Genomic DNA, 105,131 nt, shown 5'->3' on the forward strand with positions numbered 1-105,131 from the left:
AGGAACCACGCGGCGCGCGCCTGTTCCAGCGGGTCGTGCACGGTCTCGTACGCCCGCAGGGCGGAGCGGTACTCGGCGAGCGGGTCGGCGCTGCCTCCCGAGGCCAGCCGGACGCCGCCGAGCCAGGCCGCGGCACGGGCGCGGAGCGCGGCGGGCGCGGGGCCGGGCACGGCGAGGGCGGCGGCGAGCGAGCGCTCGGCCTCGGCGGCCCGGCCGCGCAGCCGCCAGTACCAGCTGAGCGCGGTCGCGAGGCGGAGCGCGGTCTCCGCGTCCCCGGCCGCGACCGCGGAGTCGAGGGCGCCGCGCAGGTTCGCCGTCTCGTCGTCGAGACGGCGGAGCCAGGACGCCTGTGCGGCTCCCCGCAGCAGCGGCTCGGCCCGTTCGGCCAGCCGCAGGTAGTGGGCCCGGTGCGCGGCGCGTACGGCCTCCGTCTCGCCGGCCTCGCGCAGCCGCTCCCCGGCGTAGGCCGCGACCGATTCCAGGAGCCGGTAGCGCACGCCGCCGTCGGGGCCCGCGGGGGCGGCGACGACGAGGGACGCGTCGACCAGCCGGGACAGCAGGTCGACGACGTCGGCGGGGTCCGGCCCCGGGCCGGGGACGCCCGCCGTGACCTCCTCGGCGGCGTCCAGGGCGCAGCCGTCGGCGTGCACGGCGAGGCGGCGCAGGACGGTCCGCTCGCCGGGGCCGAGCAGGTCCCAGCTCCAGTCGAGGACCGAGCGGAGGGTCCGCTGGCGGGCGGGCGCGTCCCGGGAACCGACGGCGAGCAGCCGGAAGCGGTCGTCGAGCCGGTCCGCGACCTCGCGGACGCCGAGGGCACGCACGCGCGTGGCGGCCATCTCCAGGGCGAGCGGGATGCCGTCGAGCCGCCGGCAGATCGCGGCGACGGCGCCGGCGGTGGCCGCGTCCAGGGTGAAGCCGGGCGCGGCGGCGGTGGCCCGGGCGACGAACAGCTCCACCGCGCCGAACCGGCCCGGGTCCGCCGGATCCAGGGACTCCCCCGGCCGCGGGCGGGGCAGCGGCGCCACCTCGTGCAGGTGCTCGCCGGTGAGCCCGAGCGGGACCTGGCTGGTGGCGAGGATGCGCAGCGCGGGCGCGGCGGCGAGCAGGCGGGCGGCCAGCGCGGCGACGGGCTCGACGACGTGCTCGCAGTTGTCGAGGACGAGCAGGACGGGGGCCTCGCCGAGGGCGCGGGCGATCCGGTCGACCGGCGGGAGCGGGTCGGTGCCCGGGGCGGGCGGCACGTCGTCGCGGACGCCCGCGGCGCGGCCGACGGCCTCCCGGACCTCGGCGGAGGCGGTCTCCCGCCGCCCGTCCGCGGCGCGGTCGAGGGCGGCGAGCTCCACCAGCCGCACCCCGCCGGGGAACGCCGTCGCGGCGCGGGCGGCGACCGCGAGGGCGAGACGGGTCTTGCCGACGCCGCCGGAGCCGGTGAGGGTGACCAGCCGTCCGGTACGGAGCAGGGCGCCGAGCTCCTCGACGGCGGCGTCGCGGCCGATGAGCCCGGTGAGCGCGGCGGGGACGGGCGCCGCGGGGACGGCCGGCGTGCCGGAGGGCGCCGGTGCGGGGCCGGTGCCGGCGGGCGGCGCCGGGTGGGGCGGGGCGGGGGCGAGGCCAGGGGCCTGGGTGAGGATCGACCGGTGCAGGGCGGCGAGTTCGGGGCCCGGGTCGACGCCCAGCTCCTCGGCGAGCCGGGTCCGCACCTCCTCGTACCCGGTCAGCGCCTCGCTCTGGCGGCCGGCGAGGTAGAGCGCGCGGAGGTGGACGGCGCGCAGCCGCTCCCGGAGCGGGTGGAGCGCGACCGGGCCGCCGAGTTCGTCGGCGACCTCGGCGTGCAGGCCGAGGGCGAGGCGGGCCTCGGCGCGCTCCTCCAGGACGGAGAGCCGCTGCTCCTCCAGCCGGGCGGCGGTGGCGCGGGCGAACTCCTCGTCGGCGAAGTCGGCGAGCGCGGGGCCGCGCCACTCGGCGAGCGCGTCGCCGAGGAGGGCCGCGCGGGCGGCGGGGCCGGTGGCGGTCCTGGCCCGCTCGGCGAGGGCGCGGAAGCGGTCGGCGTCCACGCTGCCGGGCGGGGCTTCGAGGACGTACCCGGGCGGCCGGGAGACGAGCAGCCGCCGGGCCCCCGGTTCGGCCTCCTCCAGGGCCCTGCGCAGCCGCCACACCTTGTTCTGGAGGACGCCGGCGGGCCGCGCCGGCGGATCGTGCGGCCACACCTCGCCGACCAGCCGGTCGGCGGGCACGACCTCCCCGCGGTGCGTCAGGAGGCAGGCGAGCAGGGCGCGGACCTTCGCCTCGGGGACGGTGACCTCGGCCCCGTCGTCCGTCCACACGGCCAGCGGCCCCAGCACCCCGAAACGCATGCCGCTCACCCTAGATCACGCCGCCGGCGGCGGGACCGGGAACGGACCGGGAGCGAACCGAGAGGGGACCGAGAGGGGACCGAGAGCGCCTCCCGGCAGGGTCGTCCCCGAGGTCAACGAGACCATCTCTCCCCCGGTTCAGCAGGAAGGGACGACCATGTCCGTCATCTCACCGATGGACGCCCCGCCGCGCGCGGGGCGCCGGGAGTGGGCGGGGCTCGCCGTGCTGGCGCTGCCCACGCTGCTCATCTCGCTCGACCAGAGCGTGCTGTTCCTGGCCCTGCCCCACCTCACGGAGTCGCTGCGGCCGACCGGCACCCAGTCCTTGTGGATCATGGACGCGTACGGGTTCCTCATCGCCGGCTTCCTCATCACGATGGGCGCGCTCGGCAACCGGATCGGGCGGCGCAGGCTGCTGCTCGTGGGGGCCGTGGCGGTCGCGCTGACCTCGCTGCTCGCCGCGTACGCGACCAGCGCGGAGATGCTGATCGCGGCCCGGGCGCTGCTCGGCGTCGCGGCGGCCACCCTGATGCCGTCGACGCTGTCGCTGGTGAACAGCATCTTCCGGGACCCGGGGCAGCGCGGCCGGGCGATCGCCGTGTGGGCGGGCTGCTTCATGGCGGGCACGGCGCTCGGGCCGGTCGTGGGCGGTCTGCTCCTCGAACGCTTCTGGTGGGGCTCGGTGTTCCTGCTGGGCGTGCCGGTGATGCTGGTGCTGCTCGTCGCGGGGCCCCGGTTGCTGCCGGAGTACAAGGAGCCGGGCGGCGGGCGCCTGGACCCGGTGAGCGTCGTCCTGTCGCTGGCGGCGGTGCTGCCGGTGATCCACGGGCTGAAGGAACTGGCCCGGCACGGCTGGTCGGTCGTGCCGCTGCTGACGCTCGCAGGCGGGGTGGCGGTCGGCGCGGTGTTCGTGGCGCGGCAGAAGCGGATCGCGCACCCGCTGCTCGACCTGGGGCTGCTGCGGGGGCGCGGGTTCGCGGCGGCGCTGGCGATCCTGCTGGTGTCGATGATCGCGACGGCCGGCAGCTACCTCTTCATCACCGGCTACCTCCAGCTCGTCGCCGGCCTGTCGCCGATGGAGGCCGGCCTGTGGATGGTGCCGTCGGCGGTCGCGTCGATCGTGGCGGCGCAGCTGGCGCCGACGCTGGCCCGGCGCTTCCCGGTGCACCTGGTGGTCGCGGGCGGGCTGCTGGTGGCGGCGGTGGGCTACGGGCTGCTGGTCCTGGTGGGTCCGGCGGGCGGGATGCCGCTGCTGGTCGCGGGTTTCGTGGCGGCGTTCTTCGGCGGCGGGCCGATCGGCGCGCTGGGCACGGCCCTGGTGGTGGGGTCGGCGCCGCCGGAGCGGGCCGGGTCGGCGGCGGCGCTGTCGTCGGTCTGTGGCGACCTCGGCGCGGCGCTGGGCGTGGCACTCCTCGGCAGCCTGGGCACGGCGGTGTACCAGGGGACGGTGGAGGTCCCGGACGGGGTTGCGCCGGGGCTGGCGGAGGCGGTCGGGAACGGCGCGGACGCGGCGCTCGTGGCGGCGGAGGCGCTGCCGGCGGGCGCGGCGGAGACGGCCGCCCGGGTCCTGGACGCGGCCCGCGAGGCGTACACGAACGGCCTGAACGCGGCGGGCGCGGTGTGCGCGGTGATCGCGCTGGCGTCGGCGGCCGTCGCGGCCACGGCCCTGCGCAAGGCGTCCGTCTGACGACCGCCCGGGTCCGCCGCGGTCCCGGCCCGTCTCCTCCGGATCGTGCCGGGCCCGCCGGGCGTCGCCGTACGCAACCTTTCCGCGCCGGGCGCGGTCTGATCATCCGCCGGGGCACCACCGGGACGTGCCCCGGCGGACGCCCACGCCCGGATCCTGCCGCGGAGGACCGCCATGACCGACAGCACCGCCCCCGAGCCCTCGCCGGAGGCCCTGTCCGAGCTGCTGGACGCCGACCGGACGCGGGCGCTGCGGGCGCTGATGCCGCCGTGGCCGGCGTTCGCGCTGTCGGTGGTCTGCGCCGCCGCGGTGTGGGTGCCGGACGAGGGCGTGGCGCGGACGGTGGCGGTGCTGTCCGTGCTGGCGCCCGGCGCCTGGGCCCTGCTGCGGAACGGGGCGCTGACCCGGGAGGCGACCGTGTACGCGCCGGACGACCCGGAGGACGGCCCCGCCGATCCGGTGCTCGCGGCCCGGGTGGCCGCCCGGATGCTGGTGGTCACGAACGTGGCCGTCTCCGCGGTGCTCGCGGCGGCGGTGCTGTGGGCGCCGCTGACCTGGCTGCGGGTGCTGCTCGCGCTGTTCTGCCTGTGGGGCGCCGCCGACCTGTTCCGGCAGGCGGGGGCCGCGCGCCGGGCCCGCGAGGTGATCGCGCGGAGCCGGCGCGAGCCCTGGTACCCGGCGTACCGCGCCCGGATCGCGGCGCGGCGGGCCGTCCTGGGCTGACAACCCGGCCGCGGGGCGGGGCCGTCACCACGTGCGGGGGGCGATCAGCTCCTCCGGGTCGGCGCCGGCGTAGCCGTACGCGACGGCGACGAACCGGAAGTCGCCGCCTATCTCCTCGCGGGCGACGGTCTCGATCTCGCTCCCGGCGGCCTCGAACTCGGCCTCCAGGCGGTTGAACTCCTCCGTCGCCGCGTGCGTGAGCCGGTAGAGCTCCGGCAGGCCGGCGGGGCGCTCGGCCTCGATCCGCTCGCAGAGCCGGAGCAGGATCTCCCGGCCCTTGTCGACGACGTGGTCGGGGAAGTACCCGTCCTCGTACAGTCCGCGCAGGAACGCGTGCTCCCCCACCGTGTCGTTGGCGATCCCCATGGTCCGCTGGTCCCCTCCCGTGCGTGCGCTCTCTCCTCCCGATGATGCCCGGGGGCACCGACAACGCGGCTCAGGCGTGCGTGTACGGGGTGGTGGTGGTGAGCGGGACGAAGCCGAGGCGCTGGAGGATGGGGCGGCTGGTGGGGGCCGCGTCGACCTGGACGTACCGGTGGCCGTGGGCGGCGGCGACGCGGGCGCGATGGGCGACGAGGGCACGGTAGAGGCCCCGGCCGCGCCACGCGCGGACGGTACCGCCGCCCCAGAGTCCGGCGAAGTCGGTGCCGGGGTACAGCTCCAGGCGGGCGGCGCTGACGGGGACGCCGTCGGCGAGGGCGAGGACGGCGGGGACGGTGCCGGGGTCGGCGGCGAGCCGTTCGAGGAGGCGATGGGCGAGGTGGGAGGCGTCGGTGCCGAAGGCCTGTTCGTGGACCCACGCGACCTGCCGGACCCCTTCCTCGTCGGTGACCTCGCGGAGTTCGACGCCGTCCGGCAGCGCCACCGGGCCGCCCTGCGCGCTCGCCTCGGCGACCAGCAGGGTCTCCGGCTCCTCGGGGGTGAAGCCGGCCGCGACGAGCCGTGCGGCGAGGTCGGCGGGGCCGTCGTGGCCGTACAGCTTCCACTCGAAGGGGACGCCCCGCGCCCGGAAGTGGGCGAGCTGGGCGGCGATGGCGGCGTCGGCGGTGCGCGCGTCGAGGCCGGACCAGAGGACGCCGTTCCAGGCGTGGGCGGGGCCGGTCTGGCGGACGACGGCGCCGTCGCGTTCGACGCGGCAGCCGGGTCCGTCGGGGCGCGCCGCCTGCCGCAGCTGCCGGTCGTACAGGTCCAGGAGGTGGGGTGCGTGGCTCATCGTGGCCATTGAAGGACGGTCGCCGGGCGCGGGCAACGCCTTTTCCCGCGGCGGGGGCCGCACGCCGCTTCCGGTGCCGCGTCCGCCGGCGCCGTGCCCGCCGGCGCCGGGGCGTCCCTGCGTACCTCAGGCGCCGGCGTCGTGCCGGAGCGGGGTGATCTGGTCGATGTCGTAGCGGACGCGGAGCCGGGCGATGGCGGCGTGGTCGACCTCGCCGCCGTCCCCGGCCTCCGCCAGGATCTCCATCAGCTCCTCGAAGTACCGCTCGTGGTCGGGCGGCGGCGACGCCTGGAAGAGCATCCGGGCCGGGGTGCCGGTGGGGTTGGCGAAGGCGTGCGGGCAGCCGGGCGGCACCAGGATGAGGGTGCCCGGGGTGGCCCGGACGACCCGCTGCCCGGACGCGGACTCCCAGTCGCGCCAGCTGTCGCGGGTGCGGACGAGCGGTTCGAAGGCGAGGACGTCGAGTTCGCCGTCGAGCAGGTAGAACAGCTCCTCGCTGTGCCCGTGGGCGTGCGCCCCGACGTCGAAGCCGGGCGGGACGACGACCTCGAAGGTGGAGGCGGCGCGGGAGTGTTCGCCGGTCACCTTGAAGGTGACGTGCTGGGCGGCGGTGGTCAGGGTGCGGCCGTGGCCGGGCGGGACGACGAGCCCGCCCGCGGCTCCGATGGCGGTGGCTGTCACGGGGCGCCTGCTCCTGTCACCAGGTCACGGGAAGGGTCTCGGGGCCGCGGATGAGGGCGCCGCGCTGCCAGCGGAGTTCGTCCTCGGGGACGGCGAGCCGCAGGTCGGGGAAGCGGTTCCACAGGGAGGCGAGGAGGATCTCGGACTCGATGCGGGCGAGCGCGGAGCCCGGGCAGTAGTGCGGCCCGTGGCCGAAGGCGACGTGCGGGTTGTACGCGCGGTCGAAGTCGAGCCGCTCCGGTTCGGCGAAGACGTCCGGGTCGCGGTTGGCGGTCAGGTACGAGACGTAGACGGGGTCTCCGGCGGGGATGAGGACGCCGCCGACCTCGACATCCTCGGTCGCGATCCGGGAGAGGCCGACGGCGTTGCGGTGCGGGATGTACCGCAGCAGTTCGTCGACGGCCTGCGGGATCAGCTCGGGTTCGGCGCGCAGCCGGGCGAGGTGTCCGGGGTGGGTGAGCAGCGCGTAGACCATGTTGGCGCTGTTGTTGCGGACGGCGTGGGCGCCGCCGATCTGGATGAGGACGGCGAGGCCGACGGCCTCGTGCCCGGTGAGCGTCCCGTCGGCGACGGCCTCGGCGAGGACGGCGGCGAGCTGGTCGCTTCCGGCGTCGTGGCGGCCGCCGATGAGTTCGGTGAAGTAGGCGCCCATCTCGGCCTTGGCCCGCTCGCTGGCCTCGCGGCCCGCGCCGGCCGAGATGATGGTGTCGGACCAGTGGGCCATGAGGTGCCGGTCCGCTTCGGGGACGCCCATCAGTTCGCTGACCATGGCGAGCGGGAAGGGCCGGTTGACGGATTCCATGAGGTCGGCGGGGGCGCCGTGCTCGGCCATCCGGTCGAGGAGCCCGTCCATGACGGCCTGCGCGTGGTCGCGCAGCGAGGCCAGGGCGCGGGCGCTGAAGGCGCGGGCGACGACCCGGCGCATCCGGGTGTGGTCCGGCGGGTCGGCGAAGCCGACGGCGCCCTCCATCGGGATGAAGTGGGGGGCGAGCCGGGTGATGGAGCGGCCCCAGACGGCCTGGCGGCTGAAGCGGGGGTCGACGGAGACGAACTTGACGTCCTCGTAGCGGGTGACGAGCCAGGCGTGGCCCTCGCCGTGCGGGAGCCGGACGCGGGTGACCGGGTCCTCGTGGAGGAGCCGGGCGAGCAGCGGGTCGAAGTCGAGGCCGGTGAGGTCGGGTACCGCCCAGAAGTGGACCTGTGGGGTGTCGGCGGTTCCGGTGGCCGTGGTGGTCACGGCGTCACCCCCGCGGGGGCTGGGGGCTGCGGGACAGGCATGGCGTTCGCTTTCGTCCGGGCGCGCGGTCGGGCCCGCCGGTCCCGGGGCGGGGCGGCGGGGTGGGCCGGGGCCGCGGGGCCCCGGTCGGTCCGACCGTCCCCCCGGACCCCCCGCCGGTATGCGTGGACGGCGCCGATCCCACTCCAAGGGGTGACACCGGCACCGCCCGCCGGGGGTGCGGCGGTGTCGGAAAGGTGACCCCGGGCCCTTGCCAGGACCGGGTCCGGGAACGTTTTACTGGCCCCCACACGTATCTACCGAATGATCGGTCGTCCGTTTTCCGTTGACCGGCCGGGCGGCCGGGCGAGTGGCGAGGAGTGGCAGCGCATGAGGGAACTGCTGGACGGCGGCGAACGGCTCGGGCGCGAGGAACTGGCGGCGCTCCAGCTGGAGCGGCTGCGGAGCACGCTGCGGCACGCGTACGCGCACGTGGAGTTCCACCGGCGCGCCTTCGACAAGGCCGGGGTGCATCCGGACGACTGCCGCTCGCTCACGGACCTCGCCCGCTTCCCCTTCACCACCAAGGCGGACCTGCGCGACCACTACCCGTTCGGGATGTTCGCCGTCGACCGGTCGCGGATCCGCCGCGTGCACGCCTCCAGCGGCACCACCGGACTGCCGACGGTGGTGGGCTACACCGAGGGCGACCTGGACGTGTGGGCCGACGTGGTGGCCCGCTCGCTGCGCGCGGCGGGCGCCCGCCCGGGCGACCGGGTGCACGTGGCGTACGGCTACGGCCTGTTCACCGGCGGCCTGGGGGCGCACTACGGCGCCGAGCGGCTGGGCTGCACGGTGATCCCGGCCTCCGGCGGTATGACCGCGCGTCAGGTGCGGCTGATCCAGGACTTCGAGCCCGACGTCATCATGGTGACGCCCAGTTACATGCTGACGCTGCTGGACGAGTTCGAGCGGCAGGGCGTGGATCCGCGCGCGACCTCGCTGCGGGTCGGGGTCTTCGGCGCGGAGCCGTGGACGGAGGCGATGCGCGCGGAGATCGAGGAGCGGTTCGCGATCGACGCGGTCGACATCTACGGCCTGTCGGAGGTGATGGGGCCCGGCGTGGCGCAGGAGTGCGTGGAGACCAAGGACGGCCTCCACATCTGGGAGGACCACTTCTACACACACGGCTCTGACCTGCTGGTACCCACAGCCTAACATTCCACTGCCAAGACCCCCCATCCCCGACGCCGGCAGTAGCCCGCGAGGGCCCGGGGCAGTTCAACTCCCCTTTTTTTAAAAAATTCTGAGGCACCGTCGACCGCATGTCAGTCGGGGCTTCCACCCTTTGTGTCCGATTTCTCCACATTTGACCAGAACTCGAAGCATTCTTCTAATCGAAACGAAGTGATCCCCATGACCGACGAGGAGTTCGAAGCGACCTGGGCGGAGATCCGCGAACACGTCCGCCACACGTCCTTCCCGGCCCCACCGACGTCAGCCGAGGAGCGCGAGTACGCGCCCCACGGACATCACGAATTCGGCGAATCCCGCCACTGAAAAGACTCCACGGTCCTCACCTCAGACATCCAGATGATCTCCGAGGGAACGAGCTGGACACTCCGAGGACCGTGGCCCCACTCCCCCGCTCCGCTCCGGTGTCACGGGCGTTGAGCAGGGGCCGCTCCCCCTGCCCGTGACGGGCCCAGGCGTAGTTACCACTGGGCTGGGCGGGGGTCGAGCAAAGGTCCCGGCCGGGCTTTGGGATGGGCCCGGCCGGGACCGCCTACTTTCCATCCCTTCACCGAAAAGGAATACCGCCATGGCCGCACGTCAGGGTGCCAAGCACCACGCCGCGAAGATGACCACCGCGAAGGTCCGCCAGGCCCGCAAGTACTACGACGCCGGCAAGTACACGGTTGCCGCGCTCGCCAAGAAGTACGCGGTCTCCTGGACGGCGATGAACATGATCGTCCGGCGCGAGTCGTGGAAGCACGTGTCATGACCGGCACCTGGCCTGTCGACCCGAACGGCGACATGGTCCCCGTCCTGGAAGCGTCCGTGGAGGCGGCGAAGATGCGACACCCGAGCAGCATCAGTCTGACCTCCGCCGACCGGTGCGACGGCTGCGGCGCCGCCGCTGCCTACATGGTGGAAAAGCGGGTCACCGATCCGGACGACCCGTTCAACACCAAGCTCACCGCCAGGCCCACTCTCCTCTTCTGCGTCCATCACTGGCGGAAGCACTTCCCGAGGATGGTCGACGAGGGGTGGGTCGTTTCTGGCGGCAACGCCGACGTCATTCAGGGGCGGCTGTGAATACCCCCTCCTGGCCGGAAACGCCGGAAGAACGTCAGGCCCGACGGGCAAAGGTTCGCGCACGGAAGCAGGTGGCTTGCAAGTGATATGCGAATCGTGCAAAGAACTCGCCGATCTCGCGAAGCGATTCCCCGGCACGGGAGCCGCGAGGATCAAGCACACACGCAAGAAGAAGCCGCATTGCAGTGCGCCTCTCACCTGCACCTGTCAGCACCGGCGTGTTTCCGATGGCTACGTCGCCGTGCCCCCGGAATAGGCACCTCTGGTACTCCGCTACGTTTCCAGTCCCGATGAAGTGGATTCGCCGGGACTGGTGCTGTCTGTGTGGGCATAGGAGAGACGACAGTGCCACGCCCAGTGAACCGGAAACTGAAGAAGGAAGTCCGGGAGGTAGTTGAGTGGGCCGAACCGCTTGGCTGGACCCTCCTGGAGGAAACCGACAGCCATAACCATTGGGTTCTCCGCCATGTGGCGACAGGACAGCATGTGCACCTGCCATGCACTCCCCGCAATGCGCGCACCCTGGAGAACTCCAAGGCCAAGATTCGCCGCATATCCGGCACCCCCAATGACAGCGGGCCCGCCGCCCGGTATCGGCATGAGTCCCCCCGAAAATCACGATTCGATATGCGATCCGCTATTCGAGAGGCGAAGGAGAGGGCCGAAGAACGGGAACGAGCCAACTCCGAATATGCCGCCTGGCAGGCCGAGGTCACCGACACCGAGAGCCAGCTCGACAAGGCGATGCGCGCCCTTCTCGCTCTGAATCCTCGCCGTCATCCCCTACAGGTTCGAAAGCTGGCGGCTCATGTAGTCGAGCTGGAAGAGAAGCTGGAATACCTCACAACCGAATAAGGCTTCATGACAACTAAACAGTGCAGGGATTGCCTGGCCGAGTATCTTGCCGGTGAGATCCCGAAGATGCCGAAGCGCCCTGCTCTTGAGCAGGGTCCTCGGTGCTCCTCTCATTGGCGGCAAGTCGTCAAAGAGCGCAAGGCCGCCAATCATGAGAAGCGCGTGCAGAGGGTCTACGGCCTCAAGGCCGGAGAGTACGCCCAGCTCTACAGGTTCCAGGGTGGCCGATGCGCATTGTGCCGCCGCAGTACCGGAGCTTCGAAGAAGCTTGCCGTCGATCACAATCACGCGACCGGCGCCGTCCGGGGACTCTGCTGCTCCATCTGCAACAAGTGGATCCTCGGGCACGCCCGTGACCGCATCAGCTTCTTCGAGCGCTGTATCGGATATCTCCGCATGCCGCCCTATGAGGCCATGAGGCAGGGCTGGACGGAGTGGTACGCCGATGAGTGACCGCATCACGTGCCCCAGTTCCGAATGCGGCAAGAGCCTGGCTCCCACCACCAACGGCAGATACCGCCAGCACCTGCTGCCGGCGTCGAGGACCCCCTGCGACTTCGGGGGGACCGTCATACCCCCCAAGGAGGAGGGATGCCTGAACGACTCGACTTCGACTGGTGCAGCGTCCCCGACTGCCACGTCTGCGCCACCACCTCAGGACGATGCGAAGGAGCGTGCCGAGCATGCGACCTCTTCGACGCCCTCTTCACCTTCGCCGCCGGAAGCGGAGGCAGGTTCCACTGCCTCGATACCTGCCCCTGCGGTCGCTGCACTTCCCGGCGTCACGGAGTACGCGGAAGGCCTGAACGGCCTGGTGTCGACCCAGCTCGCCGAGTACAAGGCGACGGTTGAGGCGAGGCTGACGCCCTTCTCGCAGCCGGCGCCGCCACTCGACGACGCCGCCACGCAGGTCCCGCTTTTTAGCCAGCCGGCCTCCGGGCGGATGTCGGAGCAGCCAGCGGAGCCGATGACCGACCTCGGCCGGGACCTGACCGCCCGGCTGAAGGAGATGTTCTACGCCTTCGACAACCGACGATCGGAGGACAACCGTTCCGCTCAGACCACTATGGGCCCGAGTGAGATGGGGACCCCCTGTGACCGTCGACTGGCGCTGTCTCTCATGCGGATGCCGCCGGTCAACCCCGGTGGGGACGGATGGGCCGCCTTCGTCGGGACCTGCATTCACGCGGGTCTGGAGCAGATGTTCATGTGGGCGGATCACGGAACTGGACGTTTCGCCTGCGAGACAAGGCTCGCGTTCGACAGCAGGTACGTCCCGAAGGGGACGGCCGACCTGATCGACCGGACCCTCTTCATGCTGGACGATCACAAGTGCCAGGGCCGCTGGAGCCGGAACAAGCTCAAGTCGCAGGGGCCGTCCCAGACCTACCGCGTCCAAGCCCACGTCTACGCCTACGGCGCCCGGCAGCGCGGTGAGAGGATCGAGCACGTCGCGATCATCTCCTGGCCCCGGGACGAGGCAACCCTCGACGACCTCTACGTCTGGACCGAGCCCTACAACCCCGCCATCGCCCAGAAGGCGTTCGAGCGGGTGCACCGGATCGGCGACGAGGTCGAGCAGCAGCAACGGGAGCTAGCCGAGACGTACGGCGTCCCGAGCAGGGACGAGCAGCAGCTCCTCCAGAACAAGGCCCGCGTTGGCGCCGGCTTCGACGTCGCCGACGACTGCCGCTTCTGCCCCTTCTATCTCCCGAACGCCCGCGACATCACGCACGGCTGCAACGGCGAAAGGTGAAACTATGCTCACTCTCCGCAAGGAAGACGGCCCCGCCGACCTCGGTGGCGTCACCAACATGGCCGTCGGCGCCTCATGGGACACGACGGGCGGGGCCGACGGCGGCATCGTCGGCTGGGCCCGGCGAAAGCGGGGTACCGACCTCGACCTGATCGCCATCCTCATGCAGGGCGACGAACCGGTACGCCAGGCAGGACTCGACTCTCTCGACCCCCTCCAGAACGGTGGCGTCGTCCACTCCGGCGACAACCAGACCGGTCACGGCGCCGGAGACGACGAGACCGTGCGCGTCGACTTCTCCAAGGTCCCCGGCAACGTCGACAGCATCGTCTTCATCGCCGCCGCCTTCAAGAAGGGCAGCTCACTCGACAAGGCCGCGAACGTGTCCTTCAAGGTCTACGACGGCACCGGCGGTTCCGAGACCCAGGTCGCGGACATCTGGCCATCACTCCTGGGCAACGACAACGCCAACGCCGTCTGCAAGGCCTTCCGTTCCGGTGGTGGCTGGCAGCTCGAAGTCCTCAACGTCAAGGGCAAGGTCCGGCAGGGCGACATCCAGTCCCTCCGACGCTTCGCCCAGGGGAAGTAGCCGAAAGGCACGATGCCAAGCGATGACCCGCTGATGCGCCCCGAGGAGGTCGCCGAGCTTTTCGGAGTGGACACGCGAACGATCGCTCGGTGGGCTGACGAGGGCAAGCTGTGCAGCGTAAGAACACTGGGAGGGCACCGCCGCTTCCGCAGGTCGGAAGTCGAACGGCTCCTCGACGACAACTGAACACACAACAGAATGAGGGACAGTGACCTACCCGCCCCAGCAGCCGTTCTCGCAGCCCTCATCGGGGGGCAGCGGCGGTGACACCTTCAATGCCGCCGACCACAAGGGGCACCTCATGCTGGTGTACCCGAAGCAGTACCAGCCGGAGGTCCCCACCAAGAACGGCCCTTCCTCGGCGGCCGACGTGGACGTGATCGTCGTCGACAAGCCCGGCCCCGACAGGAAGCCGCTCAGCTTCATCGGCGCCCGCTTCTTCGGGAACCTGGCCAACTCCGTCCGCAACGACATCGGCGGCCAGGTGCTCGGCCGGCTGGACCAGATCAGCACGCAGGGAGGCCGGACGCCGTGGGTTCTGACCCCGTTCACGGAGCAGGACGCGGCGCTGGCCGGCCCGGTGCACCAGCAGTACGTGCAGGGTCTGTTCAAGCCGGCGGCGAACCCGATGGCTGCCCCGCAGGGTGCTGCGGCCCCGGCGCCTGCTGCGACCTATGCGCCCCCGCAGCAGCAGTGGCAGGCACCTGCATCGCCGGCTGCTCCGGCTCCGCAGCAGCAGTGGCAGCAGCCCCCTGTGGCAGGCCAGCCGAGCTACCAGGCCCCTGCTCCGCAGGGGAATGGCGCTGCACCCCAGCAGCAGTGGACGCCCCCTGCACCTGCGCCGGCGGCCCCGGCTGCACCGGCCGCCCCTGCCCCTGGTGGTACGCAGGTTGACCCACAGCTCGCCCAGTTCCTGACGGCGCACGGCGTCAACGCCGCAGCCGTCCCCGACATGGGAACCGCCGTGATGATCGGCAAGACCTTCCCCGACTTCGCGCAGCAGTTCCCGCAGTACTGACCCGAGGAGCCCCGTGCCCCCTGCGACCCGCAAGCCCGCCAAGAAGGCGGCACCCCGTAAGCCGAAGAACGACACCTCCGTGGAGAGCCCCGTGAGCGACACCGTCGAGACCCCCGAGACCGAGACCGAGACCGAGACGCCGGCACCGAAGCGCAAGGGCCCGAAGCCCAACCCCGTCTCCCGCGTCCGCCGTGCCAAGGCCCGACTGGAGAAGGCCCGCCGTGACGCCGCGAAGGTCCAGAGGGCTGCTGAGGCACTGGCGGAGGCCGAGGCCGAGTACGCCGCCGCGATGGCCGCCCTCCAGGCCGACCTCGACGACCTCGCGGACATCGACACCGACACCGTCGCCGACGTCGATGAGTGAGCCGGTCGTCGGTCCCCGCGAACCGTCCTCCTCCCCGGCGATCTACATCCGGATCCCGGTGGCTCCCGAGCTGGAGCTGACCGACGACGAGACGCGCGAGCTGGGCGTCGCTGCTGAGCTGGCTCTGAGGAAGATCCTCGGCCGACGGTAATCGTCACCCCTATTGACGCATTTCGGCATAACGGGCACTCTATGCCGTATCGGTCAGGTGCGAAGGCGCCGGGTACTTCACTGCCAATGAAAAGATCCCCGGCTGCCGATCTCGATCTCTGACCCGCAAGCGCCGATGCCAGGTGCGCAGGAGACGGTTACTTCCACTGCTAATGGGGTGGTCGCGGGTTCGAGTCCCGCCGCCCTTCGGGGCGTAGCTCAGTCGGCAGAGCACCTAATGTCCCCGTCCCCGTTTTGATCTCTGGCATCTCATACTTGTATTCGCGGTGCGAAGGCGACCGGGTACTTCTTTTGGTGAAATCTCCCCGGACTGCCAAATAGATCTCGCGAACATCTCTCAGGACGCCCACCCCGATGGGCGTCCTTTTCGTTGCCCCGAAGGACCCGCGCATGTCTCGATTCAACGTCCGCGACGCCAAGGCGAGCGGGACCTCCCCCATCAAGACGACCGGCAAGGCCGCCACCCACGAAGGCGGCGCCGGCTACCTCCGCGATGAGAAGTCCGAACTCTTCCTGTTGGCCGTCGTCAACCTCGTCAGCCAGCAGAGCTTCTACGAGACCGGCAAGGACCGCGACGACCGGTACGCCCAGCTCGTTCGCACCCTGGCCGTCCAGGACCCCGAGTGGACCGCCGCTCTCCTCGGCTGGCTCCGGGGCGAGGGCAACATGCGGACCGCCGCCGTCGTCGGTGCCGCCGAGTACGTCAGGGCCCGCCTCGGCAAGGGCATCGCCGGCGGCAACCGGGCCGTCGTCGACTCCGTCCTCCAGCGGCCCGATGAGCCCGGCGAACTCCTCGCCTACTGGACGTCCCGCTACGGCCGCAGCATCCCGAAGCCCGTGAAGCGCGGCATCGCCGACGCCGTTCGCCGCCTCTACAGCGAGCGGTCCCTGCTGAAGTACGACACCGCCTCCCACGCCTACCGGTTCGGCGACGTCATCGAGCTGGTCCACCCGACGCCGACGGCGGCCTGGCAGGGCGACCTGTTCCAGCACGCCATCGACCGGCGGCACGGGCGGGACGCCGAGGCCCCGCAGTCGCTGACGATGATCGGCCATAACGGCTGGCTCCGCTGGAAGGCGAAGACGGACCCCGACCTCATGCTCAGCCCCGAGCATCTGAAGGCGGCTGGAATGACTTGGGAGGACGCCCTGTCGCTGGTCGGCTCGAAGGTCGACAAGGCGCGGTTGTGGGAGGCCATGATCCCGTCCATGGGGTACATGGCGCTGCTGCGGAACCTGCGCAACTTCGACGAGACCGGCGTCAGCGACGCCGTCGCCGCCAGTGTCGCCGCCCGTCTCGCCAACCGCGAACAGGTCGCGCGCTCCCGCCAGTTCCCGATGCGGTTCCTGTCAGCCTTCCGGGCGGCCCCGTCGCTGCGGTGGGCGTGGGCGCTGGAGCAGGCAGTGAACCACTCCCTCGCCGCTGTCCCCGCCCTCGCCGGCCGCACCCTGATCCTGGTGGACCGGTCGGGCTCGATGGAGTGGGCGCACTCGAAGGGAACGGACCTGACGTTCGCGGACTCGGCGGCGATCTTCGGGTCGGCGCTGGCGCTGCGGGCTGAGGATGCGACGCTCGTCGAGTTCGGGACGAGCAGTGCGGTGGTGCCGTTCCGGAAGGCGGAGTCGCTGCTGCCGATGCTCAGCCGCTTCCACGGCCTGGGCGGCACCCGGACCGCCGAGGCGATCCGCACCCACTTCAGCGGCCACGACCGCGTCGTCATCGTCACCGACGAGCAGGCGTACGGCTCCTACTACGGCAGCCCCGCCGACGCGATCCCGGACAGCGTCCCGCTGTACACCTGGAACCTCGCCGGCTACCAGGTTGGGCATGCCCCTTCGGGCGGACGGAGCCGGCACACCTTCGGCGGCCTCACCGATGCCGCCTTCCGGATGATCCCTCTCCTGGAGGCCGGGCGGAACGCCGCCTGGCCCTGGGAGAAGTGAGACCGCCGGGGACCTGCCCGGTACAGGTGGGGAGGCAGGGCCCCGACCCCCAAGACGCGGTGCCTGGTGGGAAGCCCCCCGTAAGGGGGTGGGCCCCGGCGTGGAGCCGTACCGCACCCGATCCCTACCCAGGCAATGGGGTCGGTCGCCGAGTGGGATCCGGTGGAGGTTATGAGCTGGGAGACGTCCCAGTGCCGGTGGGGGAGGGAGTCCCGACCCCGTAGATCCGCGACCGGCCCCTTCAACTGAATAGGACCAGCATGGACGAGGACGAGAACCATATCGGCGAGGAAGTGGCCGAGAAGTCCCCGAAACGGAAGAAGAAGCGGAAGCGGAAGAAGGACCCGCTGAAGCAGCTTGAGACCGACCCAGTCACCGCCACGATGCTCGACCGCCTCGACGCGTGGAAGGCAGCGGAGAAGCTTCTTCACGAAGCCAAGTGGGGAACCGGCATCGAGGACGAGGTCGTCGTCATCCTGCCTTCCAGCGTCCTCGACCTGGCGAACTGGCTGCTGTACGGGCCGGCGGCGATGACGTTCATGGACGACGAGGACGGCTGATGTCTTTGCTCGGCTACGCGGCACGGGCCGTGAGCATGGGGTTTTCGATCTTCCCCTGTAACCCCCTGGGGACCGAGGACCCGGAGAACCCTGGCCAGTACATCGAGAAGATGCCCCATCTGCTCCGCCCCGGCCGGCCCTGGAAGCTGAAGTGGGGCGAGGCCGCCACCACCGACATGGACAAGGTCATCCAGTGGTGGCAGTACTCCCCCGATGCCAACATCGGCGTCGCCTGCAAGCCGTCCGGCATCCTCGTCGTCGACTGCGACGTCCCGAAGAAGCAGGGCCTGCTCCGCGACACGCCCTGGGCGTATCTCCATGACCGGCTCGGGCCGCTGGTGGACGGCACTGACGTCCTGCGCGAGATGTGCGCCCGGTTCGGCGACACGTACGAGCGGTTCGAGCGGACCTACCGCGTGTGTACCGCGTCGATGGGGCTGCACCTGTACTTCCGGTGGCCCGAGGACGCCCAGGCGTCGCAAGCGTCCCCGGTCCCCGGCGTCCTGGACATCCGCTGCAACGGAGGGTCCAAGGGCGGATACGTCCTCGCCGCCGGCAGCGTGACCCGCAAGGGCTCGTACGTCGCCGAGAACGACCTCCCCATCGCCGACGCCCCGCCGTGGCTCGTCGAGCTGTGCCGGGAAAAGCCGAAGCCGAAACCGGTGAAGCCGCTGTTCTCCCAGCCCGGCCACGCCTCCTATGGAGGCCTGGTCGATTCCGTCCGGTACGCACAGGAGGGGAATCGGAACAACTGCCTCCTGTGGGCGGCCCGTTCCATGTGCGAGGACGGGGCGACCGAGGAGAAGTGTGTCGAGCTGCTGGTGCCGGCCGCCATGGCGTGCGGCCTCGACGGCGGCGAGCGCCAGGCCCTCGCCACGATCCGGTCCGCCTACCGCCTGCAAGGAGCGAAGTCGTGAACATCATCAACGCCGGCGCGGCCCTCGTCGCGCTAGCCGCAGGCCTGTACTTCACGACCCGAGGGGACTGGATCGCCGCCGCCTTCTTCTGGGCCGGCGCCGTCCACTCCGCCTGGTGCGTCGACTGGCGCGACAAGCCTCCGGCCCGCGAGGTCGAGGACGTGCTCCTCCCGGACTACCTCGGCAGGGGCGTGGAGCCGGTGGAGACACCGACGGACGTCCCGCCGCTCACGTGGGCCGACCATGACCGCGACTGCGAGACCTGCCGACGGAAGGAGACGGCGTGACGAAGCCCAAGCTCAAGATCCGCATGCTGCCGTGCGCCAGGTGCGGCGGCGTGCACGCCCACTGGTGGTCGACGTCGTCGGCGCCGCCGCCGTCGTGTGCCGAGCGTCAGACGACCGGCCGCCGTGGGAGCGGCGGTGTTCTCCGCTCCCACGGCGATGCCCGTTAGCCGTCGTGGTCGCAGCCGTTGCTCCGCAGCGCGCGCCATGTGTTCACGCCGACCTTGCCGTCGATGGTCAGGCCCATACAGGCCTGGAGGAGCATGACGCGGTTCTCAGTGTCAGGCCCGAAGTCGCCATCCAGAGCCAGCTCGTATCCCCGGGACCGCAGCAGGCACTGCACCTCCAGCACGCGCGGCCCCGTGTGGCCTCGAACGGTCAGCGTCGTGCCCCAGTAGAAGTCACACGTCCGCTGAACGGCGACTTCTCCCGACGGGGCAGAAGAGGCTGCGGAGGCTCCACTGGCAGAGATGAGTGAAGTCGCCAGGGCCAGCGCAGCCGCAGCAGCGCCGAGCCCCCTCTTGGTCCGGAACATCACGACGATCCCCCTTCTTCCTGATGAGCGGTCAGGCCGGAGGATACCTAGAACCGCCCGTCGATTTGAGGCCAAATTTTCAGCCCACTGCTATTCGTCGGGTAGGTCCCCATGAAGAAGACCAAGGCTGTCCTGGATGCGGAATCGAAGGCTGCAATGATCGCCCATATCCGTGAATCTCTGGTGGGCTGGCACGCCGGTAAGTGGGCGGAGCTGATGAACTATGGCCCCGCCTGCCACTGCGGCCTTCGGGGGGCGAAGGAGGCGTGCACCCGTCATGGCGCGACCGATACGGACGCTGTGGCTGCCGGGTGACGAGGTCTCCGTCGTCGACTTCGAGCGGCGTCGGGCCGTCAAGCGTGACGCACGCCTGACGGTCGCGGAGATCCACGTCATCGTCCTCGTCCGCGCCTGCCGCGCCGCGAAGGACAGCTACTCCTGGTGGCACTGCACTGCAAACCATCCATGCGTGTTCTGCGAAGAGCTGGCCGAGTTCTGCCAGGAGACGCCGAACGGATAGCGATGCCTAACAACTCAATAGCCGGCCCCCGGATCTTGTCGATCGACATCGAGACATCCCCGGTGGTCGCGCACGCCTGGGGTCTGTTCAAGCAGACCGTAGCGATCAACCAGATCATCGAGCACCCCCGCACCATCTGCTTCGCCGCCAAGTTCATGGGCGAACGGAAGGTCCACTTCTACAGCGAGTTCCAGCATGGCCCGGACGTGATGTTCCATGCCGCCCACGGACTCCTCAGCGAGGCTGACATCGTCATGCACTACAACGGTGACGGCTTCGACCTCCCCCGGCTGAACAGCGAGTTCCTGCTCGCCGGCCTGGCCCCACCCGCCCCGTACCAGAGCATCGACCTGCTGAAGGTGATGCGGAAGAACTTCGGGTTCCCGTCCAACAAGCTCGCGTACATCACGGGACGCCTCGGGCTGGAGGGAAAGATCAAGCACTCCGGCCACGACCTGTGGATCCGCTGCCTCGCCGGCGACCCAAAGGCCTGGTCCGAGATGCGGCGCTACAACATCCGCGACGTGAAGCTCCTCGAAGATCTCCACGACAAGGTGCGCCCGTGGATCAAGAACTACCCGCACCACGGCCTCTACACCGGAGACCCCGACTGCTGCCCGAACTGCGGCGGCAGCGACCTCGTCCGCCAGGGATACGCGCATACCGCCATGGGGCGGTACCAGCGGCACCAGTGCCGTGGCTGCGGTACCTGGTCGCGATCCAGCCGGCGCCTCGACGGCGTCGGAAACACCCAGACCAAGTAGGAGTCGCCATGTCCGAGCCCACCGGGTACAACCAGAACCTCCGCTTCAACCTCGACCAGACGATCTCGGTCAACCTCGTCGCCGACGGGACGACGACGGTCGCCCAGGTCGTCGACAGCGAAGACGACACCCTGGTCCTGGCAGAGGGTGTCGCCCGTCGCCGGAAGGGCGACCGGCGGAACCAGGACGTCGGCGACCTCCTGGCGCTGTCCCGGCTCCACGCGGACATCTCCCAGCGCTTCCGCGCCGAGGCGGACCGGCTCCTGTCGTGACCCGGCATCGGCGCCCCCCACGGCGGGCCCCCTGGTACCTGGGCGGTGCCGCCGTCCTGATCCTCGGCGGCCTCGGTGTGGGGGCGTCGATGATGCCGATCGGAGATACGTCATCGCTACCGTCGACTGCCCCTGTAGCTGTCACGCCCTCGTCACCGACTTCGGTCGCACCCTCACCGCCGACTGCACCGACTGCGACGGCACCGGCCGCATCATCGTCGGCGGCGCCGTCATCGACGCCGTCCGTGAAGCCGAAGCCGAAGTCGCCAGGACCGCCGTCCCGGACACCTTCAAGGCCCCCAACCTCTGCACCGCCTGCGAAGAGCAAGGCCCCTGCGCCGACCCGGGCGCCGGCTGCATCGTCACCCCGCCCTGCTGCTTCCAGCCCCAGCTCTGCGGCGGTCCCCACGAGGACTGCCCCGAAGCGCTCCGCGCCGTTCTCTCGGCCCCCGGCGCAGAGGCCGGCGAGCACGCCTGCGACGCGCCCCACCCCTACTGCTCCCTCGACGGTCACGCCGACGTCCCCGCCACCAGCAGCTACCGGTGTGACCACGTTCTACCGCTCTGCCCCGGCGGAGGCTGCTGCGGCACGGATGGCGGCGGCAGGGACGCCGGGTGACCCGGCCTGCGTCATGTCGTACGCGGGCCAGTTCGTAGAAAGCGACGTCCCCGCCCGGGCTCAGGGCCGGCGGGTCGGCGTCGGTACCGCAGGCGGCTTCGTCTGCCTGATCTGGAGGTGAGCCTGCGTGTCTGCGAAGCAGGGCGAGAAGCACCACAAGGCGAAGCTGACCGCTGACGACGTCCGGGACATCCGGGCCCGCCGGGCAGCCGGCGAGACGATCGAGTCGATCTGGCTGTCGTTCCCGGAGATCCAGTCGGCGTCGACCATCGGCTACATCGTGCGCCGCCGGACCTGGAGGCATGTCCAGTGAGGCACCTGATCAAGTTCGGGTTCTGGGCCTGCGTCGGCGCGGGTGCCGGGTCGCTCCTCGCCCGCTGGGCGGGGCCGTACGTGTTCGCCAGGCTCCAGGCCGCCGGCCTCGACGACGCCGGGGACGTCTTCAACGAGGAGTGATCATGACCAGGAAGATGGTCGGCGACGGCATCGGCCGCAGCGCGGACACCGGCGGTCTGTCGCACGCCGGAGTGCACGACTGGAACGGCTACTGCGACGTCGAGCCGAGGTGCTTCGAGTACGACGAGCGCGTCGCCTATGCCCCCAAGCCCCAGTCCCCGCCGTCAACGTACGACCCTCCGCCGAGCCACTACGCCGCCAGCGGTATCGAACCGTGGGACGTGATCGACGCGTTCGGGCTCGACTACTACCTCGGCAACGTCCTCAAGTACATCTGCCGGGCGGGCAAGAAGGAGATCGCGCCCCGGCTCGAAGACCTGAAAAAGGCCCGGAACTGCCTGAGCAGGGCCATTGAGCTGGAGGAGAAGCGCGATGGATGACGACGTCACCCGCGTCTACACCGAGGGCGGCACCGTCACCCACTACCTGGACACCCTGCAAAGCCCGAACGCCCAGGACTCGGAGGCGATGTGCGGGCGTACACCGTGGCCAGGGATGTGGCACGGGACGGGCAGCCAGGAAGAGGAGGAGAAGGCGGCCGACCTCCGGGTCTGCTCGCAGTGCCGGGCCGTGCTCTGCCACCGCCGGAACGGGTGGCTGACGCAGTGACCGTCGCCTTCGACGACCCCGCCGCCTGGGGGTACTGCCAGTACTGCGCGTTCAACGTGGCCCTCGACCTGGACACCGGCCGGATGCTCGCCCATGAGCGGATGGACCTGGGCTTCATCAACCGCCGCTGCTACGGCAGCCTCATGCAGCCGTCGGCGCAACCTGGACCGGAAGCGGAACCGGTCACCTATGAGGATGTGATCGCTGATGCGATTCGGGGAGATGAGTGACCGCCGCTGGCGAATGATATGGGCTGGCTGGGTCACGTATTTCGCGGCTGCTGAATACGCCGCACTGAAGGCGCGAAACCCCAAGGCCCCTTTCTCCTATTTCATGCGGACGACGCTCGGGATACGGCAGTCACCGCTTCACCACCGTGCGGGGCAGGTGGTATTCGGAGCCGGGATCGTCTGGCTCGTCTCCCACCTCTACGAAAGGGCGAGTGATGGATAGGGAGGAGATACCCGCACACGTCATCAAGCGTCGTCGGGACCAGAAGCGCCGACACACCCTGCGGATGCAGGGAAGGCCGCAGAGGGTACTCCCCCACGAGTTCGAGGAGGCTCGCCGCCTGCTCGTGGAGGCGAACACGGGTGGGATGTCGCGGCAGCAGATCGCGGACCAGATCGGGTGCTGCCCCACCAACATAGACAAGATCCTCCGGGGCAACACCAAGACCGTCAGGCGGAATACCTACGAGGCGATACTCCAGCTCCGCTTCGAAGCCCCGGTCAAGAAGAAGACGCGGCACCAGGGCGCCCGCCTGGACGCCCGACCCTCGGTGCGCAGGATCCAGGCCCTGATGGCGATCGGCTTCACCCAGGTCTTCCAGGGCGACTACCTCGGGATGAGCCACAAGAACCTCAACCTGATATCGCTCGGGAAGACCGAGTTCATCTACGCGGTGACGGCCGCCGAGGTCGCCGAGATGTACCAGAAGCTCCACAACGCAGACCCGGCCGACTTCGGGATCCCGCCCGACTCCATCCGGCGAGCCAAGTCGGGTGCCGCCGGCAGGCTCTACGCCCCGCCGTCGGCGTGGGACGAGGACACGATAGACGACCCGGACGCCTTCCCCGAGTGGACGGGCGCCTGCGGAACCGACGAGGGGTACCGGATCCACCTCCGGGAGGAGATCCCCCTCTGTGAGCCGTGCCGCCGGCTCGTTCAGCTCGACGGGCCGTCCCAGCGCTTCTCCGGCACGAAGCTGCGCATCCGCATGGACCAGCTCGGGCTCGACGCGCACCAGCTGGCCGCGCGGACGGGTATTTCCCTCGACTCCATCCGTCGCTGGGCGTGGGGGCAGCGACGGCCTCACCACAAGTCCATCGAGGCCTTGGCCGCCGCCCTCGACTGCGGCTTCAACGACCTCATCGAAGGCGAAGAAGACGTGATCCAGGAGCAGGACTTCAACCGGATCAAGTTCGCCGTGGCCATGGAGGACAAGGGCGTCACGTACAAGGCCCTCGCGGCCCGGATCGGCATCTCGCACATGGCCGTCTACTACTGGCTCAACGGCAAGAACACCCCGAAGATCCCGAAGATCGTCCGGGCGGCCGAGGAGCTTGAGGCCGACTGGAAGGACTTCTACCGGTGAGCTACATCTGGCATTCCCGGCGCCGCCGCCGCGAGCCGAAACCGACCACCGCGTTCGTCGTCCACCACCAGGGCCGTCCTGTCGCCACCGCCGGCGACGCGGCTGCCGCCCGCGCCTTCGTCTACCGCAGCGCGGAGATGTCGGCGACACACACCGTCGGCTGGACGGGGACGGGGAAGTTCCTCGTGGAGGGTCTGTGGACCGGCTGGGAGCTGCGGGAGGTCCAGGCCCTGTGAGATTCGAGCAGCGCGTTCAGGTCCGCATCCTCGGCGCCCAGCGCCCCTACTCCTACTCGTGGTGGTTCGACCCGGCGGCCGGCGTGCTGCCGTTGCAGGTCGGTGACCGCGTCGAGCTGCCCCCGAACCAGGTACAGGAGGACGGGAGCGCGGGGACCGTCGTCGCCGTCGGCACCGGTTACAAGGGCGAGCTGAAGAGCATCGTCCGCAAGATCGAAGACGCCTACGAACGCGAGGACGACCTGTGGGCCGGCTTCGGAGAGGGGGACTTCGCATGAACTGGCCCCTGATCCGCCGGGTCGTCACGGACGCCGAGCTGCGCGAGGGCAAGCACGTCCACACCGAGAACTACAGCCACAGCGAAATGTGCCAGGGCGGCGACCCCGAATGCCCGCTCTGGCAAGCCCAGTTGGAAGAAGCCATGGAGGCATGGTCATGACCCGCACCATCATCCCCCAGCCCAAGCTCGCCGACATCGGCCAGAACGAGGACACCGAGATCATCGAGTTCGAGCCGCTGCCCGAGACCGCGCCGGTCGAGCGCCCCATCGAAGAACCCGTTCCCGCCTAGGAGCCACCGTGTCCGAGCGCAGCGACTACGGAGACAGCAGCAGGGCGCGAAACAAGCTCGTCCCTGCCGCTCTCACCGCCTACCGGCACTTCCAGATGATGCTCACCCCCTCGACGGGTGCGCGGCTGACGCCCATGACCGGAAACGACGGCTACGAACGCGAGAAGGTCTACGTACCCGGCGCACTCGCCGAGGAGCAGGAGTTCCACGCGACGTGCTTGCCCTTCGTCAGTCCGTACGGGGGTGCGCTGGCGACGCGGTCCACCAGGCACCCCTACTTCAAAGAGCACCCCACGCCGTCGCTGGAGTGCACCTGCGGCTTCTACGCCCACTACTTCCCCGAGACGGACTTCTACCGCGACGGCCAGTGGGCCCTCGACGAGGGCACCATCGACCTGACCGGCGTCCGCTTCATCGTCCGCGCCGTCGTCGAAGTCAGTGGCCGCGTCGTCGCCGGCGACCTCGGCGTGCGAGCCGAGAAGATGAAGATCAAGGCCCTCGCGGTCGACTGGGACAAGTGCATCGTGCAGAGGCCGTATCCCTCGCCGGACGCCATCGGGTGGCGGCGAGGGTCGCTGGGGTACTGGAGGGCGGAGTACAGCAGCCGATACCGGGACATCTGGCCGGACCATGACCGCCTGATCATGGACAACGCGGAAGGCCTCCTCGCGCACACCGCCGCGAAGTACGCGGCGAAGGCGTACACCTCCGTCGCGGACATGTATGCCGACCACCCGCAGCAAGATCTCTCCGCCCTCGGCATCACCGCGATGACGCAGGACGAGCTGGCGGAGAAGAAGCGCCGGGAGGCGGAGGAGGCGCGGAAGGCCCGCGAGGCCCAGATCGCGATGTACGCCACCGACATCGCGGTCGACATGAAGTCCCTCGCGGACGTCATCAGCAGCTTCACCACCGGCCTCTCCAAGATCTCAGTCGACCTTTCCGGCACCGACGCCAGCCCCACGTCGTCCCAGGCCGTGGCCCGCGCGCAGCTGGACCGCCTGATGGAGAAGAAGCGCAACCGCCCGGCGCCGCCGGGCACCGGCATCGACCGCAGGAAGAGGAAGCTGTGACTCCTGACGAGATCAACACCCGGGCCCGGCAGGCGCTCCTCGACGCAGCGGAGATCATCGGACGCGACGGCTGGCACCAGGGCGCCTACTACCCGGGGCACACTTACGGTCCCGAAGCGGAGGGCAGCGAAGCTGCCCGCAGCGCGCCCGTCTGCGCCGTCGGCTCCATCCGCCGTGCCCTTTGGGGCGTAGCCTGCGTCCCTCTCCACATCTATCGGGACCCGCGAATCACGGTGGCGAGGCAGGCCGAGAACCTGCTCGGGCAGCACGTCGGGGACGAGGTCCCCAACTGGAATGACCAGCGCGAACGCACCGCCGAGGAGGTCATCCTCGCGATGAAGCGGGCCGGCCATGACTGACGAGCGGGAACGTTTCTCCCGTCACGAGTGGATGGGCCGGCGCGTGAAGGTCCGGTTCAAGCCCCACTGGCCGGTGCCGATCGGCAACTACACCTACGACGGCTTCGACGACGCCGGCATCTGGGTCACCCACGACACGAACGGCCAGCGGCGGATCATCTGGCACGACATCGACGAGGTGAGTCTCGCATGAGGGTCCTGTTCTGCGGCGGGCCGGCCGATGGGCAGTGGCGTGACGTGCAGCCCGTGCGCGCCGGGGGTGCCGTCGTTGAGGTCGAGGTCGTGGCCCCGCCGACCCCGCTCGAATTCGTCAACGGCACCGGCACCCTCGCCAAGGTCAGGTACCGGCTCTGGCCGATCACCCTTCTCGGGCACCACATGTACGTCGCGGCGCCCCGGGGTGATCACAACGAGTCGGACTCCGTCCTGTACGGGGTCCTGCGCCGCGATGTCGCCGATCACCTTCGGGGCCGGTGAGCTTAGGCCGCGTCCCACTGGTGGGCCCTGCCCCCGCGCCATTCGACCCACGCCGGGTCGTCGATCACCAGCTCGGGGTCGAGGATCCCTGCGCCCTCCAGGAACACCACCAGGTCGTGGTCCGAGTGGGCCAGGCCCAGGATCTCGTCCCGCCCGCCTCGGCGCACGGTCACCCTCCGCCCACCGGAGGGTGATGGACGGTGCACGGTGATCGGCGCGGCGCTCATACCCTCCAGGGTGCCCCGGGCGCGTCAACGTGGCCATCGGGGACATCATCGTCCGCTGCCGGCAGCCGGAGCGCGAGGTCGTGCGCGAGGTCGCCTGCTGCCCGCCCTTCCTCCGTCTCGTCCTGGAAGTGCAGCAGCAGGGCGACCGCCCGACGGGCTTCGTCGAGCGTGATCAGCGGCAGGCGGGGCCCGGAGGTGTAGGTCGTCTCGTCCACCCCCTTTCCAACGCCGGTGGCCCGACGCGGTCACGGAAGGAAGCTGCATGTGAACCCGGAAACGCACTGCGCGGGGTCTCCCGACACGGTCTACCTCACCGAGGAGCCGGCCGAGGAGTACGTCCAGTACCTCCGCGACGAGAGCAGCATCAAGGTCATCATCTGGCCCGGCGGCGCGGTGGCGCTTCCGTGAGGCCGCGCCCCGACCGCGACGCATGGCACCTGCGTGGGGCCGCGTGGCTGGCCGAGATGGGCGACTGCACCCGGCGCAGGGTCGGGGCCGTGATCGTCGGCCCGGACAAGCGCTTCTGGGGCATGGGCTACAACGGCGCACGCCCGGGCGGTCCGAGCTGCCTCGCCGGGGACTGCCCGCGAGGGCGGCACTACAAGGAGACGGCCACTGTGCGCGAGTGGCACGCCGACGGCGACGGCTGGCGTGACGTGGTCAAGGAGCGCTGCGCCGGGGACTGGAACCCCTGGCCCTGCCCCGACGCCGTCGCCCCCGGCTCGTCGTACGACACCGGGCCCGGGGCCTGCATCGCCAGCCACGCCGAGGCCAACGCCGTCGCCGACGCCATGCAGCGCGGTGGAGGCCGGCTCGGCGGGGCCGTCATGTACGTCTCATGCGAGCCGTGCGAGGGGTGCGTTCGTCACGTCCGGAACACGACCGACATCAAGGCCATCATCTGGCCGAAAGGAACGGTGACGCTGCCGTGAAGCGACACCACCGCCACCGCCGTCATCGACGAGGAGGAAGACGATGACCCCCGATGAACTGCGACGCCGGCACGTCCGGCAGCCGAAAGCGGAGTCGAAGGTCGCGCTCGTCGTGTCTTCGTTCTTCGCCTACGACCAGGCCGGCGCCTACAAGGGCCTGGTGAAGCTGACCCCGGCCCGAAAGCAGCAGTACGAAGCCATGGGCTTCACCTTCAAGCGGCGCAACGGTGTCATGCCGCCCGAATGGAAGGCGGTCGAGGACGGTGTATGAGTACCGAGCCCGGGTGCTCCGCGTCATCGACGGCGACGCCCTCGCCCTGGCCGTCGACCTCGGCTGCGACGTCACGATCAACATGACCGTCCGTCTGTGGGGCGTCAACTGCCCCGAGCGGGGAACCGCCGGCGCGATCGAGGCCATGACGTTCACCGCCCACTGGGTCACGTCCGCCGCCGACCAGAACTTCACGCTCAGGACGGTCAAGGACAAGAAGGAGAAGTTCGGCCGCTACCTCGGCGTCCTCTACCGCGCTCAGGCGGAGACCAGCCTCAACACTGCCCTCGCCGAGGCCGGCCACGCCGTGAGGTACCTGCCGTGACCCCCGAGTGGATCGCCCTCATCGTCATCGGCGGCGTCTTCGTCGCCGTCATCACCGCCGTCATATGGAAGGGAGTCGACTGATGCCCGAAATCGACAAGGCCGAGGTCTACCGCAAGGCCGCGGAGATCATCATCCGCGACGGCAAGCACGAGGCCGAGCTGGTGCGCAACGATCGCGGGATTCCGGAGGACGAAGCCCTCAAGGACCCGTCGCGGCCGGTGTGCGCCCTCGGGGCCTGCGCCCGCGCCGAGTACGAGCTGTACGGCACCCTGCCGAAGTCCGCGTACGAACGCTACGGCTTCAAGGTGCCGAAGCCGTCGCCGCACCGGTACAGCGGGATCTACTGGCAGCCCGTCCAGTACTTCAACGACGACGACAGCACCAGTGCCGAGGACGTCGCCCTCGCCCTCAAGCGTGAGGCAGGAGCGTGGGACGGTGCCTGAGCGCTACCTGTCCTGGAACCCGGATCGGCGCCGCGTGTGGACGGAGCACCCCTGCTTCCCCAAGGGCGCCGTCCGGTGGCGGGACTACTGCCAGAAGTGGCGGGACGAGCACCGGGGCAGCAGCTACGCCCCGCAGCTCCAGCTCCGCATCTACCGCATCAACGAAAGCGGCGACACCATCACCGAGATCCCGCCCGGCGAGTGGGACGAGCATGCCTGACCCAGTCCTCGACGCGCGCGGTGTCGCCATGGATAGGCACTGTCGGCGGGGAACGCCTGGCGGCGCCAGGGGCGCTCAGGTGCCCTGCTCACACATGGCCGCGACCAGGAGCAGAAGGATCACGAGCCCGGCCAAGCCTGCACAGCCCATGCATCCGCCGCCCGAAGACTTGGGCGCCTCCGGCGACGAGGTGTACCTGGCCCGCCCGGTGCCGCCAAGCAAAGTGCCGGGGTGCTCGGCGCGGTAGTGCGCACTCAGGAGGTCGAGCGCTTCGGACTCCTTCTTCCAGCCCGTCACGTAGTTGCACTCACCGCACGCGTACTCGAACTGCGCCATGACTCCCCCAACGCTACGCGGCCAACTAGAACGTTTTTCTAGTATTCCACGCGGGCCGCCTCATGTCTCCCAACTGACCCTCAAGAGAAAGTCTTTGTGATGGCACCACCCTCCCCGGGCAAGCAGCCGGCATCCGCCCGCAGGAAGAAGAACAGCCAGCCGACGCAGCGGTCCCCGCAGCAGCGCGTGAAGGTCGTCGGGGCCGACGGCAAGGTGACCTGGATCTGGCGGCCATGGCCGACGAAGTGACCTGGGTCAGCGACAGCAACAGCTTCTTCGCCCACATCTCTGCGTGGGGCGGCAGTCCCACCCGCTCCACCGCGTGCGGCATCCACCTGGGCGACTTCTCCTACACCTCCTGGGACCTCGTCGAGGCAGCCAAGGGGAAGCCGCAGTGCTCGTCCTGTCTGGCCGGCGCGCGGGTGATGCCGGGGTGAAGCCGACGGTCTACGCCGTCCGGGATCCCCGCACCGGCACCTGGGCGTACGTCGCCCGCTGCCAGGACTGCGCCTGGAGCTACAGCTCGGGCCCCGGCGCCGACGGCTGGGAGTGGACACTGATCGTGGCCATGGCGCACGCCTGGCTCAAGGAGTCCACCGAGTAGAGGAGAGATCCCATGGTCTACGCACGCTTCTGCGATGGCGACGTGCAGGTATTCGGCACGTGGGGCCCCGATGCGGCCCAGGTTTTCGAGTGCGCGCAGTGCCGGTTCGTCGAGACCCGACAGCTGAACGACCCGGTCTTTTTCGGCGGCCGGATCGAGCCCGCCGCCGGGGAGCCGGCCAAGTACGTCACCGAGTCCCGTGCCGACATGGTCGCCCACCTCCAGCGGCACCACGACGCCGGCCACAGGCTGCCCGCCAACGCAATCGAGCGCCTGGCCGGGGAGGCTAGCTGGGGGAAGCCGTGAACCGGACCCTCGTCCGGGGCCGGCGGGGCGCCGGGGGGTGGTGGCGGTACCGGGCCACCTGCCCCTGCGGCTGGAGCTTTGAGACGCCCGCCGACTACTTCGGCAGCATCCTCCCCAACCTCGCCCAGCACCGGGAGGTGTGCCGACGGTCTACCACTCCCACGGCATCCCGGACTGGATGATCACGAACAGGATGAACCCGAAGAACGCCAGCCCGGCAGGGATGGCACAGCAGCTCGCGCATCCGTCGCCAACGTCTTCGCCATTCCCTCGTCGGACTCCGCGCGCTACCGCGTCCTCGATTTCCCATCTGTCCATGCCACCGGTGTGCCCGCCGCGCAACAGGAACAACCGCCTCCACCGTTCAAGTGGCCCAGCACGTACCGGACTTGAGCTGAAAGGACATGGCCGTGCCCCGACGCATGCAGGCCAACCCGGATGCGCCCCGCGCCCACCACGCCGAGCACGAAGAGCTGTGGGACTGCGACCGGCACCCGCCGTGCGCGCCCGCCGAGGAGCAGCCGGCGCTGACCCTCGCCGAGAAGATCGACGCCGTCCCTCGGATCAAGGGACACCCGTACCACGACATCGTCCGCAAGGCCGATGTCCTCGACGCCCTCAAGGGCACCGTCGGCGTCCCCGACACCGGCACCGTCCTCGTCGTCGACGGCGTCGTGCAGGACGTGAAGCCGACCGACGTCCTGGTGCACCGGTGCGGCGTCGGTTGCAGCGGCACCCACGGTGGCCCCGGCACCGTCCGCTACACCGTCGTCGTCCCCCCGGCGAAGCCGGCGTTCTTCGAGCCCGGGAAGAAGTACCGGCGGTTCGTCGACTGGAGCATCCGCGCCCAGGCCGCCGAGGTCACGGAGCGGTTCGAGTGCACGGTCGTCGAGAAGGACGGCGACGGCAACGCGGTCGCCTTCGGCCGGCTGACCGTGCCGTGCACGACAGGCAAGACGAACGGCGTCGACCACTGGACCCTGATGGGCGGGTACCAGTGGAAGAACGACGGCTGGGAGGCGGCGTAGGCCCGGCGCCGGTCAGGGGACGCGGAGGTCGTTGAGGGCGTTGTGAGTGGGCAGCTCTCCGGCGGTCTTGTCCTGCTGGTCGCCGTTCCCGAAGGTCTGGTTCAGGAGCCCAGCTCCGGGGAGGTGGTTGCCGACGCTGTCGGCCGACGCCGCCCCGGCGGAGACGAGGACGGCGGTAGCGGCGACAGCGGCGGAGGCGAGGACACGGCGGTTGAAGATCGTCATGCTGGGCTCAACGACGAGGGCTCCGACAGGGCACGCCTGGCTACGCCGCCCGCCGCCACCACCGGCGCTGCACCGGCACGGGCGCCGGGGCGGCGTCGTCCTCGGAGCGCAGCGCGGCGCGAGCTGCCGCCACCAGTGCGGACATGTTCTCGGCAAGCTCCGCTTGGAGCCTCCGCCGAAACGGCTCAGAACTAGGCGAGCTGTCCACGTGAGTCGCCACCATTACCGCTTCCAAAACTGGCGCATTCGTAGCAGCACGTAGGGCCTCAATTGCATCTCGGTACCGCCGCATTTTATCGTCCGCTGAGTTTACAGAGCCAGCAGCCTCCTCACGCAATTCATCAAGAGCTTCGAGGGCTCTCCGGGCGAGTTCAGATTCAGCTGGGTCGTCGCTAAACGCTTGGCGACGCAGGATGCTAAAGAAGTATTCTGCTCGGCCAGCTATTTGAATCGTCGCCGCAAAAGGCTCAAGATGGCGATGGACTCCCTTCGCCGCTTGAGCAACGTCGAAGGGCATAATTAGTTCAATCTCGGCCAGCTTCTGCGCCACCAAGTGATGCGCTTCCTGCATCTGGCCGTCCACACTGTCAGCATCCTGGCTGGAGTACAACGCAGCGACGCGTTGCACTTCACGGACGCCTCGGATGAACTCAGCCATCTGAACCTGCCGGACACTCCAGAGGGCCGCCACCCGCTGAGCCTCGGCCGCGATCGTCGCCGCCTCCCTGGCCGCAGCAGCCTGGTCTCGCCCGCCGTTGGCCTGGATCTTGGCGCCGATGATGCTGCCGAGGAGGCCGCCGAGGATGGCGATGGCGGCAACCAGGGCGGCGAAGATCTCGGGGTTGTCCTCGAAGTACTGCCTCAACGCGGCCACGGGCCCATCATGCCGAACTTGCGGGAGTGGGTGCAGAGTTACACCGCCATCGACGGCGGGGAGGGGGCACTCTGACCGGCGAAGCAGATTTCAGCATGCTGCGAGTGGCGACAACAAGGTCATCCACCTTCTCGTCAACCTCCCGGTCGGTCCGCTCCCGCCCTTCGACCATCGCCCTGAAACCAGATCCCAGGGCCGGCAGGACCTCCACCACTAGGTTTCCGCTCAAGCCAGTAGATTCACGAACAGCTTCATACGCGCGCCGTTCGGCTCGATCCCTCTCGATCAGATCAGGTCGGTCCTTGGCGAAGTGGTACTCCTCCACCGCTTCCAAGGCCTGAGCGGCTGCATCGCGATCCCCAGGGTCATCACTACGCATTAGCATATGCAGTCGACCCTGCACATAGCACACAGGACCCGCTACAGCGGCATACTCACCTGCATACAAGACTGCGTCGCATACTTCCGTCACCGCTTCCACGACATCCTCAGAAGCAACTAGTCGGATTGCCGCTTCCCTCTTAAGCACCGCTTGCTCAGCTTCACTCAGGCGACTTGTCAGAGTACCTTCGAAGGAGTTCTGCTTGTAGAAGTCGTCATGTATAACCCTGACTTCGCGGACACCTTGAATGAACTCGGCGATCTGCACCTGTCTAACTGTCCATAGCGCGGCCTCCCGTTGCGCTTCGGCCGCGATCTCTGCCGCCTCACGAGCCGCCGCCGCCTGGGCCCGGCCGCCGTTCGCCTGGATCTTTGCTCCCAGGACGGCGCCGACACCAACGAGTAGCGCCACGACGGCCGCGAAGATCTCGGGTCTGCCTTCGAAGTAGTTCCATACGTCCACCGCGCCATCATGCCGAACCCCAGGGAGAGTTGTGATCGATCCGGAGAGGGCGAACGAGATCGCCATGGAGATGGCCACCGAGACGACGTTCAAGGTCTTCTCGATGTACCGCAAGGCCGGCTTCACCCGGCGGGAAGCCCTCGAACTCACCAAGATCAACCTGGCGGCGTCACTGCAACGCGGCATCACCCGGGGCGGGAAGTAGCGGCCGGCCTACATCGGCGAGCGCCCCCGGCCGGAAGCCGTCCCGCAGCAGCGGCACGGTGCGGTCGACGTCCTGGAGCAGCCCGCCGCCGGCATACGGCCACAGGTCGGGGTCGGCGACCGCGATGCCCACATAGGCGCGGCCGGCCTCCCACTCCCAGGTCGGGTCCAGAGCTGTGCCGTCCGGCCGGACCACCCACGCGTGCGAGAGGAACAGGTCGTCGCCGGCGAACGGCTGGGCGAACCCCTCCGCGTACAGGAACCCCTCGGAGCGGGCGTAGAGGGCCGCGTTCCGGTAGCAGTGGCGGGCGGGCATCGCCTCGGTGCCGTCCGGCAGGGGCCCGACGTCGTGCCGCCGGCCTTCGGCGAGAAGCAGGTGGTACGGGCTCCGGTAAGCCCAGCCGGCGGTCCGGAGAAGGCCCGCCTCGGGCAGCCCCTGAGTCATCGTCCGGAGGTAGCGCAGCAGACCCTCCTCACCGGCGAGGAGGGTCGCGTCCGGGAGGGCGCCGTTCGTCATGCCCTCGACCCTAGCCGCGCCCCAGGACGGCAGGAATCCGAGTGCGAAAGGGAGACCGATGACCGCCCCGTACCGGATCCTCGTCACCGGCAGCCGCGACTGGGCCGACACCGTCACCTTCCACGCCGGAAGAGAGACGACAGGTGAGGAGGTCGTCCGTCGGCGGCTCGACCGCCCTGAGGAGCTAGGGTCAAGGCATGGACGACGAAGCAGAGTTCGAGAGCAACTTGTTCCTGGTCGGCGAGCCAACGGACGTCGTGTTCGACGCTCTTTCGGTGACGTACAGCCAGTTCTGGCTGGCCCTCGCTGCGGCCGACCACTTTGTGGACGTTTCGACCGCCGTCCCTGCGGCCGACTCGATCGTCACCAACGGTGATGCTGTCGGGATTCCAACGAAGATCTCTGCGGGCCACGTGAAGGTCGCTCTGTCCGCCTGGCCGGCGACGCCACCTGACGGACAAGGGGTCCTGCTCGGCTCGTCCTCCATCGAGGTGGAAGGCCGCGAGCTGCACCTGGTCAACGTCGAAGGGCGGGAGCCCGGCCCCGCACTCGTCCTGGAGGACGACGGACCGTACGAGGTCCGGGTCTGGAGGTCGGAACCGGCAGGTACGAGTACCACTGAGTACTTTGACATCCGCGTTTGCCGGGACCCCGCCTCCGGCTGAGGCGAGATCCCGGCAATCGATCTATCCGACAAAATCGCTAACTGGTAGCGATCCTGACGAGGAATCCGTCACGGTGGAGAATTCGCTCCCTCGCGTAGAAGGCTGCGAGTGATCCACCAGCGGAACGATTCTGGGCCAGGTCGAGGTACTTGACGGAGAAGTCGTACTGCAAGCTCGCCGGCCCTTCCCAGGTGGACCCGAAGGGAAATTCGTCGCAGTCAAGCCCTGTAGCGTTAGCAGGCTTGATCGGAGTGCACGCGGCGTTCTTCTGCGCGATATTCGCGTTCCGCCACCTCTGAGCATTGGCATCCCACTGCTCATACAAACGAGTAAGCGGTTTGGCCCGCGAGGTCCCAGGTATCACCTTCCCGGTCTTCCGCGGATCCGTGAGGTCGGGGTTGGTGAGAGCCAGCTGGATATGCCTGGCTACGGCGCCATGGCTAGTGGAAGTGGTGTTGTAGACCAGAGTCGGAGAGGCAACAGTGAACATTCCACCGCTCTCTCCATACACATAGGATGCCGAATCGAATCGGATCGGGGTGACTCCGTCGCGGTAGCCTATGCCTTGGGTGAGGGTCGAGATCTGGCACTCGTTGACATAATCGCGCCCTTCGCCCTTTGACTTATCCTGGAAGAATACGATCGAGGCGACAGCTGCGCCGTTATTCCGCCACGCCGAGAGGGTCTTCGGGTTGTCCGCGCTGTTGATGACCTCACAGGCAGGTCCGGGCCCCCCAGTGCCCTCCGTCCAGGGAAGCCCCAGAGATTCACCCTTCACTTCGAACGGGATGTCTCTGACGTGGCCGTCAATGTCCCAGTAGCCGAGGTTAACCATGTAGTTGATTTCCCGGCGGTCCCGAGGCGCCTGCCCTGCAATGGTCTGAACGTAGCTGGTGGTCCCGACGACGGTTCCATTGCTGTCTCTCCAATAGAACGCCTGCTTCTTCACGGAACAGTACGTGAAGCGCTTTACGATCAGACCCGTCCCCGCCCCACCAGCAAGTTGGTTCCGGCACTCGTTCAGAGGGTCCCAGGGCGATGCCGCCGCAGATTCCTGGGCCTGAGTCCTGGCAACCCCTTCCGGGGTGTAGTCGTCCAGGTTGACCTCATACGGGACACTACCCCGCTCCGGCATTTCAGGCCATTCCGGACTAGCAGCACTGCGGGCTGCTCCGGATCCTGAAATCAGCTCATCGGGAACTTTGTCTCCGATTTTGAGCATCGGATGATCTGAATCCACGACGTGAGCCAGAGTCGGAGTCGGCTCCTCCGTACCGTCGTCAGCACCAGCGGCCGGCTGCACTCCGAAGGCGACCACAATGGCACACGTCGTCAACCAGCGTAATTTTCTGTGCTTCACAGTCCCCCCAATTTCAGGCATGCTGCATGCCTTCACCAGCATGCTATATAGGCGTGTTCGGGGGCACTATCGATTTTTCAGACACTTGATCAGACACAGGGCCTGTTTCGACCTCAACAAGAAGTCAGAACGCACCAACTGGAATTAAGGAACAACTCGTGCCATACGAGGACGTGCCTCATATGATCGCCAGTTCGTACCGCGTCCTCGTGACCGGCAGCCGGGACTGGCGCGACCAGGACACCGTCTACGAAGCCCTGGCTACCGCCTGGCGCGATGAGCCCCACGCCATCACCCTCGTCCACGGCGCCTGCACCAACCGGCGCCGACGCCATCGCTCGACTCCTGGGCCGTCGCCAACAGCGTCGCCGTCGAACGACACCCGGCGCAGCAGCACCCCACCGAAGACTTCGGGCCGTGGCCCGGCGCTGGCCCTCGCCGCAACGCCTTCATGGTCGGGCTCGGCGCCGACCTGTGCCTGGCGTTTCTCGGCCCCTGCACGAGTCGGCGCTGCCGCCGCACCGACCCACACACGTCGCACGGCGCGACCGGCACCGCCCAGTTCGCCGAGGCTGCCGGCATCCCGACCCGGTGGTACACCGCCTGAGCAACTGCGACGACCGGGTGCAGTGGATTCCGGTGTCGCGACGACCGGCTACTCGGGGCGTTCGTTCGGTTCCAGCGACCAGAAGAGCACCGACGCGTTCGTGGCGCTGCGGCGACCCGTCAGCTCTTCCATCACCTGGAGCAGCACTTCCTCGTAGACGGTCAGGCGGTCGTGCCCCTCCGGCCAGTGGGAGAGTCCCGACCGTGTTGCGCGCCGGAGCACGTCATCGTCGCCGACCCACTCGACCGTGATCACGTAATGAAACAGTCTCATGGGCGCCGACCCTAGCCCCAGCACCGGCACCTGGGGGCGGTTTCTCGCCTGCTGCGAGAACCGACTCACCGGCGCCGGTTCTGTGCCTTGATCTGCCCGGTCAGCGACGGCGCCATCGTCCACGGGAACTGGTCGTCCCGGCTCGTCGCCTCCGACAGGACCCGCCACAGCCACAGGGTCCAGCTGCGGGGCATGGGCAGCGTGAACTTCTGCCGGTCCGAGATCGCCGCGTCGTAGACCGCGCGCGCCCAGGAGGCGACGGCCTCGCGGGAGCTGTCCTGCTCGTACGGCCAGGCGCCGTCGCACAGGCCCCAGTCCTCCAGGCACTCCGCGACGACCAGCCACTCCAGGGCACCGTACGAAACGCGGTACGACTCGCGGCGCATTTCTACTTTCACCCAAGCACCATAAACCGTGAGGAAATGATCATTTATGCAGCCTGAGTGCCTGATCGAGGTGCGGGAGGCCCGGCGATGACCACCGACACCGTCACCGCCGCTGCCGCCTTCGCCGACATCGTCGCCGACGTCGTCCCCGACGCCCACTGGCAGTGCTACCGCTGCTACCCCGAGGGCAGCAGCAAGCCGAGGGCGATCTGCGGCGTCCCACTGATGGGCGTCGACCCGGAACCCGACGCCGGCATGTGCAGCGACTGCGACCATGCCTGGCCGGACCACTTCGCCGGCCACTGGGCGGGGGACTCATGACCGACATCCCGTACGGCGTCGGCGGCTGCCTGTGCTGGGGCGACGACGACAGCCACAACCGAGCCAGCCGCTGGCGCCCCAACGGCACCTGCCCCTACCACGGGATTGTCGCCGACGGCTTCGGCGCCAACCGCACCGACACCGGCATGTACCGGGTGGTCCGGGGCGACGACGGCCAGCCGGCCCAACTGGATGACGTCCCCGCCGGCCGTGTCGGCGGGCGCGTCATCGCCGGTCAGAACGGCAAGGGCACCGCCCTGGAGCCCGACGAGATTCGCAGCCTGTTCTGGGACGACCACGACGAGGACATGAAGGACCCCGAGTATCGGAGGGCCTTCGAGGACGCACGCGACACCGCCAAGCGCCGCCGCTACCGGCAGGGCCGGGGCCACTGGGGCGTCGGCATCGCCCGCAGCCCCGGCGGCTGGCACGTCACCGTCGGGCCGTGGTGCTGGACGACGGAGCCGAGGTGAAGCGCGCCAAGGCCGAACCCGTGCGGTTCGGCATCAGCCCGGCGCCCCGGCGGCGGTCAGCAGGGGATGCTGAGCGTCATGCTGGAACCCTGGTAGTGGGTCTCGTACGCGTTCTGCATGCTGCCGTTGACCATCCCGGAGTACCGGTACATGGTCACCCCCTCATCCGACACCCACTCACCCTCGTAGACGAAGGTCACCTCGTACGAACGGATCTCGCTGTCCCATACGTCTCCGCACCCGCCGCCGGCGACCGCAGTGCCCGCGCCCCCCAGCACCAGGCTCAGTCCGAGCAGGGCAGATGCGGCGGCGCCCAGCGACTTGACCTTGAACGTCATGGTTCCCCCTATGTCCGTGCCCCACGCCATCCGCGCGGGACGCGTGGGGAACGTACCTCGGAGGAATCGGCTCCGGGGTGGGTCATTCACGCCAGAGAAGGGAGGAAATCCGACATTCCGGCTGCCGGCTGACACCCTCACCGGCCGTCGCGGTCCTCCTTGGTCCAGCGGCCGTCAGCCCAGCGGATCACGATCTGCTGGCCGTCGTTCTCGTCCCGCACGAGATCGTCGAAGTCGCGGATGAGCGCCGCGTGAGCTTCGTGGTCGAGGTCGCCGGGCAGGTGGAGTTCCCACCGCCCCTCTTCACTCTGCACGACGATCAGCTCCACCTCCGCTCCCTGCGGCACCACCCGGCGCAGGCGAGAGCGAAGCGAGGTGAAGAACCGGCGAGCACCGTCATAGGAGTCGCTGGCGGCTCGTTGCAGAGCCTCCTGAAACATGGCAGCCGCTATGAAACCCACACCTGTGACCGCCGCCTCGGCCACGTAGTGCATGACGATGCCGTCATAGCGTTCGCCACCGTGCAGCCGTATGCCGTCCTCGCCCTCATACGGATCTTCGCTGGTATTCCCCATGAGCCACCCCCCAGTCAGAAGACGAGCACAGCAGACGGCACCAAGCCCCGGCAACCCGAACGCCCCGGAAAGGACCCCGAGTTCGTCATCACCGAACCCCAGGAAGGAGTGACGATGAACGGGACGGGAGGAGCTGAATCCGACACCAGCCTCCGCCAGCGCATCGCCCAGGCCATCCACCGCTACGACGCCGAGCAAGCCCTGTCCGGCAACGACACCCCCGGACTCCACCACTACGGCGAGGCCGACGCCGTCCTGGCCGTCCTCGGCGACACCGGCCCCTGCGGCTGCCCCTGCACCGCCTGTACCGAGTACTGGGAGCAGTGCCCGCCGGCCTGCGCCGACGGGCATACCCACACCGGCGGCTGCCAGTTCGGCGTGCCAGACAACGATGCCCCCCCGGCGGACTCGCGTCTCGCCGGGGGTAAACAGCCTCGGTGACCGGCCCCCCGAGGATTACTGACACGGAGGACGCCGGTTCACGGGCCAAGCAGCACGAACACTGCACCGAGCCGCCACGCGGCCTGGGCGAGCACCAGGCCGTGCACCACACAACTGAAGAGGAGAGCGATGACGTCCCCGGTGTTCTCGCAACCATCCTCAGATGGATCCGACGACGATAACGGGCCCTCCTCGACCCTCATCTCCATGGCCGCCCAGCTGGCGCACACGCTCGGGCAGCGGGACCAGATCCGCGAACAGCTCCCGGAAGACATCCGGGGGCTTTTTGATCTCTCGTACGCGGTCCAGCACATCAAGATCCAGGCGGAGGGCCTGGACAAGAAGCGGGAGGCCGACCAGCGCCTCGAAGCCGAGACCGCCCGGCTCCGTGCCGCCCGGGGGGCCGCCGAACACCTCGCCGCCGAGGAAGAAGCCGCCCTGCGCGCCGCCGGCGACACCGACGCCGGCAACTTCGGCAGCGTCCTCAGCTCCCTCGACCTGGAAGACCTGCCCGAGGTCGACCCCCTGATCGAGGGCTTCCTGAACAAGGAGACGGTCGTCCGTCTGTACGGCCCGCCGAAGTCGTACAAGTCGTTCGTCATGCTCGACATGGCGGGCTGCGTGGGCACCGGAATCCCCTGGATGGGAAAGCGGGTCACCTCCGGGAAAGTCCTCTACATCGTCGCCGAGGGAATCCGGGGGATCAGGCGCCGGGTGAGGGCCTGGGAAAAGCAGAACAACCGCCCGATGACCGGCGTCGATTTCTACCCGAAAGCCGTTCAGCTGGGCAAGAGGAATGAAGTCCGGGCACTTATTGCGTTTTCCCGCAAAAAGGGATATGACCTGATCATCTTCGATACTCAGGCGCGCTGCACCGTCGGCATCGAAGAGAACTCCAACACCGACATGGGGCTCGTCGTCGCCGCCCTCGACGTCCTCAAGGAAATCACCGGGGCCTGCATCGCGCTCGTCCACCACAGCGGGGCCGACGGGGCCAGGGCGCGCGGCGCCACCGCCATCCTCGGAGCGCTCGACGCCGAGTTCAAGGTCGAGCCCGACAAGGACACCATGAGCGTCCGGCTGGAGACCGTCGCCCAGAAAGACCTCGGGGAGCACCCCGTCGTCGAGATGGACCTCGTCACCCCCGGCCCCGGTCTCGCCCTCGCCGTCAAGCCACGGCCGAAGTGGTACCAGCAGCGGGCCGAGGATCTGCCGCCGCTGCCGGTGCTGGAGCACACCGTCCTCAACGTCGTCGTCGCCTTCGCCGCCGCCGGCGCCACCGAGCAGATGATCAACTCCAGGACCTCCGGCAGCGCCGACAAGGCCGCCGTCCGCGAAGCCCTCGGCCAGCTCCTGGTGAAGGGATGCGTCGCCCGGCAGGGATCGAGCTGGAAGGCGACCTCGCTCGGCCAGCGCCGCATCGGCGGCTTGACGGACGACGGCTAGGGCTGTACACGCACGCGCTCGCGGCGCATGCGGGTGTCCGCATGCGGGTGTCCGCATGCGGCGGATGCGCACGCCGTTGCTCCGCAACAGGGGGTCGCTGACGCTCCCCCCTAGTTGATCAAGAAAGGCAGTCATGTCACTGACCCCCGAAGACCGCGCCATGAAGGCGCGGGAGGCCCGGCGGATCCACCACCAGATCGAACACCGGGAGCAGCGGATGAAGGACGCCCAGCAGGAGCTGGACGCCTTGAAGGCCCGCTACGAAGCGCTCGTCGCGGAACTCATGGGCGACGAGGCGGAAAGGCAGGAACGCGCATGATGATCACGAAGTGCATACCCTGCGGTACCGCCTGGCCGGGCAAGAGGCCACAGCACTGCCCGGCCTGCCACCTCACCTTCGGGGGCACAACGGCCGGAGACCGCCACCGCGTCGGGCTCTTCGGCGCGGAACGCCGGTGTCTCACCGAGGTGGAGTGCGAAGAAGCCGGTCTGGTGCCCCGCCTGGACTCAGAGACCGGGACCATCGTCTGGGGCGGTAAATCGCCAGTGACTACAGCCTGGGGTCGGGATGGCTGACCACCTGGTCGACACCCCGATACGCCTCGCCACCTGCAACCGCTGCGGGGCGTACGTCTACCTCGCCCACTCCTCCGGCGTCCGCGCCGCCGCAGACGTAGCCGTCGCCGACCGCGACGCCTACATCTCCGCCGTCCTCGCCGGCCGGCGCCTCTTCGACCTCGCCGAAACCGCCGGCCGGCCCCAGAAACTCCTCGTACGCACCGCCAGCTCCGCAGTGCCCGCCTTCGACGACCACGGCACCCAGCAGACGGCACCCGGCCGGCGGAAAGTACTCGCCGAGCACGGCTGCGGCGCCCACGCCATGGACGCCACCAAGTTCACCGAGGTCGCGCAGGTCCCTCCCCCAGCCCCTGCGACGCCTGGCAATCCCAGGGGTGGAACCCCCCACGGGACTGCCCCCGTCGCCGGGGCGGCACCGTCACGTCCTGCCGGGCCTGCGACCCGCCGCCGTTCTGACCTCGGCCCCGAGGCGCAGGCGGCCTGGGAGGCCATCAACGGCTCGGTCCCCCAGGTCACGCTCCTGAAGCCTCCACGGTCATTCGGTGACGCCGCGACGGGGCACCGCAGAACCGCCCGGTCCCGCCGGCTCACGGAACGACCCCCGCGCTGCGACATCTGCAACGCCTACATCGGCAGCGACGAGCTGTACGTCGGCATCCAGCACGGGTCCGCCTGGGTCTGGGCCGTCCACGACGGGGACTGCCCGTGAGGTGGTGCCTTCACAAGGGCTTCGCGTGGTGCACGGAGCACCGGAAATTCCACGATGAGGTGAGGGTGGAAATCACCACCCTCGGCGATATCCGGAATGTTTACCTCTGCCTAGTCTGCGGGGGGACCAGAAATGAAGAGCGGGAACGGTATGACTGGTGAGGAGAGCCCGAGGATATACCTCTGGGTGACGCCCGTCGATAACGGCATGGTGAGCCTGTCCATCCACTACGAGCACAACCAGGAAGAAATCGCCCGAGTTTTCGTCACCGGCACCCACGCGCGCGCCACCGCGGAACGGCTGACGATGGCTTCCTTCAGGAGCGAGAAGGCACTCCTGGAAAAGATCCAGGAACAATTCAATAATGAGGGTGATGGCACGTGACCGAGGCGCTGCTGGAACGACTCCGGAAGAACTGCGAATCCCTCGGAGAGGGGTACAAGGAGCGGGTCGAGTACAAGCTCCCCGTCAAGTACCACGACAAGGCCACCTGCACCGGCAGCGCCGAATGCCCCTGCCCCGTCCAGGAGGAGAACCGCGTCCGCGTTGTACGCAGGTCCGGCCTCCTCGACCAGCTCCGCGAGTTCCACCAGAACCGCGACACCGACCGCAACCCCAAGGCCGCGCGCGCAGCCCCCCGCATCAAGACCGCCGGCCGGCCCCCCGGCGACGTCTCCGGCTTCCTCACCCTGGACGAGATCACCTGCGACGCCTACATGTCCCTCGACCTCATCTTCATCGAGGCCGGCCGTGACCGGACCTGGCTGTCCGCCCCTCTCAAGAGCGTCTTCCACGGCCTGCCGTACCAGGTCGCCCAGTTCATCGACGCCCGCCCCGACCTCGCCCGCGACACCCTCAAGCTCACCGACAAGTGGGTCCGGCAGGCGAAGACGGCACTACGGGTGAACGCGTCGGACGCCATGTTCGGCGACACCGTCTGCGGCAACTGCGGCGGGGGCCTGTCGATCACGTGGGACAACTCCAGCGACGTGCGCTGTGTCGGCACGCCCGAGGCGCCACCCTGCGGCGAGACCTACCCGATGTCGGAGTGGGTGGCGCTGTACGAGAAGGGGAAGCGCGATGTGTAGCGTCTGCCGGATGCAGCGCACTCACGCCGTGTGCGTCGGTTGCCGGTACGACGTGAAGCGCTGGAAGCTCGCACTCGGCCGCTGCCCTATGTGCAGGACCGAGCTGGTCGACATGGGGGTGAAGTTCCGAACACCTCGGAAGACCGACGACCGGGCCTGGGAGCGGATAACGCCGCCAGACGGGCCGGCACGAGGAGCCCGCACGCCGTCGGCATGACGTCCTCGTTCATCTCGCGCACCAGGGCCTCGTCGACCAGGTCGTCGCGCAGCAGGATCTCGAAGAACCAGGGGCCACGACCACCGAAGTACATCCGCATCGGCTCGCCGTCGGTGAAACGCCCATCCACCCGCTCGAACCAGACGAGCAGATCCGGGCGCTGCGTCACATGGCCGGGGTCCAGCTCGAAGGGGCCGACCTCGGCGAACGCGTGGCTGAAGGCTGCCATCTGACGGGCGAGGGCGGAATGGATGTGGCCGTGCCTGAGGGCGAGGGCGATCACGCCGTCGTCGATGTCGATCTTCACCTCGGCCAGGCGGTCATCGGACATCACGTGGCGAACGATCCAGAGGGTTCGGTACTTCATGCTTCGCACCCCTCAGGTGGAATCCAACGAGTTTACAAAACTTGCGGGGAGGGGGCGAGTTGACCCCGAAGTTACGCGATCCCGGAAATTTTGCGCTCGTCAAAAAAACTTGCGGGGAGGGGGCCACAACCCCCTGAAGTTTTTCAGGCAAGAATTTTTTGCACTTTTTCGGAGTGAGAATGCAGAACAAGCAGTCGCTACTCGACCTCGTCACCAGGGCAGAAGGGGGACGGCTTCTCTCAGGTGAAGCACAGATCCTCCGGGACGCCATCGAACGGCTCGACGAAGTCTGCATGTGCCTGGACGCCCTCCAGGTCCCGCCGGCCGTACACGACGGGTACGACGCATCCACCACCCAGACGTTCCGCGCGGTCGATGAGTTCTCGGCCGACGACAGTCCCCGCACCAGGGACTGCGAGTGAACCAGATCAGCTACTACCGGTTCTGCTGCCGGATCCGCATCGCCGACGCCGACGCCGAGGAGGTGCCCGGCGGCGAGTGGCTGGCGATCGAGGTCGGGGACATCCGTGAGCGGCACGAGCAGTTCGCGGACGCCCGCCTGAACCCGTTCTCCGACTGGTTCAACGAGACGCCGGCTCTCCTCGCGCACGTACGGGCCCTCCAGACCGACAGATCCTCCGACGTGCGCCGGCGCCTGGTCGACACCGAGGCCGCCGTCCTCTATACCGGCCGCGACCGGCAGACGCTGTACCGCTGGGCCCGCGAGGGTCGGATCACGCGGCACAAGGTCGGCGGCGCCGGTCGGCGCGTCATGTGGGACGTCCTGGAGCTGCCGCCCAGCGGGTCCGGCCGGCCGCCGCAGGGTCCGGCCAAAAAATCATGAATCACATGATTGACGCATAGTTCACAAAAAGTGCATCATGAATTCGTGGCGGAGCTGTGCCTGCGGGCGCGGTCCGCCTTTCGCTTGGGCGAAGTCGCCGCCAGGCGCCGGCCCCGGTCCGCACGCGTCCCCGCCCCGCGCGGTCCGGCGCCGGCGGTCCGTCGCGGCACGCGTGGTCCGGGCCGGCGGTCCGGCCTCTCGATCATCTCCACCCATGAAAAAGCCCCTGTCACCGTTGCCGGTGCAGGGGCTTTCGTGTGTCGGGGGCGGTTTTCAGGTGGTGAACGTCGTCTTCGCCGACTGCGCATCGGTGGAGGTGACCTCCCCCAGTCCCATGGCGTTCGCCAGTAGCTGCGCCACGTGTGCGTAAGGGTCTGCCACATCGTGCGGGTAGGGGATCGTCAGAACGGCGCCCGTGTCGGCGTCGGTCGCGCGCATCCGTTCCCCCTCCCTGGACGTGGCGGGAAGCTTCCGGGTCTTGATTGTCATGGCTGCTCTCCTCATGGGTGTGCCCCCGCCGGTGGAGTTCGGCGGGGGCGGTTGTCGGCGTCAGCCTCGTTCCAGTGCCCGCAGCTGCCGCCGCTGTGCGAGTGCGCGGCGAGCCTCTTGGATGACGCCGACGCGTTCAGCTTCCGGGCGCAGTGTCCGCACTAGGTGCGCGCACTCTTCCTCCGTCAGGTAGAGGAACTGCGTTTCGATGGCCCGTCCTGCCCGGATGATCAGGCCGCGCCCGAGTGCCTGCGGGGCGGGGGGCGCGTAGCCGAGAGTCCACGCAAGGGACTTCCACGATTCGTTGGTGTGTTGGATGAGGATGCGCGTCCCGAACGCTTCGATCACCGCTGTCGGTATGAGCCGCTTGTCGGGGAACTGCGCGAACGCCACAACGTGGATGTTGACGGCGCCACCGAGGTTCAGGATGTCCCGGAGTGCCTTCCGTGGCTTGTACACGCCGCGCGGGGGTAGCCCCTTCTCGAACTCTTCCAACTCGTTCATCATCGAGTTGATCTCTTCGGCGATCAGGACGATGCGGGGACCGACGGGCGCGTCGGCAACGGCCCCGGGGAAGTCGTCGACGACTCGCATGCGCCGCTTGAGTTCGGCAAGCACGCTGACGATCACGTTGGCAATCTCGTGCGTCTCCACTGCGTACGAGACACCGGGGAGGTTCTTCGCCCACCGGTGGCTAATCCGCTTCACGTCCAGGAACACCGCCGAGCCACCCTTGACGAGTGTCTGCGTGGCGATGCTGGCGGCGATCACGGACTTACCCGAACCGCTGGGGGCGGAGACGAACAAGTGTGGGGAGTCGCCCCCCTCACCCCGGGCGAGATTGAACGACTCGTACTCACCACGGCCGTTCACGCCGAGCATGTACTCAGTCGGATCCGTCCTCCACATGTCCGCGCGGACATCGTCATACGTGACGATGCGCGGAAACTCGGTAGAGGGCACCGCGCTGTCCATGCCAGCAAACGGGCCCACTTCGGGGTTGAACTCCATTGCCTTACCTTTCGAGTCGCCGTGATGCTGCGCCAACGCCCCGACAGTGCGGGGCGCTCGCGTTAGTCACGGATCTCCGTTCGTCAGTACTCACAGACGGCGGGGTGCCCTTCGAAGATGAGGACGCCGTAGAGGTAATCGGCGTCATCCCCGTATTCAGCCCACGCTGCCGCTTCCGCCTTTTCGCGGGCCTCACCGGGACCAGTCGCCCAGACCTGAAACGAGACAGCTTCCCGGTCATCCTGGGATGAGTCCCAGTCCATGACGACCGTGTAGGGCTTCTCGGCAGTCACGCTGCCATCTCCAGAATCTTCCGGACGGTTTCTGCGTCCGACTTCTCGATGGTGCCGTTCACGGCGTTGAGCATGTTCCGTTCCTGCCGGGACATGCCGCGAACGATGCCCTCATGCTGGCCGTACGTGTTGAATGCCTGCCAGGCACCGAATGCCGTACCGGCCCAAGGGGCGACGCGTTCGTCATGGCGCCACAGTCGCATCATGACTTCCCGCTTGGTGGTGGCCATCGTCGCGGCCCGCTTCGACTGCACGGGGTCATCCGGCATGGGAACCAGTTCCTTGACGATGCGCTCCCACATTACGTCATCCACCTGAACGGCCGTCAGCCGCGAGACCTCCGCTTGGAAGTCCTCAGAGATCTTGTGGACGATACCGAGTGCGTCCCGCACGGACTGAATCCGCGTCAGACTCTGAGACGAATGCCGGACCTTGACGGTTGCCCCGTCTTCACGGAGTGCCGCCGACATCGTGTTGTCGCAGACGACCGACGTCACGACTTCCTTGTACGTCGTGGCGATCGAGCCGTCAAACGACGTGCATGCCAGCAGGAAGGGGCGGAATTCCACCCCTTCCGGGGTCTCCACCGTGTCCGGCATCTCCACGGAGACCCAGGCGACGGCCCCGCCCCTCAGCAGACCGGCCGACCCGACTTGCAGATCGGCGTCCAGGATGCTGGCCACGTTGTCGAGCAGCCATTCCCCGTACTGGTGAGGCTGGTATCCGTCACGGAAGATTCCCATGACGTCGCCGGTGTCGCTGCGGACGATCGCCTTGCGTCCGGAGACCTCTTCCGCCCAATTCTTCGGGTAGGGGCCGGAGCCGCCGACGTAGAGGGGCCGTTCTTCCGCCGTCCAGGAGAACAGCCGCTTGTGCACATGCTCGACCGGGATAGCGTCGGCGTAAGTGTTGTCGTCTCCGGCGCGGTGGTGCCAAGCGTGACCCCGCTTTTCGGTGAACCCGATAAGGGTGTTGTTGCTCAGCCATTCGAGAGTTTCGCGTGACATGATGTCACCTTTCCTGGTTGTGGCGGGAGTTCGTGATGCTGCGCCTATGCCCCAACTCGCCGTTGGGGCACACGCGTTAGTCACGGACCTGAATTCGAGCATTCGGACCAAAGGGCATCCACCCCTCAGCTTTGGTGTCGGCACGGGTGGCGCGGAATCGGATGAGGTTCATCCCGAAGATGGGTTCTACGTACGGTTCGGGGTCACTCAGAACCTGAACCTCTACGCCCCGATACTCGAATCGCATTCCCGTACGGATCTCATGGGCGGGAATCTCACTCATGGGAGTACCTTTCGAGCGCGGGGCGACGGTTGCGACCGGCCAGAGATTCCGTCCAGACAACCCACGTGACTGCCTGCACCTGACTGGGAAGCACGCCGAGGATTGCGGCGGCATTGCGGTAGGCCAGTGAGAGCGCTGCGTATCGCCCCTTGGAGGAGAGACCGCGATCACGGTTCCCGTGAGCCTTGCCGACAGCGACATCGTGCGCGTGGCGATCTATGCAGACCGCTTCGGCGTCGTCGGGGTCAAGGATGCACCGGTAGAAGTTCCCTGTCTTGACGCTCATGGGGAGCACTTCGGCAGGGTCAGCACCGGCCATGATCTTGACTACCTTGCCGAGTGCGTCTCCGGTGTGACCGTGCACCCTGCCCGCGAAAGCGTCATGGGCCAGCCGGCGATTTGCCGCCCAAGCCTTGTTTGCCGACAACGCTGCGATGACCCCGGCCCCGGCGACGACGTTCCCGCCGCTCATCATGTCGGCAAGCTGATGTGCCGTCCGATACCAGGACTTCCCGCGCTGCTCCTGATCTTCCGTAGCCTGTCGGTAGACCTTGACGATGTTGCGGACGTATCGACGTCGGGTTGAGTCGCTGGGATCGATGGGGATCATGGCGCACTTCCTGGGGTGGTTCTGGGGAGGGTTGAGCCATCTCGCCAACTCCCGTCGCGGGTACGGGAGTCACCGGCTAGGTTCAAATCTCCAACTCTTCGATTCGATCAATCGGCGGGATGTCAGGATCGAACATGGCTTCCTGCCAGTCGCCCCACTCGGCCTGCGCGTCGATTTCGACTTGGGGGAGCGGGAGAGCTGGTGCCGTGAGTAGCAACTCGTCCTGGCAATAGGGGCAGTTGACGTAGTCCGGCGCTTCGGCGTGGTATGCGTCGTGCCATCTGTCGAGCATGCACGTCATGGCGGATCACATCGCTTCCCGCATGATCTCTGTGTAAGTGAGTTCGTCGGGCGACAGGAGTTCATGGCGACTGTCGCCATAGATCGTGGCCACGAAGTAGTGAGCCCAACTCTCGCGAGCGAACTCCCTCGTAATTACGCGGCCGGTAGTGCCGTTGCGGTACCGCGCGTAATAGACGTCTGAGAGAGCGTCATACGCGAACCATTCTTCGGGGTGGAACATGACGTCACCTCAGTACGGGAGTCGCCAACCACTCGGAGTGCGAGTGTCGATCGGCTGCGGCTCGTGGGGCTTGCGGGTGGACTTGCGGACCTGAATACGTCGCATGATCACTCCAATGGGATGGTTGTTTGCAGCGCGATGTTCTGTTTCAGGCGCGGGCCCATCGGACTGGCTACCGCCGGGTGATCAAATGCGCCCCGGTATCTTTCAAGCCCTGGTAACGGCTGTGTCCGCATCGCGACTACCGGCAATCTTGACAACGCGCGTGCTAGACGCGCGCTATCAGCTATGTCGGTAGATCAGATATTGACTTGAGAAGGATCATGGAACGTGGGGCGGATCGCGCGCGCCATACCAATGGCATAGCCTTCGCTCCCGCTCTCCTCACTTCCTCATATATATATAATCGCACTTCACCCCCAATGGGGCAATATATATGGGACAGGAAGTCCATGATTCTTTGATATGTATATGCAAGATCACATGGCTGAATGACCTTGACATTGGGGGCAATGACATGAAAGGGCGCGATGGGCGACAGTGGCGGCGACTAGTGGCATGGGCGAGGAAGGAGCTACCCCCCATATGCCATATCTGCGGGCGTGCGATAGATATATCCCTGCCGTGGAATGACCGCGAGGGGTGGACACTCGATCACCGGGTTCCCATCGCCGTCGCCCCCCACCTGGCCGAGACCCCGGGCAACCTGGCCCCTGCACACCGGGGATGCAACTCACGGAAGGGCGCTAATCCCAGCTACCGGCCCGACAAGCCCCGGCAGTCTCGTGTGTGGTAGCTGGCGCCGAAGCGCAGCCGGCCTACTATCCGCGACCGTATTTGTGACCTACATATACATCGCCTATATAGCCCCCATCTTGCAGAGCCACCGTCACCATGCACTGCGCATCGCAACGTCACTACAGCACTCGGCATCGTGCATGCACTAAGCAGTATGGCTGTGTCGCTACTTCACGCACGCCAAGCAATGCAACATGACACCGCACTAAACATCCACAACGAACCGTTGGCATGCGCATCGTATGCTTCACGTTGGCAGCACTACTGCACGCCAACAGCGCACACGGCTAGCAGCACTTCCCCATAGACGCACGCACCTGCACTCCGCTGCACCCTCACCCTGTGTCGGCATTGGCGTCTCGATGTCTAGGTATGGCACCCTCGCGCCATCCATGAGCGCGTGCCTACATACCCAACACGCACCCTTACTCTCTTTCTTGCCTGCTTTCTATTCCCTCTTTCGTGAATCCATTTCAAGCATTAACTCGACTTCACCCTGAGAATGCAATTGACCCGTAATCGGACTGAAATGCGATGCATCCTCGGCTACCCGTGCTTATTATAGGGCAATGAAGTCCCAGGCCATAAAGGGAAAGCGCAAGGCCGAGAATTCCGGTAAGCGCCGGATTGTAACGGCTATCGATATGGGACCTGAGGCAGTGGCGCAAATGCAAACCCAAGTGCGCAGCAAAGGTGATATTGGCACCGCATGGGACCCATTGCGCAGAAAAGGGACCCCTCGGCATTGTGAATGCAAGCCTATCCATGTCATGTCGTCCTGCAACGAGGTCCCCTGACCTGCCAATATGCAGGGCTACATGACATGCCGTCAGCCATAGTGTCTTGCAATCGGCGAGGAATAGCGACGCGGCCGGTAGACATGCACTCCCTAGCAATCTGCCGAATTGCTATAGCGAACCAATGCCGAGACGGGGCAGGGGGGTATCTATGGACGGGAATTCAGTTCGGCCGGTCGACCCCGCCTCTCGACCGCTTTCTCTCCCCGATGAGAAATTCTCAGGGCCGTTGGGCGTTTCCGCAGGTCAGAGGCTCGCAGACGTCGATATCGACTCGCCTATCGCTAGGCCGGCCCGCGAGGTGACGCCAACGTCCGCCGCAGGCGTTGGCTACCCCCACCAGGTACCCTTCCGAGTTTGCAGCCGAGAAGTCCAGCGGGCGTTTATGGTCTCTTTCTCGCGCGACCCGATGCGAATATATGTATCCGGCACGGATTCCAATCCTCGCTTTCTCGTCGGCATTGGAATATGAATACGCGAGGGATATTCAATGGCTGCCTCAGACCATAAGAAGGACCCGGACGCCGTACTCGACTGGGTTTGGGACTGGAATGAATACCTAGACGAGGGCGAGACCATCGTCACTTCAGAATTCATCGTCTCTGTCGGTATCACCGTCGACTCGGAATCGAATACGACGAAGACGGCGACGGTGTGGCTTTCCGGTGGCACCGCCGGCCAGGTCTACCAGGTCACCAACCGCATTACCTCTTCGGCCGGTCGCACCGACGACCGCTCCATAACGATCCGCGTCACTGAGCGGTAGAAAGGACTCGACATGGCCGTTCGACTCTCCGCGTCGCTCGCCAACGCCCTCGCCGACCAGGTGGACGCCACCCTGGGCAACGCCGGCACCATCAAGATCTACACCGGCTCGCAGCCGGCGACCGCCGATACCGCCGCCTCGGGCACGCTGCTGGCGACGTTCACGCTGGGCTCCCCCGGCTTCGGCGTGGCGTCGGGCGGCACGATCACGCTGACGGGCACGCCGCTGACGGTGGCTGCGGCGGCGACGGGGACGGCCGGCTGGTTCCGGATGGCGACGTCGGGTGGCACGACCATCCTGGACGGTTCGGTGGGCACGTCGGGGCAGCAGATCAACCTGAACACCACGTCGATCACCTCGGGCGTGAACGTCACGATCACCTCGGGCACGATCACGATGCCGACCTCCTAACCGGGGAGGTTGTTAGGAGGTCGCGGTGGCCATCTCCTTCGTCGGCGTCGCGTCCTGGGACTCCGCCTCGACCTCCGGCAGCGCCTTCACCCTGAACAAGCCGGCCGGGGTGGCCTCGGGCGACTTCCTGGTGGCCATCTTCGCGGCCGACACCTTCGACAGCGGCGGCGGCGACCGCACGGTGAGCAACCCGTCGGGCTGGACGACCGTGGGGCACGTCTACGGCGGCGCCAACGGCTTCATCCACGTGATGACCCGTGCGGCGGGCTCCTCCGAGCCGGCCTCGTGGAACGGCACGTTCACCGGCGGCTCCACTGCGGACCGGGCGTCCGTGGTCTGCGCGTATCGCGGGGTCGCGGGCCTGGCGGTCGACGGGGAGTCCAGCACCGGCTCGGCGACGACGCTGAACACGGCGTCGGTGTCCAACCCGTCGGCGACGAACTGGCGGGTGGTCGCGGCGGCGTACTCGTCGGCGTCGACCAGCTACGCCATCACCTCGAACGAGGTGTCCCTGCGGGACCGGCAGCCGAACGCCAACGTCGAGCCGGCGATCTGGGACTCGAACGGCACGATCGCCACCGGGTCGACGAGCAGGCAGGTCTCGCGTGGCGCGGCCTGGGAGTCGGCGATGGCCTGGATCGGCATCCTGGACAACCAGGAGGGCGCCGCGTCCTCCGGCACGCTCTCGGGGTCGCTCCCCCTGCCCACGATGACGGCGTCGGGCTCCCTGAGCTACAGCGGCACCCTGGCGGCATCCCTGTTCCTGCCGACGATGACCGGCGGCGGCATCGCGTCTCCCCCGTCGGGCGCCCTCGACGTTCCGGTGGCCGTGACGGTGTCGATGGCGGGCGCGTCGGCCGCCCGGGGCTCTCTGGACGTGATCGCGGTGCCGGTGGTGAACGTGGTCGGCGAGACGCGGTTCTTCGGGATCCGCACGATCACTCCGGAACGCGAGGACCGGACTGTGAGGCCGAGGCTCGGCGCCACTGACTGATTGGGGGCACCGTGGCTGTTTCTCACGTCAATACCCAGGTCGGCTCATCGGCCTCCAGCACTTCGGTGGTGGTGACGAAGCCAACGGGTACGGCCTCCGGTGACCTCCTCACCGCGTTCGTCACCTCGAACTACCAGGCGGTGTCCGCACCGGCCGGCTGGACCGAGATCGGCGACTACGGCATCGAGACCTTCCGGGTGCACGTCTTCCGGAAGGTGGCCGGCGGCTCGGAGGGGTCGAGCTACACCTTCACGGTGCCCAGCTCGGCCACGCTGCTGTGCCAGGCGACGGCCTGGCGCGGGGTGGACAACACCACCCCGATCGACATTGCGCCTGTGCTGTCCGCGTCTTTCAACTCTTCCGAGCCGATGAGCACGGAGACGGTGTCAGGCGGCACACAGGGACGAATGGTCTATTTCCGGGCAGCACGGCGGGCCAGCTCGGGCACGCCGATCACGTACACGGCTTCCGGGGTCACCGAGCTGTCGGACGCTGGCGTGGCTGCTTCCGGCAACGCGTTCGCGTACTCCGGCGGCCTGTACATGGCCACCAGCGACTACGCGAGCGGGGGCAGCAAGGCCGGCCTCGCGATCACGGCCTCGGCGACGGAGACGCACGACGTCACCGTCACGATGGCCATCAAGGCCGGCGGCACCTCCGGCACCGTGGATGCCGACCTTCCGTCCCTGTCTTCGGTGAGCATGTCGGGCTCGGTGGCTTACCCCGCCGTCCTGGACGCAGATCTGCCGGTGCCGACGGTGGAGGCCGAGGCCTTCCACGGCTTCTACGAGGGCCCGCTGTCGGTCAGCGTTCCGATCACGGTCAACGTCGCCGGGTCCACTCCCCCGCGCGGCCCTCTGGAGATCTCCCTGCCTCCGATCGTCGAGATCGTCGGTGAGACCCGCCGGTTTGCCGAGAACGTCGTGAACGTCAGCCGCGACGAACGCTGGTTCGTCATGACCCAGGACGGCTGGCACCTCGGGCGCCGCAACGTCAGGTTCGTGCCCCTGGTGGTCGAGCTGCCGCTGCCAGTGGTCGTCATCAGCGCCACGACGTCTCCAGAGGCACCTTCTCCGGACGTCCTGGTCGAGGTGTTCGGCGCCTCGGTCAGCACGACGTTCCCCGCCGGTACCGCGAGCGCTTCGGGCGCCGCTGACGCCGCCGCGATGGAGAACGGTGCGCTGGGCGTCTCCGAGTCCATCGACATCGGCGGTTCCGCTGAGAACGCCACGGTCCATTCGCTGAGCACGCTCTTCGTGAATGCCGAGGCTGCCCAGGTTCAGGTCGAAGTCCCGGACGTCACGAACGTCGATGCGTCCGCCGGCCTGGCGTCCGCAGCAGTCACTGCGAACGCGGCCACGGTCATCGCCGGTGGTGGCGTTCAGCCGGCCGCCGGCCATGCGGCGGTCTCGGTCACCGCGAACGCCCCGACCGTCGCCAAGGTCCCCGGCACGCGAGCCGGCGCGGGCCACGCCTCGGTCACCTGTCACAACTAGGACGTCTCTCAGGTCGCCGCGCCGAGAGGTCTTCGGCGCAGCGACCACAGTCGGAGGGGTTCAGTCAGCGAGGTCGTAGACGAGCGTGGAGTCGGGGCAGTCGGAGGCGTAGCGCAGCAGGGCGTCCTTCTCCGCCTCGTCGACGGACAGGCTCCAGCGCAGCTTGGTCTGCACCCATTCGCCGAGGTACCGGCAGCGGGCTTCCTCGACGGGCATCCAGGTGGCCGGGTCCTGGTCGGCCTTCTGGCGGTTGGAGCGGGCACTGACGGCGATGAGGGTCGCCTCGGCACCGAGGTCGTTGGCGTAGCGCTTGCGACGCTCGGGCGTCCAGGAGTGGCCGCCGGAGTCGTGGACCTCGGCCAGGGGGACGAGGTGGTCGATGTCGATCTTGCCCGGGCCGGAGCCGTGGATCTCCTGGTTGTCGTAGTACGACCACCACACCCCGCCCTCCAGCTTGCAACCGGCCCCGACGACGGGGTCCTCGATCGCCTCCGCGATCAGGACGTCCTTGTCGGTCTTGCAGCCGTTGCCGTCCAGGTCGCGCCAGTGGGGGTAGAGCTTGCTGCGGTCGTAGCCAGCGCGGATCTCCTCCGCGACGGGGAGTGCGGCGATGCCCTCCAGCAGACGGGTCTCGTCGGCGTGGGCAGGGGTGACCGTGGGTGCCAGAGCAGCGAGGGCGGCGGTCGCACACAGGAGACCGCGCTTGAAGTTCGAAGGCATGGCCGTGTGATCTACCAGCGGTTTCGATCCGCCGTCGACACCAAGCGCGGTCTTGTCCACCGGCTGGCGCAACAGCTTCACCGCATGAACGTTCCACCGCCACACCGCCTTTGGGCGAAGGGTTCGACCACCTGCCGTCGCGTCCCCCTGACCCAACGTTCCAGTCACACCGACGGCCAGCACACAGCAGCAGGCCTAAGAAGGACCCGCATGAACTTCATCAAGAGCCTCCTCAACAGGAAGGTTCCGATCCTCACGGCGGAGCAGCGCTGGGAGTGCCCGAACTGCACCCAGACCGACGTGACGTACGAGAGCAAGCCCCACACGCGTTTCCACACGTGCCGGGGGCTGAAGGGGCTGACCGCCCCGTTCGTTCCCGCCGGGACTCGATGCAAGGTCGAGGCCGTCGAGCGCGAGGACTACGTAGGAAAGGAAGCCGTCACCTTCGACGGCGAACAGCGCCCGATCATGCGAGTCGAGACGACTCGCGACGACGGCAACGACGTAGCGGTGCTCGCACCGTGCGCGAACTCACGAAGCGGAGTGAACTGACATGGCATGGTCTGGAAGCGCCATGTTCGTCGAGTGGGCCAAGATGACCCAGGAGGCGAGCGGCACCGGGTACACGGGCCTCGACAGCGACACGGTCAAGGCCGCCCTCTACAACAACTCGATCACCCCGGACAAGGACGCCGCCGTCGGCTCCACGGGATACAACACGGGCACCTGGTCGAGCACCAACGCTCTCAACGACACCGACGGTTCAGACGACTGGCCGGTCGCGGGCATCGCCCTGACCTCGAAGGCGGTAACGGACGCGGGCGCCGGCGTGGTGATGTTCGACGCGGCCGACACCACACACGCGAACACGGTGACGATCACCAACGCGTACGGCTGCCTCGTCTACGACGACAGCATCACTGCGGGCACCGTCGCTGACCAGGGCATCAGCTACCACTACTTCGGCGGCGCGCAGTCGGTGACCACCGGCACCTTCACGATCGTCTGGCACGCCAACGGGCTCTTCCGCATCACCGTGTGACGAATAGGGGGTCGACGTGGCGATCTCCTACGTAGGCGGCACCAAGACCCCCACCTCGTACCCCGGTGCGGCCACCAACACGTCTTCGTGCACCATCGCCAAGCCCACAGGTACGACGGCCGGCGACTTCCTCATCGCCTTCCTTCAGGCAGGTGGCGTAACCATCTCGCCGCCGAGCGGCTGGTCGCTGCTGAGCAACTTCGCCCACGCGTCAGGCAACTTCACCAACGACGTCTACTACAAGATCGCCGAGAAGGCGCCCGTCCGCGTCATGTCCTTCAACATCCATCACGGCGCCTGGCCGGACGACCCCACCGTCACCCTGTCGACGGTCAGGGACGTCATCGCCAACTCCGGCGCGGACGTCATCGGGCTGCAAGAGGTCGACAAGGTTCGCAACCGCAGCGGCGACGTCGACCAGGCGGCGTGGCTGGCCAGCGAGCTCGGGTTCCACTACGTGTTCGGGGAGAACGTCGTCTTCGCGGGCGACGGCTCGTACGGCACCGCGATCCTGTCCCGGTACCCGATAACGTCATCGAGCAACACGGCCCTGTCGAGCGGGGGCAACGAGCAGCGGGGGCTGCTGCGAGCGAACATCACCGTGCATGGCGTTGCGGTGACCTTCGCCAACACGCACCTCGACGCTTCCGTGAGCGGCACGATACGAGAGACCCAGACGACGGAGATCAACACCATATTGGGGGCCACCCCGACGTTGACCGTCCTCATGGGCGACCTGAACGCCGATCCCGATGACACGGAAATACAGACCCTCACCAACGTCTACCTCGACACCTGGGAGGAAGCCGGGGAAGGCAACGGGTACACCTTCAACGGGACGACGCCTACCAAGCGGATCGACTACGTGCTGGTGTCGAACGACATCGTCACCCGGACTGCCGAGGTCGTGGACGACACGGCTTCCGATGATCACCTGCCCGTCCTGGTCAACCTGTCCCTCCCCAGCGGCGCCGAGCCCGCGAACTACGCCTTCACGGCCAGCGCCGCCACGACCCCCTTCTGCGGCGCGATCTCGTGCTTCCGTGGCGTCGACACGCGGAACCACTTCGGCGGCACCCACCAGGTCTCGTCCACCACCGGCACCGACACGGTCAGCACGCCGAGCATCACCACCACGGCGACTTCGGTGCTGCTGCACTACCGGTCGAGCCGCGAGGACAGCGGCAGCGGCAGCACCGTCACGACGGAGCCCACCTTCACGACGACCGGCATGACGACGCGGCTCCAGTACGGCAACCGGGGAAACACGGTGGCCTACGGCGGGCGCCTGGTGACCGATGGTGTGGTGCAGGTGGCGCCCGGCACCCACAGCGGCAGCAGCTTCAACTCCGCTGACGTCATCACGCACTCCATCGAGCGCACGATCGCGCTGCGGGCGGCTGACGCCGACCTGCGCGCGTCGCCGACGGCGGCGGTCTCGAATCCGGTGACGGTGAACAAGCCGACCCCGCAGATCAAGCCCATGGCGCAGGTGATCGGGTAAGGGGGTGGGTCGGTGCCTACCGACGTCATCACCACCACGGGTGCCGGCACCTGGCAGGCGCCGGCCGGGGTCACCTCGATCACCGTCCGGTGCTGGGGCGGCGGCGGTGCCGGCGGGTCGGGTACGGGCGCCATCGCCGCCGGTGGCGGCGGCTGCGGCGGATGCTTCGTCGAGAAGGTCTTCACGGTCGTCCCGGGCACGACGTACAACCTGAGCGTCGCCGCCTCCAAGGCCGGCGCAGCAGCCAACACGGCAGCCCAGAACGTCGGCAACGACACCTGGTTCCTGAGCACCACCTCCACCGGCTGCACGGCCAAGGGCGGCCTGGGTGGCAACCCGGCGACGACGGCGGCATCGAGCGGCGCCGCGCGCACCAACAGCTCCACCGGCTGCATCGGCACGACGATCCGCATCGGCGGAAACGGCGGCGCTGGCACGCAGAACTCCACGTCGGGTGGCGGCGGCGGTGGCGCCGGCTCCACAGCTGTCGGCGGCAACGCCTCGGGTGCCACGGCCGGCACCGGTGGCTCGGCCGGCGGCGGCAACGGTGGCGCGGGCTCCGGCAACGTCGCCCTGGCCAACGGCAACCCCGGCAACACCTACGGTGGCGGCGGCGCCGGCGGCATGACCAAGTCGACCACCGACGCGATCGGTGGTGCCGGCGCCCAGGGCAAGATCGAGATCACGTACACCGCTGCGGGCGCGAGTGCCAGCGCGGAGGCGGTCTCGGTGTCCGGCGCAGCCAGCGCGGCCACGGCGAGCGCGGGCTCCAGGCCCTCCGCTCCGGCTGCTGCCGCGACCTCGTACCAGTCGGTGTTCGCGGCCGGGTCGTCGGCTGGGACGGGCACCGCGGCGGTAACGACGAGTGATGCATCGGTCACGGCAGTGCCTGGGGCGTGGGCTTCCGCCGGACACGCGTCGGCCGCAACCTCCGCCAGCGCCACGGGTCCCGCGCTGGCGGCCTTGCTCGGCAGCGTGACGGCTGCGGTCGGCACTGCTGCCCCTATCCCGGTGGTCACCGTCGGCGCCGGCGTGGCGCCGACGGTGGCATCGGCGAACGCCCCCGCGACGGACCTCGACGACTCCCTCGGGCTGGCGCAGCAGGCGGCGGTCACCGCGAGCGCTCACGCCAGCTCGGCCGCGCTGGGCGCCCTCCCCCCTGCCACGAGCGCCACGGTGTCCGCACACGCCGCCACGGTCTCCGTCGCGGGCTCCACTAGCGCTCCGGCAGGAGCCGCAGGGGCTGCGGCCTCTGCCCTTGCCGCCTCGCCGACGATCTCCGCGACCTCCGGCGAGTGCTCGGCCTCGAACACCGCGTACGGCGCCTCGACCACTGGCACCGTCCTGGCGACCGCCGGTCAGGTCGGCGCTTCGGTGACAGCACCCACCCACGTGGTGGGCCCGGCGAGCGCCCCGGCGTCCGCCGTCGCCTCGGCCGTTGCCGGGACGCCGGCCGTCGCTCTCCAGACCCAGACCGGCGCCGTCTCGTTCTCCGTCACGGCCAGCAACGCCACCGTCAGCACCATCGGCTCCGCCAGCGGCTCGGCGGGCCTGGCGGCGGCCTCAGCTTCGGCCCCGGATGCTGCGGCCTCTCCCGCAGCTGCCGGAGAGTCGCCTCAGGGGACCGCGACCGCATACGGCGCGACCGTCTCCTCGTCGGCCGAGAGGAACGCCCCGGCTGGCCTGGTCACCGCTGCGGTGGTCTCCGGCGGAGGCCTGACGGTCGTCACGTCACCCTGCGATGCGGTCTCCGCCTCGGCGGCTGCCCAGAATGCGTCGGTCTCGACGGCGCCGGTCACTAGCGCTCCCGCTGGCCCCACCAGCGCCCTGGTGTCGGCGAACCCTCCAGTCGTCGTCATCACGTCGAGCGCGGGGACAGTGCTCGCCACCGCCGACGCTCGGGACGCTCTTGCGGTGCTCCAGGCTGCCGCCGACGCGGTGGAGCTGTCTGCTCCCGCCTTCGGCGCCATGGTGCGCGTCGGGACGGCGGCGGGGCCGGCGCTCGCTTCCCTCCAGGCCCTCGGCGGAAGCGCTCAGGGCAACCGCGTGGACCCAGACGCCGAACCGGTCGCCGTCACGGCGACCGCGTACGGGCCGTCGGTGGCCGACGTCGCTCCGACACCCAGACACAGGACGTACTTCGTGAACGAGGAACGCATCTTCAGGATCTTCGTCGAACGGCGAACGCTCCAGATGGAAAAGCCCAAGGAACTGCTCATCATGCGCGAGTCACGTGCGCTGGGCGTGCAGGAAGAAGAACGCGTGCTGGAGGTACGGATCTCATGAGGACCTGGGAGAAAGACCCGGAGGCCGTACTGGACTGGGCCTTCGACTGGACCAACTGGCTGGCGACCGGCGAGTCGATCACCGGCACCCCGGTTGTCACGGTCGACCCCGGCCTGACGAAGGACAGCCAGTCCAACACCGCGTCCAAGGTCACCTGTTGGCTCAGCGGCGGCACGCTCGGCACCACCTACAAGGTGGCCTGCCGGATCACGACCAACCAGGGCCGGACCGACGAGCGCACGATCGGAATCCGCGTGACGGACCGGTAGGCCCTCGTGATCAGCCGGCCTCCGGGCAGTAGGTCTTCACCGCTGCCTGGAGGACCGTCCGGGACTCCTCCGCGTTCAGCGAGGGGTCCTTGCCCCGGAGCTGGCCAGCGATGCCTTCGGCCCAGTCCGGAAGGAGGTCGGCCTGCTCGCAGACCACGTGCGCCAGCTCGACCAGTTCGGCGTCCGACTTCGTTGAGAGCACCCCGTGCTCGTCAAGCAGCGCGAGGAAGCCAGCATCCTGCCGTTTGGCTGCGCTCTGGGTGGTTTCCTGCTGCGTCGGCTCAGGGTCGCTGTCGCCGCCACCTCCGCAGCCGACTGCGGCGACGCCCGCCGCCAGGACGAGGACGATGCTGGCTCCGAGACGGCTCATGGCGCTCTTCTTCCGTGCGAGCCCCCTGTGGGGTCATTCTCCTCGCCTGCCAGAGCCCAGCCAAGTTAAGGGGTCCACAGCAGGGAATTCCGCTGCGGTGCCGAGGAACCGGCGAGCAGCGAGGCTACGCCTCCGGGCACTCCGAGCTTGCCCAGAGCCCAGTCCAGCGAGTCAGCTTCCGCGTCGCACATTCTGGCGATCAGTGCGGTCTGCTCGGCCAGCATGATCCGCCTGGGAATCACGATCGTCTCGCGGACCCGGTCGAGGGGAAGCGCACGGCGGAACCCTTGCGCGGCAGGACGAAGCGCGTCCTCGTTCGGTGGGAGCGGCAGGCGGCGGCGCGCGCCGTTCGAGACGACGATGCCGGCGACGTGGACGTGTTCCGCCAGTAGGGGGCCCAGCAGGTCCGCGAGGGCATCCGCCTTCGCGGCGAGCGGCATCCCGGCGAAGGGCGTGAGGAAGTGGAAGAGACCACTGTGGTCCTCGACCCAGATCCAAGCGGTGCCAGCCCCTTTTGTCTTGAGGCACTTGCCGCGCACCTTGCTCAGCAGCCTCCGGCCCTGGTCGCTTTCCACGGGTGCCCCGGACAGGACGGTGCCCTGGGGCGCTGTGCCCGGGTGGACGGTCAGCCGTCTCCCGGCATCGCTGAGCACGTCGATCGAGTCCCCGGTTTCCGCGCACCGCTGTGCCGCTTCTGCGGTCTGCGCCTTCCACCTCGCGAAGTCGCTGCCGGAGATAGGTTCCGGGAAGTCTCCTTCCCAGTAGATCTCTCGGCCCCTGTCGAGCGAGAAGAGGTGCGTCCGGCAGTTGTGGTGGAAGCGCTCGTAGTCCTTGAACTTCTGGTCCTCGGCGAAAGTCACGACCTCGATGAAGACCGGTCCGAGGCGGATATCCCCAGGACCGCCACTGTCCTTCGCAGGCTCCAGCTCGACTTGAAGCCCCCGGGCTGCCCCTATGAGAGCGAGGCGGGCCTGGGTCTGGGTGTGCAGGAAGCGGGACAGGGTGACGTCCTGGCGGGCGTCTCTCTTGACCGTGGGGAGCCCGCTCACCCGGGCTTGCTCCAGGTAGGCGTATGCGGCCCACCATCGCACCGCCTCCACCCACGCCCCTGGAGCAGCCCCGTTCAAGATCTGGAGAACAGGGGAAAATCGGCCCAGGCCCACGACCGTGTCGTCAGCCCGGCCTGAGACGGAGGAAGGGCTCACTGCCCTCGGCAGCCACCTGCTGGCGAAGAACTCGGTGAGGCCGGCTACTGCGCGTTCGGTCACAGCGTGACCAGCGGGGGTGAGGTAGTCGGCGCCCTCCGGACTACCGAACCACGCCTCCCAGTCGATCGCGCGGGTTCCCTGGTCGATCGCGCGCCATGTCTCTTCGTCACGAGGGTGCATGCCCGCCATCATGGAGGACCCCCGAGCCACAGGGCGAGGAATTTGCGAAGCGCTCCATAGCACCATCGGTGGTCTCTTCAACCTTGCGCATCCGCGCCAGGGACGACCTAACGGTCAGAAGTCAAAAATTCGCCTTCTGTCCGATGGAAGATCATCAGTCGTACCTTGCCAGAATCCGAGAGCGCCGCAGTTCGGACAGTCTTCGAGTGTTGAGACGCGCTCGTCTCCCTCATACGGGACGCTGACCTTCTTGGTGCCCTCGCACTCCTCGCACTCGAACCAGACCTCTCCGTCCAGACCGTTATCGATCTCGTCATCGACGCAGTCGAAGCAGACGGCTCCCTGGTACGTCAGGTGGTAGTCAGCCTCCGGGTAATGAAGCTTGAGCGCATCCCGCGTGTTATCAGGGCTGAACTTGCTGTCGCACCGGGCGCAATTCTCCATGCCGCGCATCCTAGGGGCACCCAGGCGGAAGGCGGCCCGGCGGTACTGCCCCCGGGGGATACCCACGGGCGCCGGGCCTCACCCACGCACGCCATATCGGCGCAGGCTGCCGCCCACCCTACCTACCGACACCGCGAGCGCGCTCGCCGGACCGAAAGGCACCGCAAGATGGCCTCCAACAACGGCCTCGGCCCTGACTACGACATCTCGTCCGCCCTTACCCCCGTGGACCTCGCGGCCGGCAACAACACGGGCCACCGCCTCAACATGACCAACGTCAAGAGCGTCGACATCGTCCTGCTCAAGGCGGCCGGCACGGCGGGCCAGGCCCCGACCATCACCCTGAAGTCGCACACCGCCAGCACCGGCGGCGTGACCTCGAACCTCGCCGTGATCACCGAGTACCACCACAAGAGCGAGGCGACCCTCGACGGCGACGAGACCTGGACGAAGGTGAGCCAGGCGGCGGCAGCAACGGTGACGGGCGTCGCCGACAACGAGCAGATCATCGTCATCAACGTGCGCGCGGATCAGCTCCCGCAGACGGACAACTACCTGAGCATCGACATCGCCGACCCGGGCGCTGCGGCGCAGCTCGGCGCCGCGTTCTACATCATCCACAAGCACGACAAGGCCGACCCGACGTCCTTCCCGGCCCCGCTGAGGTAAGGCGACATGTCCTCCACCACGAGCCTGGGAGATTACGACATCTCTATCGGCCAGGCGCCTGTGAACCTCGCCGCCGCCGGTTCGACGGGCAAGCGGATCAGCATGGCGCTCATCAGGAGCGTCGATGTGCTCATCCTCAAGGGCGCCGGCGCCGCCGACGTCAACGAGCAGCAGACCATCAACCTGGGCAGCGCCACGGCCGGCACCATCACTATCACCTTCGACGGGCAGACCACGGGCAGCATCGCGTACAACGCCGCAGCAGCAACGGTGCAGGCGGCGCTGGAGGCCTTGTCGAACATCGCCCCCGGCGACGTCACGGTCAGCGGCGGGCCGCTCCCGGGCACCATCACTCTGACGTTCGGCGGGCAGTACCAGGGCGTGAACGTCCCGCAGGTGACGGTCACGCCGACGGGGCTGACGGGCGGCACGGTGACGGTCAGCACCACGGTGCAGGGCTCCAAAGAGGACCCGGTGATCACCCTGAAGTCGCACACCGCCAGCACCGGGGGCGTCACCACGAACCTGCCGGTCATAACCGAGTACTACGTGAAGTCGGAAGCGACTCTCGACGGCGACGAGACCTGGACGCGGGTGGCGCAGCCTGCTGCGGCGACGATCACGGATCCCGGCGGCGCCGGCACCTCGGCCGAGTCTCAGCAGCTCATCCTGTTCAACGTCCGCGCCGACCAGCTCCCTGACGCCGACAACTACCTGAGCGTGGACATCGCCGACGTCGGCTCGACCGCCCAGCTCTGCTCGGTGGTCTACCTCCTGCACCGCCAGGACAAGGGCAACCCGACGTCCTTCCCGGCCCCGCTGAGGTGATGGCGATGGCCGACGAGATGGAGTTCTTCGCCCCCCGGCCGAACCTCGAAGAGGTCGTCAAGAGGGGTGACTACCGGGAGTCACTGATCGCGATGAGGGATTTCGTCGCACACGAATTGGAAGGCAACCGGTGCAAGACCTGCTACATGACGCAGATGCGCACCGGTGAGCTTTCCGCGCTTGTCCTGAGGCTCCAGAAGCTGATCGAGGACATTGCCGCTATATCGGATCCGGACGGGGAGGTGGACGAATTTGACCGCCTCATCGCGAGGGAGGCTGATTGGTCATCAGCGCCCCCGGATTTCCCACCTTCCACCGGCGGCCGTTGATTTCAGCCTGGGGCGCGACGCCATCGAACTCGCCGCTATGGCTGGCCTTGAGCTGGATCCGTGGCAGCAATGGTTCCTGATCAACGCGTGCGCGCAGCGGGCCGACACATTCATCAATCCATTCACGAAGAAAATGGAACGAATGTGGGCGGCCCGCGACGTCGGGCTCGTAGTAGCCCGGCAGAACGGAAAGGGAAGCATTCTGGAGGCCCGCGAACTCGCGGGCCTTTTCCTTCCCCGCTTCAGCGAAAAAACGATCATTCACTCCGCCCAGGACTTCGCCACCTCGGGCGAGCACTTCAGGCGCGTCGCCGCCCTGATCCAGGACACCCCCGTCCTGAACAAGCAGCTCAAGGGCGCCTACGAGGCGAACGGCAAGGAGCGCATCGAGCTGAAGAACGGCGCGCGGCTCCTGTTCAAGACGCGCACCAAGAAGCTCGGCCGAGGGTTCTCGCCCCAGCTCGTCGTCCTGGACGAGGCCATGTTCCTGGACAACGAGTCGATGATGGCGCTGCGGCCCACCCTGTCCGCGCAGCCGAACCCGCAGCTCTTCTTCACCGGATCCGCCGGCCTGGAGGACGCGTACGAGTTCGGCATGGTCCGGCAGCGGGCGCTCAAGGCCCTCGAATCCGGCGATCTCGACCCCTACCTGTTCTTCGCCGAGTGGTCCGCCGACGTCTGCAACGACTTCTGCGTGCCCGGCTGCGACGAGCACGACTCCCTCGACGACGAGGAGGTCTGGGCCAAGACGAACCCCGGCTACGGCATCCGTATCTCGTACGAGACCGTCGACAACGAGCGGCGGGCCGACCCTGGTGGGGAGGCGTTCAAGGTCGAGCGCCTGTCGGTGGGCCGCTGGCCCGTCCAGGGCGACCAGTGGTCGGTCATCGACGAGAAGGCCTGGCAGGCTCGGCTCGACGAGAACTCCGAGGTCGAGGCCAGCAGCATCAAGGTGCTCGCCGTGGACGTCAGCCCCAACCGCGAGTTCTCGGCGGTGGCGGTCTGCGGCTCCAACGGCACCTGCCTACACGTCGAGATCACGTCCGACGAGCTGAGCGTCGACCATCGGCCCGGCGTCGACTGGGTGGTCAGGCGCGTCAAGGAGATCTGGGACCGGGTCAAGCCCGACGCCGTCGTCGTCGACAAGGTCTCCCAGGCCGGCTCGCTCGTCGACCAGCTGGAGCACCAGGGCGTCACCGTGATCTCACCGACCACGGCCGAGTACGCCCAGGGGTGCGGCCAGTTCTTCTCAGGGGTCCAGCCGCGCAGGGGCGAGGTCGCGGACATAGTCCACATCGGACAGCCCACCCTGAATTCGGCGGTTGCCGGCGCCGACAAGCGCATGCTGGCCGACAAATGGGCGTGGGACAAGAAGACGTCGGCGTCGGATATCACGCCGCTGGTGGCGGCAACCCTGGCCGCTTGGGGCTACCGGAAGATCCTCTTCGAGAAGCCCAAAGCTGCCACGCCATTCTTCTATGCCGGATTGGACGACATATGACGACCCGCGAGGCGCTGTGCGCAATCCTCATGTCGATCCTGCTGCTCACCGCCGGCTTCTCCTGGCTCTTCGGCCCATACGGGCTGATAGGCGGCGGTGCGGCTGTGCTCGTGACGACGCTATTCACCGACAAGAGGGAGGACGACGATGGCTAAGATCTGGTCCTCGCTCTTCAAGGGAAAATCGGAGGAGGAGCGGCTGACTCTTGACGACCTCTACCAGCAGGTCATCAAGTATCAGGGACTGGACTACCCCGTATCCCAGGGTGGGGCGGCCGGGGAGAATTACGAGGCCATCGAGCACGACTTCGAGGGCTACGTGCAGCAGGCCTTCAAGGCCGACGGGATCGTCTTCGCCTGCATGGTCGCCCGCATGCGGCTCTTCTCGCAGGCCCGGTTCCAGTGGCAGAAGATGCAGGCCGGCCGGCCCGGCGACCTCTTCGGCACCAAGGAGCTAAAGATCTTCGAGGAGCCGTGGCCAGTCGGCGGTTCCACCATCGGGCTCCTGAACCGCGCCATCCAGCAGGCCGACCTCGCCGGGAACCACTACGTCGTCCGGGAGACGACCAGCAGGGGCGCCGTCCCGGTGAGCCGGCTACGGGTCCTGCGGCCGAACTGGGTCCGCACGATCCTCACCGCTCCGCCCGACGAGGCGGTGCAGTCCGACATCGCCGGCTGGATCTACATGCCGGGCGGCAACCCGGACCCCACCCGGTGGAAGTTCTACGAGGTCGGCAGCAGCCGGTTCGCCCACTGGGCGCCGACCCCCGACCCTGAGGCGCAGTACAAGGGGATGTCGTGGCTGACCCCAGTCATCCGGGAGATCATGTCGGACAAGGCGGCGACGAAGCACAAGGGGAAGTTCTTCGACAACGCCGCCACCCCCTCGTTCGCCATGTCCTTCAAAGAGACGGTCACGAACGAGCAGTTCAAAGAGTTCATCCGCACGATGCGGGAGTCGCACCAGGGCGCTGACAACGCCTACAAGCCGCTCTTCGTCGGCGGCGGCGCTGACATCACCCCCCTGATGTACGACCTGCGGCAGCTCGACTTCAAGGCCACCCAGGGCGCCGGCGAGACCAGGATCGCGGCAGCGGCCCGCGTCCACCCCGTCATCGTCGGGCTCTCCGAGGGCATGCAGGGCTCCTCGCTGAACGCCGGCAACTTCAAGGCGGCCAAGGACGCCTGGGCGGACGGCGAGATGCGCCCTCTTTGGGAGTCGGTCTGCCAGGCGTACCGCCCGCTGGTCCGGGTCCCGGAAGGAGCCCGGCTGCACTACGACGACCGCCACATCTCCTTCCTCCGCGACGACATCTCGGAGAAGGCCAAGGTGCTCGCCCAGGAGGCGGACATCCTCCAGGGGCTGGTCATGCAGGGCTGGACCCAGGACTCGGCCATCGAAGCCCTCATGGAGAGCGGCTGCACCGGCGACTGGCGGAAGCTGAAGCACACCGGCCTGTTCAGCGTCCAGCTTCAGCCGCCGATGCCCGACGGTCCGCCGACCAAGGTCGTGGACCAGAACGGGAAGCCGGTCAAGCAGCAGCCGGCGGCCCCGGGCTCGAAGGCCGGGAAGCTCCAGCCCGCGACCGGGCCCGGCGCAGCCGGCCGCCCGGCCATTGGGCAGCAGAGGCCGGGCGCCAAGCCCCCGGCACAACCAAAGGGATCCCGCGATGGCGACGACGCCTCCGAAGAAGCCTGACCCGAAGAAGAAGGCGGCACCGAAGCCGCCCCCGAGCCAGAAGCCGAAGCCGGGCGAGAAGAAGCCGCCGGCCAAGAACACAGCCCCAGCGAAGAAGTCCCCTGCCAAGAAGGCGGCTCCGCCGAAGAAGCCGACAAAGTAACCGCACCACCGCAAAACAACTTAATAGGGAGAAGGAGATGCAGAAGCATCTCTGCGTGCGGGACGTCGACTTCATGTTCACGCCCCGTGATCAGAGCGAAGAGAGAGCAGGCCCCGAAGGGCACGGCGACGGCAGGTCCCTCTCCGGATACGCCGCAGTGTTCAACGCGCCCACCGAGATCAACTCGTGGGAAGGCCGCTTCAACGAGACCATCGCGCCCGGCGCCTTCCGGAAGACGCTCCGCGAGCGCACCCCGATCATGCAGTGGGACCACGGCCGCGACACCCGCGTCGGCTCCACCCCGATCGGCGTCTACACCTCCCTCGTCGAGGACGAGCGCGGCCTCAAGGTCGAGGGCCGGCTCTTCAAGAACGAGGTCGTCGAGCCCGTCCGCCAGGCGATCGAGGCCCAGGCCATACGCGGCATGAGCTTCAAGTTCGCTGTCACCCGCGACCGGTGGACCGACAAGGACGGCGTCGCCGTCCGCGACCAGGAGCTGTACGAACTCCTCTACGACGCCGGCGAGCGGGGCCCGCTGAACCGCGAGATCCAGGAGGTCCGGCTCTTCGAGGCCGGCCCCGTCTCGACCCCCGCCTACAGCCAGACCTCGGTCGGGGTCCGGTCCGCAGACCTGACCGAAGAGGACCGCGAGGCGTTCATCCAGGAATGCGTCCGGACCAGCTCCGACGAACTTCCCGACACGTCGGTGGTCCCGGCAGAGGAGACCGACGAAGAGCGGGCAGCACCCGAAGGCGTCGCCGCCCCAGCGGGCACCACTCCTGAGGGACACGAAAGCGGGCGGAGCAAGCCCGCGACAACTGAACAAAAACTGAATATTCGAAAGGCAAGTGTCCCAATGGACGTAATGACCATTGAGGAGCGGCGGGCTCGCCGGGATGAGATCCGGCAGCGCCTCTCCGACATCGACAACGAGTACTCCGGCGCTGAACTGCCCGTCGACATCCGTTCCGAGTGGGACAGCCTGTCGCGCGAGTTCGACGAGCACGGCCGCGCCATCAAGGCGGCGGAGGCTCGCCTCGCCCGCCTCCACGAGCTGGCCGAGAACGAGGCCACCCACGACGAGCCTGAGGTTCGCGCCCCTTCGGAGCGTCGCTTCAGCTCGTCGCCGGCCTTCCACCGTCGTGATACCAACATCTACGACCTCTCGGCGATCCGCACCAAGGCTCGCTCGGTCGACGAGATGGGCGCGCTGTTCCGCGACAACGCCATGCGTGCGATCGAGATCAGCCGCTTCCCGGGCGTCGAGAACCGTGAGGCCGCCCAGGATCGTGCGGCGTTCCTGCTCGAAAACGTGGACAACAAGGAAGGCGAGCTGGCGCGACGCATGCTGGCCACCGGCTCTCCGGTCTACGAGCGCGCCTTCGGCAAGGTCGCATCGCAGCTCCACACGAACGGCCTCACCAGCGAGGAGCGCGCCGCTCTCGCGGTCGGCTCCGGTGCGACCGGTGGCTACGCCGTGCCGTTCCAGCTCGACCCCACCGTGATCCTGACGAACGACGGCCGCATCAACCCGCTGCGCTCGGTCGCGCGGCAGGTCCAGATTGTCGGCAAGGAGTGGCAGGGCGTGACGAGCGCCGGCGTCACTGTGTCGCGCTCGGCGGAGGCTTCGGAGGTCGCGGCCACGGACCCGTCCCTGGCGCAGCCCACCGTTAAGGCGGAGCGCGTCACCGGCTTCGTGACCTACTCGATGGAGGTCGAGCAGGACTGGAGCCAGATGCGGTCCGAGGTCACCTCGATCCTCGCCGACGCGAAGGAAGAGGAGGAGTCCGACTCCTTCTTCACCGGCGACGGTGTCGCCCCGAACGCGAACGGCATCCTGACCACCCTGGCCACCAGCTCGAACGTTAGCGTGGCGACCACGGGCGCCTTCGTTGTCGGCGACGTGTACGCGCTGGAGCAGGCCCTCCCGCCGCGCTTCCGCGCCAACGCCGTGTACATGGCGAACCACACGATCTACAACAAGATCCGCCAGTTCGGCACCTCCGACTCCCACGCGCTGTGGGAGCGGATCGGCAACGGCATGCCGCCGGAGCTGCTGGGCCGCCCGGCCTACGAGGCGTCGGCCATGCCCGCGACGCACGCGGCGGCCGACCGCTTCCTGCTGTACGGCGACTTCCGCCAGTTCCTGATCGTCGACCGCATCGGCATGAACGTCGAGCTGGTGCCGCACATCCTCGGCTCCAACCGCCGGCCCACGGGTCAGCGCGGGCTGCTCGCCGTGTGGTGGAACAACAGCAAGGTTCTCGTCGACAACGCCTTCCGGGTCCTCGACGGCACCCAGTAAGCGCGCGAGCCCGTCAGGGGCGGGTCCCTTCACCGGGGCCCGCCCCTTCTCAGTACGAAAGGAGGGACGACATGGCTGGAAAGATCTTCAAGGCCGTGGAGTCGTTCTCGGTCGAGTGGGAGGGCAAGCCGCTCGTCGTCGAGCGCAACTGCACGGCGCGGGAGGGCCATCCCCTGCTGGTCGCCTACCCCCACCTGTTCACCGAGCTTGTCCCGGTGTTCGAGCACGTTCCCCCAGCCAAGCCGGAGACGCCGGCCAGGCCTCAGATCCCGGCCAAGAAGGTGGCGGCGGCCCCGGCCAAGGCCAAGGCCGAGGGGACATAGCCGATGGCCCTCGGCGACCCGTACGTCGACCTCGCCGAGTTCAAGTCGTACATGGTCGGTCAGGCCAACGCGAACCTGACCGGCCAGGACGACAACTTCCGCGAGGCCCTGCTGTCGGCAAGCAGGGAGATCGACAGCATCTGCGCCCGGCAGTTCAACCGGACGGAGACGGCGACGGCGCGCGAGTACGAACCCGACGGGTGTGACTGGAGCTACCTCGACGACTTCCACACGACCGTCGGCCTGGTGGTGAAGCTCGACAGCAGCGGCGACGGCTCCTTCGCGACCACGCTGGCAGCTTCGGAGTACGAGCTGTCGCCGGCCAACGGGATCGTCGACGGCATGTCCGGCTGGCCCTTCTACCGGATCCGGCTCCTCGGGGGGCGGCGCTTCCCCTCCACCTCCAGCGGCCGGTCGCGCACCCTCCAGGTCACGGCCCGGTGGGGCTGGGCAGAGGTCCCTGCCCCCGTGCGAGCCGCCTGCCGAATCATGGCCGCCGAAACCTGGAAGCTCAAGGAAGCTCCTTTCGGTGTTCTGGGCCTGGACGAATTCGGTGTCGTGCGCGTGCGACAGAACAAGCTGGCGGTCAGCAAGCTCGCCCCCTATTCCAAGACCCGGCTCCTGATCGGATAACCACGCATGTCCACTCTCGAACAGATACGAACTGCTATCGCCGACACCATCCGCGACTACGTCACGGGCAACGGAGGCGAGATCTACGCATATCCGTATGTGCAAGGGACAGTGGATCTGCCGTGCGCGATGGTGATGCCAGGCGGCGGGGGCCGCGACAACAAGGCCGGAGATTTCACCATGACGATGGCTCGGGGAACGGAAAAGTGGAGCTTCCAGCTCCTCATCCTCTGCGCTCGCACTCATGAGGACAGCGGACAGCAGGAGCTGGACAGGTTCCTCGACAAGACTGGTCCACTAAGCGTTCGGAACGCCATCTGGCAAAAGCCTGATGTCGGCCTGGGCGATATCGATGTCATGGTCACCGGCGTTTCCGAATACCACGGCAGCTACAGCATGGTGCGGGTTGAGCATGTCGGAGCCGCACTGCAACTCCAGGTGCATGCCTTCTAGCGGCGTGCCACAAGAAAGGTAAAGCCAAGATGGCTTCTCTGACTACTCAGAACATCGTGGCCGCCGGTACGAAGCCCACCTTCGTTGCGGCTGCTGCGGTTGACTACGCGGAAGTGGGTGACGGCACCAACACCTTCGCGGTCTACAAGAACACCAGCGCCACGGCGTGCAACGTGACCGTGGAAATGGATCACATCACCCTCGCTACCGGCGACGCGCACCCGGACAAGGTGATCGTCCTCCCGATCACCACGGGCGAACTCTGGATCCCGCTCCGCAAGGAGTACGCCGATGACGCGGAGGCCGGCGTCGGCCGTTGCGTCCTCAAGACCTCCGCACAGGATGCCGGCATCACCGTCGCCATCGTCCGGATGGGCTGAGCGCTAAGCGCTTAAACAACTCAACAACAACTGAATAGCGAAAGGCGCTTAGCCAATGGCCAAGCTTGTGCTGCGCGATTGCTACGTGGTGGTGAACGGAACCAACTTCTCCGACCACGTCTCTTCGTGCGAAATCAACATGAGCAAGGACGAGGTCGAAACGACCAACTTCTCCGGCTCCGGTCGTGAGCGTGTTCACGGCCTCCAGGACAACTCCTTCACCGTGACGTTCCAGCAGGACTTCGCTGCGTCGTCCGTCGACTCGGTTCTCTTCCCGCTGTGGAACAACGAGAACGAGTTCACCGTCGAGATCCGGCCTACCTCGGGCGCGGTTTCCGCGTCGAACCCCCGGTACACCGGTACCTGCATCCTGCTGGAGTACCAGCCGCTCTCCGGCGACGTGGGCGACCTCAGCGAGACCGAGGTGACGTTCAACGTCCAGCGAGGAACGTTCGCTCGCGCGACGGCGTGACCGATGCCCACGCGAGCATGGATCGTCCCCGGCCCTGAGTGGAAACGGGCTGCCGCCCAACTCCAGGCCGTCGAGAACCGGCTCCCCCGGTGGATCGAAGAAGAAGTGGACGAAGCGCTCGAACCTGTGGTCGCGCGGGCCAAGGCAGCAGCGATGCGCACGGAAGTGCAGGGCGGCCCGTCCGGCCACACGGGACTCAGGTCTCGCGTTGCCGCCGGCGTCGGTGTCCGTAAGGGCATCAGCACCAAGACGACCGCTTACTTCCGCATCTTCACGCAGATGTCCAACGCAGCGGAGCTGCCGATCCCCAGGGGCCTTGACTCTCCGAAGGGCTGGCGGCATCCGCTGTTTGGTGACAAGAGCTTCTGGTTCCAGTCCCGGCCGGTGAAGCCCGGATGGTTCACCGACACGATCGCCGACAGCGCTGACGAGATCGAGCGGGCCATCGGCAACGCTCTCGACAAGGCAGCACTGAGCCTTTTCCAACCTCATGCCGAGGCGTGATGAAGGACGAGGACGGCCTGGACGATTGCGGTGATGTGGTTGGTGCTGCAGCGGAGCTTTCGCAGGAGACGCCAGCTCTTCAAGGTGGCCATAGCCTGCTCGCCGAGGCAGCGGATCTTGGCGTGTGTGCTGTTGTGCTCACGCTGCCACTGCTTGAGGCGGCGGCCGCGGAAGGGTACCCGGATGGAACCACCGGCACCTTGATACGCCTTGTCGGACCAGCACTTGAGGTCGACATCGGCGAGTGCTTCGACGATGCCGTGGGTACGGGCGGCTGTCAGGTCGTGGGTCGATCCGGGCAGGGCGGGTGAGACCCACAGCAGTCGACCGAAGGGATCGGTGAGGACTTGGATGCTCATGCCGTGACGATTGTGTTTGCCCGAGTAGTACGGGGTGTCGGCGGCAATCCGGTCGATCGGCAGCAGGGTGCCGTCCAGGATCACGAACGCTTTGGTACGGGCGCTGTGCATCGCCTCGGCCAGGGTGGGTGCGAGGGCGGCCAGCACATCGACGGCCTCGCGTATGTAGCGGTACACGGTTGCGACGCCGATATCGAACCCGGCGGCGAGCTGGGCGTAGGTGTCACCGCATCGCAGATGGGCCAGGGCGAGGAGAGCCTGACGACTGGCGGTCAGCCGACGCCATCGAGTCCCGATCTCCCCTCGCCGAGCAGTGAGTAGTCCCGTCAGGTAACGCAGGGTGCGACTGGACAGGTCGATCGACGACGGGTAGACAAGCACGCGAAGCTCCTGGCGGACACGGGTGATCTTGGTCGAGAACCCGCCCAGCAGGAGCTTCGTCGTTCCACCGATCTGTCCAACACGCAGCCAGCACTGCCAGGCTGGAAAGGCTCAGTGGCTCAGGCTGGGGTGTAGCACGCCACCAATGCGGGATGCGCCGCGGTGGCGTGCGTGACTGTCTGCTGTGTGGCGCGGGCAGTCCCTCGGGGTTCCACCGGCACGCACGGTTGTCGTAGCGGTGCCGTGTCGCCGGTGGCTTCAGCGTCTTTCGTGCTGAGGTTCCTTGTCGTGTTGGATGCTGTCCAGGTCGTCGGCGTAGTGCTCGATTGCCCGCCGGTAGTCCTGTACCCGGCGGTCGCTGCTGGTAGCGGCGAGCGTCTTCAGCAGCAGCTGTACCGCCTGACGGTTCTCACCCTGGTTGTACAAGCCCATGGCGAGGAAAGCGTGCAGCGCCGCATCGTCCGGGAACTCATCGAGTCCCTGTCGAAGGGTCTGCACGGCCTTGTCGTAGGAGCCCAGGATCCGGTATGTGCTTCCCAGGCCGAGGAAGGCTCCGTGCCGGTCCTCCGCGGACAGTCCCGCGCCGCTCAGGGCACGTTCATAGAACGGGACGGCTTCGCGCTCCAGGCCGAGGACATCGTGCACCCAGGCGGTCTGATAGGCGATCTCGCCGTCTGCCGGGTACCGCTCGACCAGTTCCACCAGCTGTTCCCGGGCCTGCTCGGCCTGGCCCTGCTCCCGCAGCCGGACCGCTCGTGCCAGCGCCTCGGCCTTGTCGTGATCATTATTCATGGTGCTCTACGGTGGCACACCGCCTCTGATCAGCAAAGTTCGCCCCCTATCTCACCTGCCGGACCATTTCGCACGGTGCTCTCGCCGGCGGGAGGTCAAAGGAGCTGGACGGTCAGGGGGCCGGACGAGGTGCTGAGCCCGTTGGCGGTGGTGCACTGGAGGGTTTCCGTCAGGGCCGGGACGAGGGCGATCTCGACGGTGATCTGCGATTCCTGGAAGTCTCCGGACTGCACCTGGCCGGTGAGGACAAGTACGGAGACGCCGCCGGGGCGCAGGCTGACCCCGCCGGTGAAGGTAAAGGCGGATGGGGTCGTCTGGGGGTTCGACCAGGTGATGAGCCCGGAGCCGGACGAGTTGCCGCCGGTGCACGACAGCTGTCCTTCTCCCTGGAAGCTGATGCCTCCGCCGGTGTGCTGCGTGTCGGTTCCGGCGCAGGGGCCGACGGCTCCGGTGGCGGTCACGGCTGTCTGCCGCTGCGTCAGCGTCAGGCCGGGCTGGTAGGTGGCGGTCTCGTAGCCGGTGCAGAGCAGAGCGGCCGAGGCCGGCTGGGCGTTCGCGGTGGGCGCGGACAGCCCGGCCATCAGCAGGCCGGCTGCCGCCGCGGCCACAGCGGCGTGGCGCCTGCGCGGGCGAGAGGTGGTGCGGGGCGTCATGAGCATTCCTCCGACGGGAGTCTGGTGCGGCGGGAGGGCGGGGTCAGGGCTGGATGGTGAGGGTGGTCTGCGACGACGCCGTCGCGACTCCGGTGGTGGCACAGGCGGTGGGGTCGAGGGTGGGGAAGAAGGTGATCTGCTCCGCCTGATGGCCGGAGAACCGGCCGGCGGTGATCGTCCCGGTCCGGACGGAGGCGCTCGTGCCGTTGATGACGGTGATGGTCGAGGTGTAGGTGAACGTGCTCGTCTGCCCGTTGTCCCAGGTGAAGACCCGGTTCCCGCTGCCGGAGGAGGGAGTCGTGTTGCAGGACTGGGAGGGGTTGTTGATGGTCTCGCTGTACTGCGCGGACAACACCGTCGTCCCCACGGCGACACAGAGCCCGGGTGACGCGGCCAGGCCGAGCAGGCCCTGGTTGACGATCGTCGTCGCCTGCGGGGTGTTGGTCAGGGGCGGCGAGTACTGGCTCACCGACTGGCCCGTGCACTCGACCAAGGCCGACGAAGGGGCAGCGGAAGCGGGGCTGAGTCCCAGCGAGCCGAGCGCGCACGCCGCCCCCAGTGCCGCGATGCGCGCCGCGTTTCGGTTCATGTTCATGGGCGAACTCCTCGGAGTGCGTGCCACGGCGGGGGTGCCCGCCCGCAGCACGATGTGAAGGTCCCGCGAAGCGTGGCAGCACCGAGAGAAACACGTCCAGGCCGGATTCAGGACGAAACGGATGTGGCAGAGCGAGGTGGTTGATACCCCTGTATGTCACCTGCCTGTGACACACTCGCTGCCGGTCGATGGGGTTCACGGGTTCCGGCGTTGGGGCACCCATTTGTGGCGGTGTCCGGAAGGCGCCTGTCCGGGTGGGAATGTGGACTGTCAAGCTGTATACGCCATGCCCCACGATGAGAGGTGACGTCGACTCCTTCGCTGGCATCGCCCCCTGCGTCGGGCTGCCCGGCGGCTACACCTCAGCCACCACCTCGGCCCTCTACAGCGCCGTCGTGGGCTGCGCCCCGGCCCGCCCCGAGGGCCGGATTGGTGCCCTTTCCGGGCCGCCGATTTGGTGGCTGGATTGCCGCTAGCTGCGATGGCCTGCCCGTGGGACCGTCGAATCCCTAGGGAAGGGGCTCCTCGATGAAGCGGAACTCTGTCATTGGCTTGCTCAGCGCGCTGGCGCTCGCGGCAGTGACGGTAGTAGCGGCAGGCTCACCGGCTCAAGCGGCAGTGGGCGACATCCTGTGCACGACGCCCAGCAACGACTCCTCCACCTACTCGCCGCCTCTGAGCCTGACACCCGCCAGCACCACCGTGACCATCACCCGGGATCTCAACACCTGCACATCGCTGAGCGTGCCCGCCATCAACTCGGCCCCCGTCACCGTGAGTCAGGTGACCATCCCGTCCTACTCCTGCCTTACCCTCCTGAACACCGCCCCCACCACCATCAGCTTCACCTGGAACAACGGCGCCACCACCGTCGTCACCGGCACCAGGACCGTCAACCTCGCCGCTGCCGTGCTCACCACCACGGTCACGGGCACCGTCACCTCCGGCCTCTTCGCCGGAGACACCGTCGTGTACCAGCTCGTCGCCCCCTCGACCGACGTCCTCGCCTGCACCCTCGGCCTGGGAACAGTCTCCCGCATCGACAGCGTCGCCACCCTCACCATCAACTGAACCCCGCAACCCATTGCCGCGCAGGCCGGGCACCAGCCGATGGCGCCGCAGTCGGCCCATCGACTGCGCTCATCTCCCACCGGGGTTTCCCCGAGGGGCATTGCTGACGCGGCCGAGTTCGGCATCGAGATCACGACGGCCTACCGCTGTGTCACCTGGGCGGTCGAGCTCCTGGCTACTCTCGCCCCGGCCTGGCCGACGCGGTGCGGACCACGTGGGCGAAGGCGTATCTGGTCCTGACGGCACCCTCTTTCCCATCGATCGCATCGCCGCCGACCGGCCGTTCCACTCCGACAAGCACAAGCGGCACAGGATGAACGTGCAGGTCATAGCCGAGCCCTTCGGCCGGCTGCTGTCGACCCCATTGGCCCTGCCCGGCACCGTCCACGGCATCCGCGCAGCCCGTGAACACGTCGTCGGCGTCCGCGCCAAGGCGGACATCCCGTACTGGGCCGACATGGGACACCGAGGCGCCAACGGCGCGATCCGCATCTCGTGCCGGGGACGCTGGGAAACCCTCATCGCAGGCCGGCAGGCCGTGAACCGGTCCCACGCAAAGATCCGGGCCCTGGCCGAGAAGGCTGTCGCCACCCTGAAGTCCTGGCGGCTCCTCCGCAAACTGCAATGCTCGACCATCCGGACCACCAGCCTCGTCCAGGCCGTCCTCACTCTGCATCTGACCAGCTCAGGACGAGGATGGAAAAGGCTCACTGATGGACTTCTGAGCCAGAAAGGACGGACGGCGAGGGGTGCGCGGGTCCCCCTCGCCGTCTTCAACCCGTACAAGACCTGCGAAAACAACTTAATAGGAGTCAGACCCGTGGCTAACTACGACTTCCGCGTCGATGAGAACGGCTTCCTCTCCCCCGGCGCCATCCTGGAGCAGCCGACCCTCGTGATCGAGGAGCTGGTCGTCCCCGAGTGGGGCGGCGGCAAGATCCGCCTGAAGATGCTCTCCGCGAAGGAGCGCGACGACTTCGAATCCTCCATGGTCAAGGTGACCAGGGGAGGCCGGCAGCAGCTCAACAACGAGAACTTCCGTGCGCGCCTCGTGCAGCTCGCTGCCGTCAACGAGGACGGCAGCCCGATGTTCACGAAGCACGACATCAAGACCCTGGGCAACCTTCCGGCGTCCGGCCTCCAGCGCGTCTTCAACAAGATCAACGAGATGAGCGCGTTCTCCGAGGAGGACCTGAAGGACATCGCCGAGGATTTCGACGACGCCCCGACCGAAGGTTCCGACACCGTCTAGCGCTGGCAATGCGCCGACCGGATGTCGATCGGATGATGGCCAGCATGACGGCCCGCGAATACAAAGAGTGGGAAGCGTATGAGCGGGCTGTCGGTCCGCTCGATTCGACATTCGAGCGAGAGATGCTGTGCGAGCTGCACGAGCTTATTCAGCTGAATAACATCCTGACCGGCGCTGCTATCACCAAAAAGGGAAAGAAGAACCCCGCCGGGAAGTTCCGTCGGGCGCTTCGTCCAGACGAGTTGTACAACCCGCCCGAAGGCTGGGACGAGGACGACGACGAAGACGAAGCGGAAGAAGAGGAAGGTAAGAGGCGAAAGCGCGAGCCGGGGGGATATGACCCCGCCGCGGATCCTTTCGCTCCACCGTCCTCCACATAACTGAATACGGAGGATTTCTGGTGGCCACGATTCGCTCTCTGGGATTCTCCATATTCACCCGCTATGACGGAAGCGGGATTCGCGAGGCCGCCCGAGACATCCGCGAATTCGGCGGCAGCATCCGCAGCTCGACGAACTCTCTGAACAGCTGGTCGGGGCGCATCATCCTGGCCGCCAAGGCGGCTGCTGTCTTCGGGCCGGCCCTGGTGCCGATCGCCGCGCACCTCGCTTCGATCGGCGCCGCCGCCACGGCGATGGGGGCCTCGGTCGGCAGCGGCCTCGCTGCGTACGGCGCGGCGATGAAGGGCGCCATCACGCAGACCCTGGCGGCCAGGGACAACATAACCAAGCTCCGCGCCGAGCTGGACAAGCAGAAGGCCACCCTGGCCGGGCTCACGCCCGGCACCGAGGCCTACCGCAAGCAGCTCAGGGAGGTCGCGGCCACCCAGAAGGAGCTGGACGCCGCCCTCCGGGCGCTGTCGCCGACCCAGCGCGGCTTCATCCAGGCCACGGACCAGATGTCGGCCGCCTGGAAGAGGCTCATCGAGCAGACCCGGGACAAAACCCTCGCCACGGCCACCCACGTCGTCAGGGGGCTGACCGCCGGCATCGGGCTGCTCAAGCCCATTATCGACGCGCTCCACCCCACCATCCTCCAGGCCTCGAAGGCGTTCGAGACCTGGATGCGGGGCGACAGCGCCAAGAACTACGCCAACCTGATCAAGGCTTCCGCCGTCCCGGCGCTCCAGAACCTGGTGGCGGCCGGCAAGGACGTCATCAACGTCCTGGGCGACGGCTTCAGGGCCTTCCTTCCCCGTGGCGTCGAGCTGACGCGCACCATCCGGGAAGGTGCCGCCGCTCTCCGCCAGTGGTCTGACGGAGGCGGGTTCCAGGGCTTCCTCCAGTACGTCCGAGATACCGCCCCTCAGGTGAGGGAGTTCTTCCAGGCGCTCTGGGACGCGCTGAAGAACATCGGCACTGTCATGAGGGAATTGGCTCCGGTTTCCCTCGGGCTGGTCACCGTATTCCTCAAGGTAATAGCGGCCATCCCGCCGGACCTCCTCCAGGCGTTGGTAATCGCGTTCATGGCCTGGCGTGCCGCCGTCCTCCTGGTGAACGCAGCCATGCTGCTGCTCAGCGCCAACCCGATCGTTCTCGTAATCACCGCAATCATCGCGGCCATCTATCTCCTGGTCACCAACTGGGAGACCGTCTCGAACGCGTTCAAGACGGCCTGGAACGCGACCTGGAACTTCATCAAGCAGGTGGCCGAGGCCGTCTGGAACGGCCTCAAGGCTGCATGGCAGTCGGTCTGCAATCTCTTCTCCTCGATCTGGACGTCGGTGTCCGGAGCGATCTCCACGGCCTGGAGCGCGGTCTGGGGCGGCCTGAGGACGGCAGCGGAGGCCGTGTGGAACGCCATCAAGACGGCGTGGCAGGCCGTCTGCGGCTTCTTCGCCACCGCTTGGAGTGCGGTCTCCGGTCCGCTGAAGGCGGCCTGGGACCTGATCTGGAACGGCATCAAGACCGTCGCCGAGGGCATCTGGGGCGCGCTCAAGGCCGCGTGGGAAGGCTTCGTCAACGGCCTCAGGATGGTCTGGGACACCGTCTCCGGGCCGCTCAAGGCTGCTTGGGACACGCTCTGGAACGGCATCAAGGCTGCTGCCGAGGTCATCTGGAACGGCATCAAGGCCGCATGGGAACTCTTCGTCAACACCTTCAAGACGATCTGGGACACCGTCTCGGCGATCGTGAAGGCGGCGTGGGACGTCTTCTGGAACGGCCTCAAGGCGACGGCCGAGCTGGTCTGGAACGCTCTCAAGGCGGCTTGGGAGCTGTTCATCAACGGCCTCAAGACCGTATGGGACACCGTCTCCGCCCTCGTCAAGGCGGCGTGGGACCTGTTCTGGAACGGCCTCAAGACCGCTGCCGAGGCGGTCTGGACCGCGCTGAAGGCCGCGTGGGAGCTGTTCATCAACGGCCTCAAGACCGTATGGGACACCGTCTCCACGCTCATCAAGGCGGCGTGGGACCTGTTCTGGAACGGCCTCAAGACTGCTGCCGAGACGATCTGGAACCTGCTCAAGGCGGCATGGGACCTCTTCCTCAACGGGATCAAGACCGCCTGGGACGCCATCGCGGTTGTCATCAAGGCGGCTTGGGACGTCTTCTGGAACGGCCTCAAGACTGCTGCCGAGACGATCTGGAACCTGCTCAAGGCAGCGTGGGACCTCTTCCTGAACGCGATCAAGACCGCCTGGGACACCGTTTCCGAGCTGATCAAGACCGTGTGGGAGGCGGTCTGGGGCTGGATCAAGGACACCGCCCAGCGGATCTGGGACGAGGTTAAGCAGCTCTGGGAAGACTTCATCAACGGGATCAAGCGGTTCTGGGACACCGTTTCCGAGGAGATCAAGTCCGCCTGGGAGACGGTGTGGAACTGGCTGAAGACCACGGCCGACAGGATCTGGCACGAGATCGGCGAGATCATCGAGAAGGCGATCAACGCCGTCCTGGGGCTCGTCAAGAAGGTCGTGGGCGCCTGGAACACGATCGCCGGGGCAGTCGGGCTCGACAGTCTCAAGATCGACACCAGCGACTGGAGCGTCGACTTCAACTTCGCCACCGGCGGGGTCGTCGAGTTCGCCAACGGCGGCATCGCCGGCGGCATGCCCATGTTCAAGGCCGGCGGCGTCCTCCCCGGATACGCACCCGGCCGGGACACCGTTCCCGCCATGCTGTCCCGGGGCGAGGGCATCCTCGTCCCCGAGGCTGTCAGGGGACTGGGGCCGAACTTCGTCCACTGGGCCAACTACCACTTCTCCCACGGTCGCGGCGGCAAGAACGTGGCCTTCCCGGGCTACGCCAAGGGCGGCATCATGTCCGGCTGCGCCGAGCTGCCGGGCTACGCCCGGGGCGGGATCGTCGCGTTCGCGCGCGATCCTCAGAACGAGGACGGCTGGGGCACCCACTTCTTCCAGGGTGGCGGCGTCGTCATGGCGGCACCGGAGCCCCCGAACCCGGGCGTCGTCGGCCCCGGCGGCATCATCGTCGGCGGCGACGCTTCGACGAGCCCCGACGCGGCCGATGTCCGCGTCGGCGACGGCGACCCGCTCGGTGTCGGCGTCATCACCGGCGGCATCGAGAACATGATGAAGACCGGCGGGATGGTCCTCGGCTTCCTCGGGCGCGCGGTCATCGAGAAGGCCTTCGACTTCGCGATCAGCTTCCTGGACAACTTCGGAATGGCCGGCGACTTCGGCAAGATGCTCGTCGCCGGCACCAAGAAGATCGTCATGGGGATGATCGACAGCCTGGTCAAGAAGGACGAGGAGGCCAAGCAGCAGTTCACGGCCATGTCCGTGGCGGGCACCCAGTCCGTGCAGGGCTGGGCCCCGCTCGCTGCCAAGGCTCTCCAGATCGCCGGCCTCGACCCGAGCCAGCTTCAGCGCTTCCTCGCGCTGATGATGAAGGAGTCTGGCGGCAACCCGAACGCGATCAACGGCTGGGACATCAACGCCAAGAACGGCGTTCCCAGTCAGGGCCTCATGCAAGTTATCCCGCCGACCTTCGCGGCCTACCGCGACCCGTCCCTCCCGAACAACATCCTGGACCCCCTGGCCAACATGGTCGCCAGCGCCAACTACATTCAGGCGCGGTACGGAGGTCAGGTGCCGGGGTCCCCATACGCCGATGGCACCTCCAGCGCCACGCCAGGTCTTCACCTGGTCGGCGAGGAGGGCCCGGAGCTGGTCACCGGCCCCGGGTATGCGAACTTCGGCGGCGGGGAGCAGGTGTTCCCGGCAGCGCAGACGGCGTCGATCCTGGACAGCATGGGGCCGGCGGTCGTCACTCCGCAGCTCCCTGCCTCGGGGATGCCGGAGACGGCGATGCTCCAGTCTCCGATGATGGAGCAGATGCAGTCCTTCGGCGGTCCTCCGCAGGTGGAGGGCTGGTTCGGGCCGATCATCGGTGCCGCGCAGCACATGCTGACGACGGTCCAGACTGCCTGGAACGGCACCGTCGCTGCGGGCACTGCCGCTCAGCCCGCCATCACCGCTACCACCACGGCGGTCGGCAACGAGGTGGGCGTCCAGATCCCGGCCAACCTGGAGACGATGGCCAACTCGGCTGCCGTCAACTTCACCGCGATGGCGACGTCGGCTGCCACCAACTGGCAGGCGATGACGGCGGCTGCGCAGACCAACTGGAACACGCAGTTGTCGACGGTCTACACACCGGCCGAGACTCACATGGGCACGACCATGCTGGCCATGTCGCTGGCGATGCAGACAGCCCACGATCTTGCGTGGGTCACGATGAATGCGACGTCGCTCGCGCAGTGGACGATCATGCGGGATACGACGTACGCCGAGGCGGAGCTGCACCTGGGGACGACCATGCCCCAGATGTCGGTGACGATGCAGACGGCGCACGACCTCGCGTGGACCACGATGCAGGCGACGTCGCTCGCGCAGTGGACCTTGATCCGGGACGGTCAGATCCTCCCGTTCGAGGAGCACATGTCGGTGACGATGCCGGCGGCGGCAGAGGCGATGAACGAGGCGGTCTCCGCAGCGTTCACCGCGATGGTGGAGACCATCGTCGCCCAGCTCGATACGGCAATCGCCAAGATCGAGGAGTTCATCGCAGCCACTGAGCGCGCCATCGCGGCGGCCGAGGCCCTGGCGGCGGCGCAGGCCGCTGCTGCGGCTTCCGGCGGCGGAGGGGGTGGATCACTCGGCGCGGCGTCGGGCTCCGCCGAGGCGGCACTGGCGGCAGCCGGCATCTCGCCCGGCATGATCGTGCAGGGGCCGTACAGCAACTCGGTGGCGGCCTCGGCCGGCACCCACTCGGGCGGCGGTGTCTACGACATCGCCGGCGGTCCCGAGCTGCTGCCCGCGCTCCACGCGGCCGGCTTCGCGGCCTGGTACCGGGACTGGCCGGGCAACCAGCACATCCACGCGGTGTACTCCGGCGCGACCGACCTGTCTCCGCAGGCTCGGTGGCAGCTTGAGGACTTCCGCCGTGGCGGCTCCGGTCTCGGCATTCCCGGCAACCTGGCCCGGGGCTCGACCAATGCACCCCCCGGCTGGACGTGGGTCGGCGAGCAGGGTCCCGAGCTGCTGCGCATGCGCGGCGGCGAGGAGGTCATGCCGCACCTGGCGAGCAGCATGTTCGCCAACGCGCTGCGCCGGCGTCGGGGCTGGAACCCGAAGAAGTCGCAGTTCTTCCGCTCCGAGGGCGGGCGCCGCGAGTTCACCTCCCTCATGGAGGCGAACGCGGGTTCCGTCCGTGGCTCGGTCTCGGACGGCGGCGGCATCAACGTCGAGTTCAACTTCAACGGTCCCGTCAGCAACGGCGACGACGTGCGTCGTGCCGTGGACGAGGCGATTCCGAAGCTCCGTACCGCTCTTCAGGCCGGTACCGGGAGGCGAATAGGAGGCTAACGATGGCGCAGTCGTTCCAGCTTCTCCCCAGCGGTGACATCGAGAACGACGGGTGGGAACTCGTCGGCTCGAACGTCACTGAGGTGTGGGAAGTGATCGGGTTCCTGGAGGACGACTGCTACGTCCGCTGTCCCGTCTACCGGGGCAGCGCCACGGTCACCTTCCCGATCGACTCGGAAGACCTGCCGGCAGGGGCCATCATCGACTCGGTAACCGTCATCATCCGCATGAGGACGAACGCCGGGTCGGGACCCCGCACCGTGACGGTGAACGTGCTCTCATCGGAGAACATGTCGCGGTACACGTCGCGCACGCTCCAGGCGACGAGCGCGTTCACCACCCACGAGGTCGGGACTTACACCAAGGACCCCATGGGCAAGGCGTGGGACATCCACCGCCTGAACAAGCTCCGGCTCCGCATCTACTCCCTGAACGACCTCTTCGACGCCGTTCAGATCTCCCAGCTTTACGTGAAGGTCAACTATCACGTGAAGCCCAAGGCGGTCGTCACGGCGCCGACCGGCACCAGCGTCTCGCCCTCCCCCCTGGTCAAGTGGACCTACAGCCAGTCCGAGGGCGAGCCGCAGCTCAAGGCGCAGATCAAGCTGTTCACCTCGCAGCAGGTGGCGGCGGTCAACACCTTCAACCCGGAAACGGAGCCCCCTCTCTACGACCAGGCCCAGACCGGCTCCGCTCCCCAGCACCAGATCAGCACCACGCTCAACAACAACGGGTACCGGGTATACGTCCGGGTCTGGTCCGAGCACAACGCGAAGTCGGACTGGGCCTACAAAGACTTCACCATCAACGCGCCGTCGCCCGGCGTCCCCGGCGACGACAACGCCGGCGAGGGCGGCACCCCCGGTGTCGGCGTCCCCTCCGCGATCCCCGACACCTACACCTCATCGGCGCAGCTGCGCATGCGGGACGCCTCGAACCTGCTGTCGGTGCAGCAGGCCGACTTCGAGATCGCCTCCGACCCCCTGGAGTGGACTGGCTCCGGCGCCTCGCTGGCGCGGGTCGTCTCCAAGGCGTACGGCGGCGGCCTGGCCTCGATGTCCCTGACGGCGACGGCAGCGGCGACGATGTCGGCGGAGACGACGTTCGTCGAGGTCGCGCCGGGCCTGCCGGTGACGTGCCGGGCCCAGGTGCTCGCCGGCTCGTCGGCGCGCACCGCGCGGCTGTGGGCCGACTTCTACGACGAGACGTTCACGTACCTCAGCAGCACGACGGCAGTCAGCCTCACCGACTCCGCCACCACCTGGAGCGAGCTGGTCGGCACCGGCACGACGCCGGCCGCCGCGCTGTACGCGAAGCTCAAGGTGGAGATCGTCAGCCCGAACGTGGCCGAGGTCCACTACGTCGACCACGCCGGCCTGATGTACGGCACGAACTCGGCCTGGACCGACGGCGGCCACCAGTCGCACAACCTCCTTTCCTCCTACCTGGCCACGGCCGACGATCCCGAGTCGGCGGTCGAGGAGTGGGAGCAGGCGAACTCGGCGACGACCGTCACGCGGACTGCTGTCAGCGGCACCGGCGGTCACGGACTGCTGTGTCAGCAGATGCAGTACGTGGGGGCCGCCTCAGCCATCGCGTTCCGCGCGACCGGCACAGTCTTCACGTCGCCGACGTCCGGCACGAACTACACCCTGAACAAGCCCGCCGGCACAGTGCAGAACGATCTCCTCCTTGCCTTCGTCACCTCGACGGCCGGCGGCTCGATCGTGCCTCCGACGGGCTGGTCCCTGGTGGCGAGCGCCACGGTGGACGACGACTCGACGTACGACGTCTCGCTGCACGTCCTCAAGCGGACCGCGACGTCCTCGGACCCCTCGTCCTGGACGACGGGCAAGCTGGCCACTGCCTCGTCCCGCAGGACGGCCGTGGTGGTCGCGTACAGCGGCACGGCGCACGCCGATGACCAGTTCATCGCCGACAACATTAGGAAGGACCCCGGCGGCTCCCCGGTCCACCGGACGCAGATCGTCCAGAACACCGACCCGAACGCGTGGCGGGTCGGGGCCTTCGCGGCCAGCGACGACCTGGCCGGCGCCACCTTTTCGGCGAACCGGGTGGCTCCGCCGGGCGCGGATGCTCCGCCGATCTCGTTCGTCGGAGCCTCTTCGAAGTGGGTGCAGCACAGCAGCACGACCAGCTACACGATCCACAAGCCGACGGGCGTGCAGGCCGGCGACTTCATGATCGCGTCGGTCGTGATGAGCGGCTACGCCCCCACCGTCACCCCGCCGACCGGCTGGACACTGGTGAAGTGGCACACCCAGCCCTTCTCCGGCTCCAGCGACGGCGGCGTGCACTCCGGTGACGTCACCATGGCGATCCTCAAGCGGACGGCGGGCAGCAGCGAGCCCCAGTCCTGGACGGGGACGCACAGCGCCGCCGGGCAGCCGAAGGTGACACAGGTGGTCGCCTATCGGAATTGCGATGACGCGGCGAATCAGTTCATCGCACAGAACTCCGCCGGTATCCACAACACGTCCAAGGTTCCCACCCCTGAGGTGACGAACACGAACTCCGCCGCCTGGCGTGTCTGCATGTTCGGCGCGACGACGCCTTTCGCGTCTTCCTGGAGTTCAGGGGACGTGTCCGAGCGTTGCGACTCCTCGACGAGTCTCGACAACTTCCCCGATGCGGTCCTCAGCTTCTCGGACTCCAACGGGCCGATCTCTACGGGTACGCACAAGCGGACCGGACAGATCAACTCGGTCAGCAACAGCCAGTCGAACGTCCCCAGCGGCAACTTCTTCGCCGCTGTCGGATGGATCGGCATCCTCAAGCCGCTCTCGGCGCCACCGGCGCAGCCGGGCAACGAGACTGAGCGCGTCGACAACAACAACGGCGCCTCGAACCCGTGGATGAGCACCGCCGTGTACGACTCCAACGGGGTCATCCCGGCCGGGGCCACATCGCTGTACGGGCAGTTCGCCGGCGGCGGGAACGGGTTCGCCGGCTCGATGGCGTCCTGGATCGGCATCCTGAAGCCAGCCTCCAGCGTTCCCGCCAACGTCGCCTCGGCGCGGCCGAACGTCTGGGTGGACATCTCCGAGATGGACCCGGACATCCTCGACCTGGCCGGGCACAAGGTCACCGTGATGGCCAGCTTCCTGGGCACGAGCGACGGCACCCCTGTCCTCGGCGTGGAGTTCGCCCGGGCCAACCAGGCGATCAGCGATGCCTCGGCCAACGGCGCCGTGTTCAACACGGCGACCTGGAACAAGGCGTGGGCGACATTCACCGTGCCGGAAGGCACGACCCGGATGCGGCCGGTCCTGTCCGCGCTGGGGCGGGAGACCGATGACATCGTGAAGTTCGACCGCGTCGGGCTCATGCTCGGGGCGCCGGTCGCTGGTGAGACGCCAGCCTGGAGGAACGGCACGTCCCGGACGGAACACCCCGTCTGGTCGAAGCCGATCATCCAGTACACCGACGACACCGGCACCGGCTTCTCCAGCTGGACCGACCTGCCCGGGCAGCGACTGATACCCCCAGCCTTCCGCTCGGACACAGGCCAGCTGGCGTACGTCGACCATTCGGTGGTGCCGCTGAACGTGCGGAAGTACCGGGTGCAGACGATCTCGTACGGGCTCCAGGGCGAGGTCTTCGCCTCGGGCTGGGGGCCGGAGAGCAACGAGGTCAGCTTTTCGGCGCTCAACTGGTGGCTGAAGGACTTCCAGGATCTGTCCACGGCGCTTCGCCTCCGAGTGAAGTACGAGGACGTGGTCGTCACGACCGACAACACCGCGACTGTCTTCCACCCCTTGGGCGAGGACTACCCGGTGGTCGTGACCGAGGGCTACAAGGCCGACTCGCTCACCATCACGGTCGTCTGCGACCGGCAGGAGGAGGCGGCGCTCTACCGGCTGCTGAGGGCTAAACGCACTCTGCTGCTCCAGAGTGACACCGACTACGCATGGTGGGTACGGCCGGTCGACGCCCTGACCGTCTCCAACCTGGCGGTTAGCCAGCAACGGCGGACAACGGACCCCGTGAAGTTTGTGACCTGCAAGTTCGTCCAGGTGAAGCCGGAGGAGTAAGCCGGACCGCACAACTGAATATGGAGTGGCCATGCCGACGCAGTCGGATCGGTTCTACCGCGAGATTCACGGCTCTCACACGATCGTCTCGTGGATCGACGTGATCGGCCCGGATCAGAAACTTATCCGGCTGCCGGCCACGGACGGCCAGGTCGATGTCGATAGGTCGGCGGCGGTACGGCGGAAGCTGTCCTGCCAGTGCATCGACCCCCTGGGTCTGCTCACGCCCCGCGACGACGGGGAGCTGCTGACGCCGTACGGCACGGAGCTTCGCGCTTACCGGGGAGTCGAGTACGCCGACGGCTCCCAGGAGGTCTGCAAGCTCGGTACGTTCCGGCTGTCGAAGTCGTCGATCTCCGACAGCAACACCGGCTCGCCGGTGATCCAGCTCGAAGCGTACGACCGCGCGCGCACGGTGCAGCGGGACAAGTTCAAGGTCCCGTACACCATCGCGTCCGGGACGAACGCCATGACCGCCCTGAAGAACATCATCAAGATGACCTTCCCGGCGGTCCAGTACGACACCATCACCTCGACGGTGACGACCACCGCTCCCCTGCTGTTCGATGCCGGCAGCGACCCGTGGGAGGCCGTCTTCCAGCTCGCCCGCTCCATGGGCTGCGAGGTCTACTTCGACGTCGAGGGCCGCCTAGCCGTCCTCCCGCCGAACGACCCGAACGCCCTCCCCTCCCCGGACTTCACGTACGTGGAGGGCGAGGGAAACACCATGGTCGACCTGACCAAGGAGTTCAACGACGAGGGCGTCTACAACGGCGTCATCGTCACCGGAGAGTCGATCGGCGACCAGCTCCCGCCGGTGCGCGGCGAGGTCTGGGACGACAACCCCACCTCACCCACCTACCGGCTGGGCCCGTACGGCGAGGTGCCGCTGTTCATCACCGACAACCTCGCCAAGACGGAAGAGCAGTGCAAGGCGATAGCCCGCGCCCAGCTCAACCTGATCCTGGGCGCCGCCTCCCGGATCGCCATCACCGGCATCGTCAACCCCTCGTACGAGTGCGGCGACATCGTCCGGGTCAAGCGGGCCAGGTCAAAGATCGACGGTCTGTACTCCGTCGAGGCATTCAGCATTCCGTTGAGGTCGGGCACGCAGGCCCTGACGCTAAGGGAGCAGAGGCCTACGAATGTCAACCCCAACTAACCGGCCCCTCGTAGCTCCGACACCGGCCGAGACTCATGCGGTCAACAGCGCCGGCCTCGACGATGCCATCAGGGAGCTGGCCGCCCAGATGCAGGCCTCCGGCGCCCTCGGGTACACCCCCTCGACGCACGTCAAGGGAGTCATCACGGCCGTGAACTACGCCGGCCTTCCTCCCACCGTGACGATCCAGATCCAGGGCGCGGCGTCGGTAGAGATCCCGGGCGTCCGCATCATGAACAACTACACCCCGGTCGTCGGCCAGACGGTCGACATCCGCAAGCAGGGCGCGGACATCGTCATCACCGGGCACACCGCCGACGTCAGCGGGTCGGCTCTCGGGCAGACCGGCAGCGGCTGGATCAAGGCGACGCTCTCCAACGGGTCCCACAACGGCAACAGCAACGGCGACGTCTACTACCGGCTGATCCTGGACCACGGCTCCTGGAAGATGCAGTGGCGCGGCGGGTGGGACCCGAACGGCTCGTCCACCATGATCGACTCCGCGGAGGCCCTGGCCGCCGAGTACCGACCGAAGTCGCACCGTTCGGTGGTGGCTGCTCGCCAGGTCAACAACGCCACGTCCGTCGTCTGGGACTTCCACACCGACGGCCGGGTGCTCCTCACCGGACACACCTACTCGACCTCCACGTCCACGGTCAGCGGCGACGTCGGCTTCACGAGTATCAGCTCGTTCACGTCGGTGGGCGGGACCCACAACCACGCTGGCGACTCGGGCGGCGTCACCAGCTCCGACGGCGGTCACGACCACAGCGTGGGGGCCAGCCACGACCACGGCTTCTTCGGCGGCGCCCACCAACACACCGCGACCGTACCGGCCTGGGCCAGCTTGAACGGAGTGGAGTACTTCCTGTGATTCCAGAGGGGCAGCCGGCAACCGTCGAGACCCGTCTCGCCGTGCTCGAAGTGAAGATGGATCAGCTATTGGAGCTGAACAAGAGCCGGGGCGAGGACCACGAGACCCGCATTCGAAAACTGGAGGAGCGAAAATTCCCGCTCCCCACCATAGCCGTACTGGTGGCATCGCTATCTCTGATAGCGACCGTCGTCATGTACGTAGTGAACCTCAAAAACTGAATAATGAGGTAAGAAGAAATGTCCAAGGGACGACACGCACGCCCCACTCAGCCGAACTCCGCTAAGCGAATAGCTCTCGGCGCCACCGCGCTCCTGTCCGGTGGATCCGTCGTCCCCATTGCTCTCGCCGGATCCGCGAACGCGGCGACCGCATCCGAATGGGAGACCACCGCTCAGTGTGAGTCCTCGGGCAACTGGTCCATCAACACCGGCAACGGCTTCTACGGAGGCCTTCAGTTCACCCAGTCGACGTGGGAGGCGTACGGCGGGCTGGAGTTCGCCGACCGCGCCGACCGCGCCACCAAGACCCAGCAGATCACGGTCGCAGAGCGCGTGCTGTGGAAGGGTTACGGGAGCCTCAAGCCACAGGGCAAGGGCGCCTGGCCCGTCTGCGGCGTCGGACTCTCCAACACCCCCTACGGCGCTCCGGCGCCAGCTCCTACCCCGACGCCGACCCCCACGCCGGCTCCGACTCCGCCGCCGGTGGACGACAGCGACGGCGACGACGGGGTGTACGTGGTCAGGGCCGGCGACTACCTCGCCAGGATCGCCACCACCCTCAAGATCGACGGCGGCTGGCAGCGGCTCTACGAGATCAACAAGGACGTCATCGGCCCCAACCCGAACCTGATCAAGGCCGGGATGAAGCTGACCCTGCCCGGCCACGAGGCCCCGGCAACCGACCCCTACAAGGACGGGCTGCCGAAGGCCGGAGAGAAGACGCCGTCCGCGAAAGCCCTCCAGGCCGAGCTTCAGCGTGTGGGCTTCATGTCGAAGACCGTCGAGCGCGCCGACACCTACGGGCCCAAGACGGAGGAAGCTGTCGGCCGCTTCCACGACGAGCACCCCGAGTACCGCAGCGTCGAGGGCAAGCCCGACGTGCAGATCGGCCCGAAGGGCTGGGCTCACCTCCGCGACATGCCCTCGGACGCGGTGAAGTACCCGAAGCCGGTGCCCGACGGTGGCAGCGGCACCCCGACGCCGACACCGGCACCGTCGCCGAAACCGACCCCGGCGCCGACGACCCCGGCGCCGTCCGCGTCGCACGTGCTGCCGGTCGCCGGCTCCATCGGCGACGGCCTGATCGTCGGCGCCGGCGGCTCGATGAGCCGGTCGGCGGGCGGGCACTCGGGCCTGGACATCAGCGCCCCGTCCGGCACGCCGGTGAAGGCGGCGACCGCCGGCACGGTGGTCGCGATCAACGCGGCCGGCGCCGCCTACGGCAACCACGTCGTGCTGGAGCACGGCGGCGGCATCTACACCCTGTACGCCCACCTGAGCGGCTACACCGTCGGGAAGGGGCAGACGGTCGCCGCTGGCGAGCGGATCGGATACGTCGGCTCGACCGGCAACAGCTCGGGGCCGCACCTGCACTTCGAGGTGCGGACGGATCCGACGGCGTTCTCCACCGGCGTCTTCCTTGACCCGACCAGGTGGCTGCGCAGCCACGGGGTCACTGTCTGACGCCCAGCTGGGGTGTCGGGATGTGTTCGATCCGCCCAGCGCGAGGGCGCCCGAGCTTCAGCGAGGGCGCTCTCCCGCGCGCGTCCTGTGGCTGAGGTTCAAGCTCAACCCCGCTTGTGCCTCAGTACGTCGTACCTGCCACCCCGGCTCCCTTGCGGTCGCCGAGGCGGACGGATCAGGCCGTATGCACGAACGGTTCGCGGCCGGCGGTGGGCAGCCGATGGGCGGGACAAGCCCGAGGGTACCGCGATCTTCAGAGCGGTCAAGGAAGTTGATCAAACGGAATCGAACACTTCCAAACGCACAACTGAACATGGAGAGGATCGATGCTCACACCCGCAGACATCGGCAAGAAGCAGTTCGGCACTACCCGCCTCCGGGAGGGCTACGACCAGGACGAGGTCGACGACTTCCTCGACCTGGTCGAGGCCGACTACCGGTCGGCGCTCGCCCGCGTCACTGATCTGGAAGCGAGCGTCGTCCGGCTGCGGTCCGACCTGGCCGTGGCCCAGCGCGCCTCCGCCGACGCAGTCACCAGCGTCATACCGGTCCCCCCGGCCGCTGGCGCCGAGCGCATCCTGGCCGCCGCCCAGCGCACCGCCGACCAGGTCGAGGCCGAGGCCAACACGGAGGCTGGCAAGATCCGGGCCGCTGCCCGTGCCGACGCCGACAGCATCAAGCACACGGCCGAGGCGGAGCGGCAGGCGATCCTCAACCGGCTGGAGACCGAGCGCGCCGAGCTGGCCGAGAAGATCGAAATGCTCAAGGCCCGCCGCGCGAACTACCGGGCCTGGCTCCGAGCTGCCCTCTCCAACATCGACGAGGAGGAGGCGAAGGATGCCTAAGAAAGCAGAGAAGGCCGCCCCGGGCAGGGGGCGGCCCACGGACCTCCCTGCACAGGAGGGCCTGATCGTAGCGACCCCGGAGACGGAGGCGGACCTCGTTCCGCCTTCCGGCCACCGCCTGAGGGAGACCGGCAACGGCGCCACCGTCAGCTACGAGGAGGCTCTGCTTCGCGAGATCTACGGCGAGCCCGACGAGAACGGGGTGTACCGGTGAGCAGCGAAGCGATGATCAAGAAGATGGAGTCGCTGCTCGGCACCGTCGGCCGCCCCAACATCGTCACCAACTGGTACGCCGACCGTCAGGGCGAGTACTACCGCCGGGCTCCCTGGTGCGACATGACGATCACCTGGGCGGCCTACACCACCGGGAACTACGAAGCCGTCAGCGGCGGCAGCGACGACGCCTACACCGTGTCCCACGCGCAGGAGTTCAAGAACCGTGGCCAGTGGCACACCGGTGTCGCCGGCATCCAGCGCGGGGACATCGTCTTCTTCGACTGGGACGGCAGCAACAGCATCGCCGCCATCGACCACGTCGGAATCGTCACCGGCGTCAACGGCCGCGACATCCTCACGATCGAGGGGAACACAGCGGACCGGGTCGCACGCCGCGTCCGGCACGCCGACTCGATCGCCGGCTACGGCCGCCCTGCCTACCCGGCGGAGCCCGGCACCGCCACGTACACCGCCAAGGCCGGCGACACCCTGTCGGGGATCGGCGCCGCCATCGGAGTCCGCTGGCAGGACATCGCCACCCTCAACGGCATCCTGTCCCCGTACACCATCGGCGTCGGCCAGGTGCTCCTGCTGCCTGGCCGGGCACCGGCACCGACGACGCCACCGGCACCGCCCGCTCCCCCGCCGCCCGCTCCCCCGCCGCCGGCACCCGTCGGCGCCGGGGTCAGCCTGGCGAACCTGGAGTTCGGCGACCGCAGCGACGACGTCAGGGACTTCCAGGCCGCGCTGAAGGCGAAGGGCTTCGACCCGGGGCCGGTCGACGGCGTCTTCGGGGACCGGACGAAGGCCGCCTGCGCCGCCTTCCAGCGGTCCCAGGGTTGGTCGGGGGACGGTGCTGACGGCCTGCCTGGCCCCCAGACCATCGAGCGCCTGGGGCTGCGCCTGGTGGGCGGCGCTGCGCCCCGTCCGGCACCGCCGGCGCCGGGTGAGCCGGCGCACGACTACCGGCGGGTGACGTACGGCGGGAAGCGGGTCAACCAGCGCACGAAGGTGATGCTGGAGCGCGCCGCCGCCGACTTCGGGTGGGCCATCACCCTCACCCAGGGCTCGTACAACCCGGGCGGTGTCGCCGCCAGCGCCGGCACCCATGACGGTGGCGGTGTCGTCGACATCTCCGTGTCCGGCCTCACGCCGGCGCAGCGGAACGAGCTGGTGCAGTGCCTGCGCCGGGCCGGCCTGGTCGCCTGGCTCCGGGTGCCGCCGGCCTTCGACTACCACATCCACGCCGTGGCGATCGGCGACCGGGAGATGTCCCCGGCCGCGAGGAGCCAGATCCAGCAGTGGCGGGAAGACCGCGACGGCCTGGCGCGACGTGGCCCTGACCCCGCGCCGGACCCCTACCCGGCGTGGACCCAGCAGTACCGGTAAGAGAAAGGATCACCAACCATGAAGGACTCCACTCGGCGTACCGTGCGCACGGTCTTCCAGACCGCCGTCTCCGTCGCCGCAGGTATGCCGCTCCTCCTGGACGCCTCCGGCATCCCGGAGACGGCCCCCGGCGTCGGCGTCATTCTCGCCGTCGCCGCCGCTGTCACCCGCCTGATGGCGCTGCCGCTCGTGGACAGCCTGCTCCCGTCCTTCCTGAAGAAGGACGCCGCCTAGCTAGGAGGTGATCCGGTCTCGTGCCGGGTCGCGCCCGGCAAACTGTGCCCCCCTCTGCCTTCGCGGCGGAGGGGGGCCTTTTTGCGTTCCGGGGTACGTCCCGCGAAGGGTCAGTACGCGGTGGGCTGCTCGCGACGGACCTGCTCTCTAGTTACTTGCACGGAGCGTCAGGCCTAAGTTTCTTCCGCTCGGCGGGGGATGCGGCCTTTAGCTCCGCGATCAGGTCGGCGTCCTTCTTCCCAACCATCATGCCCTTGAAGGTCTTCTCTGCGTGGTTGGACTTCGCCTTTTCGTGCGCTTCGGAAACCGTGAACACGCTACCTTCCGATTCTCCTTGCCCCAACGTTCCTCCGTCGAAGGGGATCACCGCACTGCCACCGAGTGCATTCCACCTTGCCGGCTGCCGTGGGTCCCCCTCACTGCAGCGCTCCTCTTCCCAGACGATTGGAATTACGTAGGTATGACCCAATTCGACACGGGAGTTATTGCGTGCAGCCAACTTGATTCGCTTGTCTACGTCGCCGTTCTTGAATTCCGAACCCCAAGCGATCCAGCTTATCTCGGTCGGAGCAGGCTGCGCGGGCTTCGGACTCGACCAAAGCACGTCGTTCACTTGCAGCTTGAGGTCGCGCAGGACCGTCCCTTCACCGCGCTCCCGCTCGTCTGCCGGAACCTCTCGATCTTTTTCCTCCACGGGAGTCACAACAACCACGTGATCGGCATAGGTGACCCAGTCGATCGGGGTAGCCGCCGGGTAGCTATCGGAACTATTGGCAAACGAAATACGCGGTTCGTCATCGGAGCCCCCCTGCACTGCCAATGCGGTACCCAGTCCTGCAACCAGAGCGAGCGAGGCACAGAGGACAGCGAATCGAGCATGGCGCTTCATGCACTTACTCCTCAGTAGGTGGCGTTGATGTTTTCCACATTGGTGGGCCCGAGGCCAACACCTGAAGCACTTACAGGCGTGGCCATGCAATGCATCACCGACTCATCCGTTTTATCGACCTGCGGGTGGGACATATCCCCGTGAAGCAGCCCAACCGCATGCCCAGTCTCATGACAAGTCATTCCGTAGTCATAGAAGCCCCACCTGATGGTTATGTAGTGCTGATCGCACTCATAGCGGCCCAGAGCAGGATCTTCAGAATCGTTGCACCTGGTAGTCCCATCGGACCCGCTAGGAACGTCATCCTCCTCGAAGTAGATGTCCGTCTCAGAACTACCCGACCAGACCGGAGTAGAGTCGTAGTAGATGTTGAGGTCGGTAGGATTATAGGAATTGGCTAGAACTTTGCGAACCATTTCCTGATCATCCGCTTCGAGCTTATTATCCTTTCCGTCCCCGGCGCCATCAGCCTGGTCCATGTAGTAATAGACACCCGCATTGTCCGTCTGGCATATAAATCCATCGCCAGTCCCGCAATAAGAGAGGTACCGCATGGTTGGCACCATATTGTCGGTCGCGGCGGCCCAAGCCAACCCCGCACCAGCCCCTAGGGTCAGCGAAAGCGCCACCATCGCGACCTGCAAGCTAAACGACTTAATGGATCGCAAAATCCCCCCAGCAACTCAGTTCACTTAGGTGTTTGACTGAACTCACCCGAACCCTCCCCAGGTCACAGGCGACTGGAGGGTACAGCAAACCCTTGCGAAGATGAAGACCTAACGAAGGCTGAGAGAAATCCCGACAGAGGCGGGATTCGTAAATTATGCGAAATAACCCATTTTACCCCCCCTGTTGGCAGTAGCAGACTGGACACCTAAGCGGAGCTTCGACCACCCGACTTCCACGCACCAAATCGCTACTAATGCCCCGTCACGGGTGCCGAGTGTCGCTTTTTTGAGGCTCGCTCAATGGATTTAGGCTCGTGTGAGATCCCACGGAAAATAGGCCCCCGCACCTTGACGGCGAAGGGGCTCTTTACGTTCCGAACGCCTGCCCCTAGAAGAGTCAGTACATGGTGGGCGGCTTGCGGCGGATCTGCCACATGTTCTTGTGCTCGCGCATGATGGCCGGGCGGTCAGCCGGCGGCGCGCCGCGCATAGAGACGTGGAACGTCCAGGCGCGGGTCATGCGGTCGATCGCGAACATTGCTAGTAGAACCAGCGCGAGGGTCGGCACCGGGTAGCTCTGAAGGAGCTGAAGCGTCGTCGAAGTACTCACGTTTCCTCACAGGTGCGGGCGCCTTCGAAGAGAGGCGTCTCCGCACAGAGGAGGGCGCCGATCCCAACGAAGGCAGGTCAATTCCTGCCAAACACGACCGCCCGCTAGTCGTGTCCCCACGCGTTCGCAACCACGCGTGGGCAATCGTTGAGACCGGATGACGTTGGTCACCGAAACTCATGTTGTTGCTGCGGTACTGCGGGCTCCCGGCGTCGGCTTGTTCCGTTCACCGTCTTCAGTTGGCCTTGTGGCCTTCCACCCGCCCTGAGGTACTTACCCCAGACCGAATGGACGCTCCCAAGCAGGGCTCGCTACGAGACCCCTCGATGGGCTAACGCCAGAACTACCCCTCCGAATCAGGGTATCTGACTGCCCGCGAGCGTAGCCTTGGGCTGCTCCGCTCCGCAAACACGCAGCTCAGCATCTAAGTTGACCCCCAAGAGGCACGACTGACGTCCGTATCGCGCCTGTTGGCACCGGCAGGGCGTGCGGTACCGTGAAGACTGGCCAGGGAGGGGGGACGATGGGCGCGGTGCAGAATGGACTGGCTCGACTCGCTCGCTCCGTTGCCGCGAGCGCGGGTGTGATGATCACAGGCCGCCCGTTCGGCGGTCGTCAAGCGCAGCCAAATCGTGATCGCGACGCCACTGGCGCGCAAGCGGTTGCATATGAGGCCCGCTCCATCTCCGTACAGGCGGACATACACCAAGCTAACCGCGTATTTAACGTATCCATCGATGCGCTGAATTCAGAGGAACCAATCACCGATCCGGCAATCGGTACAGCAGGTTTGCTATTCCGATTCACAGATCCTCCGACTGTGCACACCCCCGCTCCGGCCACAAAAATTCCAATGGAGTTGCTACAGGCAACCCTCCTAGAGGTAGCTTCCGGTCGGAAGATTCCAGATAACTTCATTGCGCATCTCGAAGGACTCAGTCCACCCGAAAGACTGAAGGCCACAAGGTGGCTTTTCGCGAACTCTTCAGTTCTCGAAAACTATCCTCTGAATGATCTCCCAGAATTCGACCTTCAGAACATCCGACGAACCCTTGAAGCACTACTGAAGGATCTGAAGAAGGAGTCTTCCTTCAGTGGGAGATATTTCCCAAGAGAAGAACTGGCGAAGGTCGCGGACTCCTCTGAGGGGACCATCGACCACGCGTTGGCCATGATGTTCATCCGACTCGGGCCTCCCCCTGAGCCGACCGAAGTTGACTACGCACCCGCCTCTAGCGGCGGTGGAGGGGCCCAGCAGTGACCACGGAGGACCAGGGGACCCTCCCCGCGCCCCAGACGCCTGGCCAGGACCCTATCGTGTCTGCCGGCTTGCAGATCGCGGCGAAGTGGGGCACCGCACTGGATGCTGCACAGCTGGAGGTTGCTCTCAAGGGGCTGGAGCCTCAGCTGCAACGCGAGCACAAGGAGCGCATGTTCCGGCTGAAAATGCAGCAGGAGACTGCGCAGCAGGAAGCTCAGGCCGTCCGGGAGCGACGCGAGCATACGCGGTACATGGCCGGTCTCATCGCCGGAAGCACGGTGGCCATCGCAATGCTCGGCGCTGGCGTTTTCGTGGCGAAGGACCAGTGGTGGCTGTCGATTCTGCTGTGCGGCCCCAGCCTCTTGGCTCTGGTAAAGGTCTTTGTCCTGCGCCGTAGCGACGAGTACGACATGAGGGCGATCTCTCCAGCGATGCGCACGGCCATGGGGGCGGCTGGACAGGCGCAGCCCCCTCAGCCTCCCGCTCCCCCGGTGGTCTAAAGCCTCCGTGGCGCGTGAAGGCCTGCGACCGCCCCGACCGAGGACGGCCGGGGCGGTCAAGGTGCTAGGCGCCCATGGTGGCTCGCCACTGGCCGCGCGAGAGGTGCACGACTCCGTCAGGGGTGATGCGAACACGGGCTCCAAGGAGCGGGAGCGAGCCCTCGGTGAGCAGCCGCGTACGGATGCGCTCCAGCTCGGTCCACAGCCGGCGGGGGCCGCCCTGGTGCACCTCGGGTGGGTCGGTCCATTCGCCGGTGGCTCGGGCCCACGATCCGTCCGGGTGAGCGAGTCGCGTGGTCCGCAGGTCGCCGACCGAGGCGAAGGTGAACTCGACGCCGGGGCAGGTGACTTCCAGCATCGACCTCAGCTCCCAGGAGGCGGACAGGTCCACCACCGGGTAGCGCCCCGTGCTGCGCTCTTCACCCTCCGCGGTAAGGGCCAGGGCCAGCAGCTCGGAGAGGTCGGGCGGGTAGTCGTCTTCGGACCTGGTCAGCATGAAGCCGGCCATGTCGCGCGCGACCGTGCCCACCACGTCGCCGCTGGCGTGCTTCCAGCCCGTGACGATCAGGCAGGTGCGTCCGAGGGTCGTTGCGATGCGGCCCCCGGGCATGAGGGCGTCGAGGGTGGGCCGGAGGCCGGGGCCTGGGAGCAGCCCGACCGTGGACACGATCCGCTCGTAGAGGCCCGGGATGTGCTCGGTCGCGTCCGCCGTCACCATCTTCGGGTGGTGGCCGAGGGAAGCGAGCCGGGTTCCCGCCGCTTCGGTCAGGTACGGGTCGACATCCAGACTCGTGACGCAGTCGGCGCCGTACCGGTGGCAGGCGTAGGCGGTCAGTCCGCCGGCTCCGGTCCCGAGGTCGAGGACGGACAGGCCGTCTCCCAGGCGCCCGTGCCGCAGCATCTGGACGACCAGGCCTGGCAGCGTGGCGGACGACGTCGGCACCCCCGTGGGGTTGTCTCCGGGCTGCGCGTGGTCGGCGTGCAGCGGCCCCACCCTGGTCACCAGGGACAGGTCCGAGTAGGCCGCCGCCATCCACGCGCTGGTGTCGTCGGCTCCCCTCCGCAGCTCCCACCCAGCGGACGTCTTCTCCCACCACGCAGGGATCAGCCGGTGCCGTGCGGTTCCCGCCACGGCGGGCAGCCATCGTGAATCGGGATCGGTTACCCGGTCCGCGAGAGCTATCGCGTGTGTTTCCCAGTCCATACCGCCGAGCCTCCCAGGTCAGTACTTCGGGTCGCAGGCGGTTGTACGCGCCGGGTCGCAGTCGTTCGAGTCCGACGGGGTGCACGCGTTGCGCACCGGCTGGGGAACGGCCGCCGCGAGGTCGGCCCAGGCCTGCCCGCCGAGAAGCTGGGCAAGCCGGGTCTCGCGCACGTTGCCGGCCGGGAAGTCGCGGGAGAGCACGCAGCCGGCGAGGTCGCCGTTGGGCAGAACGGCGGCGCGTCCTCGGGTGCACTGTCCGCACATCTCGTCGAGGGTGGGCTTCGTGCCGGGCAGGGCGGCGCGGCCGACGGCGCGGACGCGGTCGGTGTTGATGTTCTTGACGCCCATGGACAGCAGCTCGGCTCGCGCCTCGGCGACGCGCTGCCCCGGCAGGATGTCGACGATGCCGGCGCGGATCTCGATCCCCCGGCGGACCGCTTCCTGGATGTTCGCCCGCGTACGGGTGTAGCTGCCGGGCTTGCCCGTGATCCGGTCGTGCTCGTCGGGGTCGTCGCTGTAGTAGCTCGTCCCGAGGGTGACGCCGTCGCGCTCGAACAGACCCCACCACGCGGGGGCCACGTGGAAGAGGTTCGAGTACACCTCCACGTGCCGGCCGTGGAAGAGAGCCAGCTCGGCGAACTCGCGCCAGTGCGGGTGGACGGTCGGCTCGCCGCCGATGAGCTGGATGGTGCGGATGCCGAGGGCGGCGGCGTCGCGGATCACCGTGCGCCAGTCCTCGGGCGTCATGGTGCCGTGCGTCGCCTGGGGGCTGGACTCGGACAGGCAGTGCGTGCACGAGAGCTGGCACTTGCCGGTGATCTCCAGCTCGATGGAGTCGATCGGGGCGGCCTTGCCCCCGGTGGGCGGGGACAGGAGGACAGTCATGTCGTGTTCCTTCCGATGACGGTGGTGGGTGCAGGGCGTGCTAGGAGGCGACCAGCTCGATCTTGATCGCGAGGGCCCCGAGGGCTTCCTTCTCGGGGCCGTAGATGGTGCGGATGTTGGCGAGCTGCTGCTCCCGGGTGGCGGTCGGGTTGACGTTGGCCGGCCCCTCCCCGTCGAGCAGGGCCTCGAAGTCGGGGTACTCGGTGACGCGGAGAACGTTCACGTCGCAGGTCTCGTCGGTGCCCTTGATCCGGAAGCGGATGGTGTCGCCGGCGGCGAGGTCGGCGAGGTGCGGGTACTTGACCCTCACCTCGGTCGTCTTCTGTCCGGAGGAGACCAGCTCGAAGTACTGGCGGTAGAGGTTCAGCTCGTGGAGGCGGGTGGTGCGGTGGCTCATCGGGAAGGAACACTCCTGGGCGGCGGAACGGTGATCAGTCGGCCGACCTCGGCGGCCGAGTACGAGCGGAAGAAGTGCCGGGGGTCGGACAGCAGGGTCTCGGTCGCGGCGAGGAGCTGGTCGGCGTACTCGGTGACGCTGCCGGGCCACAGCCGGGTGTCGAGCATCCAGGGGGCCGCACCTTCCGGCAGGGTGGCGCGTCCTTCCCGGATGAGGGACTTCGACAGCTTGGCGCCGGTGTCGGTGACGATCTGGGGGCAGAACAGCCGGGCGGGGAGCTGGCCCTGGGTGAGGCCCACGGATCGCAGGGCCTCGTCGACGAGCTGGGAGCCGAAGATCCAGTCGCCGCCCTTGACCATCACGTACAGAGTTCCCGTGCCGTCGGCCAGGCTGAGTTCCTTGACCAGGTTCCGGTAGAGGGTGGCCAGGTCGAGGTAGCCGCCGGTGGTGGGCGTGACGGTGATCTCGTACGGGCCGTGGTGGAGGCAGGTCGCGGAGATCTGCGCTTCCTCGCGGTCGACGAGGCGGACCCGGGTGCGCTCGGCGTGCTTCTCAGCCCAGCCGCAGTCGGGCTGCGGGCAGGGCACGCGCAGGTGCGGGGTGCCGTGGGAGGGGTCGAGCCACCAGCGGGCTGCGTCGATGCGGGGCAGGAGCCGAAGCCAGGTGCGGCGGTAGTGCTCGCCGGCCTGCTGCTGGCTGTACGTCTCGATGCGGTGCGGGATGCCCAGGCGCCTGGACAAGGCGGTGAACAGGGGCTGGTACAGCGCGCTGACGAGGTCGAGCAGCGCCTGCTCGCTGAGCGCCTGGGCGTAGGCGCGCTGATAGGTGTTGCCGCTGACGAAGTCGGTGCCCAGCTCGTACGGGGCGTTGTCGAGGGCGCCGAACAGCACCTCGGTGGGGAAGCCGTAGCGGTGGCGCAGCCGGGCTGCCATGGCGAAGGCCAGGGTCTGGACCAGCGACGTGCCCAGGTGCGGGGCCCCGTTGATCTGGGTGCCGACGACCAGCACGATCCGCTCGGGCGGGCAGTTCAGGATGCGCGGCGCTAAGACATCCTCGGCGTGCGTGAGGGCGTTGGCGAGGACCGTGTTCGGGGAAACGGGGTGGGACATGGACTTCCCCCTCCTGTAGGGGCTAGGTGTTGGGGGCGCCGTCCCGGAGTCCCCACTCTCCGGGGCGGTCGATGCGCTGTTCAGTGGTGCGGGTTCGACGCCACGCCCGGGGTGTCCAGCCGGACCACCTGGCCGGCCTTCGCCACCGTCAGGCCTCGGCCTCGTGGATCCGGTCTTACGGCTGCCAGGGCCGGGGCTTGGGGGCCACGTGCCCGGGGCAAGGGGGCTCTCCCGGAGGCGCGGCCGACTTAGGGGGGAGGTGGATGCACAGTGCCGCTGCGCCTGCGCTCACCGCGACGAGCATCAGGATCAGCGTGGCCTTGTGGATCAACGCGCCGGGGCGTAGGGCGGGGGTCCGTAGGTGTCGGCGGCACTGGAGACGCGCTCGATGGGACGCCACACGTCCACGAGGCCGCTGACGACGGCCGTCCTCCCGTTGCTGAAGCGCAGGGTCTTCACCCCGACCTTCGGCGTCGTCATGTCCACCACCCGGTAGAAAAGCCCGGGGCGCACCTGGTAGTAGTCGCCGATCTGCACGCCGTGTGCCTCGATCTTCTCGGCCCTCGTCCCGGGCGGCTCCGCCGGGCCGCCTTGGTGGAGGTTCGCGAGCCTGGCTCCGATGACCGCGCTGTCGCGGAGCCAGTTGAAGGCGTAGTGGGTGGCGGACTCCGTGGTCGGCCGGCGCCGCACTTCGAGCTGTACGCGCGTCTTCTCGACGAGGGCGCGCACTTCGGGCCGGTGGTCCCAGTCGAACGTCACGAGTCGGGACAGGTTCCGGATCATCATCCGCACCGCGTCGTCGATCTGGGCGCGGGTGGTCGTTCCCACCCTCATGCTGCCGACGTGCTGGAGGTCGCTGAGGATGACGCGCGCCTCGTCCACAAAGACGGTCCTCGTACTCGCGTCACCGGTCACGCTCGCCATCACCCGCTTCTCCTCGTCTGCCCGCCAGATGGGCCGCCTTCGGGGCGACTTCGCCGCCGGCTGGCGTCACATTTCCGGCAGGGCCCTGATCGCTCTTCGTGGCTTCGTCGCTACTGAGGGCTGAAGCATCCCGAGGGCCGAGGAGACTGACTAGGGGCATCTCTAGGGTCAAGTTGATCCGGGGTCAACGAGGTTGCCTGCGTAGGGGCAGTCTTAGGGGCAAGATGAGGCTATGAGCGTTGGGGCCTTGATTCACGACCTGCGTAAGGCCCGAGGATGGTCGCAGGGACGCCTTGCTCGCGAGATCAACGAGGCGTTCGGTACGAACATCGATCGGGAGTACATCAGCCGCTGGGAGCGTTCGAAGGTAGAGCCTGGCAACTTCTACCTCCGATGCCTGTCCGCCGTGCTCGACGTACCCCTAGCCGTCCTTGAGAGCGAAATGAAGCGTCGTACTTTCCTGTCTGACGTGGCCGCTACCGCCATAGCCCCCATCGTCGCCTCGGACCTGCTCGCCGCCGGCTTCGGCGCCCGCCTGCGCGGCGGACCGACCTCCGACGACTGGGAGGAGAAGCTGGCGAACTACGGAACGGAGTACATGAGCCTGGGGGCGGCGGACATCCAGCGCCGCGTCTCTGGCGAGCTGGTTGTCGTCCAGCAGCAGCTCGAACAGTCACACCTCTGGTCCGTGGGAGCGCGTCTGATGACGCTCTACGCAAAGACGTTCCCCGGTAATGACGGAAGCCGGGCAGTCAACTGGTACCGCCTCGCAGCGGAGTCTGCTGACCGCTCAGGAGACGATCAGGCTCGCGTGTGGGTGCGCGGCCGCGCAGCCATCGCCCTGGGATACGAGGGGGCGTCCCTCGGGGTCGCGGACCTCTTGGCGGACCAGGCCATGGCCATCAGCGAGAAGCCGTCTCTCGGGCTGCTGAACGCCATCATGGGCAAGGCGCACGTGGCGGTGCTGCGCGGTGACCACGCCACGGCCCGGCAGCTGCTGGACGACGGACGGCGCGTCTTCGACGCTGTCGGGTCGCACGAGCAGACATCCGACTATGCCGTTCCGTGGTGGCGGATGAACGTCTTCATCTCCCTGCTGGCCGCGCGCCTGGGAGACGAGAAGACGGCAGTGGAGGCACAGGAGGCCGCCCGCCGAGAGCTTCCCGCCTCGCTTCCCCGGTTCGCCACCCACCTCGAAATGCACCGGGGACTGATGCTGGCCCGGTCGGGCGACCGAGTGGGAGGCGCGCGGTACGCCCGCGCGGCCCTCAACGCTCTTCCGCCCGACAAGCACTCGCTGACCTTGCGGCTCCTGATGGCCGAGGTCGAGGCGTCGTAACAGAAAACCCCCACCGCCGAGCTGGCGGAGGGGGCCTCGCCGTTCCGACTACTCCGGCTTCGGGTCGTCGGGGTTGTTCTTCACGTAGATCGCCTCCAGGTGGGCAGGCACACGGCCACGGTCCTTGACCTCGTGGCCGGCGCCGCGCAGCCACTTCTTCGCCCTGTGCCCCCACTCGGTGAGTTCCCGGCTGCGGGCCGCACCCGTCGGGGCTGCCTGCGGCTTCGGCGTCGCCACCACCAGACGTGCCTTCTCGGCGAAGGGCTCGATGGCCTTCAGGTACTTCCTGAGCGTGGCTTCGCCCATGTCGACGACGGCCCGGTTGAAGATGAAGGTGGGGCCGTCCTCCTCGGCGTCCTCGTCCTCGACGGGGATCAGCATCTCGACCTCGACGACGTTCTCGGTCGTCTTGTTGTCGATGTCGTCGACCCGTTCGAGTCGGGCGTAAGTCGTGAGGGTGAGTCCGCCGATGGTGGTCGTAGCCTTCTCGACCCCGGGCTCGTCCTTCTGCGACTCGTCTACCTGTACTACGCGCACAGCCATTTGCGGTGCCCTTCCTTCAGGGTCGTCTACATAGCCGAATCGATCGAGGCTTCGTCCTTGGCGGTCGCCTCGCGCCAGCGCTGCTCGTCAGCCTTCACGGTCCGCTCGGCGTCAGTCTCGGTCATGTCGTGCTCGGTTTTGAGGATGATGACCAGAGCCCGGCGCATCCCTGCGACCTCGCTCTTGACTGTCTTCTGCCGAGATCCGGTGAACCCGTCGGCCCGGATCGCCAGCCCGGCCATGGCACCGAGTACGGCAGCGTATGGGCGCCCCCGCTCCTCGACCAGCTCCTCGCCGAGGTAGCGACGCTCATTGGGGTGATAGCTCACTCCCTATACATACCACCGATGCCATCACCATGAAGGGTCATAAGCGGATACGAATACGCCCCCTACTTGCGATTCACCAGTAGAGGGCGCGATGTCCGATTGGATCTATCTGCGATCTATACGGGTCGTGTACACGGGCGTCCAGGAGGCCGGCCGTGGCACCGTCTTCTTCTTCGCCAGCTCCTCGGCCTTGAGCTGGGCCTCGCGGTAGCTGTCGGCTTCCACTTCGAGCCGCATGCCCACAGTCGCGTGCAGGGCCACCATCCACTTGGCCACGACACCCACCCCTATCCGCGCCGCGAGACCCGATAGATGGCGTAGGTGACGCCGAGGATGAGGTCGACGGCTGCCCAGAGAGCGATAAGGATTCCGACGCCGATGGCCGTGCCGGCGCTCTCCGCATCATTGCAGGTCTCGCGGGCGAGGGTGCCGCAGTCCTCCGGGGCGCCGGCACCGGAGGAGGCGCCGAGGATGACCAGAAGGAGGAACAGGGCCTGGATGGCGAGGAAGACCCACAGGAAGACGCGACGGGGCTTGCGGGGTTGGTTCGATTCGGT

142 protein-coding genes, 1 tRNA gene and 2 pseudogenes (2 of these 145 only partly in view) are annotated in these 105,131 nt (G+C 67.7%); 99 read left to right on the forward strand and 46 right to left on the reverse strand.

Going from position 1 to position 105,131, the window contains the following annotated elements; all coding sequences use genetic code 11:
• A protein-coding gene (locus ACFVQZ_RS02645) for a BTAD domain-containing putative transcriptional regulator (protein ID WP_383619029.1) crosses the window boundary here: on the reverse strand, positions 1-2,354 show its 5' portion. The gene continues 937 nt to the left of window position 1, outside the view; 2,354 of the gene's 3,291 nt are visible here — the first part of the coding sequence; it begins with the start codon at positions 2,352-2,354; its stop codon lies beyond the left edge, outside the window.
• Positions 2,355-2,511: 157 nt separating this feature from the next.
• Between ACFVQZ_RS02645 and ACFVQZ_RS02650 the strand changes: the two genes are divergently transcribed.
• Both ACFVQZ_RS02650 and ACFVQZ_RS02655 read left to right on the forward strand, forming a co-directional pair.
• Positions 2,512-4,041, forward strand: a complete 1,530-nt coding sequence (locus tag ACFVQZ_RS02650) for an MFS transporter (protein ID WP_383619030.1) — start codon at positions 2,512-2,514, stop codon at positions 4,039-4,041.
• Between the two features lie 174 nt (positions 4,042-4,215).
• On the forward strand, positions 4,216-4,764 hold the full coding sequence (locus ACFVQZ_RS02655; protein ID WP_030494991.1) for a hypothetical protein: 549 nt from the start codon (positions 4,216-4,218) through the stop codon (positions 4,762-4,764).
• 24 nt (positions 4,765-4,788) lie between these two features.
• On the opposite strand, the gene ACFVQZ_RS02660 is transcribed toward ACFVQZ_RS02655, so the two are convergent.
• The 4 genes from ACFVQZ_RS02660 to ACFVQZ_RS02675 all read right to left on the reverse strand — a co-directional run bounded on the left by ACFVQZ_RS02660 (position 4,789) and on the right by ACFVQZ_RS02675 (position 7,895).
• Positions 4,789-5,130 (reverse strand): DUF5713 family protein, encoded by a 342-nt coding sequence (locus tag ACFVQZ_RS02660; protein ID WP_030494992.1) that lies wholly within the window; start codon positions 5,128-5,130, stop codon positions 4,789-4,791.
• Positions 5,131-5,200: 70 nt separating this feature from the next.
• Positions 5,201-5,977 carry a GNAT family N-acetyltransferase gene (locus ACFVQZ_RS02665; protein ID WP_030494993.1) on the reverse strand — a complete coding sequence of 259 codons (777 nt, stop codon included), beginning with the start codon at positions 5,975-5,977 and terminating at the stop codon, positions 5,201-5,203.
• 126 nt (positions 5,978-6,103) lie between these two features.
• A complete protein-coding gene (locus tag ACFVQZ_RS02670) occupies positions 6,104-6,643 on the reverse strand; it encodes a cupin domain-containing protein (protein WP_383619532.1) in 540 nt (179 codons plus the stop codon).
• A gap of 31 nt (positions 6,644-6,674) precedes the next feature.
• Positions 6,675-7,895 carry a cytochrome P450 gene (locus ACFVQZ_RS02675; protein WP_383619033.1) on the reverse strand — a complete coding sequence of 407 codons (1,221 nt, stop codon included), beginning with the start codon at positions 7,893-7,895 and terminating at the stop codon, positions 6,675-6,677.
• Positions 7,896-8,264: 369 nt separating this feature from the next.
• Between ACFVQZ_RS02675 and ACFVQZ_RS02680 the strand changes: the two are divergent.
• The 17 genes and pseudogenes from ACFVQZ_RS02680 to ACFVQZ_RS02760 form a co-directional block, all read left to right on the forward strand.
• Positions 8,265-9,056 (forward strand): annotated as a pseudogene (locus tag ACFVQZ_RS02680) (AMP-binding protein); the annotation flags it as partial.
• Between the two features lie 234 nt (positions 9,057-9,290).
• Positions 9,291-9,434: a hypothetical protein gene (locus tag ACFVQZ_RS02685; protein ID WP_383619035.1), complete on the forward strand. Its 144-nt coding sequence runs from the start codon at positions 9,291-9,293 to the stop codon at positions 9,432-9,434.
• Positions 9,435-9,696: 262 nt separating this feature from the next.
• Positions 9,697-9,879, forward strand: coding sequence for a hypothetical protein (locus tag ACFVQZ_RS02690; protein ID WP_189951262.1), 183 nt, complete (start codon positions 9,697-9,699; stop codon positions 9,877-9,879).
• Positions 9,876-10,193 carry a hypothetical protein gene (locus ACFVQZ_RS02695; protein WP_383619037.1) on the forward strand — a complete coding sequence of 106 codons (318 nt, stop codon included), beginning with the start codon at positions 9,876-9,878 and terminating at the stop codon, positions 10,191-10,193. Before ACFVQZ_RS02690 ends, ACFVQZ_RS02695 begins: the two co-directional genes overlap by 4 nt.
• A gap of 357 nt (positions 10,194-10,550) precedes the next feature.
• Positions 10,551-11,048 (forward strand): hypothetical protein, encoded by a 498-nt coding sequence (locus ACFVQZ_RS02700; protein WP_383619038.1) that lies wholly within the window; start codon positions 10,551-10,553, stop codon positions 11,046-11,048.
• 6 nt (positions 11,049-11,054) lie between these two features.
• Positions 11,055-11,501: an endonuclease VII domain-containing protein gene (locus ACFVQZ_RS02705; protein ID WP_383619040.1), complete on the forward strand. Its 447-nt coding sequence runs from the start codon at positions 11,055-11,057 to the stop codon at positions 11,499-11,501.
• A 361-nt stretch (positions 11,502-11,862) separates the two neighbouring features.
• Entirely contained in the window at positions 11,863-12,804 is a 942-nt protein-coding gene (locus ACFVQZ_RS02710; protein WP_383619042.1) for a hypothetical protein, read from the forward strand.
• 4 nt (positions 12,805-12,808) lie between these two features.
• Positions 12,809-13,393, forward strand: a complete 585-nt coding sequence (locus ACFVQZ_RS02715) for a TerD family protein (protein ID WP_383619044.1) — start codon at positions 12,809-12,811, stop codon at positions 13,391-13,393.
• Positions 13,394-13,405: 12 nt separating this feature from the next.
• On the forward strand, positions 13,406-13,579 hold the full coding sequence (locus ACFVQZ_RS02720; protein ID WP_383619046.1) for a BldC family transcriptional regulator: 174 nt from the start codon (positions 13,406-13,408) through the stop codon (positions 13,577-13,579).
• A gap of 22 nt (positions 13,580-13,601) precedes the next feature.
• Positions 13,602-14,411 carry a hypothetical protein gene (locus tag ACFVQZ_RS02725; RefSeq protein ID WP_383619048.1) on the forward strand — a complete coding sequence of 270 codons (810 nt, stop codon included), beginning with the start codon at positions 13,602-13,604 and terminating at the stop codon, positions 14,409-14,411.
• A 13-nt stretch (positions 14,412-14,424) separates the two neighbouring features.
• Positions 14,425-14,775, forward strand: coding sequence for a hypothetical protein (locus ACFVQZ_RS02730; protein ID WP_383619050.1), 351 nt, complete (start codon positions 14,425-14,427; stop codon positions 14,773-14,775).
• The gene (locus ACFVQZ_RS02735; RefSeq protein ID WP_383619051.1) at positions 14,768-14,926 is read left to right on the forward strand and encodes a hypothetical protein; all 159 of its coding nucleotides are present in this window, start codon (positions 14,768-14,770) and stop codon (positions 14,924-14,926) included. The genes ACFVQZ_RS02730 and ACFVQZ_RS02735 overlap by 8 nt, the downstream gene beginning before the upstream one ends.
• A gap of 140 nt (positions 14,927-15,066) precedes the next feature.
• A tRNA-Ser gene (locus tag ACFVQZ_RS02740) sits at positions 15,067-15,133 on the forward strand.
• 203 nt (positions 15,134-15,336) lie between these two features.
• The gene (locus tag ACFVQZ_RS02745) at positions 15,337-16,890 is read left to right on the forward strand and encodes a TROVE domain-containing protein (protein WP_383619053.1); all 1,554 of its coding nucleotides are present in this window, start codon (positions 15,337-15,339) and stop codon (positions 16,888-16,890) included.
• A 260-nt stretch (positions 16,891-17,150) separates the two neighbouring features.
• Entirely contained in the window at positions 17,151-17,450 is a 300-nt protein-coding gene (locus ACFVQZ_RS02750; RefSeq protein ID WP_383619055.1) for a hypothetical protein, read from the forward strand.
• Positions 17,450-18,367 (forward strand): bifunctional DNA primase/polymerase, encoded by a 918-nt coding sequence (locus tag ACFVQZ_RS02755; protein ID WP_383619057.1) that lies wholly within the window; start codon positions 17,450-17,452, stop codon positions 18,365-18,367. Before ACFVQZ_RS02750 ends, ACFVQZ_RS02755 begins: the two co-directional genes overlap by 1 nt.
• A complete protein-coding gene (locus ACFVQZ_RS02760; RefSeq protein WP_383619059.1) occupies positions 18,364-18,654 on the forward strand; it encodes a hypothetical protein in 291 nt (96 codons plus the stop codon). The genes ACFVQZ_RS02755 and ACFVQZ_RS02760 overlap by 4 nt, the downstream gene beginning before the upstream one ends.
• 163 nt (positions 18,655-18,817) lie before the next feature.
• On the opposite strand, the gene ACFVQZ_RS02765 is transcribed toward ACFVQZ_RS02760, so the two are convergent.
• Positions 18,818-19,003 carry a peptidoglycan-binding protein gene (locus ACFVQZ_RS02765; protein ID WP_383619061.1) on the reverse strand — a complete coding sequence of 62 codons (186 nt, stop codon included), beginning with the start codon at positions 19,001-19,003 and terminating at the stop codon, positions 18,818-18,820.
• A 294-nt stretch (positions 19,004-19,297) separates the two neighbouring features.
• On the opposite strand from ACFVQZ_RS02765, the gene ACFVQZ_RS02770 reads away from it, so the two are divergent.
• The 18 genes from ACFVQZ_RS02770 to ACFVQZ_RS02855 all read left to right on the forward strand — a co-directional run bounded on the left by ACFVQZ_RS02770 (position 19,298) and on the right by ACFVQZ_RS02855 (position 26,738).
• Positions 19,298-19,501 carry a hypothetical protein gene (locus ACFVQZ_RS02770; RefSeq protein ID WP_383619063.1) on the forward strand — a complete coding sequence of 68 codons (204 nt, stop codon included), beginning with the start codon at positions 19,298-19,300 and terminating at the stop codon, positions 19,499-19,501.
• Positions 19,464-19,706, forward strand: coding sequence for a hypothetical protein (locus ACFVQZ_RS02775; RefSeq protein ID WP_383619065.1), 243 nt, complete (start codon positions 19,464-19,466; stop codon positions 19,704-19,706). Before ACFVQZ_RS02770 ends, ACFVQZ_RS02775 begins: the two co-directional genes overlap by 38 nt.
• A 2-nt stretch (positions 19,707-19,708) precedes the next feature.
• A complete protein-coding gene (locus tag ACFVQZ_RS02780; RefSeq protein ID WP_383619067.1) occupies positions 19,709-20,470 on the forward strand; it encodes a ribonuclease H-like domain-containing protein in 762 nt (253 codons plus the stop codon).
• Between the two features lie 8 nt (positions 20,471-20,478).
• The gene (locus tag ACFVQZ_RS02785; RefSeq protein WP_383619069.1) at positions 20,479-20,742 is read left to right on the forward strand and encodes a dsRBD fold-containing protein; all 264 of its coding nucleotides are present in this window, start codon (positions 20,479-20,481) and stop codon (positions 20,740-20,742) included.
• A gap of 746 nt (positions 20,743-21,488) precedes the next feature.
• Positions 21,489-21,674 (forward strand): hypothetical protein, encoded by a 186-nt coding sequence (locus tag ACFVQZ_RS02790; RefSeq protein WP_383619071.1) that lies wholly within the window; start codon positions 21,489-21,491, stop codon positions 21,672-21,674.
• A complete protein-coding gene (locus tag ACFVQZ_RS02795) occupies positions 21,671-21,817 on the forward strand; it encodes a hypothetical protein (protein ID WP_383619073.1) in 147 nt (48 codons plus the stop codon). The genes ACFVQZ_RS02790 and ACFVQZ_RS02795 overlap by 4 nt, the downstream gene beginning before the upstream one ends.
• A 2-nt stretch (positions 21,818-21,819) precedes the next feature.
• Positions 21,820-22,197, forward strand: a complete 378-nt coding sequence (locus ACFVQZ_RS02800; protein ID WP_383619075.1) for a DUF3310 domain-containing protein — start codon at positions 21,820-21,822, stop codon at positions 22,195-22,197.
• On the forward strand, positions 22,190-22,426 hold the full coding sequence (locus tag ACFVQZ_RS02805; protein ID WP_383619076.1) for a hypothetical protein: 237 nt from the start codon (positions 22,190-22,192) through the stop codon (positions 22,424-22,426). The genes ACFVQZ_RS02800 and ACFVQZ_RS02805 overlap by 8 nt, the downstream gene beginning before the upstream one ends.
• A complete protein-coding gene (locus tag ACFVQZ_RS02810) occupies positions 22,423-22,656 on the forward strand; it encodes a hypothetical protein (RefSeq protein ID WP_383619078.1) in 234 nt (77 codons plus the stop codon). Before ACFVQZ_RS02805 ends, ACFVQZ_RS02810 begins: the two co-directional genes overlap by 4 nt.
• Before the next feature lie 368 nt (positions 22,657-23,024).
• Entirely contained in the window at positions 23,025-24,023 is a 999-nt protein-coding gene (locus tag ACFVQZ_RS02815; RefSeq protein WP_383619080.1) for a helix-turn-helix transcriptional regulator, read from the forward strand.
• The gene (locus ACFVQZ_RS02820; protein WP_383619082.1) at positions 24,020-24,259 is read left to right on the forward strand and encodes a hypothetical protein; all 240 of its coding nucleotides are present in this window, start codon (positions 24,020-24,022) and stop codon (positions 24,257-24,259) included. Before ACFVQZ_RS02815 ends, ACFVQZ_RS02820 begins: the two co-directional genes overlap by 4 nt.
• Positions 24,256-24,537: a hypothetical protein gene (locus ACFVQZ_RS02825; RefSeq protein ID WP_383619084.1), complete on the forward strand. Its 282-nt coding sequence runs from the start codon at positions 24,256-24,258 to the stop codon at positions 24,535-24,537. The genes ACFVQZ_RS02820 and ACFVQZ_RS02825 overlap by 4 nt, the downstream gene beginning before the upstream one ends.
• Positions 24,534-24,698 carry a hypothetical protein gene (locus ACFVQZ_RS02830; RefSeq protein ID WP_383619085.1) on the forward strand — a complete coding sequence of 55 codons (165 nt, stop codon included), beginning with the start codon at positions 24,534-24,536 and terminating at the stop codon, positions 24,696-24,698. Before ACFVQZ_RS02825 ends, ACFVQZ_RS02830 begins: the two co-directional genes overlap by 4 nt.
• Positions 24,695-24,829: a hypothetical protein gene (locus ACFVQZ_RS02835; RefSeq protein ID WP_383619087.1), complete on the forward strand. Its 135-nt coding sequence runs from the start codon at positions 24,695-24,697 to the stop codon at positions 24,827-24,829. Before ACFVQZ_RS02830 ends, ACFVQZ_RS02835 begins: the two co-directional genes overlap by 4 nt.
• Positions 24,830-24,837: 8 nt before the next feature.
• Complete coding sequence (locus ACFVQZ_RS02840) at positions 24,838-25,902, forward strand: hypothetical protein (RefSeq protein WP_383619089.1); 1,065 nt, start codon at positions 24,838-24,840, stop codon at positions 25,900-25,902.
• Positions 25,899-26,261 (forward strand): hypothetical protein, encoded by a 363-nt coding sequence (locus ACFVQZ_RS02845; RefSeq protein WP_383619091.1) that lies wholly within the window; start codon positions 25,899-25,901, stop codon positions 26,259-26,261. Before ACFVQZ_RS02840 ends, ACFVQZ_RS02845 begins: the two co-directional genes overlap by 4 nt.
• Positions 26,254-26,454 carry a hypothetical protein gene (locus ACFVQZ_RS02850; RefSeq protein ID WP_383619093.1) on the forward strand — a complete coding sequence of 67 codons (201 nt, stop codon included), beginning with the start codon at positions 26,254-26,256 and terminating at the stop codon, positions 26,452-26,454. The genes ACFVQZ_RS02845 and ACFVQZ_RS02850 overlap by 8 nt, the downstream gene beginning before the upstream one ends.
• Complete coding sequence (locus ACFVQZ_RS02855; RefSeq protein ID WP_383619095.1) at positions 26,451-26,738, forward strand: hypothetical protein; 288 nt, start codon at positions 26,451-26,453, stop codon at positions 26,736-26,738. Before ACFVQZ_RS02850 ends, ACFVQZ_RS02855 begins: the two co-directional genes overlap by 4 nt.
• 2 nt (positions 26,739-26,740) lie before the next feature.
• On the opposite strand, the gene ACFVQZ_RS02860 is transcribed toward ACFVQZ_RS02855, so the two are convergent.
• Together ACFVQZ_RS02860 and ACFVQZ_RS02865 are read right to left on the reverse strand one after the other, a co-directional pair.
• On the reverse strand, positions 26,741-26,965 hold the full coding sequence (locus ACFVQZ_RS02860; RefSeq protein WP_383619097.1) for a hypothetical protein: 225 nt from the start codon (positions 26,963-26,965) through the stop codon (positions 26,741-26,743).
• Positions 26,962-27,180 carry a hypothetical protein gene (locus ACFVQZ_RS02865; protein ID WP_383619098.1) on the reverse strand — a complete coding sequence of 73 codons (219 nt, stop codon included), beginning with the start codon at positions 27,178-27,180 and terminating at the stop codon, positions 26,962-26,964. Before ACFVQZ_RS02865 ends, ACFVQZ_RS02860 begins: the two co-directional genes overlap by 4 nt.
• A gap of 49 nt (positions 27,181-27,229) precedes the next feature.
• On the opposite strand from ACFVQZ_RS02865, the gene ACFVQZ_RS02870 reads away from it, so the two are divergent.
• The 6 genes from ACFVQZ_RS02870 to ACFVQZ_RS02895 all read left to right on the forward strand — a co-directional run bounded on the left by ACFVQZ_RS02870 (position 27,230) and on the right by ACFVQZ_RS02895 (position 29,158).
• Entirely contained in the window at positions 27,230-27,373 is a 144-nt protein-coding gene (locus ACFVQZ_RS02870; protein WP_383619100.1) for a hypothetical protein, read from the forward strand.
• Complete coding sequence (locus ACFVQZ_RS02875; RefSeq protein ID WP_383619102.1) at positions 27,370-27,897, forward strand: deaminase; 528 nt, start codon at positions 27,370-27,372, stop codon at positions 27,895-27,897. Before ACFVQZ_RS02870 ends, ACFVQZ_RS02875 begins: the two co-directional genes overlap by 4 nt.
• Before the next feature lie 43 nt (positions 27,898-27,940).
• The gene (locus tag ACFVQZ_RS02880; protein ID WP_383619106.1) at positions 27,941-28,168 is read left to right on the forward strand and encodes a hypothetical protein; all 228 of its coding nucleotides are present in this window, start codon (positions 27,941-27,943) and stop codon (positions 28,166-28,168) included.
• Positions 28,161-28,493, forward strand: coding sequence for a thermonuclease family protein (locus ACFVQZ_RS02885; RefSeq protein ID WP_383619108.1), 333 nt, complete (start codon positions 28,161-28,163; stop codon positions 28,491-28,493). The genes ACFVQZ_RS02880 and ACFVQZ_RS02885 overlap by 8 nt, the downstream gene beginning before the upstream one ends.
• 82 nt (positions 28,494-28,575) lie before the next feature.
• Entirely contained in the window at positions 28,576-28,938 is a 363-nt protein-coding gene (locus ACFVQZ_RS02890; RefSeq protein ID WP_383619110.1) for a hypothetical protein, read from the forward strand.
• Positions 28,931-29,158 (forward strand): hypothetical protein, encoded by a 228-nt coding sequence (locus ACFVQZ_RS02895; RefSeq protein ID WP_383619112.1) that lies wholly within the window; start codon positions 28,931-28,933, stop codon positions 29,156-29,158. The genes ACFVQZ_RS02890 and ACFVQZ_RS02895 overlap by 8 nt, the downstream gene beginning before the upstream one ends.
• Positions 29,159-29,233: 75 nt before the next feature.
• Here ACFVQZ_RS02895 and ACFVQZ_RS02900 read toward each other — a convergent pair whose 3' ends face one another.
• Entirely contained in the window at positions 29,234-29,494 is a 261-nt protein-coding gene (locus ACFVQZ_RS02900; RefSeq protein ID WP_383619114.1) for a hypothetical protein, read from the reverse strand.
• A gap of 99 nt (positions 29,495-29,593) precedes the next feature.
• Between ACFVQZ_RS02900 and ACFVQZ_RS02905 the strand changes: the two genes are divergently transcribed.
• From ACFVQZ_RS02905 to ACFVQZ_RS02925, 5 genes are all read left to right on the forward strand, one after another.
• Positions 29,594-29,743: a hypothetical protein gene (locus ACFVQZ_RS02905; protein ID WP_383619116.1), complete on the forward strand. Its 150-nt coding sequence runs from the start codon at positions 29,594-29,596 to the stop codon at positions 29,741-29,743.
• Positions 29,728-29,931 (forward strand): hypothetical protein, encoded by a 204-nt coding sequence (locus ACFVQZ_RS02910; protein WP_383619118.1) that lies wholly within the window; start codon positions 29,728-29,730, stop codon positions 29,929-29,931. Before ACFVQZ_RS02905 ends, ACFVQZ_RS02910 begins: the two co-directional genes overlap by 16 nt.
• Positions 29,928-30,098: a hypothetical protein gene (locus ACFVQZ_RS02915; protein ID WP_383619120.1), complete on the forward strand. Its 171-nt coding sequence runs from the start codon at positions 29,928-29,930 to the stop codon at positions 30,096-30,098. The genes ACFVQZ_RS02910 and ACFVQZ_RS02915 overlap by 4 nt, the downstream gene beginning before the upstream one ends.
• A 12-nt stretch (positions 30,099-30,110) precedes the next feature.
• The gene (locus ACFVQZ_RS02920) at positions 30,111-30,404 is read left to right on the forward strand and encodes a hypothetical protein (protein WP_383619122.1); all 294 of its coding nucleotides are present in this window, start codon (positions 30,111-30,113) and stop codon (positions 30,402-30,404) included.
• A gap of 410 nt (positions 30,405-30,814) precedes the next feature.
• Entirely contained in the window at positions 30,815-31,432 is a 618-nt protein-coding gene (locus ACFVQZ_RS02925; protein WP_383619124.1) for a hypothetical protein, read from the forward strand.
• 12 nt (positions 31,433-31,444) lie between these two features.
• On the opposite strand, the gene ACFVQZ_RS02930 is transcribed toward ACFVQZ_RS02925, so the two are convergent.
• The 3 genes from ACFVQZ_RS02930 to ACFVQZ_RS02940 are packed head-to-tail and all read right to left on the reverse strand — an operon-like array spanning position 31,445 to position 33,375.
• The gene (locus tag ACFVQZ_RS02930; RefSeq protein WP_383619126.1) at positions 31,445-31,657 is read right to left on the reverse strand and encodes a hypothetical protein; all 213 of its coding nucleotides are present in this window, start codon (positions 31,655-31,657) and stop codon (positions 31,445-31,447) included.
• Positions 31,658-31,697: 40 nt separating this feature from the next.
• Positions 31,698-32,531, reverse strand: coding sequence for a hypothetical protein (locus ACFVQZ_RS02935; protein ID WP_383619128.1), 834 nt, complete (start codon positions 32,529-32,531; stop codon positions 31,698-31,700).
• Between the two features lie 7 nt (positions 32,532-32,538).
• Complete coding sequence (locus tag ACFVQZ_RS02940; protein WP_383619130.1) at positions 32,539-33,375, reverse strand: hypothetical protein; 837 nt, start codon at positions 33,373-33,375, stop codon at positions 32,539-32,541.
• A gap of 31 nt (positions 33,376-33,406) precedes the next feature.
• Between ACFVQZ_RS02940 and ACFVQZ_RS02945 the strand changes: the two genes are divergently transcribed.
• Positions 33,407-33,580 (forward strand): hypothetical protein, encoded by a 174-nt coding sequence (locus ACFVQZ_RS02945; RefSeq protein ID WP_383619132.1) that lies wholly within the window; start codon positions 33,407-33,409, stop codon positions 33,578-33,580.
• Here the strand turns inward: ACFVQZ_RS02945 and ACFVQZ_RS02950 are convergent.
• On the reverse strand, positions 33,545-34,096 hold the full coding sequence (locus tag ACFVQZ_RS02950) for a hypothetical protein (RefSeq protein ID WP_383619134.1): 552 nt from the start codon (positions 34,094-34,096) through the stop codon (positions 33,545-33,547). The genes ACFVQZ_RS02945 and ACFVQZ_RS02950 overlap by 36 nt on opposite strands.
• Before the next feature lie 197 nt (positions 34,097-34,293).
• On the opposite strand from ACFVQZ_RS02950, the gene ACFVQZ_RS02955 reads away from it, so the two are divergent.
• Positions 34,294-34,761 carry a hypothetical protein gene (locus ACFVQZ_RS02955; protein WP_383619136.1) on the forward strand — a complete coding sequence of 156 codons (468 nt, stop codon included), beginning with the start codon at positions 34,294-34,296 and terminating at the stop codon, positions 34,759-34,761.
• Positions 34,762-34,798: 37 nt separating this feature from the next.
• On the opposite strand, the gene ACFVQZ_RS02960 is transcribed toward ACFVQZ_RS02955, so the two are convergent.
• The 3 genes from ACFVQZ_RS02960 to ACFVQZ_RS02970 form a co-directional block, all read right to left on the reverse strand.
• Complete coding sequence (locus tag ACFVQZ_RS02960; RefSeq protein WP_383619138.1) at positions 34,799-36,163, reverse strand: NucA/NucB deoxyribonuclease domain-containing protein; 1,365 nt, start codon at positions 36,161-36,163, stop codon at positions 34,799-34,801.
• Positions 36,164-36,776: 613 nt separating this feature from the next.
• The gene (locus ACFVQZ_RS02965; protein ID WP_383619140.1) at positions 36,777-37,001 is read right to left on the reverse strand and encodes a hypothetical protein; all 225 of its coding nucleotides are present in this window, start codon (positions 36,999-37,001) and stop codon (positions 36,777-36,779) included.
• Positions 37,002-37,066: 65 nt separating this feature from the next.
• Positions 37,067-37,399: a hypothetical protein gene (locus ACFVQZ_RS02970; protein ID WP_383619142.1), complete on the reverse strand. Its 333-nt coding sequence runs from the start codon at positions 37,397-37,399 to the stop codon at positions 37,067-37,069.
• A gap of 75 nt (positions 37,400-37,474) precedes the next feature.
• Here ACFVQZ_RS02970 and ACFVQZ_RS02975 point away from each other — a divergent pair, with 75 nt between their 5' ends.
• Positions 37,475-37,708 carry a hypothetical protein gene (locus ACFVQZ_RS02975; RefSeq protein WP_383619144.1) on the forward strand — a complete coding sequence of 78 codons (234 nt, stop codon included), beginning with the start codon at positions 37,475-37,477 and terminating at the stop codon, positions 37,706-37,708.
• Positions 37,705-38,181 (forward strand): hypothetical protein, encoded by a 477-nt coding sequence (locus ACFVQZ_RS02980; protein WP_383619145.1) that lies wholly within the window; start codon positions 37,705-37,707, stop codon positions 38,179-38,181. The genes ACFVQZ_RS02975 and ACFVQZ_RS02980 overlap by 4 nt, the downstream gene beginning before the upstream one ends.
• Before the next feature lie 56 nt (positions 38,182-38,237).
• Here the strand turns inward: ACFVQZ_RS02980 and ACFVQZ_RS02985 are convergent, their stop codons facing one another.
• Positions 38,238-38,519 (reverse strand): hypothetical protein, encoded by a 282-nt coding sequence (locus ACFVQZ_RS02985; RefSeq protein ID WP_383619147.1) that lies wholly within the window; start codon positions 38,517-38,519, stop codon positions 38,238-38,240.
• Between the two features lie 137 nt (positions 38,520-38,656).
• A complete protein-coding gene (locus tag ACFVQZ_RS02990) occupies positions 38,657-39,094 on the reverse strand; it encodes a hypothetical protein (protein ID WP_383619148.1) in 438 nt (145 codons plus the stop codon).
• A 114-nt stretch (positions 39,095-39,208) separates the two neighbouring features.
• Between ACFVQZ_RS02990 and ACFVQZ_RS02995 the strand changes: the two genes are divergently transcribed.
• From ACFVQZ_RS02995 to ACFVQZ_RS03020, 6 genes are all read left to right on the forward strand, one after another.
• The gene (locus ACFVQZ_RS02995) at positions 39,209-39,535 is read left to right on the forward strand and encodes a hypothetical protein (RefSeq protein WP_383619150.1); all 327 of its coding nucleotides are present in this window, start codon (positions 39,209-39,211) and stop codon (positions 39,533-39,535) included.
• A 207-nt stretch (positions 39,536-39,742) separates the two neighbouring features.
• Positions 39,743-40,981, forward strand: a complete 1,239-nt coding sequence (locus ACFVQZ_RS03000; RefSeq protein ID WP_383619152.1) for an AAA family ATPase — start codon at positions 39,743-39,745, stop codon at positions 40,979-40,981.
• A gap of 133 nt (positions 40,982-41,114) precedes the next feature.
• The gene (locus tag ACFVQZ_RS03005) at positions 41,115-41,300 is read left to right on the forward strand and encodes a hypothetical protein (RefSeq protein ID WP_383619154.1); all 186 of its coding nucleotides are present in this window, start codon (positions 41,115-41,117) and stop codon (positions 41,298-41,300) included.
• Positions 41,301-41,549: 249 nt separating this feature from the next.
• The gene (locus tag ACFVQZ_RS03010; protein ID WP_383619156.1) at positions 41,550-42,269 is read left to right on the forward strand and encodes a hypothetical protein; all 720 of its coding nucleotides are present in this window, start codon (positions 41,550-41,552) and stop codon (positions 42,267-42,269) included.
• 186 nt (positions 42,270-42,455) lie between these two features.
• The gene (locus ACFVQZ_RS03015; protein ID WP_383619158.1) at positions 42,456-42,653 is read left to right on the forward strand and encodes a hypothetical protein; all 198 of its coding nucleotides are present in this window, start codon (positions 42,456-42,458) and stop codon (positions 42,651-42,653) included.
• A complete protein-coding gene (locus tag ACFVQZ_RS03020; protein ID WP_383619160.1) occupies positions 42,650-43,357 on the forward strand; it encodes a hypothetical protein in 708 nt (235 codons plus the stop codon). Before ACFVQZ_RS03015 ends, ACFVQZ_RS03020 begins: the two co-directional genes overlap by 4 nt.
• Before the next feature lie 86 nt (positions 43,358-43,443).
• On the opposite strand, the gene ACFVQZ_RS03025 is transcribed toward ACFVQZ_RS03020, so the two are convergent.
• Positions 43,444-43,941, reverse strand: a complete 498-nt coding sequence (locus ACFVQZ_RS03025; RefSeq protein WP_383619162.1) for a hypothetical protein — start codon at positions 43,939-43,941, stop codon at positions 43,444-43,446.
• A 179-nt stretch (positions 43,942-44,120) separates the two neighbouring features.
• Here ACFVQZ_RS03025 and ACFVQZ_RS03030 point away from each other — a divergent pair, with 179 nt between their 5' ends.
• Positions 44,121-44,363: a hypothetical protein gene (locus ACFVQZ_RS03030; RefSeq protein WP_383619164.1), complete on the forward strand. Its 243-nt coding sequence runs from the start codon at positions 44,121-44,123 to the stop codon at positions 44,361-44,363.
• Positions 44,360-44,785, forward strand: coding sequence for a helix-turn-helix transcriptional regulator (locus ACFVQZ_RS03035; RefSeq protein WP_383619166.1), 426 nt, complete (start codon positions 44,360-44,362; stop codon positions 44,783-44,785). The genes ACFVQZ_RS03030 and ACFVQZ_RS03035 overlap by 4 nt, the downstream gene beginning before the upstream one ends.
• A gap of 273 nt (positions 44,786-45,058) precedes the next feature.
• Here the strand turns inward: ACFVQZ_RS03035 and ACFVQZ_RS03040 are convergent, their stop codons facing one another.
• The 7 genes from ACFVQZ_RS03040 to ACFVQZ_RS03070 form a co-directional block, all read right to left on the reverse strand.
• Positions 45,059-45,274: a hypothetical protein gene (locus ACFVQZ_RS03040; RefSeq protein ID WP_383619168.1), complete on the reverse strand. Its 216-nt coding sequence runs from the start codon at positions 45,272-45,274 to the stop codon at positions 45,059-45,061.
• 60 nt (positions 45,275-45,334) lie between these two features.
• Positions 45,335-46,285: a hypothetical protein gene (locus ACFVQZ_RS03045; RefSeq protein WP_383619170.1), complete on the reverse strand. Its 951-nt coding sequence runs from the start codon at positions 46,283-46,285 to the stop codon at positions 45,335-45,337.
• Positions 46,286-46,368: 83 nt separating this feature from the next.
• Positions 46,369-46,578: a hypothetical protein gene (locus ACFVQZ_RS03050; protein ID WP_383619172.1), complete on the reverse strand. Its 210-nt coding sequence runs from the start codon at positions 46,576-46,578 to the stop codon at positions 46,369-46,371.
• The gene (locus ACFVQZ_RS03055) at positions 46,575-47,585 is read right to left on the reverse strand and encodes a DUF932 domain-containing protein (protein WP_383619174.1); all 1,011 of its coding nucleotides are present in this window, start codon (positions 47,583-47,585) and stop codon (positions 46,575-46,577) included. Before ACFVQZ_RS03055 ends, ACFVQZ_RS03050 begins: the two co-directional genes overlap by 4 nt.
• 275 nt (positions 47,586-47,860) lie before the next feature.
• Positions 47,861-48,478: a hypothetical protein gene (locus ACFVQZ_RS03060; RefSeq protein WP_383619175.1), complete on the reverse strand. Its 618-nt coding sequence runs from the start codon at positions 48,476-48,478 to the stop codon at positions 47,861-47,863.
• A gap of 82 nt (positions 48,479-48,560) precedes the next feature.
• Entirely contained in the window at positions 48,561-48,779 is a 219-nt protein-coding gene (locus tag ACFVQZ_RS03065; RefSeq protein WP_383619176.1) for a hypothetical protein, read from the reverse strand.
• 6 nt (positions 48,780-48,785) lie between these two features.
• Positions 48,786-49,001: a hypothetical protein gene (locus ACFVQZ_RS03070; RefSeq protein ID WP_383619177.1), complete on the reverse strand. Its 216-nt coding sequence runs from the start codon at positions 48,999-49,001 to the stop codon at positions 48,786-48,788.
• 517 nt (positions 49,002-49,518) lie between these two features.
• Here ACFVQZ_RS03070 and ACFVQZ_RS03075 point away from each other — a divergent pair.
• From ACFVQZ_RS03075 to ACFVQZ_RS03095, 5 genes are all read left to right on the forward strand, one after another.
• Positions 49,519-49,797: an HNH endonuclease gene (locus ACFVQZ_RS03075; RefSeq protein WP_383619534.1), complete on the forward strand. Its 279-nt coding sequence runs from the start codon at positions 49,519-49,521 to the stop codon at positions 49,795-49,797.
• A 1,289-nt stretch (positions 49,798-51,086) separates the two neighbouring features.
• Entirely contained in the window at positions 51,087-51,362 is a 276-nt protein-coding gene (locus ACFVQZ_RS03080) for a hypothetical protein (RefSeq protein ID WP_383619178.1), read from the forward strand.
• Between the two features lie 12 nt (positions 51,363-51,374).
• On the forward strand, positions 51,375-51,773 hold the full coding sequence (locus ACFVQZ_RS03085; protein WP_383619180.1) for a hypothetical protein: 399 nt from the start codon (positions 51,375-51,377) through the stop codon (positions 51,771-51,773).
• Between the two features lie 25 nt (positions 51,774-51,798).
• On the forward strand, positions 51,799-52,767 hold the full coding sequence (locus ACFVQZ_RS03090) for a hypothetical protein (protein ID WP_383619182.1): 969 nt from the start codon (positions 51,799-51,801) through the stop codon (positions 52,765-52,767).
• Positions 52,768-52,778: 11 nt separating this feature from the next.
• A complete protein-coding gene (locus ACFVQZ_RS03095) occupies positions 52,779-54,263 on the forward strand; it encodes a hypothetical protein (RefSeq protein ID WP_383619184.1) in 1,485 nt (494 codons plus the stop codon).
• A gap of 60 nt (positions 54,264-54,323) precedes the next feature.
• Here ACFVQZ_RS03095 and ACFVQZ_RS03100 read toward each other — a convergent pair whose 3' ends face one another.
• Positions 54,324-54,983 (reverse strand): HNH endonuclease family protein, encoded by a 660-nt coding sequence (locus ACFVQZ_RS03100; RefSeq protein ID WP_383619186.1) that lies wholly within the window; start codon positions 54,981-54,983, stop codon positions 54,324-54,326.
• A 210-nt stretch (positions 54,984-55,193) separates the two neighbouring features.
• Here ACFVQZ_RS03100 and ACFVQZ_RS03105 point away from each other — a divergent pair, with 210 nt between their 5' ends.
• From ACFVQZ_RS03105 to ACFVQZ_RS03125, 5 genes are read left to right on the forward strand one after another with little or no spacing between them, the layout of a single operon-like run.
• A complete protein-coding gene (locus ACFVQZ_RS03105) occupies positions 55,194-55,535 on the forward strand; it encodes a hypothetical protein (protein WP_383619188.1) in 342 nt (113 codons plus the stop codon).
• Position 55,536: 1 nt separating this feature from the next.
• Complete coding sequence (locus tag ACFVQZ_RS03110) at positions 55,537-56,025, forward strand: hypothetical protein (RefSeq protein WP_383619189.1); 489 nt, start codon at positions 55,537-55,539, stop codon at positions 56,023-56,025.
• Between the two features lie 16 nt (positions 56,026-56,041).
• Positions 56,042-57,529, forward strand: a complete 1,488-nt coding sequence (locus ACFVQZ_RS03115) for an endonuclease/exonuclease/phosphatase family protein (protein WP_383619191.1) — start codon at positions 56,042-56,044, stop codon at positions 57,527-57,529.
• Positions 57,530-57,541: 12 nt separating this feature from the next.
• Entirely contained in the window at positions 57,542-59,815 is a 2,274-nt protein-coding gene (locus ACFVQZ_RS03120) for a hypothetical protein (protein ID WP_383619193.1), read from the forward strand.
• The gene (locus ACFVQZ_RS03125) at positions 59,812-60,084 is read left to right on the forward strand and encodes a hypothetical protein (RefSeq protein ID WP_383619195.1); all 273 of its coding nucleotides are present in this window, start codon (positions 59,812-59,814) and stop codon (positions 60,082-60,084) included. The genes ACFVQZ_RS03120 and ACFVQZ_RS03125 overlap by 4 nt, the downstream gene beginning before the upstream one ends.
• A gap of 10 nt (positions 60,085-60,094) precedes the next feature.
• Here ACFVQZ_RS03125 and ACFVQZ_RS03130 read toward each other — a convergent pair whose 3' ends face one another.
• The 3 genes from ACFVQZ_RS03130 to ACFVQZ_RS03140 all read right to left on the reverse strand — a co-directional run bounded on the left by ACFVQZ_RS03130 (position 60,095) and on the right by ACFVQZ_RS03140 (position 62,286).
• On the reverse strand, positions 60,095-60,454 hold the full coding sequence (locus ACFVQZ_RS03130; protein WP_383619197.1) for a DUF732 domain-containing protein: 360 nt from the start codon (positions 60,452-60,454) through the stop codon (positions 60,095-60,097).
• Between the two features lie 65 nt (positions 60,455-60,519).
• Positions 60,520-61,842, reverse strand: coding sequence for a hypothetical protein (locus tag ACFVQZ_RS03135; RefSeq protein WP_383619199.1), 1,323 nt, complete (start codon positions 61,840-61,842; stop codon positions 60,520-60,522).
• A gap of 114 nt (positions 61,843-61,956) precedes the next feature.
• Complete coding sequence (locus ACFVQZ_RS03140) at positions 61,957-62,286, reverse strand: hypothetical protein (RefSeq protein ID WP_383619201.1); 330 nt, start codon at positions 62,284-62,286, stop codon at positions 61,957-61,959.
• A gap of 168 nt (positions 62,287-62,454) precedes the next feature.
• Here ACFVQZ_RS03140 and ACFVQZ_RS03145 point away from each other — a divergent pair, with 168 nt between their 5' ends.
• The 13 genes from ACFVQZ_RS03145 (at position 62,455) to ACFVQZ_RS03205 (ending at position 72,523) form a co-directional block, all read left to right on the forward strand.
• Positions 62,455-62,955: a hypothetical protein gene (locus tag ACFVQZ_RS03145; RefSeq protein WP_383619203.1), complete on the forward strand. Its 501-nt coding sequence runs from the start codon at positions 62,455-62,457 to the stop codon at positions 62,953-62,955.
• A gap of 6 nt (positions 62,956-62,961) precedes the next feature.
• Entirely contained in the window at positions 62,962-63,783 is an 822-nt protein-coding gene (locus ACFVQZ_RS03150; RefSeq protein WP_383619205.1) for a hypothetical protein, read from the forward strand.
• Between the two features lie 5 nt (positions 63,784-63,788).
• On the forward strand, positions 63,789-64,112 hold the full coding sequence (locus tag ACFVQZ_RS03155) for a hypothetical protein (RefSeq protein WP_383619207.1): 324 nt from the start codon (positions 63,789-63,791) through the stop codon (positions 64,110-64,112).
• Positions 64,113-64,245: 133 nt separating this feature from the next.
• Entirely contained in the window at positions 64,246-65,613 is a 1,368-nt protein-coding gene (locus ACFVQZ_RS03160) for a terminase (protein ID WP_383619209.1), read from the forward strand.
• Positions 65,610-65,768 carry a hypothetical protein gene (locus tag ACFVQZ_RS03165; protein ID WP_383619210.1) on the forward strand — a complete coding sequence of 53 codons (159 nt, stop codon included), beginning with the start codon at positions 65,610-65,612 and terminating at the stop codon, positions 65,766-65,768. Before ACFVQZ_RS03160 ends, ACFVQZ_RS03165 begins: the two co-directional genes overlap by 4 nt.
• Positions 65,761-67,311, forward strand: coding sequence for a phage portal protein (locus tag ACFVQZ_RS03170; protein ID WP_383619212.1), 1,551 nt, complete (start codon positions 65,761-65,763; stop codon positions 67,309-67,311). The genes ACFVQZ_RS03165 and ACFVQZ_RS03170 overlap by 8 nt, the downstream gene beginning before the upstream one ends.
• A gap of 179 nt (positions 67,312-67,490) precedes the next feature.
• Positions 67,491-69,758, forward strand: a complete 2,268-nt coding sequence (locus ACFVQZ_RS03175) for a phage major capsid protein (RefSeq protein WP_383619214.1) — start codon at positions 67,491-67,493, stop codon at positions 69,756-69,758.
• A 71-nt stretch (positions 69,759-69,829) separates the two neighbouring features.
• Entirely contained in the window at positions 69,830-70,081 is a 252-nt protein-coding gene (locus ACFVQZ_RS03180; RefSeq protein ID WP_383619216.1) for a hypothetical protein, read from the forward strand.
• A gap of 3 nt (positions 70,082-70,084) precedes the next feature.
• Positions 70,085-70,714, forward strand: coding sequence for a hypothetical protein (locus ACFVQZ_RS03185; protein ID WP_383619217.1), 630 nt, complete (start codon positions 70,085-70,087; stop codon positions 70,712-70,714).
• A gap of 6 nt (positions 70,715-70,720) precedes the next feature.
• Positions 70,721-71,167, forward strand: coding sequence for a hypothetical protein (locus tag ACFVQZ_RS03190; RefSeq protein WP_383619219.1), 447 nt, complete (start codon positions 70,721-70,723; stop codon positions 71,165-71,167).
• A 29-nt stretch (positions 71,168-71,196) separates the two neighbouring features.
• On the forward strand, positions 71,197-71,547 hold the full coding sequence (locus ACFVQZ_RS03195) for a hypothetical protein (RefSeq protein ID WP_383619221.1): 351 nt from the start codon (positions 71,197-71,199) through the stop codon (positions 71,545-71,547).
• 55 nt (positions 71,548-71,602) lie between these two features.
• Positions 71,603-72,019: a hypothetical protein gene (locus ACFVQZ_RS03200; protein WP_383619223.1), complete on the forward strand. Its 417-nt coding sequence runs from the start codon at positions 71,603-71,605 to the stop codon at positions 72,017-72,019.
• A gap of 105 nt (positions 72,020-72,124) precedes the next feature.
• Positions 72,125-72,523 carry a hypothetical protein gene (locus tag ACFVQZ_RS03205; protein WP_383619225.1) on the forward strand — a complete coding sequence of 133 codons (399 nt, stop codon included), beginning with the start codon at positions 72,125-72,127 and terminating at the stop codon, positions 72,521-72,523.
• Here ACFVQZ_RS03205 and ACFVQZ_RS03210 read toward each other — a convergent pair.
• From ACFVQZ_RS03210 to ACFVQZ_RS03225, 4 genes are all read right to left on the reverse strand, one after another.
• On the reverse strand, positions 72,508-73,263 hold the full coding sequence (locus ACFVQZ_RS03210) for a transposase family protein (RefSeq protein ID WP_383619227.1): 756 nt from the start codon (positions 73,261-73,263) through the stop codon (positions 72,508-72,510). The two genes, ACFVQZ_RS03205 and ACFVQZ_RS03210, sit on opposite strands and share 16 nt — an antisense overlap.
• Before the next feature lie 258 nt (positions 73,264-73,521).
• Complete coding sequence (locus ACFVQZ_RS03215; RefSeq protein ID WP_383619229.1) at positions 73,522-74,055, reverse strand: tetratricopeptide repeat protein; 534 nt, start codon at positions 74,053-74,055, stop codon at positions 73,522-73,524.
• A gap of 95 nt (positions 74,056-74,150) precedes the next feature.
• Positions 74,151-74,708, reverse strand: coding sequence for a hypothetical protein (locus ACFVQZ_RS03220; RefSeq protein WP_383619231.1), 558 nt, complete (start codon positions 74,706-74,708; stop codon positions 74,151-74,153).
• A gap of 43 nt (positions 74,709-74,751) precedes the next feature.
• Positions 74,752-75,303 (reverse strand): hypothetical protein, encoded by a 552-nt coding sequence (locus tag ACFVQZ_RS03225; protein WP_383619233.1) that lies wholly within the window; start codon positions 75,301-75,303, stop codon positions 74,752-74,754.
• Between the two features lie 783 nt (positions 75,304-76,086).
• Between ACFVQZ_RS03225 and ACFVQZ_RS03230 the strand changes: the two genes are divergently transcribed.
• The 13 genes and pseudogenes from ACFVQZ_RS03230 to ACFVQZ_RS03290 all read left to right on the forward strand — a co-directional run bounded on the left by ACFVQZ_RS03230 (position 76,087) and on the right by ACFVQZ_RS03290 (position 93,916).
• Positions 76,087-76,374: a hypothetical protein gene (locus tag ACFVQZ_RS03230; RefSeq protein ID WP_383619235.1), complete on the forward strand. Its 288-nt coding sequence runs from the start codon at positions 76,087-76,089 to the stop codon at positions 76,372-76,374.
• Positions 76,375-76,482: 108 nt separating this feature from the next.
• Positions 76,483-77,062: pseudogene (locus tag ACFVQZ_RS03235) on the forward strand (transposase family protein); the annotation flags it as partial.
• 608 nt (positions 77,063-77,670) lie between these two features.
• A complete protein-coding gene (locus ACFVQZ_RS03240; protein WP_383619237.1) occupies positions 77,671-78,006 on the forward strand; it encodes a hypothetical protein in 336 nt (111 codons plus the stop codon).
• 20 nt (positions 78,007-78,026) lie between these two features.
• Complete coding sequence (locus ACFVQZ_RS03245; protein WP_383619239.1) at positions 78,027-83,456, forward strand: transglycosylase SLT domain-containing protein; 5,430 nt, start codon at positions 78,027-78,029, stop codon at positions 83,454-83,456.
• A 2-nt stretch (positions 83,457-83,458) separates the two neighbouring features.
• Entirely contained in the window at positions 83,459-87,511 is a 4,053-nt protein-coding gene (locus ACFVQZ_RS03250) for a hypothetical protein (protein ID WP_383619241.1), read from the forward strand.
• Between the two features lie 31 nt (positions 87,512-87,542).
• Positions 87,543-88,673: a DUF5047 domain-containing protein gene (locus ACFVQZ_RS03255; protein WP_383619243.1), complete on the forward strand. Its 1,131-nt coding sequence runs from the start codon at positions 87,543-87,545 to the stop codon at positions 88,671-88,673.
• Between the two features lie 88 nt (positions 88,674-88,761).
• Positions 88,762-89,547, forward strand: a complete 786-nt coding sequence (locus tag ACFVQZ_RS03260) for a hypothetical protein (protein ID WP_383619245.1) — start codon at positions 88,762-88,764, stop codon at positions 89,545-89,547.
• Positions 89,544-89,768, forward strand: coding sequence for a hypothetical protein (locus ACFVQZ_RS03265; protein WP_383619247.1), 225 nt, complete (start codon positions 89,544-89,546; stop codon positions 89,766-89,768). Before ACFVQZ_RS03260 ends, ACFVQZ_RS03265 begins: the two co-directional genes overlap by 4 nt.
• Positions 89,769-89,786: 18 nt before the next feature.
• On the forward strand, positions 89,787-91,232 hold the full coding sequence (locus tag ACFVQZ_RS03270; protein WP_383619249.1) for a peptidoglycan DD-metalloendopeptidase family protein: 1,446 nt from the start codon (positions 89,787-89,789) through the stop codon (positions 91,230-91,232).
• Positions 91,233-91,558: 326 nt separating this feature from the next.
• A complete protein-coding gene (locus ACFVQZ_RS03275) occupies positions 91,559-92,077 on the forward strand; it encodes a DivIVA domain-containing protein (protein WP_383619251.1) in 519 nt (172 codons plus the stop codon).
• Positions 92,070-92,291 (forward strand): hypothetical protein, encoded by a 222-nt coding sequence (locus ACFVQZ_RS03280; RefSeq protein WP_383619253.1) that lies wholly within the window; start codon positions 92,070-92,072, stop codon positions 92,289-92,291. The genes ACFVQZ_RS03275 and ACFVQZ_RS03280 overlap by 8 nt, the downstream gene beginning before the upstream one ends.
• Entirely contained in the window at positions 92,288-93,682 is a 1,395-nt protein-coding gene (locus tag ACFVQZ_RS03285) for a peptidoglycan-binding protein (RefSeq protein WP_383619255.1), read from the forward strand. The genes ACFVQZ_RS03280 and ACFVQZ_RS03285 overlap by 4 nt, the downstream gene beginning before the upstream one ends.
• 18 nt (positions 93,683-93,700) lie before the next feature.
• Positions 93,701-93,916: a hypothetical protein gene (locus ACFVQZ_RS03290; RefSeq protein WP_383619257.1), complete on the forward strand. Its 216-nt coding sequence runs from the start codon at positions 93,701-93,703 to the stop codon at positions 93,914-93,916.
• 151 nt (positions 93,917-94,067) lie between these two features.
• Here ACFVQZ_RS03290 and ACFVQZ_RS03295 read toward each other — a convergent pair whose 3' ends face one another.
• From ACFVQZ_RS03295 to ACFVQZ_RS03305, 3 genes are all read right to left on the reverse strand, one after another.
• Positions 94,068-94,805, reverse strand: coding sequence for a hypothetical protein (locus ACFVQZ_RS03295; RefSeq protein ID WP_383619258.1), 738 nt, complete (start codon positions 94,803-94,805; stop codon positions 94,068-94,070).
• 11 nt (positions 94,806-94,816) lie between these two features.
• On the reverse strand, positions 94,817-95,449 hold the full coding sequence (locus ACFVQZ_RS03300; RefSeq protein WP_383619260.1) for a hypothetical protein: 633 nt from the start codon (positions 95,447-95,449) through the stop codon (positions 94,817-94,819).
• A gap of 421 nt (positions 95,450-95,870) precedes the next feature.
• Positions 95,871-96,083, reverse strand: a complete 213-nt coding sequence (locus ACFVQZ_RS03305; RefSeq protein ID WP_383619262.1) for a hypothetical protein — start codon at positions 96,081-96,083, stop codon at positions 95,871-95,873.
• An 853-nt stretch (positions 96,084-96,936) separates the two neighbouring features.
• On the opposite strand from ACFVQZ_RS03305, the gene ACFVQZ_RS03310 reads away from it, so the two are divergent.
• Together ACFVQZ_RS03310 and ACFVQZ_RS03315 are read left to right on the forward strand one after the other, a co-directional pair.
• Positions 96,937-97,344, forward strand: coding sequence for a hypothetical protein (locus tag ACFVQZ_RS03310; protein ID WP_383619264.1), 408 nt, complete (start codon positions 96,937-96,939; stop codon positions 97,342-97,344).
• A gap of 56 nt (positions 97,345-97,400) precedes the next feature.
• Complete coding sequence (locus ACFVQZ_RS03315; protein ID WP_383619266.1) at positions 97,401-97,844, forward strand: hypothetical protein; 444 nt, start codon at positions 97,401-97,403, stop codon at positions 97,842-97,844.
• 64 nt (positions 97,845-97,908) lie between these two features.
• On the opposite strand, the gene ACFVQZ_RS03320 is transcribed toward ACFVQZ_RS03315, so the two are convergent.
• From ACFVQZ_RS03320 to ACFVQZ_RS03340, 5 genes are all read right to left on the reverse strand, one after another.
• Positions 97,909-99,048 carry a methyltransferase type 11 gene (locus ACFVQZ_RS03320; protein ID WP_383619268.1) on the reverse strand — a complete coding sequence of 380 codons (1,140 nt, stop codon included), beginning with the start codon at positions 99,046-99,048 and terminating at the stop codon, positions 97,909-97,911.
• A gap of 18 nt (positions 99,049-99,066) precedes the next feature.
• Positions 99,067-99,933: a radical SAM protein gene (locus tag ACFVQZ_RS03325; protein WP_383619269.1), complete on the reverse strand. Its 867-nt coding sequence runs from the start codon at positions 99,931-99,933 to the stop codon at positions 99,067-99,069.
• Positions 99,934-99,973: 40 nt separating this feature from the next.
• On the reverse strand, positions 99,974-100,330 hold the full coding sequence (locus ACFVQZ_RS03330; RefSeq protein WP_383619271.1) for an ASCH domain-containing protein: 357 nt from the start codon (positions 100,328-100,330) through the stop codon (positions 99,974-99,976).
• Entirely contained in the window at positions 100,327-101,439 is a 1,113-nt protein-coding gene (locus ACFVQZ_RS03335; protein ID WP_383619273.1) for a hypothetical protein, read from the reverse strand. The genes ACFVQZ_RS03330 and ACFVQZ_RS03335 overlap by 4 nt, the downstream gene beginning before the upstream one ends.
• Positions 101,440-101,766: 327 nt before the next feature.
• Positions 101,767-102,363, reverse strand: coding sequence for a hypothetical protein (locus ACFVQZ_RS03340; protein WP_383619275.1), 597 nt, complete (start codon positions 102,361-102,363; stop codon positions 101,767-101,769).
• Positions 102,364-102,595: 232 nt separating this feature from the next.
• On the opposite strand from ACFVQZ_RS03340, the gene ACFVQZ_RS03345 reads away from it, so the two are divergent.
• Positions 102,596-103,702: a helix-turn-helix domain-containing protein gene (locus tag ACFVQZ_RS03345; protein WP_383619277.1), complete on the forward strand. Its 1,107-nt coding sequence runs from the start codon at positions 102,596-102,598 to the stop codon at positions 103,700-103,702.
• 48 nt (positions 103,703-103,750) lie between these two features.
• Here the strand turns inward: ACFVQZ_RS03345 and ACFVQZ_RS03350 are convergent, their stop codons facing one another.
• From ACFVQZ_RS03350 to ACFVQZ_RS03365, 4 genes are all read right to left on the reverse strand, one after another.
• Complete coding sequence (locus tag ACFVQZ_RS03350; protein WP_383619278.1) at positions 103,751-104,245, reverse strand: hypothetical protein; 495 nt, start codon at positions 104,243-104,245, stop codon at positions 103,751-103,753.
• Between the two features lie 26 nt (positions 104,246-104,271).
• Positions 104,272-104,574, reverse strand: coding sequence for a hypothetical protein (locus tag ACFVQZ_RS03355; protein ID WP_383619280.1), 303 nt, complete (start codon positions 104,572-104,574; stop codon positions 104,272-104,274).
• A 105-nt stretch (positions 104,575-104,679) separates the two neighbouring features.
• A complete protein-coding gene (locus ACFVQZ_RS03360; RefSeq protein ID WP_383619282.1) occupies positions 104,680-104,850 on the reverse strand; it encodes a hypothetical protein in 171 nt (56 codons plus the stop codon).
• A gap of 11 nt (positions 104,851-104,861) precedes the next feature.
• A protein-coding gene (locus ACFVQZ_RS03365; protein ID WP_383619284.1) for a hypothetical protein crosses the window boundary here: on the reverse strand, positions 104,862-105,131 show its 3' portion. 21 nt of this gene lie beyond the right edge of the window; the window shows 270 of its 291 coding nt (coding positions 22-291); the start codon falls outside the window, past its right edge; its stop codon occupies positions 104,862-104,864.

Source organism: Streptomyces sp. NPDC057854 (assembly GCF_042797055.1).
GTDB lineage: Bacteria > Actinomycetota > Actinomycetes > Streptomycetales > Streptomycetaceae > Streptomyces.

Excerpts from the sequence above, each read along its gene's own strand:
- ACFVQZ_RS02650 (WP_383619030.1), top strand. The coding sequence starts at position 2,512 with ATGTCCGTCATCTCACCGATGGACGCCCCGCCGCGCGCGGGGCGCCGG.
- ACFVQZ_RS02655 (WP_030494991.1), top strand. The coding sequence starts at position 4,216 with ATGACCGACAGCACCGCCCCCGAGCCCTCGCCGGAGGCCCTGTCCGAG.
- ACFVQZ_RS02660 (WP_030494992.1), bottom strand. The coding sequence starts at position 5,130 with ATGGGGATCGCCAACGACACGGTGGGGGAGCACGCGTTCCTGCGCGGA.
- ACFVQZ_RS02665 (WP_030494993.1), bottom strand. The coding sequence starts at position 5,977 with ATGAGCCACGCACCCCACCTCCTGGACCTGTACGACCGGCAGCTGCGG.
- ACFVQZ_RS02685 (WP_383619035.1), top strand. The coding sequence starts at position 9,291 with ATGACCGACGAGGAGTTCGAAGCGACCTGGGCGGAGATCCGCGAACAC.
- ACFVQZ_RS02690 (WP_189951262.1), top strand. The coding sequence starts at position 9,697 with ATGGCCGCACGTCAGGGTGCCAAGCACCACGCCGCGAAGATGACCACC.
- ACFVQZ_RS02695 (WP_383619037.1), top strand. The coding sequence starts at position 9,876 with ATGACCGGCACCTGGCCTGTCGACCCGAACGGCGACATGGTCCCCGTC.
- ACFVQZ_RS02705 (WP_383619040.1), top strand. The coding sequence starts at position 11,055 with ATGACAACTAAACAGTGCAGGGATTGCCTGGCCGAGTATCTTGCCGGT.
- ACFVQZ_RS02715 (WP_383619044.1), top strand. The coding sequence starts at position 12,809 with ATGCTCACTCTCCGCAAGGAAGACGGCCCCGCCGACCTCGGTGGCGTC.
- ACFVQZ_RS02720 (WP_383619046.1), top strand. The coding sequence starts at position 13,406 with ATGCCAAGCGATGACCCGCTGATGCGCCCCGAGGAGGTCGCCGAGCTT.
- ACFVQZ_RS02735 (WP_383619051.1), top strand. The coding sequence starts at position 14,768 with ATGAGTGAGCCGGTCGTCGGTCCCCGCGAACCGTCCTCCTCCCCGGCG.
- ACFVQZ_RS02745 (WP_383619053.1), top strand. The coding sequence starts at position 15,337 with ATGTCTCGATTCAACGTCCGCGACGCCAAGGCGAGCGGGACCTCCCCC.
- ACFVQZ_RS02750 (WP_383619055.1), top strand. The coding sequence starts at position 17,151 with ATGGACGAGGACGAGAACCATATCGGCGAGGAAGTGGCCGAGAAGTCC.
- ACFVQZ_RS02755 (WP_383619057.1), top strand. The coding sequence starts at position 17,450 with ATGTCTTTGCTCGGCTACGCGGCACGGGCCGTGAGCATGGGGTTTTCG.
- ACFVQZ_RS02770 (WP_383619063.1), top strand. The coding sequence starts at position 19,298 with ATGAAGAAGACCAAGGCTGTCCTGGATGCGGAATCGAAGGCTGCAATG.
- ACFVQZ_RS02775 (WP_383619065.1), top strand. The coding sequence starts at position 19,464 with ATGGCGCGACCGATACGGACGCTGTGGCTGCCGGGTGACGAGGTCTCC.
- ACFVQZ_RS02780 (WP_383619067.1), top strand. The coding sequence starts at position 19,709 with ATGCCTAACAACTCAATAGCCGGCCCCCGGATCTTGTCGATCGACATC.
- ACFVQZ_RS02785 (WP_383619069.1), top strand. The coding sequence starts at position 20,479 with ATGTCCGAGCCCACCGGGTACAACCAGAACCTCCGCTTCAACCTCGAC.
- ACFVQZ_RS02800 (WP_383619075.1), top strand. The coding sequence starts at position 21,820 with ATGACCAGGAAGATGGTCGGCGACGGCATCGGCCGCAGCGCGGACACC.
- ACFVQZ_RS02805 (WP_383619076.1), top strand. The coding sequence starts at position 22,190 with ATGGATGACGACGTCACCCGCGTCTACACCGAGGGCGGCACCGTCACC.
- ACFVQZ_RS02815 (WP_383619080.1), top strand. The coding sequence starts at position 23,025 with ATGTCGCGGCAGCAGATCGCGGACCAGATCGGGTGCTGCCCCACCAAC.
- ACFVQZ_RS02830 (WP_383619085.1), top strand. The coding sequence starts at position 24,534 with ATGAACTGGCCCCTGATCCGCCGGGTCGTCACGGACGCCGAGCTGCGC.
- ACFVQZ_RS02835 (WP_383619087.1), top strand. The coding sequence starts at position 24,695 with ATGACCCGCACCATCATCCCCCAGCCCAAGCTCGCCGACATCGGCCAG.
- ACFVQZ_RS02850 (WP_383619093.1), top strand. The coding sequence starts at position 26,254 with ATGACTGACGAGCGGGAACGTTTCTCCCGTCACGAGTGGATGGGCCGG.
- ACFVQZ_RS02855 (WP_383619095.1), top strand. The coding sequence starts at position 26,451 with ATGAGGGTCCTGTTCTGCGGCGGGCCGGCCGATGGGCAGTGGCGTGAC.
- ACFVQZ_RS02860 (WP_383619097.1), bottom strand. The coding sequence starts at position 26,965 with ATGAGCGCCGCGCCGATCACCGTGCACCGTCCATCACCCTCCGGTGGG.
- ACFVQZ_RS02880 (WP_383619106.1), top strand. The coding sequence starts at position 27,941 with ATGACCCCCGATGAACTGCGACGCCGGCACGTCCGGCAGCCGAAAGCG.
- ACFVQZ_RS02890 (WP_383619110.1), top strand. The coding sequence starts at position 28,576 with ATGCCCGAAATCGACAAGGCCGAGGTCTACCGCAAGGCCGCGGAGATC.
- ACFVQZ_RS02900 (WP_383619114.1), bottom strand. The coding sequence starts at position 29,494 with ATGGCGCAGTTCGAGTACGCGTGCGGTGAGTGCAACTACGTGACGGGC.
- ACFVQZ_RS02905 (WP_383619116.1), top strand. The coding sequence starts at position 29,594 with ATGGCACCACCCTCCCCGGGCAAGCAGCCGGCATCCGCCCGCAGGAAG.
- ACFVQZ_RS02910 (WP_383619118.1), top strand. The coding sequence starts at position 29,728 with ATGGCCGACGAAGTGACCTGGGTCAGCGACAGCAACAGCTTCTTCGCC.
- ACFVQZ_RS02920 (WP_383619122.1), top strand. The coding sequence starts at position 30,111 with ATGGTCTACGCACGCTTCTGCGATGGCGACGTGCAGGTATTCGGCACG.
- ACFVQZ_RS02930 (WP_383619126.1), bottom strand. The coding sequence starts at position 31,657 with ATGACGATCTTCAACCGCCGTGTCCTCGCCTCCGCCGCTGTCGCCGCT.
- ACFVQZ_RS02950 (WP_383619134.1), bottom strand. The coding sequence starts at position 34,096 with ATGACGAACGGCGCCCTCCCGGACGCGACCCTCCTCGCCGGTGAGGAG.
- ACFVQZ_RS02955 (WP_383619136.1), top strand. The coding sequence starts at position 34,294 with ATGGACGACGAAGCAGAGTTCGAGAGCAACTTGTTCCTGGTCGGCGAG.
- ACFVQZ_RS02960 (WP_383619138.1), bottom strand. The coding sequence starts at position 36,163 with ATGCTGGTGAAGGCATGCAGCATGCCTGAAATTGGGGGGACTGTGAAG.
- ACFVQZ_RS02965 (WP_383619140.1), bottom strand. The coding sequence starts at position 37,001 with ATGAGACTGTTTCATTACGTGATCACGGTCGAGTGGGTCGGCGACGAT.
- ACFVQZ_RS02975 (WP_383619144.1), top strand. The coding sequence starts at position 37,475 with ATGACCACCGACACCGTCACCGCCGCTGCCGCCTTCGCCGACATCGTC.
- ACFVQZ_RS02980 (WP_383619145.1), top strand. The coding sequence starts at position 37,705 with ATGACCGACATCCCGTACGGCGTCGGCGGCTGCCTGTGCTGGGGCGAC.
- ACFVQZ_RS02985 (WP_383619147.1), bottom strand. The coding sequence starts at position 38,519 with ATGACGTTCAAGGTCAAGTCGCTGGGCGCCGCCGCATCTGCCCTGCTC.
- ACFVQZ_RS02990 (WP_383619148.1), bottom strand. The coding sequence starts at position 39,094 with ATGGGGAATACCAGCGAAGATCCGTATGAGGGCGAGGACGGCATACGG.
- ACFVQZ_RS02995 (WP_383619150.1), top strand. The coding sequence starts at position 39,209 with ATGAACGGGACGGGAGGAGCTGAATCCGACACCAGCCTCCGCCAGCGC.
- ACFVQZ_RS03000 (WP_383619152.1), top strand. The coding sequence starts at position 39,743 with ATGGCCGCCCAGCTGGCGCACACGCTCGGGCAGCGGGACCAGATCCGC.
- ACFVQZ_RS03005 (WP_383619154.1), top strand. The coding sequence starts at position 41,115 with ATGTCACTGACCCCCGAAGACCGCGCCATGAAGGCGCGGGAGGCCCGG.
- ACFVQZ_RS03010 (WP_383619156.1), top strand. The coding sequence starts at position 41,550 with ATGGCTGACCACCTGGTCGACACCCCGATACGCCTCGCCACCTGCAAC.
- ACFVQZ_RS03025 (WP_383619162.1), bottom strand. The coding sequence starts at position 43,941 with ATGAAGTACCGAACCCTCTGGATCGTTCGCCACGTGATGTCCGATGAC.
- ACFVQZ_RS03030 (WP_383619164.1), top strand. The coding sequence starts at position 44,121 with ATGCAGAACAAGCAGTCGCTACTCGACCTCGTCACCAGGGCAGAAGGG.
- ACFVQZ_RS03040 (WP_383619168.1), bottom strand. The coding sequence starts at position 45,274 with ATGACAATCAAGACCCGGAAGCTTCCCGCCACGTCCAGGGAGGGGGAA.
- ACFVQZ_RS03045 (WP_383619170.1), bottom strand. The coding sequence starts at position 46,285 with ATGGAGTTCAACCCCGAAGTGGGCCCGTTTGCTGGCATGGACAGCGCG.
- ACFVQZ_RS03055 (WP_383619174.1), bottom strand. The coding sequence starts at position 47,585 with ATGTCACGCGAAACTCTCGAATGGCTGAGCAACAACACCCTTATCGGG.
- ACFVQZ_RS03060 (WP_383619175.1), bottom strand. The coding sequence starts at position 48,478 with ATGATCCCCATCGATCCCAGCGACTCAACCCGACGTCGATACGTCCGC.
- ACFVQZ_RS03065 (WP_383619176.1), bottom strand. The coding sequence starts at position 48,779 with ATGACGTGCATGCTCGACAGATGGCACGACGCATACCACGCCGAAGCG.
- ACFVQZ_RS03070 (WP_383619177.1), bottom strand. The coding sequence starts at position 49,001 with ATGTTCCACCCCGAAGAATGGTTCGCGTATGACGCTCTCTCAGACGTC.
- ACFVQZ_RS03075 (WP_383619534.1), top strand. The coding sequence starts at position 49,519 with ATGAAAGGGCGCGATGGGCGACAGTGGCGGCGACTAGTGGCATGGGCG.
- ACFVQZ_RS03080 (WP_383619178.1), top strand. The coding sequence starts at position 51,087 with ATGGCTGCCTCAGACCATAAGAAGGACCCGGACGCCGTACTCGACTGG.
- ACFVQZ_RS03085 (WP_383619180.1), top strand. The coding sequence starts at position 51,375 with ATGGCCGTTCGACTCTCCGCGTCGCTCGCCAACGCCCTCGCCGACCAG.
- ACFVQZ_RS03100 (WP_383619186.1), bottom strand. The coding sequence starts at position 54,983 with ATGCCTTCGAACTTCAAGCGCGGTCTCCTGTGTGCGACCGCCGCCCTC.
- ACFVQZ_RS03105 (WP_383619188.1), top strand. The coding sequence starts at position 55,194 with ATGAACTTCATCAAGAGCCTCCTCAACAGGAAGGTTCCGATCCTCACG.
- ACFVQZ_RS03110 (WP_383619189.1), top strand. The coding sequence starts at position 55,537 with ATGGCATGGTCTGGAAGCGCCATGTTCGTCGAGTGGGCCAAGATGACC.
- ACFVQZ_RS03125 (WP_383619195.1), top strand. The coding sequence starts at position 59,812 with ATGAGGACCTGGGAGAAAGACCCGGAGGCCGTACTGGACTGGGCCTTC.
- ACFVQZ_RS03130 (WP_383619197.1), bottom strand. The coding sequence starts at position 60,454 with ATGAGCCGTCTCGGAGCCAGCATCGTCCTCGTCCTGGCGGCGGGCGTC.
- ACFVQZ_RS03135 (WP_383619199.1), bottom strand. The coding sequence starts at position 61,842 with ATGCACCCTCGTGACGAAGAGACATGGCGCGCGATCGACCAGGGAACC.
- ACFVQZ_RS03140 (WP_383619201.1), bottom strand. The coding sequence starts at position 62,286 with ATGGAGAATTGCGCCCGGTGCGACAGCAAGTTCAGCCCTGATAACACG.
- ACFVQZ_RS03145 (WP_383619203.1), top strand. The coding sequence starts at position 62,455 with ATGGCCTCCAACAACGGCCTCGGCCCTGACTACGACATCTCGTCCGCC.
- ACFVQZ_RS03150 (WP_383619205.1), top strand. The coding sequence starts at position 62,962 with ATGTCCTCCACCACGAGCCTGGGAGATTACGACATCTCTATCGGCCAG.
- ACFVQZ_RS03155 (WP_383619207.1), top strand. The coding sequence starts at position 63,789 with ATGGCCGACGAGATGGAGTTCTTCGCCCCCCGGCCGAACCTCGAAGAG.
- ACFVQZ_RS03160 (WP_383619209.1), top strand. The coding sequence starts at position 64,246 with ATGGAACGAATGTGGGCGGCCCGCGACGTCGGGCTCGTAGTAGCCCGG.
- ACFVQZ_RS03165 (WP_383619210.1), top strand. The coding sequence starts at position 65,610 with ATGACGACCCGCGAGGCGCTGTGCGCAATCCTCATGTCGATCCTGCTG.
- ACFVQZ_RS03170 (WP_383619212.1), top strand. The coding sequence starts at position 65,761 with ATGGCTAAGATCTGGTCCTCGCTCTTCAAGGGAAAATCGGAGGAGGAG.
- ACFVQZ_RS03175 (WP_383619214.1), top strand. The coding sequence starts at position 67,491 with ATGCAGAAGCATCTCTGCGTGCGGGACGTCGACTTCATGTTCACGCCC.
- ACFVQZ_RS03180 (WP_383619216.1), top strand. The coding sequence starts at position 69,830 with ATGGCTGGAAAGATCTTCAAGGCCGTGGAGTCGTTCTCGGTCGAGTGG.
- ACFVQZ_RS03185 (WP_383619217.1), top strand. The coding sequence starts at position 70,085 with ATGGCCCTCGGCGACCCGTACGTCGACCTCGCCGAGTTCAAGTCGTAC.
- ACFVQZ_RS03190 (WP_383619219.1), top strand. The coding sequence starts at position 70,721 with ATGTCCACTCTCGAACAGATACGAACTGCTATCGCCGACACCATCCGC.
- ACFVQZ_RS03195 (WP_383619221.1), top strand. The coding sequence starts at position 71,197 with ATGGCTTCTCTGACTACTCAGAACATCGTGGCCGCCGGTACGAAGCCC.
- ACFVQZ_RS03200 (WP_383619223.1), top strand. The coding sequence starts at position 71,603 with ATGGCCAAGCTTGTGCTGCGCGATTGCTACGTGGTGGTGAACGGAACC.
- ACFVQZ_RS03215 (WP_383619229.1), bottom strand. The coding sequence starts at position 74,055 with ATGAATAATGATCACGACAAGGCCGAGGCGCTGGCACGAGCGGTCCGG.
- ACFVQZ_RS03220 (WP_383619231.1), bottom strand. The coding sequence starts at position 74,708 with ATGACGCCCCGCACCACCTCTCGCCCGCGCAGGCGCCACGCCGCTGTG.
- ACFVQZ_RS03225 (WP_383619233.1), bottom strand. The coding sequence starts at position 75,303 with ATGAACATGAACCGAAACGCGGCGCGCATCGCGGCACTGGGGGCGGCG.
- ACFVQZ_RS03240 (WP_383619237.1), top strand. The coding sequence starts at position 77,671 with ATGACGGCCCGCGAATACAAAGAGTGGGAAGCGTATGAGCGGGCTGTC.
- ACFVQZ_RS03250 (WP_383619241.1), top strand. The coding sequence starts at position 83,459 with ATGGCGCAGTCGTTCCAGCTTCTCCCCAGCGGTGACATCGAGAACGAC.
- ACFVQZ_RS03255 (WP_383619243.1), top strand. The coding sequence starts at position 87,543 with ATGCCGACGCAGTCGGATCGGTTCTACCGCGAGATTCACGGCTCTCAC.
- ACFVQZ_RS03260 (WP_383619245.1), top strand. The coding sequence starts at position 88,762 with ATGCAGGCCTCCGGCGCCCTCGGGTACACCCCCTCGACGCACGTCAAG.
- ACFVQZ_RS03270 (WP_383619249.1), top strand. The coding sequence starts at position 89,787 with ATGTCCAAGGGACGACACGCACGCCCCACTCAGCCGAACTCCGCTAAG.
- ACFVQZ_RS03275 (WP_383619251.1), top strand. The coding sequence starts at position 91,559 with ATGCTCACACCCGCAGACATCGGCAAGAAGCAGTTCGGCACTACCCGC.
- ACFVQZ_RS03280 (WP_383619253.1), top strand. The coding sequence starts at position 92,070 with ATGCCTAAGAAAGCAGAGAAGGCCGCCCCGGGCAGGGGGCGGCCCACG.
- ACFVQZ_RS03290 (WP_383619257.1), top strand. The coding sequence starts at position 93,701 with ATGAAGGACTCCACTCGGCGTACCGTGCGCACGGTCTTCCAGACCGCC.
- ACFVQZ_RS03295 (WP_383619258.1), bottom strand. The coding sequence starts at position 94,805 with ATGAAGCGCCATGCTCGATTCGCTGTCCTCTGTGCCTCGCTCGCTCTG.
- ACFVQZ_RS03310 (WP_383619264.1), top strand. The coding sequence starts at position 96,937 with ATGGAGTTGCTACAGGCAACCCTCCTAGAGGTAGCTTCCGGTCGGAAG.
- ACFVQZ_RS03320 (WP_383619268.1), bottom strand. The coding sequence starts at position 99,048 with ATGGACTGGGAAACACACGCGATAGCTCTCGCGGACCGGGTAACCGAT.
- ACFVQZ_RS03325 (WP_383619269.1), bottom strand. The coding sequence starts at position 99,933 with ATGACTGTCCTCCTGTCCCCGCCCACCGGGGGCAAGGCCGCCCCGATC.
- ACFVQZ_RS03330 (WP_383619271.1), bottom strand. The coding sequence starts at position 100,330 with ATGAGCCACCGCACCACCCGCCTCCACGAGCTGAACCTCTACCGCCAG.
- ACFVQZ_RS03335 (WP_383619273.1), bottom strand. The coding sequence starts at position 101,439 with ATGTCCCACCCCGTTTCCCCGAACACGGTCCTCGCCAACGCCCTCACG.
- ACFVQZ_RS03340 (WP_383619275.1), bottom strand. The coding sequence starts at position 102,363 with ATGGCGAGCGTGACCGGTGACGCGAGTACGAGGACCGTCTTTGTGGAC.
- ACFVQZ_RS03345 (WP_383619277.1), top strand. The coding sequence starts at position 102,596 with ATGAGCGTTGGGGCCTTGATTCACGACCTGCGTAAGGCCCGAGGATGG.
- ACFVQZ_RS03350 (WP_383619278.1), bottom strand. The coding sequence starts at position 104,245 with ATGGCTGTGCGCGTAGTACAGGTAGACGAGTCGCAGAAGGACGAGCCC.